Annotated in this window: 121 protein-coding genes, 6 tRNA genes and 1 pseudogene (2 of these 128 only partly in view); 93 read left to right on the plus strand and 35 right to left on the minus strand. The window is 64.2% G+C overall.

Features of this window, described 5'->3' with window-relative positions:
- Together AC3WUF_RS03360 and AC3WUF_RS03365 are read left to right on the plus strand one after the other, a co-directional pair.
- Positions 1-86, plus strand: partial view of a metallophosphoesterase gene (locus AC3WUF_RS03360; protein WP_492422413.1) — the final stretch only. The gene continues 883 nt to the left of window position 1, outside the view; the window shows 86 of its 969 coding nt (coding positions 884-969); its start codon lies off the left edge, out of view; its stop codon occupies positions 84-86.
- 11 nt (positions 87-97) lie between these two features.
- On the plus strand, positions 98-589 hold the full coding sequence (locus AC3WUF_RS03365; RefSeq protein WP_492422415.1) for a nitroreductase family protein: 492 nt from the start codon (positions 98-100) through the stop codon (positions 587-589).
- 97 nt (positions 590-686) lie between these two features.
- Here AC3WUF_RS03365 and AC3WUF_RS03370 read toward each other — a convergent pair whose 3' ends face one another.
- From AC3WUF_RS03370 to AC3WUF_RS03380, 3 genes are read right to left on the minus strand one after another with little or no spacing between them, the layout of a single operon-like run.
- Complete coding sequence (locus AC3WUF_RS03370) at positions 687-1,010, minus strand: hypothetical protein (protein WP_492422417.1); 324 nt, start codon at positions 1,008-1,010, stop codon at positions 687-689.
- Between the two features lie 34 nt (positions 1,011-1,044).
- A complete protein-coding gene (locus tag AC3WUF_RS03375) occupies positions 1,045-1,680 on the minus strand; it encodes a hypothetical protein (protein ID WP_492422419.1) in 636 nt (211 codons plus the stop codon).
- A gap of 57 nt (positions 1,681-1,737) precedes the next feature.
- The gene (locus AC3WUF_RS03380) at positions 1,738-2,520 is read right to left on the minus strand and encodes a hypothetical protein (protein ID WP_492422421.1); all 783 of its coding nucleotides are present in this window, start codon (positions 2,518-2,520) and stop codon (positions 1,738-1,740) included.
- On the opposite strand from AC3WUF_RS03380, the gene AC3WUF_RS03385 reads away from it, so the two are divergent.
- Both AC3WUF_RS03385 and AC3WUF_RS03390 read left to right on the plus strand, forming a co-directional pair.
- Positions 2,507-2,893: a hypothetical protein gene (locus tag AC3WUF_RS03385; RefSeq protein ID WP_492422423.1), complete on the plus strand. Its 387-nt coding sequence runs from the start codon at positions 2,507-2,509 to the stop codon at positions 2,891-2,893. The two genes, AC3WUF_RS03380 and AC3WUF_RS03385, sit on opposite strands and share 14 nt — an antisense overlap.
- 192 nt (positions 2,894-3,085) lie before the next feature.
- Positions 3,086-3,331, plus strand: a complete 246-nt coding sequence (locus AC3WUF_RS03390) for a helix-turn-helix domain-containing protein (protein ID WP_492422425.1) — start codon at positions 3,086-3,088, stop codon at positions 3,329-3,331.
- A gap of 90 nt (positions 3,332-3,421) precedes the next feature.
- Here the strand turns inward: AC3WUF_RS03390 and AC3WUF_RS03395 are convergent, their stop codons facing one another.
- Together AC3WUF_RS03395 and AC3WUF_RS03400 are read right to left on the minus strand one after the other, a co-directional pair.
- Positions 3,422-3,631, minus strand: a complete 210-nt coding sequence (locus AC3WUF_RS03395) for a YodC family protein (RefSeq protein WP_492422427.1) — start codon at positions 3,629-3,631, stop codon at positions 3,422-3,424.
- A 94-nt stretch (positions 3,632-3,725) separates the two neighbouring features.
- Complete coding sequence (locus AC3WUF_RS03400; protein WP_492422429.1) at positions 3,726-4,757, minus strand: site-specific integrase; 1,032 nt, start codon at positions 4,755-4,757, stop codon at positions 3,726-3,728.
- 484 nt (positions 4,758-5,241) lie between these two features.
- Between AC3WUF_RS03400 and AC3WUF_RS03405 the strand changes: the two genes are divergently transcribed.
- Entirely contained in the window at positions 5,242-6,471 is a 1,230-nt protein-coding gene (locus AC3WUF_RS03405) for a site-specific integrase (RefSeq protein WP_492422431.1), read from the plus strand.
- Positions 6,472-6,520: 49 nt separating this feature from the next.
- Here the strand turns inward: AC3WUF_RS03405 and AC3WUF_RS03410 are convergent.
- From AC3WUF_RS03410 to thiS, 6 genes are all read right to left on the minus strand, one after another.
- Positions 6,521-6,596 (minus strand) — tRNA-Phe (locus AC3WUF_RS03410).
- Positions 6,597-6,701: 105 nt separating this feature from the next.
- Entirely contained in the window at positions 6,702-6,983 is a 282-nt protein-coding gene (locus AC3WUF_RS03415) for an oxidative damage protection protein (RefSeq protein WP_492422433.1), read from the minus strand.
- Positions 6,984-6,990: 7 nt separating this feature from the next.
- Positions 6,991-8,031 carry an A/G-specific adenine glycosylase gene (gene mutY, locus AC3WUF_RS03420; RefSeq protein ID WP_492422435.1) on the minus strand — a complete coding sequence of 347 codons (1,041 nt, stop codon included), beginning with the start codon at positions 8,029-8,031 and terminating at the stop codon, positions 6,991-6,993.
- Positions 8,028-8,588 carry an SRPBCC family protein gene (locus AC3WUF_RS03425; protein WP_492422437.1) on the minus strand — a complete coding sequence of 187 codons (561 nt, stop codon included), beginning with the start codon at positions 8,586-8,588 and terminating at the stop codon, positions 8,028-8,030. The genes mutY and AC3WUF_RS03425 overlap by 4 nt, the downstream gene beginning before the upstream one ends.
- Positions 8,585-10,933, minus strand: coding sequence for an AsmA family protein (locus tag AC3WUF_RS03430; RefSeq protein ID WP_492422439.1), 2,349 nt, complete (start codon positions 10,931-10,933; stop codon positions 8,585-8,587). The genes AC3WUF_RS03425 and AC3WUF_RS03430 overlap by 4 nt, the downstream gene beginning before the upstream one ends.
- An 87-nt stretch (positions 10,934-11,020) precedes the next feature.
- Positions 11,021-11,221: a sulfur carrier protein ThiS gene (gene thiS / locus AC3WUF_RS03435; RefSeq protein ID WP_492422441.1), complete on the minus strand. Its 201-nt coding sequence runs from the start codon at positions 11,219-11,221 to the stop codon at positions 11,021-11,023.
- A 64-nt stretch (positions 11,222-11,285) separates the two neighbouring features.
- On the opposite strand from thiS, the gene AC3WUF_RS03440 reads away from it, so the two are divergent.
- The 8 genes from AC3WUF_RS03440 (at position 11,286) to AC3WUF_RS03475 (ending at position 16,764) form a co-directional block, all read left to right on the plus strand.
- Positions 11,286-11,359, plus strand: a tRNA-Gly gene (locus AC3WUF_RS03440).
- A gap of 92 nt (positions 11,360-11,451) precedes the next feature.
- A complete protein-coding gene (locus tag AC3WUF_RS03445) occupies positions 11,452-12,243 on the plus strand; it encodes a thiazole synthase (RefSeq protein ID WP_492423549.1) in 792 nt (263 codons plus the stop codon).
- A gap of 6 nt (positions 12,244-12,249) precedes the next feature.
- Positions 12,250-12,873, plus strand: coding sequence for an FMN-binding negative transcriptional regulator (locus AC3WUF_RS03450; RefSeq protein ID WP_492422443.1), 624 nt, complete (start codon positions 12,250-12,252; stop codon positions 12,871-12,873).
- On the plus strand, positions 12,866-13,576 hold the full coding sequence (gene trmB / locus AC3WUF_RS03455) for a tRNA (guanosine(46)-N7)-methyltransferase TrmB (protein WP_492422445.1): 711 nt from the start codon (positions 12,866-12,868) through the stop codon (positions 13,574-13,576). The genes AC3WUF_RS03450 and trmB overlap by 8 nt, the downstream gene beginning before the upstream one ends.
- A gap of 96 nt (positions 13,577-13,672) precedes the next feature.
- Positions 13,673-14,560 (plus strand): phosphoribulokinase, encoded by an 888-nt coding sequence (locus AC3WUF_RS03460; RefSeq protein ID WP_492422447.1) that lies wholly within the window; start codon positions 13,673-13,675, stop codon positions 14,558-14,560.
- Positions 14,561-14,571: 11 nt separating this feature from the next.
- Entirely contained in the window at positions 14,572-15,609 is a 1,038-nt protein-coding gene (locus AC3WUF_RS03465; RefSeq protein ID WP_492422449.1) for an NADP(H)-dependent aldo-keto reductase, read from the plus strand.
- Between the two features lie 170 nt (positions 15,610-15,779).
- The gene (locus AC3WUF_RS03470) at positions 15,780-16,085 is read left to right on the plus strand and encodes a DUF6763 family protein (RefSeq protein WP_492422451.1); all 306 of its coding nucleotides are present in this window, start codon (positions 15,780-15,782) and stop codon (positions 16,083-16,085) included.
- A gap of 34 nt (positions 16,086-16,119) precedes the next feature.
- Positions 16,120-16,764: a GNAT family N-acetyltransferase gene (locus tag AC3WUF_RS03475; protein WP_492422453.1), complete on the plus strand. Its 645-nt coding sequence runs from the start codon at positions 16,120-16,122 to the stop codon at positions 16,762-16,764.
- A gap of 2 nt (positions 16,765-16,766) precedes the next feature.
- On the opposite strand, the gene AC3WUF_RS03480 is transcribed toward AC3WUF_RS03475, so the two are convergent.
- Both AC3WUF_RS03480 and AC3WUF_RS03485 read right to left on the minus strand, forming a co-directional pair.
- Positions 16,767-18,122, minus strand: a complete 1,356-nt coding sequence (locus AC3WUF_RS03480; RefSeq protein ID WP_492422455.1) for an AmpG family muropeptide MFS transporter — start codon at positions 18,120-18,122, stop codon at positions 16,767-16,769.
- Positions 18,112-18,897: an exodeoxyribonuclease III gene (locus tag AC3WUF_RS03485; protein WP_492422457.1), complete on the minus strand. Its 786-nt coding sequence runs from the start codon at positions 18,895-18,897 to the stop codon at positions 18,112-18,114. The genes AC3WUF_RS03480 and AC3WUF_RS03485 overlap by 11 nt, the downstream gene beginning before the upstream one ends.
- Positions 18,898-18,983: 86 nt before the next feature.
- On the opposite strand from AC3WUF_RS03485, the gene pyrE reads away from it, so the two are divergent.
- Both pyrE and AC3WUF_RS03495 read left to right on the plus strand, forming a co-directional pair.
- Positions 18,984-19,625: an orotate phosphoribosyltransferase gene (pyrE, locus tag AC3WUF_RS03490; protein ID WP_492422459.1), complete on the plus strand. Its 642-nt coding sequence runs from the start codon at positions 18,984-18,986 to the stop codon at positions 19,623-19,625.
- 86 nt (positions 19,626-19,711) lie between these two features.
- Complete coding sequence (locus tag AC3WUF_RS03495) at positions 19,712-20,440, plus strand: hypothetical protein (RefSeq protein WP_492422461.1); 729 nt, start codon at positions 19,712-19,714, stop codon at positions 20,438-20,440.
- Here the strand turns inward: AC3WUF_RS03495 and argB are convergent.
- The 3 genes from argB to coaBC are packed head-to-tail and all read right to left on the minus strand — an operon-like array spanning position 20,437 to position 23,058.
- Positions 20,437-21,303 (minus strand): acetylglutamate kinase, encoded by an 867-nt coding sequence (gene argB / locus AC3WUF_RS03500; protein ID WP_492422463.1) that lies wholly within the window; start codon positions 21,301-21,303, stop codon positions 20,437-20,439. The genes AC3WUF_RS03495 and argB overlap by 4 nt on opposite strands.
- Before the next feature lie 30 nt (positions 21,304-21,333).
- On the minus strand, positions 21,334-21,792 hold the full coding sequence (gene dut / locus AC3WUF_RS03505) for a dUTP diphosphatase (protein WP_492422465.1): 459 nt from the start codon (positions 21,790-21,792) through the stop codon (positions 21,334-21,336).
- Between the two features lie 48 nt (positions 21,793-21,840).
- The gene (gene coaBC / locus AC3WUF_RS03510; protein ID WP_492422467.1) at positions 21,841-23,058 is read right to left on the minus strand and encodes a bifunctional phosphopantothenoylcysteine decarboxylase/phosphopantothenate--cysteine ligase CoaBC; all 1,218 of its coding nucleotides are present in this window, start codon (positions 23,056-23,058) and stop codon (positions 21,841-21,843) included.
- 77 nt (positions 23,059-23,135) lie between these two features.
- On the opposite strand from coaBC, the gene radC reads away from it, so the two are divergent.
- On the plus strand, positions 23,136-23,810 hold the full coding sequence (gene radC / locus AC3WUF_RS03515) for a RadC family protein (RefSeq protein ID WP_492422469.1): 675 nt from the start codon (positions 23,136-23,138) through the stop codon (positions 23,808-23,810).
- Here radC and AC3WUF_RS03520 read toward each other — a convergent pair.
- Positions 23,807-24,349 (minus strand): TetR/AcrR family transcriptional regulator, encoded by a 543-nt coding sequence (locus AC3WUF_RS03520; protein ID WP_492422471.1) that lies wholly within the window; start codon positions 24,347-24,349, stop codon positions 23,807-23,809. The two genes, radC and AC3WUF_RS03520, sit on opposite strands and share 4 nt — an antisense overlap.
- Entirely contained in the window at positions 24,346-24,906 is a 561-nt protein-coding gene (locus AC3WUF_RS03525) for a hypothetical protein (protein ID WP_492422473.1), read from the minus strand. Before AC3WUF_RS03525 ends, AC3WUF_RS03520 begins: the two co-directional genes overlap by 4 nt.
- A gap of 224 nt (positions 24,907-25,130) precedes the next feature.
- On the opposite strand from AC3WUF_RS03525, the gene rpmB reads away from it, so the two are divergent.
- The 6 genes from rpmB (at position 25,131) to mtnC (ending at position 28,978) form a co-directional block, all read left to right on the plus strand.
- Entirely contained in the window at positions 25,131-25,367 is a 237-nt protein-coding gene (rpmB, locus tag AC3WUF_RS03530; RefSeq protein ID WP_492422475.1) for a 50S ribosomal protein L28, read from the plus strand.
- Between the two features lie 15 nt (positions 25,368-25,382).
- A complete protein-coding gene (rpmG, locus tag AC3WUF_RS03535) occupies positions 25,383-25,553 on the plus strand; it encodes a 50S ribosomal protein L33 (protein WP_492422477.1) in 171 nt (56 codons plus the stop codon).
- 106 nt (positions 25,554-25,659) lie between these two features.
- Positions 25,660-27,108, plus strand: a complete 1,449-nt coding sequence (gene mgtE / locus AC3WUF_RS03540; RefSeq protein ID WP_492422479.1) for a magnesium transporter — start codon at positions 25,660-25,662, stop codon at positions 27,106-27,108.
- 8 nt (positions 27,109-27,116) lie between these two features.
- Entirely contained in the window at positions 27,117-27,722 is a 606-nt protein-coding gene (locus AC3WUF_RS03545; protein ID WP_492422481.1) for a methylthioribulose 1-phosphate dehydratase, read from the plus strand.
- A gap of 29 nt (positions 27,723-27,751) precedes the next feature.
- Positions 27,752-28,303, plus strand: a complete 552-nt coding sequence (locus AC3WUF_RS03550) for a 1,2-dihydroxy-3-keto-5-methylthiopentene dioxygenase (protein ID WP_492422483.1) — start codon at positions 27,752-27,754, stop codon at positions 28,301-28,303.
- Complete coding sequence (gene mtnC / locus AC3WUF_RS03555) at positions 28,304-28,978, plus strand: acireductone synthase (RefSeq protein WP_492422485.1); 675 nt, start codon at positions 28,304-28,306, stop codon at positions 28,976-28,978. It begins immediately after the preceding gene.
- Positions 28,979-29,031: 53 nt separating this feature from the next.
- Here mtnC and AC3WUF_RS03560 read toward each other — a convergent pair whose 3' ends face one another.
- Both AC3WUF_RS03560 and cysQ read right to left on the minus strand, forming a co-directional pair.
- Complete coding sequence (locus AC3WUF_RS03560; protein ID WP_492422487.1) at positions 29,032-29,607, minus strand: M15 family metallopeptidase; 576 nt, start codon at positions 29,605-29,607, stop codon at positions 29,032-29,034.
- Position 29,608: 1 nt separating this feature from the next.
- The gene (gene cysQ / locus AC3WUF_RS03565) at positions 29,609-30,418 is read right to left on the minus strand and encodes a 3'(2'),5'-bisphosphate nucleotidase CysQ (RefSeq protein ID WP_492422489.1); all 810 of its coding nucleotides are present in this window, start codon (positions 30,416-30,418) and stop codon (positions 29,609-29,611) included.
- Positions 30,419-30,493: 75 nt separating this feature from the next.
- On the opposite strand from cysQ, the gene yrfG reads away from it, so the two are divergent.
- On the plus strand, positions 30,494-31,189 hold the full coding sequence (yrfG, locus tag AC3WUF_RS03570; RefSeq protein ID WP_492422491.1) for a GMP/IMP nucleotidase: 696 nt from the start codon (positions 30,494-30,496) through the stop codon (positions 31,187-31,189).
- On the opposite strand, the gene AC3WUF_RS03575 is transcribed toward yrfG, so the two are convergent.
- On the minus strand, positions 31,186-32,481 hold the full coding sequence (locus AC3WUF_RS03575; protein WP_492422493.1) for a DEAD/DEAH box helicase: 1,296 nt from the start codon (positions 32,479-32,481) through the stop codon (positions 31,186-31,188). The genes yrfG and AC3WUF_RS03575 overlap by 4 nt on opposite strands.
- A 252-nt stretch (positions 32,482-32,733) precedes the next feature.
- On the opposite strand from AC3WUF_RS03575, the pseudogene trxA reads away from it, so the two are divergent.
- Together trxA and rho are read left to right on the plus strand one after the other, a co-directional pair.
- Positions 32,734-33,084 (plus strand): annotated as a pseudogene (gene trxA, locus AC3WUF_RS03580) (thioredoxin); the annotation flags it as partial.
- 343 nt (positions 33,085-33,427) lie between these two features.
- Positions 33,428-34,639 carry a transcription termination factor Rho gene (gene rho / locus AC3WUF_RS03585; RefSeq protein ID WP_492423551.1) on the plus strand — a complete coding sequence of 404 codons (1,212 nt, stop codon included), beginning with the start codon at positions 33,428-33,430 and terminating at the stop codon, positions 34,637-34,639.
- Between the two features lie 101 nt (positions 34,640-34,740).
- Here the strand turns inward: rho and purD are convergent, their stop codons facing one another.
- From purD to AC3WUF_RS03610, 5 genes are all read right to left on the minus strand, one after another.
- Complete coding sequence (gene purD, locus AC3WUF_RS03590; RefSeq protein ID WP_492423553.1) at positions 34,741-36,045, minus strand: phosphoribosylamine--glycine ligase; 1,305 nt, start codon at positions 36,043-36,045, stop codon at positions 34,741-34,743.
- A gap of 137 nt (positions 36,046-36,182) precedes the next feature.
- Positions 36,183-36,782, minus strand: coding sequence for an outer membrane lipoprotein (locus AC3WUF_RS03595; RefSeq protein WP_492422495.1), 600 nt, complete (start codon positions 36,780-36,782; stop codon positions 36,183-36,185).
- A 159-nt stretch (positions 36,783-36,941) separates the two neighbouring features.
- Entirely contained in the window at positions 36,942-38,267 is a 1,326-nt protein-coding gene (locus AC3WUF_RS03600; RefSeq protein ID WP_492422497.1) for a protein kinase domain-containing protein, read from the minus strand.
- An 86-nt stretch (positions 38,268-38,353) separates the two neighbouring features.
- Positions 38,354-39,238, minus strand: coding sequence for an alpha/beta fold hydrolase (locus AC3WUF_RS03605; RefSeq protein WP_492422499.1), 885 nt, complete (start codon positions 39,236-39,238; stop codon positions 38,354-38,356).
- The gene (locus tag AC3WUF_RS03610) at positions 39,235-40,152 is read right to left on the minus strand and encodes an alpha/beta hydrolase (protein ID WP_492422501.1); all 918 of its coding nucleotides are present in this window, start codon (positions 40,150-40,152) and stop codon (positions 39,235-39,237) included. The genes AC3WUF_RS03605 and AC3WUF_RS03610 overlap by 4 nt, the downstream gene beginning before the upstream one ends.
- A 62-nt stretch (positions 40,153-40,214) precedes the next feature.
- Here AC3WUF_RS03610 and AC3WUF_RS03615 point away from each other — a divergent pair, with 62 nt between their 5' ends.
- The 54 genes from AC3WUF_RS03615 to rplQ all read left to right on the plus strand — a co-directional run bounded on the left by AC3WUF_RS03615 (position 40,215) and on the right by rplQ (position 84,763).
- Complete coding sequence (locus AC3WUF_RS03615; protein ID WP_492422503.1) at positions 40,215-41,867, plus strand: CehA/McbA family metallohydrolase; 1,653 nt, start codon at positions 40,215-40,217, stop codon at positions 41,865-41,867.
- Between the two features lie 4 nt (positions 41,868-41,871).
- The gene (locus AC3WUF_RS03620; protein ID WP_492422505.1) at positions 41,872-43,659 is read left to right on the plus strand and encodes a M61 family metallopeptidase; all 1,788 of its coding nucleotides are present in this window, start codon (positions 41,872-41,874) and stop codon (positions 43,657-43,659) included.
- 7 nt (positions 43,660-43,666) lie between these two features.
- A complete protein-coding gene (gene plsY, locus AC3WUF_RS03625; RefSeq protein ID WP_492422507.1) occupies positions 43,667-44,314 on the plus strand; it encodes a glycerol-3-phosphate 1-O-acyltransferase PlsY in 648 nt (215 codons plus the stop codon).
- Positions 44,299-45,285, plus strand: coding sequence for a biotin--[acetyl-CoA-carboxylase] ligase (locus AC3WUF_RS03630; RefSeq protein ID WP_492422509.1), 987 nt, complete (start codon positions 44,299-44,301; stop codon positions 45,283-45,285). The genes plsY and AC3WUF_RS03630 overlap by 16 nt, the downstream gene beginning before the upstream one ends.
- On the plus strand, positions 45,282-46,013 hold the full coding sequence (locus AC3WUF_RS03635) for a type III pantothenate kinase (RefSeq protein ID WP_492422511.1): 732 nt from the start codon (positions 45,282-45,284) through the stop codon (positions 46,011-46,013). Before AC3WUF_RS03630 ends, AC3WUF_RS03635 begins: the two co-directional genes overlap by 4 nt.
- 174 nt (positions 46,014-46,187) lie before the next feature.
- Positions 46,188-46,799: a TadE/TadG family type IV pilus assembly protein gene (locus AC3WUF_RS03640; protein ID WP_492422513.1), complete on the plus strand. Its 612-nt coding sequence runs from the start codon at positions 46,188-46,190 to the stop codon at positions 46,797-46,799.
- A complete protein-coding gene (locus AC3WUF_RS03645) occupies positions 46,796-47,314 on the plus strand; it encodes a TadE family protein (protein ID WP_492422515.1) in 519 nt (172 codons plus the stop codon). Before AC3WUF_RS03640 ends, AC3WUF_RS03645 begins: the two co-directional genes overlap by 4 nt.
- 93 nt (positions 47,315-47,407) lie before the next feature.
- Positions 47,408-49,528, plus strand: coding sequence for a TadG family pilus assembly protein (locus AC3WUF_RS03650; RefSeq protein ID WP_492422517.1), 2,121 nt, complete (start codon positions 47,408-47,410; stop codon positions 49,526-49,528).
- Between the two features lie 42 nt (positions 49,529-49,570).
- Entirely contained in the window at positions 49,571-52,090 is a 2,520-nt protein-coding gene (hrpB, locus tag AC3WUF_RS03655) for an ATP-dependent helicase HrpB (protein WP_492422519.1), read from the plus strand.
- Between the two features lie 196 nt (positions 52,091-52,286).
- Positions 52,287-52,372 (plus strand) — tRNA-Tyr (locus tag AC3WUF_RS03660).
- Positions 52,373-52,430: 58 nt separating this feature from the next.
- Positions 52,431-52,504 (plus strand) — tRNA-Gly (locus tag AC3WUF_RS03665).
- 71 nt (positions 52,505-52,575) lie between these two features.
- Positions 52,576-52,651, plus strand: a tRNA-Thr gene (locus AC3WUF_RS03670).
- Between the two features lie 225 nt (positions 52,652-52,876).
- Complete coding sequence (gene tuf / locus AC3WUF_RS03675) at positions 52,877-54,073, plus strand: elongation factor Tu (RefSeq protein WP_492422521.1); 1,197 nt, start codon at positions 52,877-52,879, stop codon at positions 54,071-54,073.
- Between the two features lie 92 nt (positions 54,074-54,165).
- Positions 54,166-54,241, plus strand: a tRNA-Trp gene (locus AC3WUF_RS03680).
- 35 nt (positions 54,242-54,276) lie between these two features.
- Positions 54,277-54,666: a preprotein translocase subunit SecE gene (secE, locus tag AC3WUF_RS03685; protein ID WP_492422523.1), complete on the plus strand. Its 390-nt coding sequence runs from the start codon at positions 54,277-54,279 to the stop codon at positions 54,664-54,666.
- Between the two features lie 3 nt (positions 54,667-54,669).
- Complete coding sequence (nusG, locus tag AC3WUF_RS03690) at positions 54,670-55,203, plus strand: transcription termination/antitermination protein NusG (RefSeq protein WP_492422525.1); 534 nt, start codon at positions 54,670-54,672, stop codon at positions 55,201-55,203.
- Positions 55,204-55,283: 80 nt separating this feature from the next.
- Positions 55,284-55,715 carry a 50S ribosomal protein L11 gene (rplK, locus tag AC3WUF_RS03695; protein WP_492422527.1) on the plus strand — a complete coding sequence of 144 codons (432 nt, stop codon included), beginning with the start codon at positions 55,284-55,286 and terminating at the stop codon, positions 55,713-55,715.
- Positions 55,716-55,718: 3 nt separating this feature from the next.
- On the plus strand, positions 55,719-56,414 hold the full coding sequence (rplA, locus tag AC3WUF_RS03700) for a 50S ribosomal protein L1 (protein WP_492422529.1): 696 nt from the start codon (positions 55,719-55,721) through the stop codon (positions 56,412-56,414).
- Between the two features lie 222 nt (positions 56,415-56,636).
- Positions 56,637-57,164, plus strand: coding sequence for a 50S ribosomal protein L10 (rplJ, locus tag AC3WUF_RS03705; RefSeq protein WP_492422531.1), 528 nt, complete (start codon positions 56,637-56,639; stop codon positions 57,162-57,164).
- A gap of 72 nt (positions 57,165-57,236) precedes the next feature.
- Positions 57,237-57,614, plus strand: a complete 378-nt coding sequence (gene rplL, locus AC3WUF_RS03710) for a 50S ribosomal protein L7/L12 (protein WP_492422533.1) — start codon at positions 57,237-57,239, stop codon at positions 57,612-57,614.
- A 186-nt stretch (positions 57,615-57,800) separates the two neighbouring features.
- Complete coding sequence (gene rpoB, locus AC3WUF_RS03715; protein WP_492422535.1) at positions 57,801-61,952, plus strand: DNA-directed RNA polymerase subunit beta; 4,152 nt, start codon at positions 57,801-57,803, stop codon at positions 61,950-61,952.
- An 84-nt stretch (positions 61,953-62,036) separates the two neighbouring features.
- Positions 62,037-66,311, plus strand: coding sequence for a DNA-directed RNA polymerase subunit beta' (gene rpoC / locus AC3WUF_RS03720; protein ID WP_492422537.1), 4,275 nt, complete (start codon positions 62,037-62,039; stop codon positions 66,309-66,311).
- Between the two features lie 246 nt (positions 66,312-66,557).
- Complete coding sequence (rpsL, locus tag AC3WUF_RS03725) at positions 66,558-66,959, plus strand: 30S ribosomal protein S12 (RefSeq protein ID WP_492422539.1); 402 nt, start codon at positions 66,558-66,560, stop codon at positions 66,957-66,959.
- Between the two features lie 64 nt (positions 66,960-67,023).
- Positions 67,024-67,497 carry a 30S ribosomal protein S7 gene (gene rpsG / locus AC3WUF_RS03730; protein WP_492422541.1) on the plus strand — a complete coding sequence of 158 codons (474 nt, stop codon included), beginning with the start codon at positions 67,024-67,026 and terminating at the stop codon, positions 67,495-67,497.
- A gap of 82 nt (positions 67,498-67,579) precedes the next feature.
- Positions 67,580-69,676 (plus strand): elongation factor G, encoded by a 2,097-nt coding sequence (gene fusA, locus AC3WUF_RS03735; protein ID WP_492422543.1) that lies wholly within the window; start codon positions 67,580-67,582, stop codon positions 69,674-69,676.
- A gap of 60 nt (positions 69,677-69,736) precedes the next feature.
- Positions 69,737-70,933, plus strand: coding sequence for an elongation factor Tu (tuf, locus tag AC3WUF_RS03740; protein ID WP_492422521.1), 1,197 nt, complete (start codon positions 69,737-69,739; stop codon positions 70,931-70,933).
- A 96-nt stretch (positions 70,934-71,029) separates the two neighbouring features.
- On the plus strand, positions 71,030-71,347 hold the full coding sequence (gene rpsJ / locus AC3WUF_RS03745) for a 30S ribosomal protein S10 (protein ID WP_492422545.1): 318 nt from the start codon (positions 71,030-71,032) through the stop codon (positions 71,345-71,347).
- A gap of 10 nt (positions 71,348-71,357) precedes the next feature.
- Positions 71,358-71,996: a 50S ribosomal protein L3 gene (gene rplC / locus AC3WUF_RS03750; RefSeq protein WP_492422547.1), complete on the plus strand. Its 639-nt coding sequence runs from the start codon at positions 71,358-71,360 to the stop codon at positions 71,994-71,996.
- A gap of 22 nt (positions 71,997-72,018) precedes the next feature.
- On the plus strand, positions 72,019-72,624 hold the full coding sequence (gene rplD / locus AC3WUF_RS03755) for a 50S ribosomal protein L4 (protein ID WP_492422549.1): 606 nt from the start codon (positions 72,019-72,021) through the stop codon (positions 72,622-72,624).
- Positions 72,621-72,938 (plus strand): 50S ribosomal protein L23, encoded by a 318-nt coding sequence (rplW, locus tag AC3WUF_RS03760; RefSeq protein ID WP_492422551.1) that lies wholly within the window; start codon positions 72,621-72,623, stop codon positions 72,936-72,938. The genes rplD and rplW overlap by 4 nt, the downstream gene beginning before the upstream one ends.
- Before the next feature lie 12 nt (positions 72,939-72,950).
- The gene (gene rplB / locus AC3WUF_RS03765; protein WP_492422553.1) at positions 72,951-73,784 is read left to right on the plus strand and encodes a 50S ribosomal protein L2; all 834 of its coding nucleotides are present in this window, start codon (positions 72,951-72,953) and stop codon (positions 73,782-73,784) included.
- Between the two features lie 15 nt (positions 73,785-73,799).
- Entirely contained in the window at positions 73,800-74,072 is a 273-nt protein-coding gene (gene rpsS, locus AC3WUF_RS03770; protein ID WP_492422555.1) for a 30S ribosomal protein S19, read from the plus strand.
- Between the two features lie 9 nt (positions 74,073-74,081).
- A complete protein-coding gene (rplV, locus tag AC3WUF_RS03775; protein WP_492422557.1) occupies positions 74,082-74,417 on the plus strand; it encodes a 50S ribosomal protein L22 in 336 nt (111 codons plus the stop codon).
- A 29-nt stretch (positions 74,418-74,446) separates the two neighbouring features.
- The gene (rpsC, locus tag AC3WUF_RS03780) at positions 74,447-75,127 is read left to right on the plus strand and encodes a 30S ribosomal protein S3 (protein ID WP_492422559.1); all 681 of its coding nucleotides are present in this window, start codon (positions 74,447-74,449) and stop codon (positions 75,125-75,127) included.
- Between the two features lie 18 nt (positions 75,128-75,145).
- Entirely contained in the window at positions 75,146-75,559 is a 414-nt protein-coding gene (gene rplP, locus AC3WUF_RS03785) for a 50S ribosomal protein L16 (RefSeq protein ID WP_492422561.1), read from the plus strand.
- The gene (gene rpmC / locus AC3WUF_RS03790) at positions 75,559-75,777 is read left to right on the plus strand and encodes a 50S ribosomal protein L29 (protein WP_492422563.1); all 219 of its coding nucleotides are present in this window, start codon (positions 75,559-75,561) and stop codon (positions 75,775-75,777) included. The genes rplP and rpmC overlap by 1 nt, the downstream gene beginning before the upstream one ends.
- Positions 75,774-76,061, plus strand: a complete 288-nt coding sequence (rpsQ, locus tag AC3WUF_RS03795) for a 30S ribosomal protein S17 (protein ID WP_492422565.1) — start codon at positions 75,774-75,776, stop codon at positions 76,059-76,061. The genes rpmC and rpsQ overlap by 4 nt, the downstream gene beginning before the upstream one ends.
- Positions 76,062-76,064: 3 nt before the next feature.
- A complete protein-coding gene (gene rplN, locus AC3WUF_RS03800) occupies positions 76,065-76,430 on the plus strand; it encodes a 50S ribosomal protein L14 (RefSeq protein ID WP_492422567.1) in 366 nt (121 codons plus the stop codon).
- Positions 76,431-76,443: 13 nt separating this feature from the next.
- Complete coding sequence (rplX, locus tag AC3WUF_RS03805; protein ID WP_492422569.1) at positions 76,444-76,758, plus strand: 50S ribosomal protein L24; 315 nt, start codon at positions 76,444-76,446, stop codon at positions 76,756-76,758.
- A 9-nt stretch (positions 76,759-76,767) separates the two neighbouring features.
- The gene (gene rplE / locus AC3WUF_RS03810) at positions 76,768-77,307 is read left to right on the plus strand and encodes a 50S ribosomal protein L5 (RefSeq protein WP_492422571.1); all 540 of its coding nucleotides are present in this window, start codon (positions 76,768-76,770) and stop codon (positions 77,305-77,307) included.
- A 9-nt stretch (positions 77,308-77,316) separates the two neighbouring features.
- A complete protein-coding gene (gene rpsN / locus AC3WUF_RS03815) occupies positions 77,317-77,622 on the plus strand; it encodes a 30S ribosomal protein S14 (RefSeq protein WP_492422573.1) in 306 nt (101 codons plus the stop codon).
- A 14-nt stretch (positions 77,623-77,636) separates the two neighbouring features.
- Positions 77,637-78,032: a 30S ribosomal protein S8 gene (gene rpsH / locus AC3WUF_RS03820; protein ID WP_492422575.1), complete on the plus strand. Its 396-nt coding sequence runs from the start codon at positions 77,637-77,639 to the stop codon at positions 78,030-78,032.
- 12 nt (positions 78,033-78,044) lie between these two features.
- On the plus strand, positions 78,045-78,575 hold the full coding sequence (gene rplF / locus AC3WUF_RS03825; RefSeq protein WP_492422577.1) for a 50S ribosomal protein L6: 531 nt from the start codon (positions 78,045-78,047) through the stop codon (positions 78,573-78,575).
- 98 nt (positions 78,576-78,673) lie between these two features.
- The gene (gene rplR / locus AC3WUF_RS03830) at positions 78,674-79,030 is read left to right on the plus strand and encodes a 50S ribosomal protein L18 (protein ID WP_492422579.1); all 357 of its coding nucleotides are present in this window, start codon (positions 78,674-78,676) and stop codon (positions 79,028-79,030) included.
- A gap of 3 nt (positions 79,031-79,033) precedes the next feature.
- Positions 79,034-79,546 carry a 30S ribosomal protein S5 gene (gene rpsE / locus AC3WUF_RS03835; protein ID WP_492422581.1) on the plus strand — a complete coding sequence of 171 codons (513 nt, stop codon included), beginning with the start codon at positions 79,034-79,036 and terminating at the stop codon, positions 79,544-79,546.
- Between the two features lie 14 nt (positions 79,547-79,560).
- On the plus strand, positions 79,561-79,749 hold the full coding sequence (gene rpmD / locus AC3WUF_RS03840) for a 50S ribosomal protein L30 (RefSeq protein WP_492422583.1): 189 nt from the start codon (positions 79,561-79,563) through the stop codon (positions 79,747-79,749).
- Between the two features lies 1 nt (position 79,750).
- The gene (gene rplO / locus AC3WUF_RS03845) at positions 79,751-80,185 is read left to right on the plus strand and encodes a 50S ribosomal protein L15 (protein WP_492422585.1); all 435 of its coding nucleotides are present in this window, start codon (positions 79,751-79,753) and stop codon (positions 80,183-80,185) included.
- Positions 80,186-80,225: 40 nt separating this feature from the next.
- Complete coding sequence (gene secY / locus AC3WUF_RS03850; RefSeq protein WP_492422587.1) at positions 80,226-81,572, plus strand: preprotein translocase subunit SecY; 1,347 nt, start codon at positions 80,226-80,228, stop codon at positions 81,570-81,572.
- Between the two features lie 42 nt (positions 81,573-81,614).
- Positions 81,615-81,728, plus strand: coding sequence for a 50S ribosomal protein L36 (rpmJ, locus tag AC3WUF_RS03855; RefSeq protein ID WP_492422589.1), 114 nt, complete (start codon positions 81,615-81,617; stop codon positions 81,726-81,728).
- A gap of 92 nt (positions 81,729-81,820) precedes the next feature.
- Positions 81,821-82,192 (plus strand): 30S ribosomal protein S13, encoded by a 372-nt coding sequence (gene rpsM, locus AC3WUF_RS03860; protein ID WP_492422591.1) that lies wholly within the window; start codon positions 81,821-81,823, stop codon positions 82,190-82,192.
- Positions 82,193-82,213: 21 nt separating this feature from the next.
- Positions 82,214-82,612, plus strand: coding sequence for a 30S ribosomal protein S11 (rpsK, locus tag AC3WUF_RS03865; protein ID WP_492422593.1), 399 nt, complete (start codon positions 82,214-82,216; stop codon positions 82,610-82,612).
- Positions 82,613-82,627: 15 nt separating this feature from the next.
- Positions 82,628-83,248: a 30S ribosomal protein S4 gene (gene rpsD / locus AC3WUF_RS03870; RefSeq protein WP_492422595.1), complete on the plus strand. Its 621-nt coding sequence runs from the start codon at positions 82,628-82,630 to the stop codon at positions 83,246-83,248.
- Positions 83,249-83,348: 100 nt separating this feature from the next.
- Complete coding sequence (locus AC3WUF_RS03875; protein WP_492422597.1) at positions 83,349-84,329, plus strand: DNA-directed RNA polymerase subunit alpha; 981 nt, start codon at positions 83,349-83,351, stop codon at positions 84,327-84,329.
- A gap of 38 nt (positions 84,330-84,367) precedes the next feature.
- Positions 84,368-84,763, plus strand: a complete 396-nt coding sequence (gene rplQ, locus AC3WUF_RS03880) for a 50S ribosomal protein L17 (RefSeq protein ID WP_492422599.1) — start codon at positions 84,368-84,370, stop codon at positions 84,761-84,763.
- 75 nt (positions 84,764-84,838) lie between these two features.
- On the opposite strand, the gene AC3WUF_RS03885 is transcribed toward rplQ, so the two are convergent.
- Both AC3WUF_RS03885 and AC3WUF_RS03890 read right to left on the minus strand, forming a co-directional pair.
- On the minus strand, positions 84,839-85,762 hold the full coding sequence (locus tag AC3WUF_RS03885) for a phospholipase A (RefSeq protein WP_492422601.1): 924 nt from the start codon (positions 85,760-85,762) through the stop codon (positions 84,839-84,841).
- Entirely contained in the window at positions 85,737-86,348 is a 612-nt protein-coding gene (locus tag AC3WUF_RS03890; RefSeq protein ID WP_492422603.1) for a type IV toxin-antitoxin system AbiEi family antitoxin domain-containing protein, read from the minus strand. The genes AC3WUF_RS03885 and AC3WUF_RS03890 overlap by 26 nt, the downstream gene beginning before the upstream one ends.
- A gap of 159 nt (positions 86,349-86,507) precedes the next feature.
- On the opposite strand from AC3WUF_RS03890, the gene AC3WUF_RS03895 reads away from it, so the two are divergent.
- Positions 86,508-88,304, plus strand: coding sequence for a monovalent cation:proton antiporter-2 (CPA2) family protein (locus tag AC3WUF_RS03895; protein WP_492422605.1), 1,797 nt, complete (start codon positions 86,508-86,510; stop codon positions 88,302-88,304).
- Between the two features lie 7 nt (positions 88,305-88,311).
- Entirely contained in the window at positions 88,312-89,601 is a 1,290-nt protein-coding gene (locus tag AC3WUF_RS03900) for an adenylate/guanylate cyclase domain-containing protein (protein WP_492422607.1), read from the plus strand.
- A gap of 3 nt (positions 89,602-89,604) precedes the next feature.
- Here AC3WUF_RS03900 and AC3WUF_RS03905 read toward each other — a convergent pair whose 3' ends face one another.
- The 5 genes from AC3WUF_RS03905 to AC3WUF_RS03925 all read right to left on the minus strand — a co-directional run bounded on the left by AC3WUF_RS03905 (position 89,605) and on the right by AC3WUF_RS03925 (position 95,846).
- Positions 89,605-90,513: an isoaspartyl peptidase/L-asparaginase family protein gene (locus AC3WUF_RS03905; RefSeq protein ID WP_492422609.1), complete on the minus strand. Its 909-nt coding sequence runs from the start codon at positions 90,511-90,513 to the stop codon at positions 89,605-89,607.
- Positions 90,514-90,754: 241 nt separating this feature from the next.
- Entirely contained in the window at positions 90,755-92,074 is a 1,320-nt protein-coding gene (locus AC3WUF_RS03910) for a hypothetical protein (RefSeq protein WP_492422611.1), read from the minus strand.
- Positions 92,071-93,000, minus strand: coding sequence for a CE1 family esterase (locus tag AC3WUF_RS03915; protein ID WP_492422613.1), 930 nt, complete (start codon positions 92,998-93,000; stop codon positions 92,071-92,073). Before AC3WUF_RS03915 ends, AC3WUF_RS03910 begins: the two co-directional genes overlap by 4 nt.
- An 84-nt stretch (positions 93,001-93,084) precedes the next feature.
- Positions 93,085-93,684, minus strand: coding sequence for a redoxin domain-containing protein (locus AC3WUF_RS03920; protein WP_492422615.1), 600 nt, complete (start codon positions 93,682-93,684; stop codon positions 93,085-93,087).
- Between the two features lie 23 nt (positions 93,685-93,707).
- The gene (locus AC3WUF_RS03925; RefSeq protein ID WP_492422617.1) at positions 93,708-95,846 is read right to left on the minus strand and encodes a protein-disulfide reductase DsbD family protein; all 2,139 of its coding nucleotides are present in this window, start codon (positions 95,844-95,846) and stop codon (positions 93,708-93,710) included.
- 118 nt (positions 95,847-95,964) lie between these two features.
- On the opposite strand from AC3WUF_RS03925, the gene AC3WUF_RS03930 reads away from it, so the two are divergent.
- From AC3WUF_RS03930 to AC3WUF_RS03945, 4 genes are read left to right on the plus strand one after another with little or no spacing between them, the layout of a single operon-like run.
- The gene (locus AC3WUF_RS03930; RefSeq protein ID WP_492422619.1) at positions 95,965-96,597 is read left to right on the plus strand and encodes a DUF2845 domain-containing protein; all 633 of its coding nucleotides are present in this window, start codon (positions 95,965-95,967) and stop codon (positions 96,595-96,597) included.
- A 13-nt stretch (positions 96,598-96,610) separates the two neighbouring features.
- Complete coding sequence (locus AC3WUF_RS03935) at positions 96,611-97,006, plus strand: DUF1499 domain-containing protein (protein ID WP_492422621.1); 396 nt, start codon at positions 96,611-96,613, stop codon at positions 97,004-97,006.
- 59 nt (positions 97,007-97,065) lie between these two features.
- The gene (locus AC3WUF_RS03940; protein WP_492422623.1) at positions 97,066-98,247 is read left to right on the plus strand and encodes a saccharopine dehydrogenase family protein; all 1,182 of its coding nucleotides are present in this window, start codon (positions 97,066-97,068) and stop codon (positions 98,245-98,247) included.
- Positions 98,244-98,630, plus strand: coding sequence for a DUF423 domain-containing protein (locus AC3WUF_RS03945; RefSeq protein ID WP_492422625.1), 387 nt, complete (start codon positions 98,244-98,246; stop codon positions 98,628-98,630). The genes AC3WUF_RS03940 and AC3WUF_RS03945 overlap by 4 nt, the downstream gene beginning before the upstream one ends.
- Here AC3WUF_RS03945 and AC3WUF_RS03950 read toward each other — a convergent pair.
- Entirely contained in the window at positions 98,623-99,324 is a 702-nt protein-coding gene (locus AC3WUF_RS03950; RefSeq protein ID WP_492422627.1) for a response regulator, read from the minus strand. The two genes, AC3WUF_RS03945 and AC3WUF_RS03950, sit on opposite strands and share 8 nt — an antisense overlap.
- Positions 99,325-99,624: 300 nt before the next feature.
- Between AC3WUF_RS03950 and AC3WUF_RS03955 the strand changes: the two genes are divergently transcribed.
- The 6 genes from AC3WUF_RS03955 (at position 99,625) to AC3WUF_RS03980 (ending at position 107,505) form a co-directional block, all read left to right on the plus strand.
- Positions 99,625-100,899, plus strand: coding sequence for an RsmB/NOP family class I SAM-dependent RNA methyltransferase (locus tag AC3WUF_RS03955; protein ID WP_492422629.1), 1,275 nt, complete (start codon positions 99,625-99,627; stop codon positions 100,897-100,899).
- 39 nt (positions 100,900-100,938) lie between these two features.
- Positions 100,939-103,083, plus strand: coding sequence for a RelA/SpoT family protein (locus AC3WUF_RS03960; protein ID WP_492422631.1), 2,145 nt, complete (start codon positions 100,939-100,941; stop codon positions 103,081-103,083).
- Between the two features lie 96 nt (positions 103,084-103,179).
- A complete protein-coding gene (locus tag AC3WUF_RS03965) occupies positions 103,180-103,563 on the plus strand; it encodes a RidA family protein (protein ID WP_492422633.1) in 384 nt (127 codons plus the stop codon).
- A gap of 6 nt (positions 103,564-103,569) precedes the next feature.
- Positions 103,570-105,666 carry an ATP-dependent DNA helicase RecG gene (gene recG, locus AC3WUF_RS03970; RefSeq protein WP_492422635.1) on the plus strand — a complete coding sequence of 699 codons (2,097 nt, stop codon included), beginning with the start codon at positions 103,570-103,572 and terminating at the stop codon, positions 105,664-105,666.
- Between the two features lie 18 nt (positions 105,667-105,684).
- Positions 105,685-106,563: a 4-hydroxybenzoate octaprenyltransferase gene (gene ubiA / locus AC3WUF_RS03975; protein WP_492422637.1), complete on the plus strand. Its 879-nt coding sequence runs from the start codon at positions 105,685-105,687 to the stop codon at positions 106,561-106,563.
- A gap of 60 nt (positions 106,564-106,623) precedes the next feature.
- Entirely contained in the window at positions 106,624-107,505 is an 882-nt protein-coding gene (locus tag AC3WUF_RS03980) for an alpha/beta hydrolase fold domain-containing protein (protein WP_492422639.1), read from the plus strand.
- Here the strand turns inward: AC3WUF_RS03980 and AC3WUF_RS03985 are convergent.
- The gene (locus AC3WUF_RS03985; protein WP_492422641.1) at positions 107,502-108,239 is read right to left on the minus strand and encodes a ComF family protein; all 738 of its coding nucleotides are present in this window, start codon (positions 108,237-108,239) and stop codon (positions 107,502-107,504) included. The genes AC3WUF_RS03980 and AC3WUF_RS03985 overlap by 4 nt on opposite strands.
- Positions 108,240-108,338: 99 nt before the next feature.
- Between AC3WUF_RS03985 and bioB the strand changes: the two genes are divergently transcribed.
- Both bioB and bioF read left to right on the plus strand, forming a co-directional pair.
- A complete protein-coding gene (bioB, locus tag AC3WUF_RS03990; protein WP_492422643.1) occupies positions 108,339-109,430 on the plus strand; it encodes a biotin synthase BioB in 1,092 nt (363 codons plus the stop codon).
- Positions 109,430-109,603, plus strand: the start of a protein-coding gene (gene bioF / locus AC3WUF_RS03995) for an 8-amino-7-oxononanoate synthase (RefSeq protein WP_492422645.1). Its footprint extends 1,032 nt past the window's final position; 174 of the gene's 1,206 nt are visible here — the first part of the coding sequence; its start codon is at positions 109,430-109,432; the stop codon falls past the right edge of the window. The genes bioB and bioF overlap by 1 nt, the downstream gene beginning before the upstream one ends.

Here is a 109,603-nt window from a genome sequence, read left to right on the forward strand (position 1 = left end):
CGCGTAAGGAGATTCAGCAAGCCAAGGAGATCGAGGCGCTCGCCGAGGAGAAGCGGAGGGCAGCTTTCAAGCTGCTTGGATATTGATGATCCAACGAATGGGTAGTCTCAATGCGGAATCGCAGTCTCCGCCGCACCCTGGCAATATCTATGCGAGCGAAGCGACAAACGTTGCCGAGCTCAAGGCGCTCTACCCTCGTCAGTTCCCTTCCGAGTACTGGAACTACTCCTGGCCGGATGGGTGGCATTATTTGGTCGTCGAGGGCTGCAAGGTTCTTGCTCATGGCGCTCCGCACAGTTTCTGGCGCCAGATAAAAGAGAAAGATGCCGGACTGCGGCTTTACTACGCCGGTCGCGCTGAGAGTATGAGTACGCAGACCCCTGAGCTCAGGGCCGCTATTCGCATGCTAGAGGCGGCTAGTCTGCAAACCTGCTGCCTTTGTGGCGGGCGCAACGGAATTGGGACCAGCGTTTTGTTCAATAGCTGGTGGCTGACCGTTTGTGAGATGTGCGAGCCCCTGGTCCGAGAGCATCGTTCATTGCTTTTAGGCAAGGGAGGAGTCAATCGAATCCATCGTCAATCGCCCTGACTCCAAACCGACCTCCAGATTTCAAGGCGGGGGCACTTACTTGCTTGTCCTGGCCTGCGCTGAGGCCACGGCGCCGGCTTGGCAGGGGACGCCTGCACTACAGGAGCAGGTAGGCCACATTGCTCATGGGGCAAAAGACGTACACATCGCCGTCGATCGGGGCGTTTGCAGTTTCAGCGCGCTCTTTGGAAATGAGGAAGGTGATGCCTCGGTCTGACAGGCGCGTAATCTGAACGACCGCGCTCCTGATTTTCAGGCTCGCGAAGATCTCTGGTGCCTCGTGCACGCACACCTGGACGGTCATCGATTCGCCCGCACCGCTGGAGATGTTGTGATCGGTGGCCCCACTGTTTTGCAGCCACTCCACCATCTCGATGGACGCGGCCTCCACTGCGGGTGCCAGGGTTGCGTGGATCAGCATAGGAAAAGACCTCGGTGAGAAGACGTCGAAGCGTTCACGCCGACCTCGGGTTTGTCAGCGCGGCTTCGACGGCTTTCTTGAGCCGGTCATAGGCGCCGATGCGCTTCGAATTGATCCGCGAATGCATCAGCATCGGCAGCCCAATCGCACCCAGAATGGGGCCACCGAATACATAGGAGATCAGCCCCAGTCCGTGGGACATCTGCATCAGCAGCCATGCAAATGGAATATTCAGGAAGAATCCGAAGAAGGCACCGATGAGCATGTGTCCGCCCTTGGCCTCCCACAGGTTCAGAAGTAGGCCCCACTCGAGACCTAGATCAATGACGGTGTAGACCTGAAAGGTCGCACCGGTCGTCTGATTGATGTATTTCCAGGGCTTGTCGTCGTGCCCGTCCAGCTGGAGTTCGTACTCCACGAAGGTGTGCCCAGGGCGACCCTGCAGGTCGATGTTGTAGAGCGTCCTGGAGGTTTCCCTACCAGTAGCGTCTCTGAACCACACCACCTGTTTTTGCCGGGTCTGGCTCTGGATGTCGTGAACCACGACTTTGCCGTGCCCGGCGAACAGCTGCCCGCCGCCCCCACCCCCGGCGAGGTGTGTGAGATGCTGCTCGTCAATCGAGATGAGAGTCAGCGTGCGGGTGACGCACACCACGGGGAAGTCGGACATTCAGGGCTCTTGTAGGGTCAGGTAGGGGTGGGGGCGAACATTTGCCCCGCTCCTTCACTACGGCACCGCATCGATCGTCACCGTGACTCCCGACTGGTATGAGATCGATCCGCCATAGGTGTAGGCCCCCACTTCCTTGGACTCCGATTCGGCCATGCAGAGCAGACCAATGGTGTACTCGCCCTGGGGGAGGACGCCGGTTGCGCTCCCGAGCTCGCCGGCCGGAAACGCATTGGAGCCACCTCGGTAGGTGGGGGTGGGGGCGCCGTGCTTCAGCGCATAAGCAGCCTGGGGTGGTGTGGCGCTGAAAATGTCGAAGGTGTTTCCGAACGGTTGCCCTGCGGGTGGGATGGCGTTGGCCCCCGGGTCGGAGGCCACGACGAAGACGCTGATTCCATGTGTCGTGTCTCGCAGCGGCGCGCCACCCCCACCCACCTGCCCACCATCAGTAATTGTTCCTGATGGCCCCGGCGTCGAGATGCTATAGCTCGCACCAGCGGGGTTGTTGATGGCGAAGTGGATCCATGCCGTCTGGTCGGCGCGGGTCAAGCGCTCCTCGGCAGGTACATAGTTCGCCGTCAGCGCCGATGCGCAATTGATAGTGATTGAGAACGGGGTGGTGGTGTTCGCAGGCACCTGAATGCTGGACCCGCTTTGTGCCGAGGCGTTGTCGATCGCCAGCGGCCCTAGGGTTGCACCCACCGTGCTCCCCGCGACTGCGACGGGTTGGTCGATGTCGGACCGGGCACCGTTGGCGTCGCCGGTGCAGTCGAGAGCTTGGTTGCAGCCATAGGCCAAGGCATAGCCCTGTAGCCGGGCACGGCCGATGGTTGCAACCACTGCCGGGGTAGGGGTGGGGGTGGGAGTCGGCGTGACCGATGGAGTGGCAGTCGGCGTCGCCGTGGCGGTCGGGGTGGGAGTGGCAGTAGGTGTCGCCGTCGCCGTCGCCGTCGCCGTGGCGGTCGGGGTCGATGTTGGCATCGGCGTTGTGGTCGCCGTAGCGGTGGGGGTGGCCGTGGATGTCGCTGTAGCTGTGGGACGAGGCGTAGTTGTGACTATGGGCGCAGTCGGTGTGGCTATTGCAGTAGGGGTCGCCGTTGGCCCGGATGTCGGAGTAGCCGTCGGCGCTATCGTGGGCGTTCCCGTTGGCGAGGTAGTTGCGCTCGGCGTTGCGGTTGGTTCTGGTGACTCAGTCGGCGCTCCGGTGCCTTGATTGCAGGCTGTCAAAGCGAGGCAGGCCAAGATCGCGGCTCTCTGCATCATGAAGTTTCCCCCTCCAGTTTTATGTCATCGCCGCCGAAAGGGCGAAATGGTTGATCGATAGAAGCACATTTTTATCATATATGGCAAAAATTTTATCAAATAAGGAATGTACAGCTTCTAGTTGCCCGCACAGGCTTCGCGCATGGTTAAGCGCAAGGCGAACTCACCGGAGTTGCGGGAGATTTTCGGACTGAACGTCCGGATTGAGCGCACGCGCGCGCGACTATCTCTGGAGGACGTCGCCCATGCAGCAGGGACATCGTCCAGCTACCTTAGTCGAGTGGAACGAGGTCTCGTGTCTCCTAGCTTGGATGCGGTAGCCCGCATTGCCAGGGCGTTATCAGTTTCTCCCGTTGCACTTATGGAAGAAACTCAGCGGCGATTGTAGATGTGCGTAGCGCGCTTCAAATCAATGGCTTCATCCGCGGTGACCTCAGCGCCCGAGTCTATCCGGGCGCCGAGGCGGTTCCATCGATGCCTAGCTATCGCTGCAGACCATCAACGTTTCAGTCACGAACTTCCGAGACTGCAAAGCGTCGTTCTCATGCCAGATGCAGAGAACCCGGTCCGGCGGGTTGTACTCCTCAATGTATGCAAAGTCCGGATCGGGAAGATAAACACGAGAAACGGTCATTTTCGGACCGCCTCCGCTCTTGAGTTGCACAACATCACCCACTTTGATTTTCATTTGATCGACCTCGCTTTCAAGTTGAACTGCAGAAGTTCAATGGCCGCGTGCATTTGCCTAACAAGTCGCGTCCACTGAAGGTGAAAACGGCTAGTTAGCGCGCCAGCTTCTTCGCGATGCGCGGCGCTAGAGCGTGGTAGTACCGAGTAACCATGGCCAGTGTCTTGTGCCCAGAAACGAACATGACCTCTGGCAGGCTGAGCCCGTAGCGATCAGCATTCTCGATCAGATCGCTGATGGCCTCGTGCCTCAGGTCGTGAAATCGAAAATTCTGAATGCCGGAGCGGCGACGCACGCGATTCCACGCTGTTCGAATGGATTCGGACTCACAGTCGAAGACGGGGCCGGCCCGCTTTGGCTTCAGCGAACGCAGAATTTCCACGGCGCGAGGTTTAAGCGGGACCGCTCGTGCCTCGCCGTTCTTTGATGTCTGCAGTTGAACGTAGCAACGATCGAAGTCCACGTCCTGCCAACGCATTGAAGCCAGCTCGCCCAGTCGCATTGCGGTTTCAACCGCCAACTCGACGACGGCATAGATTGGAACAGATGCGAACTCGGATTTTTCGTACTCACGAGCTGCGGCGAAGACAAGTGCTCGCTCCTCATCCAGTAGACGGCGCACTCGGCCACGCGCCGCCTTGGGCCGTACTCCGGCGACGACGGGGTTCGACATTCCCTCCAGTCCCCATTCGAGCTGAGCCTTTCGAAAAACGTCACTAACGAGGCAGAGCTCCTTCCGGATGGTCGCGTCTTTGGGCGTCTGGCCCAGGACCTTGCTGCCATTTCTGTAGGTGCGGATGCTTGGACTTTGCCGGCGGATATTCCGGTACGTGGCAATGTGCTTTGGCCGGATCTCGGTGAGCTTCAGGTCCAGCATGTGAACGGCGAAGGTGCGAAGCACCCGAATAACGCATCTTTCCTCGCGAGCTCCCTTCTTTGTGGGAGTAATCAGCTCTTCATACAAAATCAGGGCTTGGCGAAATGTCAGGCCTTCCGCGTCGTGGAGCAGCGATGCCGCAGAGCTAGAGTAAGCGCCGACCCTCGAGGAGAGAACCACTGGCATTTCGATGGACAGTGCAAGATGGTCTGAAGCTTCTGGCTTATCCGGCTTTCTTGTGCGTTTCATGCTGAGCGTCCGCGTGATGGGTGCGCTCAATAAGATCTACCCGAAAATCAGGCTTAGGAAGAATTCGTCGCATTGCACCAGAACCCTGGAGCGAGCGAGTCGAATCCAGCTGGAACCAGTGAAGTTTCCCGAAGTGCCCGTCCACTCTGTTGGTGGAGCCGTGACGCCGCTTCGGGGGCCAGATGCCGGGGGAGTGCCTCGCAACTCAATTTCACTTGGCAGTAGTGAGAGGCTGGTTTCTGAGAGCCTGACAAGAGTGCCGGCCCTATCAGGCAAGAATTTTCCCGGGTGCAAATAGTGCGCATACCACAACATCGGCGGTAATTGCCTTTACCTTTTTGAGCCGCGCCGGGTCGCCCCTACCTTGCAATGTTTGCTAAGCCTTGATCATGGATTTCGCCAGCCCCGGGGCGCAGCCTGTAATAAGGCGGCGAACTCCGCAGACGCCAGATGATGGACTCACACACACAGTGGGAGCACATCGATGGCAGCAGCAACTCATGGACTTGGCAAGAAAGACACAACAAGGGAGAAGAAAACGGAGGTGGAATATCGCACCCGCGGGCACAATTTCATCGCAAAAGCTTTGGGCGGTCGCCCGCTCACAGTTCAGACCCTGCCTGAACTCGACAGCTTCGCCACAGTTGAAGCGCGGCGGTTGGCGAAGTCTTCCTGCCGCTTTTTGCGCCGCGCCATTCGTTTCGTGCTGATTCATGACTACCAGCAAATTGGCTGGGCCGACGGTTTCAAAAAATCGGCGGATGCGAACTGGCCGTGGCACGCAGACAAGAACTTGCCGATTCGCGCCTCTGGCTTTAAGGCGAAAATTGTGACGAGTGCACTGCTTGCTGGCCTCCTCAGCAAGCTGAACTCGCGCAGCAACCCTGATTTGGTATGGCGCGCGGACCCCTGCAAACATGGCGCGGACTACCTCAGGGGCACGGAGTTGATCGGGCTGAGGCCGTGCGAATGGCCCAATGCCATCTGGACATGGCTGGGTCCCAAGGATCAGAAAGTCTTTGCGGTCGTAGTGCTGAATGCCAAGTATTCGAACGACCGGGCCCATGGACCCTACCGTACGATTCTCTGCCCGGGCTTGATCCGCAGTGAGATCCGCCTGATTCAAAAACTCATCATCCTCGCAGCGAAAAACGCGTCCAGCTGGAAAGCATTCAAGAGCAGGATGGAAGTGGCGATCCGCGAAGCAGGAAAAGCATTGCACGCGGACAATATGGACGCCATGCGATCGAGGGCGAAGATCGACCGACATTACGAGATAATCGAGGCCAAGGAGCGGCGGGACGAGCGCATCTTTGAAGACCCGTGGCAGCTGCCCGCATATGTCAACGAATGTGAATCAACGTATGCGTACTGGGTCGACACGATCAATATCGCCTACAGGAAAGCGATGCGACGGACCTATGGACAGCGGCGGCGCATCACGCTCTATACGATGCGCCATCGGTTCATCGCTACGTTGAAGAGGGCTGGGGTCTCGCGAGTAGAAATTGCTGCGCTGGCCGGGCACATCTCAACCAAGACCGCACATCACCACTATGCGCACGCCCATGCGGGCGGGGCAGGAGGGCAAAAGGTTTTTGCGACTAAAGAGGACGTGGAGCGCGTGAACGACAACTATACGATGCGCCCGACCCCTCCTCGTGAGGCCCCGACGCCCCCTCAGGTTTCCGGGGAGGAGCCGAGCTTCGGCTAGATGTGGGGCGCAGAAGTCATTCAGTCTCCGGCCCACTTGACGGGGAAAGTGGTGGCCGGGGACGGAATCGAACCGCCGACACGGGGATTTTCAATCCCCTGCTCTACCGACTGAGCTACCCGGCCTTTTGCGCGTCGCGCGTACCCGGAAACGGAAGGCCGGGTGAAGGAGCGCGGTATTAAAGCGGCGCGACCCTGGCAAGTCAAGGGAAATCGCGCCGCGACGGGGGCTTATTCCGATGCGGGCCTGGGCGGTACGTAGCCGGTTTCGGAGGTCTTGCCGTCGCCGAAGAAGTAGCGGTCCATTTCCTCGCTGAGGAACTTGCGCGCGGAGGCGTCGGACAGCACGAGGCGATATTCGTTGATCAGGCGCGTCTGGTGCGCGACCCATTCCTGCCAGGCCTGCTTGGAGACGTTCTCGAACACGCGCTGGCCGAGCGAGCCGGGCATCGGCGGGCGATCGAGGCCTTCAGCGTCGGTCTTGAGCTTGATGCAGTGGACGGTACGGCTCATGGATTCTTCAGTCGGCGGGAGTGAGTAGCTTGCGGATCGGCGCGGGCAGACCCAGCGCGGCGAGTTTGCTTAGGTTAACCCAGCGCCGCTGGTCCGGCTCGTTGAGCTGCGGTGGCGGATCGAACTGCACTTGCACGGGCTGCAGGGTCAGGTCGAAGTGCGTGAAGGCGTGATGCATCGGCGGCAGGGCCTCCTGCGACGCTACGGAGGCGAGCATGGCGTCGGCCCACTCGCCGCTGGCGAGGCGCGCATCGTCGAGCAATGGCGGGCACCACAGGCCGCCCCAGATGCCCAGCGGTGGGCGTCGTTCCAGCAGCAGTTCGCCCGCGCTGTTGCGCGCGAGCAATACGCGCACGGCGCGTTGTGGTCGCGACTTCTTCGGCTTCGGTTGCGGGAACTGGGCGACGGCATTCTGTGCGAGCGCTGCGCAGTCGGCGGACACCGGGCACTCGCCGCAGCGCGGTTTGCGCGTTGTGCAGATGGTGGCGCCCAGATCCATCAGCGCCTGCGTGTAGTCGGCCAGGCGCGTTTCCGGGAGCAGCGCTTCCGACAGCGTCCAGAGGCGGTGCTGCACGGCGGTTTCGCCCGGCCAGCCGGGAATGGCGGCATGGCGCGCGAGGACGCGGCGGACGTTGCCGTCGAGGATCGGCACGCGCGCGCCATGCGCCTGAGCGAGGATGGCGCCGGCGGTCGAGCGACCGATGCCGGGCAGATCCGTGAGCGCTTCGACGGTCTGCGGAAACTCGCCGCCATGCTCGGCAACGATTTGCTGCGCGCAGCGGTGCAGGTTGCGCGCGCGGGCGTAGTAGCCGAGGCCGGCCCATAGCGCGAGCACGTCGTCGATCGGCGCGGCGGCCAGCGCCGCGACGGTCGGGAATTTCTGCAGGAAGCGCTCGAAGTAGCGGATGACCGTCGTCACCTGCGTCTGCTGCAGCATGATTTCCGACAGCCAGACGCGATACGGCTCGCGCGGGTGCTGCCAGGGAAGGTCATGGCGCCCATGCTGGTCGAACCAGCTCAGCAGGCGCGTTGCGAATGGCGCAGTCATGGCGTGGAGCGGGCGAGGCGTTCGATGCCGTTGGCGGTCGTGATGGCTTCTCGGCGCATTGCGCGGGCAATCGCCCAGGGGCCGATGACCGGCGGCACCCAGAAGTCCGGTTCCACTTCGGCTTCGAAGCGCAGACAGGTGTGCGCCGCGCAGGGACGCATCTGCCACTGCGCGCGGCCGTAACGCAGGTTGCTCAGCGCCGGGATGACGTCCGCATCCATCTGCGCCAGTTTGTCGCCGACGATCGTGCGGATGTCCTGCACCTGGTTCAGCCGTGCGCAGAAGAACCAGACGCAGACGCGGACACGGGTCTTGAGCCGGCGCCGATCGGCGGAGGCCGCCGGCAGCAGCTCGGCAGATTCGATGGCGTCGTTGATCTTCGGCAGGTTCGCGAAATCCTCGAACACGGCGAAGCTTTTCGCCATCGGCGCATCGAGCGTCGCGGCCAGCTGCATCCGGTAGCGAGAGCCGCTGTGCGTGATGTCGAGGGAATCAATGCTGGCGGCCTGTGCCGGCATCAGCCAGGCCGCCAGGATCAGTGCGCAGCCGCGCCTCACTGCGTAGGCGCTGCCGGTGCGGGTGTCGCGGTCGCCTCGGCGGCGGGCGCCGCTGCGGCGCCTGCGTCGGTGGCTGGCGCAGCGCCTTTCTTCTTCTTGCCGAAGATCAGGTCGCCGAGCTTCTCGTTGATCTTTTCCTTGATCTGCTGCTCGCTGTTTTCGCCCTTGGGCAGGTCGAGCTCTTCAGCCAGCTTTTCCTTGAGTTTGTCCTTCGCGGCGTTCTTGGCGACTTCGTCGAGGCGCAGCTTGTACTTGGGCTTGAACAGGTTGCCGCTCAGCTCGATCGGCACCGTCAGGCCCTTGAGCTGATCCAGGCCCTTGCCGCCCTGGCCCTTGCTGGTTTCGACCACCGTGGGTTTGGCGAGAAAGTTGATGGTCTCGTTGACGAGATCGATCGAGCCGCTGCCGGCCAGGCGAAAGGCTGGACTCGCGGCAGCGAGATCGGAGGTGTTGAGCACGCCATTGACGATGTTGGCGCTGCCGCTGAGTGCGGCGAAATCGGTTTCCAGCGGTTCGTTGGACGCTTTCGGCGCCGGCTGTCCTTGCAGCAGCGCTTCGCCGGTACGCAGGATCTGACCGAGATTGAAGCCCTTGACCGCGCCCTGTTCCGCCTTGAACGAGATCGTGCCGTTGAGCGCCTTGCGGATATCGCCAACGGTCGTGCCGCGGCTGGTCACGTCAATGTTGAAGCTGCCCAGGCCGCTGACGTAGTCCTTTCCCAGCAGATCGGCGAGAAAGGGCGCCGCGTTGAGTGCGGTCAGATTGGTTTTCAGCGCGAATGCCGGGGTGCCGCCGCCGTTATAGCGGTTGCTCAGGTTGACGCTGCCGCCATAGAGCTTGGCGCTGAGGTCCTGGGTCTTGGCCTGCGTGCCCTTTCCCCCCAGCTGCAGGCGGACGTCGGCCAGCTGCAGCTTGTTGATCGTCAGCTTGGCGATGTCGATCGTGCCTTCGGCGTTGAGCTTGTCGAGCGCTTCGGTCGGCAGCTTGATGGCATTGACGTCGCTGGCCGGGCCGGGTTCCGCGGCGGGCGTTTTCTCTTCGGTCTTCGGCGGCAGATAGCGGTCCGCGTTGATCGCATCGACCTTCAGCGCGAGGTCCAGGGCCTGGGTCGCGAAGTCGGTGACGGCGATCTGACCGGTCAGTGTCGTATCGTCCAGCGTGATCTTGAGATCGCGCAGCGCGGCGGTCTTGAAGCTGCCGCTGTACTGCGCGGAAAGATCGGCCTTGCTCAGCACCTTGGGATCGGCGGTCTGCGGCGCTTCGATGCCGAGCAGTTTCATCAGATCGCGCGGCGAGAACGTTGCGATCTTGATCGGTCCGGACAGCTTCGGCTGTTCGCCGTTGAGTCCTTCGCCCTTGATCGACGTCGTGATCACCGCGCCGGCGGCGTCGATGCGCGCGTCCTTCAGTTCGAAGCTGCCCTGCTTCTGGTCGTAGCGGACGGCGCTGTCGAGCGCGACGGTCTGCTTGCCGCCCGGCAGCGTATCGCCGGTGGCGGTCGCCTTGAGCTTGAGCGCGTCGATGCTGAACTGACCCTGCTTCATGTCGGCGCGGACCTGCGCCGTCAGACCGCCCTCGGTCTCGATGGCCGGATCCTGCATCTTCAGCTTGAAACGGATATCCGGATCCTTGAGCGTGACGATCTGGGTTTCCAGATCCGGCGAGACGTTGGCATTGAGCTTGAGCTCGAAGGCCGCCTTCGGCGCCTCGGACGTCGTCTTCAGCGACAACTCGACGTCGAACGGCTCGCCCGGCGTGATGCTGCCGATGTCGAGATCCAGCGGCTCGATCGCGTAGGCCTTGCCGGCCTTGGCATCGCTGTAGCGGATCACCGCATCGCTGATCTCGATGCCGTCGATGTTGATGTCTTCGAGCTTGAAACTGGCCTCGCCTTCGGCTTTTGGTTCGTCCTTCGGCTTGTCGCGCTCGAGCTGCTCGCGATGGGCGCTGATGTCCTGCCAGTTGTTGATGCCTTCCTTGTTGACCGCGAGGTTGAGGCGCATGCCGTCGAGCGTGATGCCGCTGATCTTGGCCTGCTTGTCGCGTAGCAGCGGCAGCAGTTCGATGCCGACGCCCATCTGGTGAACCGCCGCGAACGGCTCGCTGCCGAAGCCCTCGGCATTGCCAAGCTTGGCGTCGGTGACCTCCACGCGCAGCCAGGGGAACACGCGCAGCTCGATATTGCCGACCTCGAACTGACGGCCGGTCTCGTCATGGACGATCTCGGAGATCTGCTGGCGGAAATTGTTGGGGTCGAAAAACATCGGCAAGGCGATCACTGCGGCGAGCAGCAATGCGAACAACACGCCGAAGATGATCAGGAAGATCTTGAGCGGCTTGGCCATGATCGAGCGACATCCGTACAAAAAGGGGAGATCGCCAGTGTAACGGCTCCAGACCGGCGCGCAGATTAACGGCGGCTGGCTGCGGTCCTAGCCGCCGCCGATGGCCTGGACGATCAGTAACTTGTCGCCGTCCGCAACGGTTGTTGACCCATGCCGCGAACGCGGCACGATCTCGCCGTTGAGTTCGATGGCGACACGGCGTTCGCCCATGTGCAGCTGCTCCAGCAGTTCGACCAGGCTCAGGGCCTGGGTCAGCGTGCGGGATTCGCCATTGACGATGATTTGCATGGGGCCGGGCGGGAGATCGATTGAGTCAGGCGGGCGGGCATGGAATACAATGCGGCCTCGCGGTGCGGGCGTAGTTTAATGGTAGAACTGAAGCTTCCCAAGCTTCTAGCGTGGGTTCGATTCCCATCGCCCGCTCCAACCCTCTTGTGAGCAGACCCCGATCGGGGCCTGTCGCGCATCCCCCGGATCACTGCGTGCCACCGCCGCCTGCCGATCCGTGGTGCATCGATCTGGAGATTCGGGTGGAAGATACGCTGCAAGTTGCCGGCCGCACATTCCGGTCGCGCCTGCTGGTCGGTACCGGCAAGTACAAGGATCTCGATGAGACCGGCCGGGCGATCGAAGCCAGCGGTGCCGAGGTCGTCACGGTGGCGATCCGCCGCGCCAACATCGGCCAGAATCCGAACGAGCCGAATCTGCTCGACGTGATTCCGCCGTCGAAGTACACGATCCTGCCGAACACCGCCGGCTGCTATACGGTGGAAGACGCGGTGCGCACCTGCCGCCTCGCACGTGAGCTGCTCGACGGCCATGATCTCGTCAAGCTCGAAGTGCTCGGCGACGCCAAGACCCTGTATCCGGACGTGCCGGCGACGCTGGAAGCGGCGAAGATTCTGATCGCCGACGGCTTCAAGGTCATGGTCTATACCAGCGATGATCCGATCATCTGCAAGCGCCTCGAAGACATGGGCTGCGTCGCGGTGATGCCGCTGGCCGCGCCGATCGGCTCGGGCCTGGGCATCCAGAACCGTTACAACATCCTGACCATCGTCGAGCAGGCCAAGGTGCCGATCATTGTCGACGCCGGCGTCGGCACCGCGTCCGACGCCGCGATCGCCATGGAACTGGGTTGCGACGGCGTGCTGATGAACACCGCCATCGCCGAAGCGAAGAACCCGGTGCTGATGGCCAGCGCAATGCGAAAGGCGATCGAAGCCGGCCGCGAGGCGTTCCGCGCCGGTCGCATGCCGCGCCGGCGTTTCGCCAGCGCGTCGTCGCCGACCGAAGGCCTGCCGTTCTAAGCGGCGATGGCGCTGTACACGCCCAAGGCTTTTGTTGCGCCGTCGCTGCAGCCATCGCTGACGCTGATCGCGGCGCGGCCGTTCGCCACGCTGGTGACGACGGCCGCCGATGGCGAGCCGCACATTACCCACCTGCCGCTGCTGTGGTCGCCCGGCGGCGAGTCCGGCGTGCTCAGCGGGCACATGGCGCGCGCCAACCCGCATTGGCAGGTGTTTTCCAGTGGCCGGACGGTCGCCGTTTTTCACGGACCGCATGCCTATATCTCGCCGGGCTGGTACGAGCAGCCGGCGCGCGAGGTGCCGACCTGGAACTACGCAACAGTGCACGCGCAGGGTGTGCCGGTGCTGGTCGAAGAACGCGAGGCCAAGCTGGCGATGATCGACGAGCTCACCGCGCATTTTGAATCCGGCCTGCCGTCGCCCTGGACGCGCTCGCTGGATGCCGGCCGGCTCGAGGCCCTTCTCGGCGCATTGGTGACCTTTCGCATTCCGCTGCAGCGCGTTGACGGCAAGTTCAAGATGAACCAGAACAAGACGGCAGCGGATCGCGCCAAGGTCATTGCCAATCTTGCCGTGCTCGGCGACGCAGAGAGCCGCGCAGTGGCCAACTGGATGCGCGGGCATGACTGAATCCGGCAAGCCCGACAGCGACGTCGAGATGCGGCTCCGGCGGATTCGCTCTTTCGTGCGCCGCGAAGGTCGCATGACCGATGGACAGCAACGCGCGATGGCCGAACTGTGGCCGCGCTATGGGCTGGAAGCGCCGGTTGCGCCGCTGCAGCCCGAGACACTGTTTGGCCGTAGCGCGCCGCTGATCTTCGAGATCGGTTTCGGCATGGGCGATTACCTGGCGAGCCGGGTCAGCGGCGAGCCGCAGCACGATTTCATCGGCGTCGAAGTACACCGGCCCGGCGTCGGCCGCGTCATGAATCACGCGCAGCTCGCCGGCCGCGGGAATCTGCGCGTGGCCTGCCACGATGCCGTCGAGGTCCTGCGCGACTGGCTGCCGCCGGACTGCCTGGACGAGATCGTCATCCAGTTTCCGGACCCCTGGCACAAGAAGAAGCACAACAAGCGGCGTCTGATCCAGCCGGAGTTCGTGCAGCTGGCCTTGTCGCGCCTCAAGCCCGGCGGCCTGCTGTCGCTGGCGACCGATTGGGCGCCTTACGCGGAACACATGGTCGCGGTGCTCAACGCCGAACCCGGTTTGCGCAACCAGTCGCCGGACGGCACGTACGTGCCGCGTCCCGAAACCCGGCTGAAAACCAAGTTCGAGAAGCGCGGCGAGCGTCTCGGACACGCGGTTTTCGACCTCGCTTATCTGAAAATCTGAGCAGTTGGCAGATTTTTGAGCGGCGCCGACATATCGCGGTGCCGAAGAGTTCGGTAACCTCCTAAGGCCCGAAGCCTGCATTTTTCGTCAAATACCTTGTCTGTCCAACACCCGATCGTCGGCATTACCGGATCCAGTGGCGCTGGCACCAGCACGGCGGTGAAGGCGTTCACCCGCGTGTTTGACGATCTGCGCCTGAAATCGGCGCTGGTCGAAGGCGATGCCTTCCACGCCTACGACCGCGAGCAGCTGCGACGCACGCTGGAGCGCTCGCGCATCCGCGGCGAGAATTTTTCGCTATTCGGTCCCTCGGCGAATCTGCTGGAGCGTCTCGAGCAGCTGCTGCGCGAGTACGGCGATGCCGGTACGGGTACCACGCGCCACTACCTGCACAAGGAAGACGAGGCCGCGGCATTCGGCCAGCCAGTCGGCACGTTCACCGAATGGGAGCGCCTGCCGACGCCGACCGATCTGCTGTTCTACGAAGGTCTGCATGGCGGCTATGTCGGAGAAGACGTCAATATCGCCCGCCATATCGACCTGCTGATCGGCGTTGTGCCGGTGATCAATCTGGAATGGATCCAGAAGATTCGCCGCGATACCGGTGAGCGCGGCTATCAGCCCGAAGAAGTCCGCCGCACGATCCTGCGCCGCATGCCGGACTACGTCGATTTCATCGTGCCGCAGTATTCGCGGACCGACATCAACTTTCAGCGCGTGCCGCTGGTGGATACCAGTAATCCGCTCGATGCGCGCGAGATTCCGACGCCGGAAGAAAGCCTGGTTGTCGTGCACTTCAACGACAAGTCGCGCGTGCGTGCTGACTTCGACCTGATGCTGCGCGAGTTGCCCGGCTCCTTCCTGTCGCATCCACAGACGGTTGTCGTGCCGGGGCTGCAACAGGAGCGCGCGCTGGAGCTGATTCTGAAGCCCGCAGTCGCCGAACTTGTCGCGCGCCGCGACGCCATCCGCAGCACGATTTAGGGATTTTCCGCATGCAATACCGTCCGCTGGGCCGCACCGGCCTGAACGTCAGCGCAATCTGCCTCGGCACGATGACCTGGGGCGAGCAGAACAGCGAAGCCGAAGCGCACGCGCAGATGGACATGGCGGTGGCGTCCGGCATCAACTTCTTCGATACCGCCGAGATGTATCCGGTGCCGCCGAAGGCCGAGACGCAGGGCCGCACCGAAAGCTACATCGGGACGTGGTTCAAGAAGACCGGCAAGCGCAAGGACATCGTCCTCGCGACCAAGGTCATCGGTCCCGGCATGTTCCCGTACCTGCGTGGCGGGCCGAAGCTGGATCGCGCGCAGGTGCTTGCCGCCTGCGACACGAGCCTGCAGCGGCTGCAGACCGACGTCATCGATCTGTATCAGGTGCACTGGCCGCAGCGGCCGACCAACTATTTCGGTCAGCTGGGCTATACGCATCACGACAGCGGTGACGGTGGCGCGGCGATCGAAGAGACGCTGGCTGCGCTGGGCGAGCTGGTGAAGCAAGGCAAGGTGCGTCACATCGGCATTTCCAACGAGACGCCGTGGGGCCTCGCCGAGTATCTGCGTTTGCATCGCGAGCGCGGATTGCCGCGCGTCGAGTCGGTGCAGAATCCATACAGCCTGCTCAATCGCAGTTACGAAGTCGGCCTCGCCGAATATGCGCACCGCGAGCAGATCGGCTTGCTCGCTTATTCGCCGCTGGCCTTCGGCACGCTGTCCGGCAAGTATCTGAATGGCGCGTGGCCGCCGGCCGCGAGATTGACGCTGTTCAAGCGCTTCTCGCGCTACAACGGCGATCATGCCGCCGCCGCCGTTGCCGAATACGTTGCGCTGGCGAAACGCCACGGCCTCGACACGGCGCAGATGGCACTGGCCTACGTCAACAGCCGGCCGTTCTGCGTGTCGAACATCGTGGGCGCCACCTCGCTGGAGCAACTGCGCAGCAACATCGACAGCAGCAAGCTGGAATTGTCCGCCGAGGTCTACAAGGCCATCGAGGCGATTCACGCGCGGTACACCATTCCCTGTCCATGATTTCCCGCGCCGCATCTCGCGGCGCGCACAGGCGAATTTCCGGCGTTTCAGTTGCTTGCGGGAAATGCCTCGTGCTGGTGCTTGTCGTCGCCGCGGCAGCGGCGTAGAACAAGGCTTACGTGTTGCGCTAGCGCAGCACGCGATGCGCAGGATTGCGCGGGAGATCAGCGATGGCAGAGTGGATCAGCGATATCGCCGTTGGCCAATGGTTCAGGACCGACAGCGATCCCTTCGAAATCGTCGGCGTGGATGCCAAGGCCGAGATCGTTCTGGTGCAGCACTACGACGGCACGCTCGAGGAAATCGAGTTCGAAGCCTGGACGCAGATGCTCGCCAACCGATGCGCGGCGCCGGAGGACTATTCCGGGGCGCTCGATATCGAGGCCGAGGACTACGGCATCGAGCGCGAGGATCTCGGCTCCGGGCATGGTCATTGGGACAGCGCGGCCGATCTGATCGATCAGCACAAGCTCTGATCCGAATCCTTGATTCAAACCCGGAGGTCCGAAGATGCTGTTCAGCGCAATCCGCCGTCCGACGCTGCCTTCCGCTTTCCGTTTCGAGCTGGATGACGGCCTGCCGATTCTGCTGCGGCCGATCCGCAAGGATGACGCGCCGCGCCTGCGCGAAGGCTTCCGGCAGATGACGCAGCTGGTCCGTCGCCGGCGCCTGCCGGGGATTGACGACGACATGGCCGAGCTCAGCGACGATCTGCTGGAGCGTCTGACGGCGGCCGATGGCCGCGACCACGTTGCTTGGGGCGCGCTGAATCTGGAAAAGCCCGACGAGCCGGGCATCGGCGTCGCGCGCTACAACCGCATCGTCGGCGAACCTGCGGCGGCGGACGTCGCGATCACGATCACCAACGAGTATCAGGGCCGCGGTGCCGGTTTTGTGCTGCAGGCCTGCCTGCACTTGAACGCGCAGGCGAATGGCATCCGCACGTTCTACTACGACGTTTCGAGCGACAACGAACGCATCATCCGCCACCTCAAGCTGCTCGGCGCGCAGCATGCCGGCCGCGCCGACAACATCGATCGCCTGAAGCTGCCGGTTTATGGCCGCGCCTGGGATGTGCCGGACGGCAATGACATCGCCCGGCGCTTTGCCGAGGTGTTCCGTCGCCTGCATGGTGTGCAGGCCATCGCCGCCTGAGGTCAGCGCTGCAGCGGTACTCGCTTCGACAGCCACACAACGAGCAGCAGCGACGGAATGCCGAGTGCCGAGGTGTAGACGAAGAACGCCGGATAGCCGAAGCCGTCGACGACGAAGCCCGAGGCGCCCATCAGCAGCTTGCCGGGCAGCGAGAACAGCGACGAGAACAACGCGTACTGCGTCGCCGTGTACGCGGTGTTGGTCAGGCCTGACAGGTAGGCGATGAACGCGGTACCCGCGAAGTTGTAGGCAAAGTTGTCGGCGCTGACGACCAGGCCGAGGCCGAGCAGGCCGGGGTCGTCGCTGAAGGCGAGTGTCGCGAACGACAGGTTCGACAGGATCACGAGGATGCCGCCGACGATCAGGGCTCGGATCAGGCCGAGCTTGGCGACGCCGAAGCCGCCGACGATGACGCCGATGATCGACGCCGCAAGGCCGTAGCCCTTGGCGACGATCGCGATCTCCTGCAGCGTGTAGCCGACGTCGAGATAGAACGGATTGGCCATGACGCCCATCGTGTAGTCGGTCAGCCGGAAGGTGCCGATGAACGCGAGGATCAGCACGCCGGTGCGCGTGCCGTTGCGGGCGAAGAAATCGACGAGCGGACAGACCACGGCGCCGACGAACCAGCCGCCGGCACGGCGCAGCGGCGCCGGCCAGTGCGCCTTTTCGACCATGAAGGCGACGACGCGGCGTTCCTGTTCGGCGGTCGCCGCGCTGACCGGCACGCTCGGTTCCGGGATCAGCAGCGTGGTCAGCACGCCAAGGCCGACCAACGCGGCCATCGACAGGTACGCAGTGCGCCAGTCGAATTCGCCGGCGAGCCACAACGCACCGGCCGTCGCCATCAGCAGGCCGATGCGATAGCCGAGCTGGTAGGTCGCCGCCATCGTGCCCTGCATGTCGACCGGCGCGGACTCGATGCGCCAGGCGTCGATCGCGATGTCCTGCGTCGCACTCGCGAAGGCCACGCAGACCGCGAGCGTCGCCAGCGCGAACAGATGCGCTTTCGGATCGCCGTGCGCCATCGCCGCAAGGCCGACGACGAGCGCGAACTGGGCGAGCAGCATCCAGCTGCGCCGGCGGCCGAACAGGCGGGTTAGCAGCGGCAGCGAGACGCGATCGACGATCGGCGCCCAGACCAGCTTGAACGAATACGCCAGGCCGACCCAGGACAGCAGGCCGATCGTCGCGCGGTCGATGCCGGCTTCGCGCAGCCACGCCGACAGCGTGCTGAACACGAGCAGGAACGGCAGGCCGGCGGAAAAGCCGAGGAACAGCATCGCCAGCGGACGCGGCTGCGCGTAGAGCCGCAGCGTTTCGAGCCAGCCGCGGCCTGTCACGGCCTCACTTGGCATAGTCGATCGTCAGCGGCGCGTGATCCGAAAAGCGTTCGTCCTTGTAGACGCTGGCCGACTTGAGCTTGGCGCGCAGGCTCGGCGAGATGATCTGGTAGTCGATGCGCCACCCGACGTTGTTGGCCCAGGCCTGGCCGCGGTTCGACCACCAGGTGTAAGCCTCGCCCTCATGCGTCGGATGCAGCGTGCGGTAGGCGTCGATCCAGCCGTGTTCCTTCGTGTCGCCGAACAGAACATCGAGCCAGGCGCGTTCGTGCGGCAGGAAGCCGGAGTTCTTCTGGTTGGACTTCCAGTTCTTCAGATCGATGTTGCGGTGGGCGATGTTCCAGTCACCGCAGATCACATAGTCGCGGCCATTGCCGCGCCATTCGCGCAGCTTGGGCAGGAAGAACGCGAGGAAGCGGTCCTTGCTTTCCTGACGTTCCGGTCCGGACGAGCCTGAAGGCAGATATAGGGAAACCACCGACAGCGTGCCGAAGCGCGCCTCGACATAGCGGCCTTCGCCATCGAACTCGTCATTGCCGAGCGTATCGAGCACCGCGTCAGGCTTTTTGCGCGAATAGATCGCGGTGCCGGAATAGCCCTTCTTCTGGGCGTCGCGGAATTGCACGGACCAACCTTGCGGGAAGAAGGTCGGGTCGTCCTGCAGATCGGCGATCTGCGCCTTGGTCTCCTGCAGGCACAGCACGTCGAGGTTCTGCTTGGGCAGCCAGTCGAACAGGCCCTTGCGGGCGGCGGAGCGGATACCGTTGCAATTCAGCGAAACAATGCGCATCGGGAGTCGAGCAGTCTGGGCGATAATGCGCATGGTATCGGCGCCTCGCGCCGGCTGCATATTTCCACTGATCGCAACCCAGATCCATGCACGACTATCAGACCGCGTTTCTCGAACTGGCTCTCCAGCACGGCGTCCTCAAGTTCGGCCAGTTCACCCTCAAATCCGGTCGGATCAGTCCGTACTTCTTCAATCTGGGGCAGATTTCCAGCGGCGCGGCGATGCGCCGGCTCGGCCAGGCTTACGCGCAGTCGCTGGCCGCCTCGGGTCTTGAGTTCGACGGCCTGTTCGGGCCGGCCTACAAGGGCATTCCGCTGGTGACTTCGGTCGCCCTGGCGCTGGCGGAGCAGGGTCGGGATCTGCCCTACGCCTACAACCGCAAGGAAGCCAAGGATCACGGCGAAGGCGGCACCTTGGTCGGCGGGCCGCCGAAAGGCCGGATTGTCATCGTCGACGACGTGCTGACGGCCGGCACCGCGCTGCGCGAAGCGGTGGCGATGCTGCGTGCCGCTGGTGCCGAGCCGGTTGGCGCACTGATTGCTTTGGATCGACAGGAGAAGGGCGCCAGCGGGCGTTCGGCCGTTCAGGAAATGGAGCACGACAGCGGTATCCGAGTGATTCCGCTGGTGACCGTGCAGACGCTGATGGAGTACCTGAGTCGAAACAAGGTCGTCGACGCCAGTGTCGTCAGCGCCATTCGCGACTATCAGGCGCGATACTGCATCTGACCGCTGCACGGCTGGCGGCATTCGGCATAGAGTAGGCGTCACGCGCGGTGGCTGGGGGGCTGCCGCTTTCTTCAGGAGGTAAGGTGATGGTTGTGCGTCGGGGGCTGGTGGCATTCAGCGCGTTGACTGCGTTGTGGTTTGGCAGTGCGCCGGTCGCAGCGTTGGCAGGAACAATCGTCTGCTGGGACGAGGCCGATGGCCGGCGCGCCTGCGGCGACCGCGTTCCGCCCGAGTACGCCAAGCAGGAGCGCGAGGTCTACGACAACAAGGGCCAGGTGGTTCGCACCCTGCCGCGGCAGAAGACGCCCGAAGAAGTTGCCGAAGAGACCAAGCGCGCCGTAGAACTGGCCGCCAAGCGCAAGCGGCTCGAGGAAGCGGCCGCCTACGATCGCTTTCTGCAGTCGACGTTCTCCAGCGTCAAGGATTTGCAGCGCACACGCGACGATCGGCTGGCGACGCTGGATGGACGCCTGAAGCTGGCCGAGAAATCGCTGGTCGACAATCACACGGGCATCGCCCAGCTGGAGCAGCAGGTTTCCGATTTCCAGAACAAGAATCCGAACAAGAAAGTGCCGGTCAAACTGACCCGGCAGCTCGATGAGTTCAAGGCGACCTTGGGCAACAATTCGCGCGCCGTCGAGACGCTGAAAATCGAGCGCAAAGGCATCGTCGAGAAGTTCGACTACGACATCCGCCGTTATCGCGAGCTCACCGAGAACAGCGCGGACCCGGATGGCGGCAAGGCAACGCCGCCAAGCGCGGGAACCGCATCTCCCGTGGCGACTGCGGCGCCTGCCGCGAGCGCAACGCCCTAACCGCGGATCAGCGTGCCGATGCCCGCATCGGTGAACAGTTCGAGCAGCACGGAATGTTCGACGCGGCCGTCGATGATGTGCGCCGATTTCACGCCGCTGTTGACCGAGTCGAGCGCGTAACGCACCTTCGGCACCATGCCGCCGTGAATCGTGCCGTCGAGGATCAGGTCCTCGACCTGCGGCACCGTCAGCCCGGTGAGAATCTGGTTCTGCTTGTCGAGCACGCCCGGGGCGTTGGTCAGGAAGATGATCTTCTCGGCTTGCAGCACGGCGGCGATCTTGCCGGCCGCCACATCGGCGTTGATGTTGTAGGCCTCGCCATGCTCGCCGGCGCCGACCGGCGCGATGACCGGAATGAAGCCGCCGGCCTCCAGATGATTGATGACGCGCGGGTCGATCTTCTCGACTTCGCCGACCTGGCCGATGTCGTGGCCGCTCTTGAGCAGCATCTTGCGCGCGCGGATCAGGCCGCCGTCCTTGCCGGTCAGGCCGACGGCGCGGCCGCCCTGCTGGTTCAGCGCGCTGACGACCGCCTTGTTGACGAGGCCGCCGAGCATCATCTCGACCACATCCATCGTCTCGTCGTCGGTGACGCGCATGCCTTCGATGAACTCGCTCTTCTTGCCGAGGCGCTCGAGATGCGCGCCGATCTGCGGGCCGGCGCCATGCACCACGACCGGATTCATGCCGACGGCTTTCATCAGCACGACATCGCGCGCGAACGACGCGATCATCGTGTCGTCCTTCATCGCATTGCCGCCGTACTTGACGACGATGGTCTTGCCCGCGAAGCGGCGGATGTACGGCAGCGCTTCGGTCAGTACGCGGGCGATGTTCTGGGCGTTGGTCAGGTCGATCGGCATGTTCATTGTCCCTGGATGTTCGGGTTCCGTTCAGTGCTTGCCGGTGCTGCCGAAACCGCCGGCGCCGCGCTCGCTGGCGTGGAAGCTGTCGACGATCTCGAATGCGGCCTGTACGACCGGCACCAGCACCAGTTGCGCAATGCGCTCACCGGGCTCGATGACGAACGCCGTCTGGCCGCGATTCCAGCACGAAACCATCAGTTCGCCCTGGTAGTCGGAATCGATCAGGCCGACCAGATTGCCGAGCACGATGCCGTGCTTATGGCCCAGGCCCGAGCGCGGCAGGATCACCGCGGCGAGATTCGGATCGGCGATATAGATCGCCAAGCCGGTCTTGATCAGCGTCGTCGCGCCGGGCTCCAGCGTCAGCGGCGCGTCGAGCACGGCGCGCAGGTCGAGGCCGGCCGAGCCATCGGTCGCATAGGCTGGCAGCGGCAGTTGCTTGCCGATGCGCGGATCGAGAATCTTCAGCTGGATGTTCTTTTTCATGGTCACAACGGTCGGGCGCCGCAGGCGCGGCGCGAGCAATAAGAGGGTTCAGCGAGCCTGGTAGCGTGCCGCGATCAGTGCCGCGAGTTCGCGCGCGAGCGCCGGCTTCGGTGCGTGGGCGAGTTCCTGTTCGCCGCCGTTCCAGAACACCTGCAGCGCATTGTCGTCCTGATCGAAAGCCTTGCCGTTGCCGACCCAGTTGGCCGCGATCATGTCGAGCTTCTTGCGCGTCAACTTGTCGCGCGCATGCTCGGCGAGCTTCTCGGTTTCGGCGGCGAAGCCGACGATGAACAGCGCGGGATGCGCGCCGCGCAACTCGGCGAGGATGTCCGGATTCTTGATCAGCTTCAGATCGAGCGTCTCCGACTTCTTCTTGATCTTCTGCGCCGGCGGCTCCTCGACGCGATAGTCGGCGACCGCAGCAGCGCCCACCAGAATCTGCGCGCCGGTTACCGCGTCGCGCGTCGCGGCGAGCATCTGCGCCGCTGTTTCGACGTCGATCCTTTGCACGTCGGCGGGCGCGGGCAGGGAAGTCGGGCCGGACACCAGCGTGACTTCGGCCCCGAGTGCGCGCAGCGCTGTAGCGAGCGCATAGCCCATCTTGCCGGACGAGCGATTGGTGACGAAGCGCACCGGATCGATCGCCTCGCGTGTCGGCCCGGCGGTCAGCACGACGCGCACGCCGCTCAGCGGTCCGCTGGCGGGCGCAGCGAGCAGGGCGGCGACGGCGTCGCGGATCTGCGTCGGTTCGAGCATGCGGCCGTCGCCGGTTTCTCCGCAGGCCTGTTCGCCGCTGCCGGGGCCGAGAATCTGCACGCCGCGCTGGCGCAGCGTCTGCACATTGGTTTGCGTCGCCGGATTGGCCCACATCAGGCGGTTCATCGCCGGCGCAATCGCGATCGGGCGGTCGGTGGCGAGGCACAGCGTGCTGAGCAGATCGTCGGCCTGGCCCAGTGCGAGGCGCGCGATCGTGTTGGCGCTGGCCGGCGCGATCAACACCAGATCCGGCCAGCGCGCGAGCTCGATATGGCCCATCGCCGCTTCGGCGGATTCATCCCACAGGCTGCTGCGCACGGCATTGCCGGAAACCGCCTGGAAGGTTTGCGCGCCGACGAAACGCAGCGCGTTCTCGGTGGCGACAACCTGCACGTCGGCGCCGACTTCCTTGAGGCGGCGCACGAGATCGGCCGCCTTGTAGGCAGCGATGCCGCCGCTGACGCCGAGCAGGATGCGGCGGCCCCTGAGGCTTGTGCTGGAATTCTGCATGGCGGCATTCTAGCGCCGCGAGGGGACCGCGGGCCGAGCAGCCTGCATAAATCCATAAAGCCCCCGCGGGAGGAATCATGGCAATCACGGATTGGCCGCTGGCCGAGCGTCCGCGCGAGAAACTGCTGGCCCAGGGCGCCGCCGCGCTCAGCGACGCCGAGCTGCTGGCGATCTTCTTGCGCACCGGTGTGCAGGGCATGACCGCGGTCGACCTGGCACGCGATCTGATTGCGCGCTTCGGCGGCCTGCGCAAGCTGCTCGCCGCCGACGGCGAGGCCTTCTGCGCCGCGCGCGGGCTGGGCGAGGCCAAGTACGTGCAGTTGCAGGCTGTGCTGGAAATCGCCCGGCGCCACCTGGCGGAAGTGCTGCAGAGCGGCGCGCCGCTGGGCAGTCCGCGCGACGCCGGCGACTATCTGCGCGCCCGGCTACGGGATCGCGAGCACGAGGTGTTTGCGCTGCTGTTTCTCGACAGCCAGCACCGCGTGCTGGCCTGCGAGGAAATCAGCCGCGGCACGCTCGATGGGGCGGCCGTCTACCCGCGTGAGGTCGTCAAGGCAGCGTTGCGGCGCAATGCGGCGGCGGTGATCTTCGCGAATAACCATCCGAGCGGCGTCGCCGAACCCAGCGCCGCGGATCGCCTGCTGACCGAACGTCTGCAGCAGGCGCTGGCGCTCGTCGATATCCGCGTGCTTGATCACCTAGTGATCGGCGATGGTGCGCCGGTCAGCTTCGCCGAGCGCGGCTGGCTCTAATCGGCCACGTTGCCGTAGCGCAGGAAGTTGCGGATCGTCAGCCGCAGCGGTGGCGAGGGCTGGCCAGCACGATTTTCGATGACCGAGGCTTCGTTGAGCATCGTCAGGTAAAGCCGGGCCGCCGCGCGCGGATACGGCCAGCCGAGGGCTTCGAATTCGATGCCGATCAGGATCCAGTAAATGTGATTCTGCCGGCGCAGGCCGGCGAGTACATCCGGCCGCGCCCGGGCTTCGATCAGCCAGGCGCGCAAAGCGCGTTCGGCGAGGCAGGCGCTGAGATAGGTTTCCGCCGCGAGCTCGGTGCGGCGGATGCCGGCGGGGACGCCGGTCGTCACGCCGACGATCTTGGCGCGCAGGCGGTCCATGAAATCCTGCTGCAGCGCGACCAGATAGTCTGTCAGGCCGCTGAAATGAGCCTGAAAGACCGGCTCCTCGACGGCAGCTTGCGTGCACAGCCGTCGCGCACTGAGTTCGGCGAGCGGCACGCCAGCGGCCAGCTGTGAACCGGCGTCGATCAGTGCCCGTCGCTGGGGATTCATGGCGGCAGGTGATCGAGATAGCGGTAAAGGGTCTGGCGCAGGCCGGGCATCGGTTGTTCGTCCTGGCGCTCGGCGCGAGCAACTTCGACGATCGCCGCCGCCAGTAGCGGACCCGCCGCCTGGTGCTCGGGCCAGTTCGAGGCCTTCAGCTCGAGTGCGACCATCATTTCGAAGCCGCTGCGATGGCGAGTCAGGGCCTCGATGCCGTCGCTGTAGAAATGCAGGTTGTCGCGCAGCTCGCACAGCGTCGGCTGACGCGCCTGGGCTTCGAGATAGGTTTCGATGCTCATCTTCAGGCGCGGGATGCCGGCCGGCATCCCGGCCGTGGCGCGCGCGATCGTGTCGCGCAGATCGTCGAGCAAGGCGGCGAGCAGATCGCAATGGAAGGCTTCGTCCGAGGTGTATAGCGCGGCGAACGCTTCGGGGCTGACGCCGGCCTGCTCGCAGACCACCGCGCGGGTCAGCTCGGCGCGCCGGCGGTGCGCGGCGGCCAGGCGGCGGCCGGCGGCCAGCAGCAGCTGGCGCGCGGGGGCTGACGGTTGGGGCGGCAGAGCCATGCCCTTAGACTATGCCCCTCACCGGAGGACGAACAGATCAGCGGCTTGCCCGCTGTGATCCGCCGCACGGCGGCCGCTCCGGCCCAAAAATCGCCATGGGGCCTTGCTCTGGCGGGGGCGGGCTGGCACAATTGCGCCCCTTTTGGGTGGCCATGGTCGCCTGATACCTGTATTCCTGAAGTTTTTCTGGCCCGCGTGCGGGTCTTTATCTGGGGTTTGCTGTCATGTCCAAAGTCTGTCAGGTCACCGGCAAGCGGCCGATCACCGGCAACACGGTGTCGCACGCCAACAATCGCGTTCGCCGTCGTTTCGAACCGAACCTGCACAAGCATCGTTTCTGGCTTGAGTCGGAAAAGCGCTTCATCAGCCTCCGCGTGTCCGCCAACGGCATGCGTACCATCGACAAGAAGGGCCTTGAAGTCATCGTTGCCGAGCTGCGCGCTCGCGGCGAAAAGTTCTGAGCTTAGGAGCTAGCCATGGCAAGAAAGAAAGACGTTGAAAAGATTCGCCTCGTGTCGACGGCTGACACCGGCTACTTCTACACCACCACCAAGAACCGCAAGAACACGCCGGACAAATTCTTGATGAAGAAGTACGACCCGGTTGTGCGCAAGCACGTCGAGTTCAAGGAAGCCAAGATCAAGTGATCTAGAACGGTTCGCCGTTCAGTGCATCCGGGGCCGCTTTACGCGGCCCCTTTGCATTTCGGCGAACTTGCTGCGGGGCAGCCCGCGGACCCAGCCGGTGCCCGTCATGTCAGAAGTTGACGAAGCCAGACCGCATCATCGCCACCTGGAGCAGGTCCGGGCTCAGGTGATCGAGCTCCTGTCGCGCCAGGCGGTGGAAACCTCGCTGGTGTCGCGCTCGGAAAATCGCAACCAGGACGTTGTCACCCAGCTGGTCGAGCGCCAGCATCAGGCCGCGCTGGCCCAGCGCCTGAGCAGCTTTCACCCGGCCGACATCGCGTTCGTGCTGGAGAACCTCGCGCCGGATGCGCGCGAGATGGCCTGGGCGCTGGTCCGCCCCGAGAAGCGCGGCGCGATCCTCCTCGAAGCCTCCGACATCGTGCGCCGCTCGATCGTCGTGGGCATGTCTCCGGACGAGATTTCGGCCGTCGTCCGCGCGCTGGATTCCGACGACATCGCCGATCTGGTCGGCAGCCTGCCGGAGGAGCTGCGGCAGTCGGTCGTCGAACGTCTCGATCGCGACGACCAGATCGAAGTACGCACCGTGCTGTCGTTCCCCGAAGGGACGGTCGGTGCGCTGATGGACATCGAGTTCACGACGATCCGCGAGGACACGTCGCTCGAAGCCGTCCTGCGCCTGCTGCGGCGGCGCAAGGAGCTGCCGAAGCATACCGACCAGCTGATCGTCGTCGATCGCAACAATGTCCTGCGCGGTGCGCTCAAGCTCGACAGGCTGCTGTTCGGCGAACCGGAGCAACTGGTCAGCGAGCAGATGATCAAGGAGCCGACCTATTTCTTCACCGACGATTCGGCTGCGGATGCGATCTCCGCGTTCGAGAAATACGATCTGATCTCGGCGCCGGTCGTCAATCTGCATCAGCAGGTCGTCGGCTGGGTGACGGTCGATACCGTTGTCGACGAGATCAATGAACGCGCCCAGACCGAGACCCTGCGCGAGGTCGGCCTGACCGCCGAGGACGAGGATCTGTTCGCGCCGCTGGGGGCGAGTGCCCGGCGCCGCTGGCCATGGCTGGCGATCAACCTGCTGACAGCGTTCTTCGCTTCGCGGGTGATCGGCGCCTTTGAAGGCATCATCACCGCGCTGGTCGCGCTGGCGGCGCTGATGCCGATCGTCGCCAGCATCGGCGGCAACACCGGCAACCAGGCCGTGGCGCTGGTGATTCGCGGGCTTGCGCTGAATCCGATGGGCGCGTCTCAGGTCCGGCGCCTGCTCGGGCGCGAGCTCGTCATCAACGCAATCAACGGGCTGGCCTGGGGCACGGTGCTCGGCGCTGTCACGTTCCTGATCTACAGGGATGTCAGTCTGTCGGCGGTCATCGCGGCCGCGCTGGCGCTCAACATGCTCACCGCGGCGCTGGTCGGCGTGCTCGCGCCCATCGTGCTGCAGCGCATGGGGCGCGATCCCGTCATGGGTTCGAGCATCGTGCTGACGGCGACGACCGACAGCATGGGCTTCTTCATTTTTCTTGGTCTGGCCGCACTATTTTTGGTATGACATCCGCCGTGAACAGCAACCAACACCATATCGACGCGTTGATCGGCGCCGGCCAGCTGTTTCACCAGCGGGGCTGGGTGCCGGCGACCGGCGGCAATTTCTCGGCGCGCCTCGATGCCGCGACGATGCTGATTACCGCATCCGGCTGTCATAAGGGCGAGCTGATGCCGGCGGATTTCCTGGTCGCCGACTTCGACGGCAAGCCGATCGACAGCCCGCGCAAGGCCTCCTACGAAACGCTGCTGCATTGCCAGCTGTACCGCATGCAGGCCGGCATCGGGTCGGTGCTGCATACGCACTCGATCGCCAACACCGTGCTGTCGATGCAGCATGACGCGATCCGCCTGAGCGGCTACGAGCTATTGAAAGTCCTGCCGGGCATCGCCACTCACGATACGAGCATCGACGTGCCGGTCTTCGAGAACGACCAGGACATCGCGCGGCTCGCCGCGACGGTCGACGCGCAGCTGCGCAAGCAGGCCAGCGCCGCCGCCTACGTGATCCGCGGACACGGTCTTTACGCCTGGGGCGACAATGTCGCGCAGGCGCGCTGGCGCGTCGAAGCGCTGGAATTCATGTTCGAGTGCGAGCTGCAAGCTCGCCGCAATCGCTAGCCCATCGCTAGCACTTGGGAAGCCAAACGATGACGACTCTGACGGTTTACGCAGACAAAGATCCCTCCAGACCGCTGGCGACCTATACCGAGTTCGCCGACATCCGCGACCAGCTCGCCAGCATCGGCGTCGATTTCGAGCGCTGGGAAGCCAACCAGCCGCTGAGCGCCACCGCGACGCCGGACGAGGTCAAGGCGGCCTATGCCGACGAGATCGCGCGGCTCAACGCGCGTTTCAACTACGTCACCGTCGATGTGGTCAGCATGCATCCGCAGCATCCGGACGCGCAGGTCGCACGCGGCAAGTTTCTTTCCGAGCATACGCATTCGGATTTCGAGACACGCTTCTTCGTCGACGGCGCCGGCGCGTTCTACATCCGCAAGAACGGCAAGGTGTTCATGACCGTCTGCACCAAGGGCGATCTGATCAACCTGCCGGCCGACACGACGCACTGGTTCGACATGGGGCCGCAGCCCAACTTCAAGGCGATCCGCTTCTTCCGGATCGCCGACGGCTGGGTCGGCAACTTCACCGGCGACAAGATCGCCGAGCGCTTTCCTCTCTTTGAAGCCGCCGCGTAAATGATCAAGGCCATCGTCACCGACATCGAAGGCACGACGTCCTCGATCGACTTCGTGCACCAGGCGCTGTTTCCCTACGCGCGGGCGCACATGCGCACGTTTCTGCGCGCGCAGGCCGGCGACGATCGCGTGCAGCAGCTGCTCGCCGACATCGAGCGCGAGGTCCACGACACGCTGTCGCTCGATGCGGCCGCCGATGTCCTCGACCAGTGGATGGCCGAGGACCGCAAGATCACGCCGCTCAAGGCCTTGCAGGGCATGGTCTGGAAGCAGGGCTACGAGGCTGGCGAGCTCAAGGGCCACGTCTATGCCGACACGCCGGAGTATCTGCGCCAGTGGCACGCGGCCGGCAAGAAGCTGTACGTGTATTCCTCGGGTTCGGTCGAAGCCCAGCAGCTGATCTTCGGTCACAGCGATCACGGCGATCTGATGCCGCTGTTCTCCGGCTATTTCGATACCCGCATCGGCGCGAAGCGCGAAGCCCAGGCCTACCGGCGCATTCTCGAGGAGCTGGGCCTGCCGGCGGCCGAGGTGCTGTTCCTGTCGGATATCGGTGCCGAACTGGATGCCGCGCGCGAAGCGGGCATGCAAACCTGCCAGCTGCTGCGCGACGAAAAGGCGGTCGCAGCGCCAAGCCATGCGCAGGCGCGCAGCTTCGCCGAGGTGAAGCTGTAGCAACGTAGCGCGGGAAAGCGCGTAGCCCGGGTGCAACCCGGGACCCGCCCTCGTTAATCGCTCAGCACCCCGGGTTTCACCCGGGCTGCGGGGAAGGGCGAAGCGCCGAAGCGCCAGTGCCAGGGCTCGTAGAGAAACCCCTGCCGGTTGCCGCGCGGATAGGACAGCGAAAAGCCGAACCGCGCCGCATGGCTGCTCAGCCAGGCGAAGGCTTCCGTCTGTTCAAAGGCTTCATCGAGCGCCGCGCAGTTTGAGGTGCCCAGATCCAGCGCCTGGCCGCTGTGGTGTTCGCTGTAGCCCGGCGGCGCATTGATCTTCAGCACTTCGTCGAGCGCCATGCCGCGCTGCAGCTTGGCGCCGATCAGCGCGGTCTGGAATTCGACGCTGCGGAAAGCCGAAACCAGCTGCAGATCGATGCCGTCGACCGTGGCCTGCGCCAGCATCGCGCGCCAGGCGCGCGCGGCGCTGTAGCTGAGCAGCTTGTCACGGCCGTCCGTGCCCAGGCCCACCGGCGTCAGGCGGCGCGCCTCGATGACCAGCGGCAGCTCGCGTTGCGTCGGCCAATCGGCCGGGATGCCCAGCGCGGCAAGCGCGGCGGCAACCCGGCTGCGATAAGCCAGTGCGGCCATTTCAGCCCGCGGCGAGCATCTGCTCGCGCCAGCCGCGGCGGCGGTCGCCGATGACGACAAAGCCGGGGTTCAGCAGCGATTCCTTCTCGTTGTAGCGCAGTGGCGTCAGCTCTGGCAGCTTCAGCACTTCGGCGCCAGCGCATTCGGCAACGCACTGACCGGCCGCGGTGTCCCACTCGGACGTCGGGCCGGTGCGCGGGTACAGATCGGCTTCGCCGGTGGCAACGAGGCAGAACTTCAGCGAGCTGCCGGTGCTGACCGCTTCGTGCGCCGGGAGCTTGGCGAGCAGCGCGTCGAGCAGTTCGTCGCGGTGCGAGCGGCTGACGACGAAGAAGGGCGTGTCAGCGCATCGGCGCGTCGTGATCTTCTCGCGAACGCCGTTGCGCTCGCGCAGCGCGCCGAGGCCGCGCGCACCGGCATACGTCACGTCCAGTGCCGGCGCGTAGACGACGCCGAGCACCGGCTCGTGCTGTTCGATCAACGCGATGTTGACGGTGAATTCGTTGTTGCGCTTGATGAATTCCTTGGTGCCGTCGAGCGGATCGACGATCCAGTAGCGCGTCCAGCTGCTGCGCGTTGCGTATGGTGTATCCGCGCCTTCTTCCGACAGCACCGGGATGTCCGGCGTCAGCTGGGCGAGCCCGGCGACGATCGCACGGTGCGCGGCGAGGTCTGCCTGGGTCAGCGGCGAGCGGTCTTCCTTGTGCGTGACGGCGATGTCGGAGTTGTAGACCTCCATGATGCGGGCGCCGGCTTCGCGGGACAGCGCAATGATGGAGTCGAGCAGGGCAGCGGTGACGAGTGAGCTCACGGTGAAATCAACCTTGGTGGAAACCTGTCACGGGGGGTGAAGGGCGGAAACGCGAGGCCGTATGATACGCGGGCCATGAATTCTCCTTTCATCCGTACGGCTGATGCAGCCGCGAATGCGCGGGTGGACTGGGCCGCCGTCGAGTGGGTCATTCTCGACATGGACGGCACCATCCTCGACCTCGCGTACGACAACTATTTCTGGGGCGAGCTGGTCCCGCAGCGCTACGCCGAGAAAAACCGGCTGACGCTGGAGCGGGCGCATGAAATCCTGCGACCCGAGTTCGAATCGATCCGCCACACGCTGCCCTGGTATTGCACCGACCACTGGTCGCGCGTCACCGGTATCAACATGGCCGAGCTCAAGCGCGAATGCCGCGCGCGGATCGGGCCGATTCCCGGCGCGGTGGACTTCCTGCACGCGGTGCGCGCTTCGGGGCGCAAGCTGTGGATGGCGACCAATGCGCACCGCGACAGCTGGCAGCTCAAGCTCGAACACACCGGCCTGCGGCCGCTGTTCGACGAAGTGATCTGTTCCCACGATTTCGGCGCGCCGAAAGAGGATCAGCGCTTCTGGCAGGGCGCGCTGGCGGCACATCCGTTTGATCCGTCGCGCGCGCTGTTCGTCGACGACAGCCAGCCGGTGCTCGACGCCGCCGTGCTATTCGGCATCCGGCAGGTGGTCGGCGTCCGCAAGCCCGACAGCACCCAACCCATCCGCGAGCTGAGCGGGGTCAGCTCGGTGCTGACCCTCGCCGATCTGAAGCCCTAGCGCCGGCCGCGCGAGCGTCCGCCGCCGCCGCCACCCCGACGCGGGCCGCCACGCCCGCTGCCACCACCGCCGCCACTGCGATGACGCCGGTTGGGGTCGCGCGGCGGTTTGATGTAATCGGCCGCGATCAGATCATGGCCGCCCTCCAGCGTCGGGATGCGGTTGCCGATGTAGCGCTCGATGTCCGGCAGCGAATAGACCCAGGTTTCGCAGCAGAACGAGATTGCGTCGCCCGCGGCGCCGGCGCGCGCGGTACGGCCGATGCGATGGACGTAATCCTCGGCGTCCTGCGGCAGGTCGTAGTTGATGACCAGATCCACGCCGGGAATATGCAGCCCGCGCGCGGCGACGTCGGTCGCGACCAGGATCGGCAGCTTGCCGCTCTTGAAGTCCTCGAGCAGGCGCAGGCGCGTGCCCTGTGAGACATCGCCGGACAGCACGCTGGCCTCGAACCCATTCGCGCGCAGTCCGCGTTCGACATCCTCGGCTTCGCGCTTGGTGTTGATGAAGACCATCACGCGGGCCACCTTGCGCTCGCGCAGCAGGCCGACCAGCAGCGGCATCTTCTCGTCATTGGCGACGTGCAGCATCGCCTGGGTCACGCGGTCCGCCGTGACCTGCTCGGGCTCGATCTCGACCTTCTGCGGGCTGTTCATGTGCTCGTAGGCGAGCTCCAGCACGCGATGCGACAGGGTGGCCGAGAACAGATAGTTCCGACGCTGCGGCGGCGGCGGCATCTTGCGGATCAGATAGCGGATGTCGTCGATGAAGCCCAGATCGAACATCCGGTCGGCCTCGTCGAGCACCAGCACCTCGATCTGCTTGAGTGTGTAGGTGTGCTGCTTGAAGTAGTCGATCAGACGCCCCGGCGTGCCGATCAGGATGTCGACGCCGCCCTCGATGCTGCTGCGCTGCGCCTCGTAGCCGGCGCCGCCGTAGCAGACCGTCAGGCGCAGGTCGGTCTTGGCCGACAGTTCCATCGCGTCCTTGTGGATCTGCACCGCCAGTTCGCGGGTGGGCGCCAGGATGAAGGCGCGCGGCTGCTTGCTGTCGTCCTCCGGTTTGCGCGGATGGGTCAGCAGCCACTGCATGGTCGCCAGCAGGAACGCGGCGGATTTGCCGGTGCCGGTCTGCGCCTGGCCCGCCAGATCCTCCCCCTTAAGGGCGCGCGGCAGGGTCGCCGCCTGGATGGGCGTGCAGTGGGTGTATCCCAGCTGTTCGAGGCCCGCCAGTAGCTGCGGATGAAGGTCAAGATCGCTGAAGCGGACGTCGGAAAGATGGCTGGGTTGCATGAGCTGGCTGACAATGAGGGGGATCGCTGCTCTTGCAAGGATCCGGCGGATCGGCTCAAATAGAGCCTCCATGGCTGCACGGCGAATCTTGAACTGGCGCCGCTGTCTCAGCCCGCAGTAATTCCCCGATCCAAAAAATCATAACGTTCTGTCGATTTTTTTGCGCGGCTTGAGGGTGTTCCTCCAGGCCCCATTACGGACTGAGCGGGTACTTCCCCGCAGTTCCAGCCTAACCCCAGACGAGTCCCCGAGGTTCATTTCATGAGCGAAAACATCTCAGCGGTCACTGACGCCAGCTTCGAGCAGGACGTCAAGCAGGCCAGTTCGGCGCAGCCGGTCCTGGTCGATTTCTGGGCGGAATGGTGCGGCCCCTGCCGCATGATTGCGCCGATCCTCGACCAGGTTGCGGGCGAAAACGCCGGCAAGCTCAAGGTCGTCAAGATCAACGTCGACGAAAACCCGGCAACCCCGGCAGCACTGGGCGTGCGCGGCATCCCGACGCTGATTCTCTTCAAGAACGGTGCGCCGGTCGCGACCCAGGTCGGTGCAGTGGCCAAGGCGCAGCTGGCGGCTTTCGTGACTCCGCACATCAACGTCGCCTAAAAAATCTCCAGTGGCCATGAAACATCGTCGTCGCTTTCACTCCGGCAAGAATCGCAACGGTGGCGGCGGCAACAACGCCAATTCCGGTGGCGGTAACAACGCCGCCAACGGTTTTCCGGATGACAGCGCCCTCGATGAGGAGATGGCAGCCGCCGAGGCCGAGGCAGTCGCCTTGGCCGAAGGCGGCGCACCGGTCCGGCGCAAGGCCGTAGCGGTCACCGCCGACGGCGACGAGGACGAAGGCAGCGAAGACGCTGCCTCCGCCCAGCTGCGCAATGGCGAACCGGCGCAGATCGTCCGGGTTTCCGACCTCAAGCGCCGCACCGCCGCCGAGTTGCTGCGGATGGCGGAGGAGCAGGGCCTCGACAACATCGCGCGCGCCAAGAAGCACGATCTGGTCGTTTCCCTGCTGCGCGCCGCGGCGCGCCGCGGCGACCATATCCACACGGATGGCGTGCTGGAAATCATGTCGGACGGCTACGGCTTCCTGCGCGGCCCAGACAGCTCCTATCTGGCCGGTCCGGACGACGTCTACATCTCGCCGAGCCAGATCCGCCGCTTCGCGCTGCGCACCGGTGACACCATCGCCGGACGCGTGCGCTCGCCGAAGGAAAGCGAACGCTACTTCGCGCTGCTCAAGGTCGACACGATCAACTACGAGCTGCCGGAAGTCAGCAAGAAGAAGGTCAACTTCGAGAACCTGACGCCGCTGTTCGCCGACGAACAGCTGAAGATGGAACGCGGCAACGGCACGACCGAGGACATCACGGCGCGCATCATCGACCTCGTTGCACCCTTCGGCAAAGGCCAGCGCGGCCTGATCGTGTCGCCGCCGAAGGCCGGCAAGACGATCATGCTGCAGAACATCGCACAGTCGATCGCCGCCAATTACCCGGACGTGTATCTCATCGTCCTGCTGATCGACGAGCGTCCGGAAGAAGTCACCGACATGCAGCGCACGGTGCGCGGCGAAGTCGTCGCCTCGACCTTCGACGAACCGGCCGCCCGCCACGTGCAGGTCGCCGAAATGGTCATCGAGAAGGCCAAGCGCCTCGTCGAGCACAAGCGCGATGTCGTCATCCTGCTCGACTCGATCACCCGCCTCGCGCGCGCCTACAACACCGTTGCGCCGTCCTCGGGCAAGGTGCTGACGGGCGGTGTCGACGCCAATGCGCTGCAGAAGCCGAAGCGCTTCTTCGGTGCCGCGCGCAACATCGAGGAAGGCGGCTCGCTGACGATCATCGCCACCGCGCTGGTCGAGACCGGCTCGAAGATGGACGAGGTCATCTACGAAGAGTTCAAGGGCACCGGCAACATGGAGCTCCATCTGGAGCGCCGTATCGCCGAAAAGCGCGTCTTCCCGGCGATCAACATCAACCGCTCCGGTACGCGCAAGGAAGAGCTGATGATGGAGCCAGGCGATCTCAACAAGGTCTGGATCCTGCGCAAGCTGCTGCATGAAATGGACGAACTGGCGGCCGTCGAGCTGCTGATCGACCGCATGAAGCAGACCAAGACCAATGCGGCGTTCTTCGATTCGATGAAGCGCAATTAAGGGTCTGCTGCAACGAAAAAGGGCGCCATCGGCGCCCTTTTTCGTTGTGTACTCGTGCTTGCGCCACTCGTAGCCCGGGTGAAACCCGGGTTGCACCCGGGCTACGAGTGGCGCGCATCCTCGCGCGCAACCGCGCGATAACCGATGTCGCGGCGCGCCTGCATGCCTTCCCAGCTGATCTGGTCGACCGCCGCATAGACCGCCTTCTGCGCTTCGCGCACCGTATCGCCGCGGGCAACGACGCACAGCACGCGGCCGCCGCTGGTGACGACCTTGCCTTCGCGCTCTGCGGTGCCGGCGTGGAAGACCTTGGCGCGGCCGAGATCGGCATCCAGGCCGCTGATCGCGTCGTTCTTGCGCACCGTGCCGGGATAGCCGCCCGCGGCGAGCACGACGCCCAGCGCCGGCTGCGGCGACCAGCGCGGCGTGATCTGGTCGAGGCGGCCGTCGACGGCGGCTTCGAGCAGTTCAAGCAGATCGGAATCCAGGCGCGCCATGATCGGCTGGGTTTCCGGATCGCCCATGCGCACGTTGAACTCGATCACGCGCGGCGCGCCCTGCGCATCGATCATCAGGCCGGCATACAGGAAGCCGCTGAACGGGGCGCCTTCGGCGGCCATGCCCTTGAGCGTCGGCTCAATGACTTCACGGCAGGCGCGCTGGTGGACTTCGTCGGTGACGACCGGTGCCGGCGAGTAGGCGCCCATGCCGCCGGTGTTGGGGCCGGTATCGCCGTCGCCGATGCGCTTGTGATCCTGGCTGGTCGCCATCGCGACGTACTGGATCTTGCCGGCGGTGCTGCTGGCGACGACGATGAAGCTGGCTTCTTCGCCCTGCAGGAAATCCTCGATGACGACGCGCGCGCCGGCCTGGCCGAACATCGACCCGCCGAGCATGTCGCGCACCGCGGTCTGCGCCTCGGCGACGCTCATCGCGACAATGACGCCCTTGCCGGCCGCCAGGCCGTCCGCCTTGACGACGATCGGCGCGCCGCGCTCGGCGATGTAGGCCAGCGCCGGATCGATCTCGCTGAACACGCGGTACTGCGCGGTCGGAATCTTGTGGCGCTCGAGGAAATCCTTGGTGAAGGCTTTCGAGGCCTCAAGCTGGGCGGCATTCTTGCGCGGCCCGAAGACGCGCAGGCCCGCGGCCTCGAAGGTGTCGACGACGCCGAGCGCCAGCGGCGCTTCAGGACCGACGACGGTGAAATCCACTTTCTCGCGCTGTGCCAGTGCCAGCAGCCCGGCGATGTCCTCGACGGCGATGTCGACATTGCGGCAGCGCGCTTCGCGCGCGGTGCCGGCATTGCCCGGTGCCACCAGCACTTCGGCCACCCGTGGCGACTGCGCGAGCTTCCAGGACAGCGCATGTTCGCGGCCGCCGCTGCCGATGACCAGAACCTTGATGGGATGCGGCATGGGACTGCCTCGGAAGATGGGGGCGCCAAAAGGGGCGCCAAAAGGGGCGATAGGGTAGCCAAACCGACGCGCAAACAAAAACCCCGCAGCGCGAACGCTGCGGGGTCTGGGGCCAGCTTGGCGGATTAACGCAGGGAGATCGCGTCGCCGTTGACGCGGACTGCGGTACCGACGCTCAGGCCGCCGAGGGCGGGGATGTTGATCGTCCGCTGGCTGCCGTTGTCCATGTTGATCGCGACGTCGTAGGTCTCCTTCGCACGGACGCGCTTCTCGACCTCGTTGCCGGCCAGAGCGCCGAGGACCGCGCCGGCGACCGTCGCCGCATCGTTGCCGCGACCGCTGCCGAACTGGTGACCGGCGACGCCGCCGGCGACCGCACCTGCGACTGCGCCGGCGCCCGAGCCGGAGCCCTTTTCCTTGATGGGCGTGATCGCGACAATCGTGCCGCAGTCCTGACAGATTCGCGCTGCTGCTTCCGCACGTTCACGTTCGGCACGATCGCGCTCGCGCTCACGGGCGCGTTCCTCGCGGGCGATGCGCTGGCGCTCCAACTCTGCCGCGCTGACCGGCGGCGGCGTCGGTTCCGGCGTTGCCGTGGGTTCCACGGTCGGTTCGGCGGAGGCGCTGGCCGCTGCTTCGTCCGACGGCGCCTGCGGCGAGCAGGCACCCAGACTCAGAGCGAGCGTGGCGGCCGTGAGCAGAGACAGTAGCGATTGAGTTTTCATGGTTGATGCTTCCCTGGTGGATGTCCAGGCAACTTTCCGTGCCTGTGGCGGCAAATCTATGCCGATGCGCTGAGTCTTGACTGAACGAAAACAGCACAAAAGCACACATTCCGCGCAAGTCTTGTTTTTGGTCGCCAGACCCGTGATTTACTTCACGAATCAGCCGACCGCCGCCGATAGTTTGGCACTGGTCAGCGACAGACGGTAGATCAGCGTCTCCGCGAAGACCTTGTAGAAGCTCAGCTGGCACTCGCGGGAAACCTCGCCCAGCAGGGTGGCGTTGATCTTCAGCGCCATCATTCCGGTGGCGGCGACCACCGTGGCGGTGCGCCGCGCAGCCGTCAGGAAGGCGATCTCGCCGACGCAGTCGCCCTTGTCGAGGCGGCTGATCAGCTTGCCGCCCTTGAGAACGTCCGCGCTGCCGCGGGCGATGATGAAGAAGGCGTTGTCGACGTCGCCTTCACGCACCAGGGTTTCGCCCTGGGCGTAGGTCATGATCATGCTGGCGTTGAGAATCTCGTCGATCTGCTCATCGCTGAAGCCATTGAAGAAGTGCAGGCGGCGGATCGCATCGCGCGAATCGCGGCGGCTGTTCTGCGCGTTGCTGCTGCGCTGTTGCTCCTGCAGGCGCAGCAGCGCCGAAGCCAGTTCCTGGCCCGAAGCAAACCGCTGGTCGGGCAGCTTGCTCAGCAGCCGCTCGACGATTTCGGACAGCGCTGGCGGCACGTCCGCGCGCACTTCGCGCAGCCGCGGCGCCGGCTGCTCGCGGATGGCACGGAACAGCAGCGGGATTTCCGGATTGGAGAACGGCGGCGCTCCAGCGATCAGCTGGAACAGCACGGCGCCGAGCGAATACAGGTCGCTGGTCGGCCCCAGCGTCTGGCGCTGGATCTGTTCTGGCGACATGTACAGCGGCGAGCCGACGACGCTGCGCGGGCCGGTCGGCTCGGTATTGAGGATCTCGGCGATCGAGAAGTCCATCAGCTTGGGCGTGCCGTCCGGCATCAGCATGATGTTGCCGGGCTTGATGTCGCGATGCAGGACGCCCTTGCCGTGTGCGTAATCGAGCGCCTTGGCGCATTTGAAGCCGAGCTCGATCACCTGATCCAGCGGCGCGCGCTCGGCGCGCGGCCGGCACAGGCTTAGCAAGGTCTCGCCGGCGATGAACTCCATGACGATATAGCTGAGATCGCCCTCGACGCCGGCGTCATAGAGCGAAACGATGTTCGGATGCTGCAGCATGCCGGCGGCGCGCGCCTCGGCGAAGAAGGTGCGCTGCTGCGCGGTCTTGTCGCCCTTGGCGTCGGCCAGTGCGACCTTGAGTGCGACATCGCGCTGCACGAACGGATCGAAGCCGCGATAGACGACGCCGCAGGCGCCGCGGCCGACTTCGTCGTGGACTTCGTACTTGCCGATCCGTTCAGGCACGCGATCAGGAAACTGGCTGACGGCGCCCGATTCGCTGACGATGGTGGATTCGCTCATGGACGGCGTGCGCCTGTGCGGCTGCTGCGGTGCGGCTGAGCATAGCGACAGCCGGCATCGGTCGCCAATTCACCCAAACCGGGGGATCAGCGGTCGTGACTGCGTCGGCGGCGATGGAATTCCAGAAACGCCCGCAGTACCCGATCCGGCGCCTCGACCTGCGGGTAATGGCCGATGCCGGGCAGCGACACGATGTCGGGCTTGGGCACCAGCTCCGCGTAGCGTTTGACCATGTGCTCGCCGGAGACCGGATCGACCGGACCGTTGATGAGGCGGATCGGGATTTCGCTCCGGATCAGGGCGCCCACCCAGCGCTCGCGGTGCAGGCGCCGCTCGCTGATGTAGCGCAGCAGGCGCGGCATCAGGCGGATGCCGTGATTGCTGCTCGCCAGCTGCCAGAAGTCATGCAGTTCGATGGGCGACGGCTGGGTCTTGGGGCCGAAGACCGCGGCCAGTGCGCGGCCAAAGCTGCGTTCGCGGATGAAGCGCGCCAAGAGCGGGCCCGCCGGACTGCGCAGCCACTTCTGGCCGCGGGTCGCGCGGTGGGTTTCCGGGAACAGACCGCCGTTGAGCAACACCACCGACCGCAACTGCAGGCCCTGGCCACCACGTTCCTGGTGACGGGCGAGCAGTTCCTGGGCCACGCTGACGCCGTAGTCGTGGGCGAGGATGTGCACTTCGCTGACGCCCTGCTGTTGCAGCAGCGCTTCGCAGAGATCGGCCTGTTCGAGCAGCGAGTAGCGGTGCCGCAGCGGCTTTGCCGAATGGCCGAAGCCGAGCAAGTCGGGCGCGAGCACGTGTTCAAACCGTTCGCACAGGGTTGGCCAGATCGGCTCCCAGTCCCAAGAGGCGGTGGGGAAGCCGTGAATCAGCAGCAGCGCGATGCTGCCTTGGCCATGACGCTGATAGAACAGCGAGTGCGACTTGAATTCGAAATGCTGTCCGGTATCGCGCCAGCGGCTGTAGGTCATTCCTGGCCGCCGTCGAGAAAGGCCGCGGCCTCGCGCACGGCCGCATCCGCCTCGGGCAGCTTGCCGGCGAACAGTGGCCAGACGTGCCACAGGCCTTTCCAGACGCGCAGCTCGCTGCGCCCACCGGCGTTGCGCAGGGCCGCGTCGAGGCGCAGCGCGTCGCTATAGAGAATTTCGGTGTCGGTGACCTGGATCAGCGTCGGCGGCAGGCCGCGCAGGTCGGCGTGCAGCGGGGAGGCCAGCGGCGTGGTCGGCGCGGCGCCGCCCAGATAGTCGCTGGCGGAGGCCTTGATGCGGACGGTGACGAGCATGTCGTCGCGGGCTTTTTCCTTGGCGGAATCGCCGGAAACGGTCATATCGACCCAGGGCGCGACGACGACCAGCGCACCCGGCAGCGGCAGGCCCAGTTCGCGTGCCTTGAGCGCGCAGGCCAGCGTCAGGCCGCCGCCGGCCGAGTCTCCGGAAATCACCAGATCGCTCGCCGCGATGCCGGATTCCAGCAGCGACTGGTAGGCCGCGATCGCATCGTCCAGTGCGGCCGGAAACGGGTGTTCCGGCGCCAGGCGGTAGTCGATGACCGCAATCTGCGCCTGCCATTGCCGTGCCAGCTGTGCCATGTATTCGCGATAGACGCTCGGAGAGCCGATCGCATAGGCGCCGCCATGCAGATACAACACCGTGCGCCGCGGCTTGCTCCGCAGGTTGCGCACCCATTCGCCGGGGACACCGCGAAAAGTCGTCGGCTCGACCTGGGTTCCGCCCGGCAGCGGCAGCCGCGCCAGGCGCATGATCGTCTCGAGGCGTGCGCGGCGCTGTACCACCGGCGCGGTGCCGCTGATGCAGGGCACGATCAGCCAGCGCACGACCTGGCGGAAGAGATGGGAACGCAGCGACAGGTGGGGTGTGATTTCCATGGCCCTAGCATAACCAAAGCGTCATGCACCGAAACCGCTCACTTCGCGCAGTAGAATGGCGCATGAAAAATTCTGCCCCGTTGCTGCTTGCTGCCGTGCTGAGCCTGGGCCTGTCCGCCTGTGGCGGCGGCGATGGGGCGCCGTCGGTGCCGGTGCCGCCCGATGCGCCGCTGTGCACGCTCGACGGCGGCCCCATCGAGTTTACCGGCGAGGTCGGCGGCGCCGACGCCAAGACCTACGAGATGAAACCCTTTGTCGTGCCGGCCGGTACGCGGCGCGTCGAGTTGTCGTACGGCTGGAGCGAATCCGGCGTCCTGCCGCCGACGCCGCTGACTTCGACGACGCTCGATCTGGGGCTGTGGGACAACCATGGCTATCGCAGTGTCGACGGCTTCCGGGGCTGGTCGGGGTCGCGCCAGGGGCGTATCGATCAGGATCACGGGCCGGTCTTCATCGAAGCCGGGCAGGCCGAGCGGGGCTACTTCCCGGGCGCCATTCAAGCCGGAGTCTGGTATGCCGAGCTGGGTATCGCGGCGGTTTCGCCGGGCGGTGCCGAATGGACGCTGAAGGTCGAATGCAAATCCGCCGGCAGCAGCGCGACGCCGGCGAACGATCCGGTCGACGCAACGCATGTCGCGCGCGCCGCAGCCGGCTGGTATCACGGCGACTTCCACATGCACGCCTATCATTCCAATCCGAACGCGCCGGACTGGGACGCCTTCATCGCGCAGGCACGCGCCGTCCAGCTCGACTTCCTGATGGTCACCGAGTACGTCACCGGCGCGCACTGGCGCACGCTCGGCGCGGTGCAGCGCGCGAATCCTGATCTGCTGATCGTTCCCGGGCGCGAGATCATCACCTACTTCGGCCACGCGACGACGCATGGCGAGACACCATCGGTGCTCGAATACCGGCATGGCTTCGAGGACGTCAATCTCGGCGATATCCAGCGCGAGGCGAAAGCGGCAGGCGCGCTGTTCCAGATCAATCACCCGACAAGTTTCCCCGGCCCGGTGTTTGCAAATTTCTGTCGCGGTTGCGAATTCACGCTGGGCGATGAGATCGACTGGGACGCGGTCGACACGATCGAGATCCTCAACGGCCCGGTGATGGCGACGGCGGGCGACCTCGGCATCCCGATTCCGGCACTGGAGATCGAGAATCCGTTCATGACCACGGCGCTGCTGCTGTGGGACCAAAAGCTCAAGGAAGGTCACCGCATCACGGGTGTGTCCGGTTCCGATTCCAAAGGCGTCGAACCGGATGACGCCGAGCGCGAGCGGCGCGGCTATGGCAACTCTGTGACGGCGGTCTACGCCGAGAATCTGTCGCGGCCGGCGCTGACGGCCGCCATCAAGGCCGGCCATGCCTACGTGCGGACGCGCGGCGTCGAACGCAGTCCTGCGCTGGAATTCCACGCCACCGCACCGGACGGCAGCAGCGGCATCTTCGGCGACACGCTGACGCTTGCCGACGGCGACAGCGCAAGCGTGGAAGTCACCGTGACCGGCGGGCAGGGGCAGTTGCTGCACTATCTGCGCAATGGTCTGATCGTGCAGATCGTGCCGATCACTTCCGATCCATTCACCCACTCGCGCCAGGTCTCGCGTCTTGCGCTCAACGAAGGCCCGCTCGGCACCGCCTGGCGCATCGAGACGCGCGACCTGAGCTCGCGCACGACGATCGGCAATCCGATCTTCCTCAAGGCTCCGTAAGTCCATGAGCGCCGTTCGCTATCTGGTCACCCCCGCAGAGCCGCGCGAACATCGGTTCGACGTGCGTTGCACGCTAGCCGCACCGAATCCGCAGGGGCAGGTTTTCAGGCTGCCATCCTGGCTGCGCGGCAGCTATCTGGTACGCGACTTCGCCAAGCACATCATCAGCATCCGCGCCGAATGCAATGGAGAAGCCGTTGCGATCGAACGCCTCGACAAGCGCACACTGCGCTGCGCGCCAGTCAGCGGTGAGTTGCAGCTGGTCTACAGCGTGCATGCCTTCGATCAGTCGGTGCGCAAGGCCTATCTCGATCTATCCCGCGGATTCTTCAACGGCAGCTCGTTGTTCTACTGCCCGCAAGGTTTCGAGAACGGAGGCTTCGAGGTCGAGATCGCGCCGCCTGCGGATGCGGCCTGCAGCGACTGGAAACTCGCGACCACGCTGGACGTCGTCGAGGTCGACGCGCGCGGTTTTGGTCGCTACCGCGCGCAGAATTACGAAGCGCTGATCGATCATCCGGTCGAGATGGCGGCCTATGACCGCATCGACTTCGATGTCGATGGCATTCCGCATGCACTGGTGCTGTCCGGGCGCTGCGAGCTGGATCGCACGCGCGTTGCCGGCGATCTCGCGAAGATCTGTCATGTCGAACGCGAGCTGTTCGGCCAGGAGCCGGCGCTGGATCAGTATCTGTTCCTGACCAATGTCGTCGGCAGCGGCTACGGCGGGCTGGAGCACCGCAGCTCGACCGCATTGATCACCGGGCGCCGCAGCTTCCCGCGCGTTGGCGACAGCGCGCAATCCAGGGAGTATCGCGAGTTCCTGGGACTGTGCAGTCACGAGTACTTCCACCTGTGGAACGTCAAGCGCATCACCGCGCAGCGCTTTGCCGAGTCGGACCTGGGCGCCGAGGCCTACAGCGCCGACCTGTGGCATTACGAAGGTCTGACGTCGTACTACGACGACCTTTTCCTGCTGCGTGCCGGCCTGCTTGAACCTGCGGTCTATCTGGATCTGCTCGCGCAGAATGCGACGCGCGTCGATCGCGCGCCGGGCCATCGCGTGCAGACGCTGGCCGACGCCAGCTACGAAGCCTGGATCAAGTACTACCAGCCCGACGAGAACAGCCCGAACGCGACGGTCAGTTATTACGTCAAGGGCGCGCTGGTCGGTCTGTGCCTCGACCTGACACTGCGTCTGCGCTCAAGCGTCACGCTCGACGATGTCATGCGCGCGGCCTGGCAGCGCTGGGGCCGCAGCGAACTGCCGGTGCACGAAGGCGGGCTTGAAGCGCTCGCCCAGGAAATCTCCGGACTCGATCTGCGCGAGTTCTTCGATCGCGCGCTGCGCTCGACGGAAGAACTTCCGCTGGTCGAGTTGCTCGCCGCCTTCGGCATCCGCGCCGAACGCCGGACTCGTATTGGCGAACAGGACATCGGCGGCCGCGCCGAGGGACGCGCGCCGCAGAGTTGGCTGGGCCTGACGCTGCGCCCCGGCGACACCCGCGTCGCGACCGTCATCAGCGGCGGCCCGGCTGCCGCTGCCGGTGTCCATGCGGGCGACCAGATTCTGGCGCTCAACGGCCTGCGCGTCGGCAGTGCAAACTGGGCGAATGCCCAGGCGCAGCTGGCGCCGGGCGACTGCGTGGAGCTGCATGTGTTTCGCGACGATGAATTGATGGCGCTGTCACTGCGCGCCGCGGCAAGCCCGGCCGATACCTGGGTGCTGAGCGTGATCGCCGATGCCGATGCCGAGCGGGTCGAGCGGCGCCGCCAATGGCTCGGGACCTGAGCGCACGATGATCGACACGATCCTGCAAACCACCCTCGCTTATCTGATCGGTACCGTCATGGGCGGCAGTGTCATCGGCGCGCTGCGCGGCGGCGTCGATCTGCGCGCGCAAGGCAGCGGCAACATCGGTGCGACCAATGCACTGCGCACCCAAGGTGCGAAGTTCGCGTTGGGCGTGTTGCTGATCGATGTGCTCAAGGGCGTCGTCGCGACGCTGCTCGTTCCGAAGCTGCCGACGCTGGCCGAGCCTTTGCTCGGCCGCACCGATCAGGCCTATGTCTGCGGCGTCGCGGTTGCCCTGGGCCACTGCTACCCGGTATTCGCCCGCTTTCGCGGCGGCAAGGGCGTGGCCACGCTTGCCGGCGTGTTCGGCGCGCTGCTGACGAGTTCACTGCTGTGGATGCTCGCCGCCTTCGTGCTCGTCGTGATGCTGAGCGGCTACGTCAGCCTCGCGACGATCGTCGGCGCATTGGTCGCCCTGCTGCATGTCAGCTGCTTCACCGAGTTCGGATTCTGGTCGAGTGCCGGCGCGTTCACGCTCGCGATGGCATTGCTGGTCGTCTGGAAGCATCGGGAAAACATCCAGCGCCTGCTGTCGGGTACCGAGCATCGTTTCGAGAAAGCACGGGTGCTGGGTCGATGGCTCAGTCGCTGAGTCAGGACGAGCAGCTGGCGCTGGTCGACCGGCTCGCCAATGGCGAATGGCAGTCGGGCGAAGCGCTCGCCGCGGACTTCGGCATCAGCCGCGCTGCGCTCGCCAAGCGCATCGAACGCCTGAAGGATTGGCAGCTCGTCATCGAAGCGCGGCAGGGACTCGGCTACCGCCTCGCAATGCCGATCGATCGGCTGGACTCCGCAACCTTGCAGGCGGCGCTGGGCAAGGCGCTGCGCGTCGACGTGCAGGCCGTCCTCGATTCCACCAGCACGCGCATCGTCGAAACGCCGACGCAGTCGGATCCGCAGGCCCTGCTCGCCGAGTTCCAGACCGCCGGCCGCGGCCGGCGCGGTCGCCAATGGCTAACGCCTTTTGGCTCTCAACTGGCGCTGTCGCTCGCCTGGTCTTTCGACGCCATGCCACGCCAGCTGACGACGCTGCCGCTCGCCGTGGGCGTGATCTGCGCGCGGGTCATCCGCGGCTGCGGTATCGACGACATCGGCCTCAAATGGCCGAACGACATTCTTGTCGGCGGTCGCAAGCTCGGCGGCATCCTGCTCGAGCATCGCGGCGAGAGCGGCAGTGCCTGCCGGGTGATCGTTGGCGTGGGTATCAACGTTTCGCTGCAGGCCGAACAGGCGACTGCCGTCGACCAACCCTGGGCGAGCCTCAACCAGCTGCTGCAGGAGCGCGGTCTGCCGATCGTTTCGCGCAATGAACTGGCGGCACGCCTGCTGCGCGAGTTGGTCGAGATGCTGGCGGCGTTCTCGTACAGCGGTTTCGCACCGCTGCTTGCCGAGTGGAATGCGCTCGATCTCAGTCGCGGTCGCGGCGTGCGCGTGACGCAGAACGAACGCGAGTTCGATGCCGTGGCCTGCGGCGTCGACGCCGACGGCGCCTTGCTGGTCGACGTCAACGGCCAGCGGCAGGTGCTGCATTCCGGCGAAGTGCGCCTGCGGGTGCTGCCATGAGCGCAGTCATGCTGCTGCTCGACGTCGGCAACTCGCGCCTGAAATGGGCGGCCGTGCGGGCCGGCCGGATGGGCGAAACGGGCGCCATCGCCCACGGTGGCGATCCGGCGGCGGCGGTTGCGACATTGCCTGTTGCTGTGGCCGATGCGATCTGGGTGGCGCATGTGACCGGCACCGCCCACGAAGAAGCACTGAGCGCCGCGCTATTCCGACGCTACGCGCGGCGACCGAACTTCGCGCGCAGCAGCGCGCAATGGGGAGAACTGCGGAACGCTTACGCAGAACCGGAGCGGCTGGGTGTCGATCGCTGGCTGGTGATGATCGCCGCCTGGGCGAGTCATCGCGGCGCCGCCTGCGTGGTTGACGCCGGTACCGCGCTGACAATCGACAACATCGACGGCGCCGGCCTGCATCAAGGCGGCATCATCGCCGCCGGCCTGCAGACCCAGCAGCGCGCGGTGCTCGGCAACACCCGCTTTGCGACGCGCGACATGACCGCGCCGTACAGCGGTGGCCTGGGGTTCGAGACTGAAGGCTGCGTCCGTCAGGGCGCAATGCTGGCCTGCCTCGGTGCTATCGATAGAGCCTGCGCGACTGCCGGGCCGGCGGCGCGGCGTCTGATCACCGGGGGCGACGCGATACTGTTGCTGCCACATCTGGGCGCCGGCTGGGAGCATCGGCCGAATCTGGTTCTGGAAGGCCTGCTGGCCGCCGCTACCGACCGTTGATCGGCGACGAACGGTAGGACGAGGCAACTCGTCGGCTGACCGAGCCCGCTGGGCGGACGGCGGCTATTGTGCCGGCCAAATCCGTCCATCTTGTCCCGCAATGCAGGATGCATTCGTCGTCGCCCCGGATTCCGGTGAGTGGCGCCGCCAGCATCAGCCACGCGGGGTCCGACGATGCGCAAGATCACTGACAGTTCGAAGCCCCGGTCTCAGGATGGGGCAACTGCGGTCGAGTTCGCGCTGGTGCTGCCGTTGATGTTCCTGGCGTTCTATGGCGCATTGACCTACGGCCTGATCTTCCTCCTGCGCATGAGCCTGCAGCATGCCGCCGAAGACGGCGTCCGCGCAGCGCTGCATTACCCGGACCAAAGCTGCGCCCAGGCGTACGGCGGGACCTGCACGGCCGATCAAAAGAAACAGCATCAGTACGCCGCGCGCCTGATTGCGGCGCATGCGGCCGCCACCACGCAGTCGCGCTGGATGAGCCTGCGGCCGGGTATCAATCCGATTGCGGTGACCTCGCGCATCTGCCGCGTCGGCCTCGATTGCGCCGGCGATGTGGGTTCCGAAACGGTGGTGAGCTGCAGCGCTGCAAACTGCGCGCCGGGCACGCCGCCGGACTGCGGCAGCGATTTCACGTCGAGCTGTCAGATTGTGGTGACCATCACCTACGACTATGCAGCGAGCCCCTTCGTGCCGCAGGCGCTCGGCTTCGGCCTCATTACCCCGGCGCGGCTCAGTGCGCAGGCGCGCTTGCTGCTCGACGGCCGGACGTTGTCGTCATGAAGGCCCCTATCGGCGCGCTGCACCCGCAACGCGGCGGCGCAGCGACGGAGTTCGCGCTCGTACTGCCGATTTTCCTGCTTATCGTTTACGGGCTGGTCGCGTTCGGCAGCGTTTTCTATACGCAGATGACCTTGTCGCGCGCGGCAGCGGATGGCGCCCGCGCGCTCGGTTCGATTCAAGGCATCGGCAGCTCCGCAACGGTGCCCGAGCCGGTCAAGGACGGCATCAGGCTGGAAGTCATCAACTCGCTCGCGCAGTCGATCATCACTCCGCTGGGGCTCGGCGATTTCGAAGCGCGCGAGACCTGGCTGCAGGACAACGTGCTGTCGCAGGTCACGGTCGACGAGGGCACTTGCGGCGGCAGCGGCGGGGCGGCAACGGGAGCGCTGCGCGTGCGCGTCGCTTTCCCGTATTCCCAGGTGCGGATCTTGCCGCCGATCCGGTTGCCGCTGGTTGGCAGCATGGACGGTTGGATGCCGCAGACCCTCACTGGCTGCGCGATCGCGCAGCTCTGATCGGGGACCGGCATGAGACAGATTCCATTGGCTCCACCGCATCGTCAGCGCGGCGCCATCATGGCTTTCGCCGCTATCGCGCTCAGCGTCATCGTGATCACGCTGACGCTCGCCGACATCGGGTTCCTGTACTACTACAAGCGCGAATATCAGAAGGCGGCCGATCTCGGCGCGATGGCAGGTGCCCGGCGGCTGGCGCAGGGATGCAATACGGCGATCAATGCCGCGATCGACAATGTCGAAAGCAATATCGGCGGCCTCGCGCACGATGCGCCCAATGTCGAGACGGGTGGCTGGACGCGGCAGGCCAGCCCCAGATTCTCCGCCGGTTGCACGGAAGGGACCAACGCGGTGCGCGTCCGCATCACCGGTACGCCGCCGCGCTTCCTCCTCCGGCTCGCCGGAAACTCGCAGACGACCCTGCTGGCTGCCGAAGGCATGGCAACCAGCGGTGATCCGGTCGCCGTGTTTTCGGTCGGCACCAGGCTGGCCAATCTGGGCGGCCCCTCGGTGGTCGGCGGCGTGCTGAGCGCGGTCGGCATCAATACCGGGCTCAATCTGGTGAGCTACAACGGCCTCGCCGGAGTGACGATCACGCCGGCCGGTTTGCTCGAAGCGCTTGGGATTCCGGTCAGCGCGGATCTGGACATTGCCGACTTCAATGCCCTGCTTTCCGCCGAACAGGTCTCGCTCGGCCAACTGCTCGATGCCGTGGCGACAGTCGCGGGGCGCAACGAGTTGCTGGGACTGAATGCACAGTTGCTGCAGGCGCTGCGCGTGCCACTCAAGATACCGAACGTCAACGACATCGCCCTGCCGCTGGGTTCCGGCGCCGGCGGCAACGGACTGTTTGCTGCGATCACATCGCCGGTCGATGCGGCCTTGAACGTGGGTCTGGATGCGCTCGGTCTGGTCAGTACGGCGATCAGCATCGCCACTTCGGGGCGCGGTATCGATGTGGTTGCAAGCAGCCTCGGCGCCTTGGGTCCGCTGGTGGGTGCCGATCTGGCGGTCAAGGTCGGCGTGGTCGAGCCGCCGTCCATCGGCATCGGCGGCGTGGGCACGACCGCGTATTCCGCGCAGACGCGGGTATACGCGCACATCAAGCTGGATACCAACGATCTGCTCGGCGGCGTCGGCGGATTGCTGGGGCTGCTGGGAACGCAAATCAACGTCGATCTACCGTTGGTGATCGATCTCGCAGCCGCCAAGGGGACCGTCGAGGAGTTGTGCACACCGGCCTTGAAGAGTGAAAGCGCGCCGCCCCAATGCCCCGGTGGGGAGGATTGCGCCGACATCGCGGTCGATGCGCAGATTGCCAAGATCTGCGTCGGCAACATCAATCCGGACACGATTTTCTCGACCAGCGCGAGCTGCGACGTCGGCCTCGCCGACAAGCGGCTGCTCGACGTCAATCTGCTCGGCACCGGCCTGATCGGGCTGACGACGCACCTGGATGTGGATGCGCTCGCCACCGACGACAATGTCGTCCTCGCTGCGGCGCAAAAGGACACCGTCAATGGCAATCTCGACCTCGGGAGTACCGTCAGCGACCTGACCGACGCACTGCTCGCGGCGTTGCTGGGCCAGGCGCTGAATACCAACCCCCCGATGAATGCAACGCAAAGGAACTCCGTTGCCAACGATCTCTGGAACAGCGCCGGCGGCAATGCCTGCGGCGGTTTGGCTGCGGGCCGCCAATGCCGGCGCAACAACCTCGCGGTAGTCCAGCAGCAGATCAGCGGCGCCGCCACCGGGCTTCAGGGGTTTCTGGCCACTGCGTTGCTCAATCCCGTCGTCGGATTGCTCGATTCGGTGCTGACCCTGAATCTGGCTGGCATCCTCAACAGTGTCGGCGGCCTGGTGAGCGGCCTTCTGAACACGGTTGGAAGTCTTCTGGGCGGCATCGTTCAGGGGCTGCTCGGAAATAACTGCACAGGAGGGGGACTTCTGGGGATCTTCAACTACGGATCCAATGCGGGCTGTGTTGGCGAGATCGCAAACTCGCTGAGCGCGCCGTCGGCGAGCGCCCCTTCCAATGCTCTGATCGTGCTGCTGGGCACCTTGATGGATCTGCTCAAGCCTGTTCTCGACGCTCTCGGCACTCGAATCCTGACGCCGCTGCTGCAAAGCCTGCTGGGACTTCAGGTCGGCCAGACCGACATTCACATGATGGCGCTCGAATGCAGGGATGGCGCGGTGCTTGTCGACTGATTTGATCGCGCGATAGCTGGGTCGGGCTAGACTTCGCGGCGCATGTTCGCCGCGAAGCCCCGCCCACTGCTCGATCTTCCCGTCGCCGAAGCGCTGCCGCGCCTGCGTAGCGCGCTGGCCGAGGGTTGCGCGGTGCTCGCGGCGCCGCCGGGTTCGGGCAAGACCACCATCGTTCCGCTCGCGCTGCTCGACGAACCCTGGCTGCGCGGGCAGCGCATCCTGGTGCTTGAGCCGCGTCGCGTCGCGGCGCGCGCGGCGGCGGCGCGCATGGCGAGCCTGCTCGGCGAGAGCGTCGGCGAGACGGTCGGCTATCAGATCCGCTTCGAGCGCAAGATATCGGCAAGCACGCGCATTGAGGTCGTGACGGAAGGTCTGCTCGCGCGGCGGCTGCAGGCGGATCCCGAGTTGCCGGGCGTTGGCCTCGTCATCTTCGACGAGTTTCACGAGCGCAGTCTCGATGCCGATCTCACCTTGGCGCTGACGCTGGATGCACGCGCCGCGCTCAAGCCGGATTTGCGCGTGCTGGTGATGTCGGCAACCCTCGACACCGAGCGCGTCAGTGCGCTGCTCGGCGGCGCGCCGGTGATCAGCAGCAGTGGCAAGATGTATCCGGTCGAGATCCAGTATCTGGCGCCGCGTGCGGATCTGCCGCATGGCGCCGCGGTTGCCCAGGCCGTCAGCCTCGCGCTGCGCGAGCAGCAGGGCGACGTGCTGGCCTTCCTGCCGGGTGCGCGGGAAATCCGTGCTGCGCAGGCAGCGTTGGCTGGCCTGACTTCAACCGTTGCGCTGATGCCGTTGTATGGCGAGCTGTCCTCGCGCGAGCAGGATGCCGCGCTGCAGCCGGACCCGCAGGGCCGGCGCAAAGTCATCCTCGCGACGAACATTGCACAGACGAGCCTGACGGTGGAGGGCGTGACGACCGTCGTCGACGGCGGCCTGGTCCGGGTTGCGCGCTTCGATCTGGGCGCAGGCGCGGACCGTCTCGATACCGAACGCATCTCGCGAGCCTCCGCGGATCAACGTGCGGGTCGCGCCGGGCGCCTCGGGCCTGGCCACTGCTATCGCCTCTGGACGCGCGAGCAGCACGGCGTCCTCGCCGCACACGACAGCGCGCAGATTCTGGTCGTCGACCTCAGCCGTTTTGCATTGGAGCTTGCGGCCTGGGGCATCAGCGATCCGCAGACGCTCGCGCTGATGGATGCGCCGCCCGCGAATGCCTGGAGCTATGCACAGGAGCGCCTGCAGGAGCTCGGTGCGATCGATGCCGGACTGCGCATCACCGCGCATGGCCGCGAACTGGCGCGCCTGCCGACCCCGCCGCGGCGCGCACATATGTTGTTGCGTGCGCAGGCAGCGGGTTTCGGCGCGCTCGCCGCCTGGACCGCCGCGGTGCTGGACGAGAAGGGCTCCGGACAGATCGATCTTGCCGAGGCGGTCGAGCGATACATCAAGCAGCGCGCCGAGCCCGCGGCGCAGCGGCGGGTCAACGACTCGGCGAAACAGATGCTGCGTGCGATCAGCGAGGGTTCCGATCCGGCGGGCGCGAAACTCGACGCCGATGCGGTTGGCCGCGTCGTCGCCTGGGCGTATCCGGAGCGCATTGCGCGGCGCCGGCCCGGTCATCGGGGCCTGCGCGAAGTGGCGTTCCAGTGCGCCGATGGCGGCGAAGCCCGCATGGCCGAAACCGATGCGCTGGCGACCCGCGAGTGGCTCGCGATTGCGCATTGGAGCGTCGAGACGGAGTTTCGCGGCACGGCGGCGATCCGGCGGATTCGCCAGGCGGCGGTGCTGGATGTCGAGGATCTGCGCCGCGATCACGCCGACGCGCTGCGCGAAGAAAGTCGGGTGGTCTGGGATGCGCAGACCGAGGCGGTGACTGCGGAGCGCACGCTCAGTCTTGGATCGCTGTTGCTGGAGCGCAAACCGCTGCGCACGCCGGAGCCCGACGCAGCCGCGCGTGCGATGCTCGAAGGCGTGCGCAGCATCGGCCTGCATTGCCTGCCCTGGAACGAGGCCGCTGAGCAATGGCGCGCGCGGGTCGAATCTTTGCGCCTGTGGCGGCCGCAGGAAGCCTGGCCGGATCTGCGTGACGACGCGCTGCTGGCAACCCTCGAGGATTGGCTGTTGCCGCATCTGATCGGTATCACCCGGCGCGACCATCTGGCGCGCCTCGACATGGCTTCGATCCTGCTCGCCCAACTCGACTATGCGCAGCAGCAGGCGCTGAACCGGCTGGCGCCCACCCATCTGGAAGTGCCGACCGGCTCGCGCATCCGCCTGGAATACCGACCGCCCGAGGCGCCGACCCTGTCGGTCAAGCTGCAGGAGATGTTCGGCTGCGTGCAGACGCCGACGGTGAACGATGGGCGCATCGCCGTTGTGCTGCATCTGCTGTCGCCGGCCCAGCGCCCGATTGCAGTGACCGGCGACCTGGCCGGCTTCTGGGCGGGCAGCTATGCCGATGTGCGCAAGGATCTGCGGGGCCGCTATCCGCGCCATCCCTGGCCGGATGATCCGCTCGCCGCAGCGCCGACCCGTCGCGCCAAGCCGCGCGGAACCTAGCCGGGCTTCGGCCTAAAGCTTTGATGGGCTGGCGTATTTCTGACCACCGCTCAAAGTAACAAGGCAGTCATAAACGAAGGCCGGTACGCACGGCAGGGTCGCAACGCGAAATTCTCGGCGATTTCCTTGACTCGGCGGGGGTCAATCACGAGAATACGCGGCTCCTTGCGGGCCTGTGGCCTGAAAGGCACCCGGAGGAGAGATACTCAAGCGGCCAACGAGGGCAGACTGTAAATCTGCTGGCTTATGCCTACGGTGGTTCGAATCCACCTCTCTCCACCAAAAAATTCGGTAATGCGCGACGGCCCTGGGCCGGCGGGCAGTAAAGGTAGCGAGTGAAGCGGGTGTAGCTCAATGGTAGAGCAGAAGCCTTCCAAGCTTATGACGAGGGTTCGATTCCCTTCACCCGCTCCAGTTACCGCGTAGCGGTATCCCTGCGTAGGCGGGGATCCAGTAGTAGAGAGCGCTGCACAAGCGGTTCATCCGCCCACCTAGCTCAGTCGGTAGAGCACACCCTTGGTAAGGGTGAGGTCATCGGTTCGATTCCGATGGTGGGCACCAGTTTCAGCGGCAAGGTTGCGCCGCATCGGCCTCGAACCGATGACCCCGAGGGGTCGTTCGATAGGCGCCGATGCCAAGGCATCACCGCGGGTTCGATTCCGATGGTGGGCACCAGATTTAGAAAGACTTCAGGGGCATCCCTGGGGTCTTTGGCTGTTTTTAAGTTTTTTCATCCACGTGATTCACGCGTGTAGCCACGCGATTCAAATAGACGGAGCCTGAGACATGTCGAAGGAAAAGTTTCAACGCAACAAGCCGCACGTGAACGTGGGAACGATTGGCCACGTTGACCACGGCAAGACGACGACGACGGCGGCGCTGACGAAGGTGTCGGCGGACAAGTACGGCACGAACTACGTTCCGTATGACCAGGTTGCGAAGGCATCGGAATCGCAGGGCCGTCGCGACGCGACGAAGATCCTGACGATCGCGACGTCGCACGTTGAATACGAAACCGCGAACCGTCACTACGCGCACGTCGACTGCCCGGGACACGCGGACTTCGTGAAGAACATGATCACGGGCGCCGCGCAGATGGACGGCGCGATCCTGGTCGTGTCGGCGGTTGACGGCCCGATGCCGCAGACCCGCGAGCACGTCCTGCTGGCCAAGCAGGTCAACGTTCCGAAGATCGTGGTGTGGCTGAACAAGTGCGATCTGGTGGAAGACGCTGAGCTTCTGGACCTGGTCGAGATGGAAGTGCGCGACCTGCTGTCGAAGTACGGTTTCGACGGCGACAACACCCCGGTCATCCGCGGCTCGGCCACCAAGGCCATTGCCGGCGACGCCGCCTGGGTTGCCAAGCTCGAAGAGCTGTACAACGCGATCGACACCTGGATTCCGGAACCGCAGCGCGAGACCGACAAGGCCTTCCTGCTGCCGATCGAAGACGTGTTCTCGATCTCGGGCCGCGGCACGGTGGTCACCGGCCGTATCGAGCGCGGCATCGTCAAGGTTGGCGAAGAAGTCGAAATCGTCGGCATCCGCGACACCGCCAAGACGATCGTCACTGGCGTTGAAATGTTCCGCAAGCTGCTCGACCAGGGCCAGGCGGGCGACAACGTGGGCATCCTGCTGCGCGGCACGAAGAAGGAAGACGTCGAGCGCGGCCAGGTTCTGTGCAAGCCGGGCAGCATCAAGCCGCACGGCAAGTTCAACGGCGAAGTGTACGTTCTGACCAAGGAAGAGGGCGGTCGTCACACGCCGTTCTTCAAGGGTTACCGTCCGCAGTTCTACTTCCGCACCACGGACGTGACGGGCTCGATCGAGTTCGCGCAGGAAATGGTGATGCCGGGCGACAACGTTCAGATGACGGTTGAGCTGATCAACCCGATCGCCATGGAAGAGGGTGTTCGTTTCGCCATCCGTGAAGGCGGTCGTACCGTCGGCGCCGGCGTCGTCACGAAGATTCTGGCCCCCTGATCGCGTTCGCAATCAAGCCTTTCTTTGACAGGCGGGCGCGGATTCAATAGAATCCGCGCCCCTTTTTGGCTTTCCCGCGGTACGCAAGCGCTAGGGCGGTAGCTCAACTGGTAGAGCGGCGGTCTCCAAAACCGCAGGTTGGGGGTTCGAAACCCTCCCGCCCTGCCACCCGTGCGGATGCGATCGCGGTGCGGAACGAGTTCATGGACGTTCAAACCAGTGAACATAAAGCCGTTTCCCCTCATCGGGATACGGCTCTGTTAGGTCTTTCTGCCCTGCTTTTGCTCGGCGGAATGTTTGCGTTTTATTTCTACGAAACCCAGTTCAACGCGCTGATTCGCACCCTGATCCTGCTCGGCAGCTTCGCGGCTTCACTCGCGATCGCCTATCAGACGGTGCTCGGCCGGACGCTGTGGGGTTACGTCACCGGCTCGCGCACCGAGCTGCGTAAAGTCGTCTGGCCGACCCGCCAGGAAAGCCTGCAGGCAACCCTGATGATTGCGGTTGTCGTGCTGATCATGGCCCTGTTGCTCTGGGGTCTGGATTCTCTGCTGCTTTGGGGCGTCGAGATACTGACTGGACGGGGGGCTTAACCCATGGCCATGCGTTGGTATGTCGTGCACGCGTACTCGCAGTACGAGAACAGTGTGATGAAGGCGATGCGCGAGCGCATCGGCCGCGCCGGGCTGCAGGAGCAGTTCGGTGAAATCCTCGTCCCGACCGAAGAAGTCGTCGAGATCAAGGATGGCGTCAAGCGCACCACGGAGCGCAAGTTCTTCCCGGGCTACGTGCTCGTTCAGATGGAAATGAACGAAGACACCTGGCATCTGGTCAAGTCGACGCCCAAGGTCATGGGTTTCATCGGTGGGACGCCGGACAAGCCGGCACCGATCACCGACAAGGAAGCCGAGAAGATCCTCAACCGCGTGACCGAGTCGGTCGAGAAGCCGCGTCCGAAGACGCTGTTCGAGCCGGGCGAAGCGGTCCGCGTCAAGGAAGGTCCGTTCGCGGACTTCAATGGCGTCGTCGAGGAAGTCAATTACGACAAGAACCGCCTGCGTGTGGCGGTTCTGATCTTCGGGCGTTCGACGCCCGTCGAGCTGGAATTCTCGCAAGTCGAGAAAGGGTGAAGGACAGCCCGCGCAAGCGCGGGCGTCTTCACGTCACACACGGGGAGCCGCAAGGCGCTTGTACCCACCTGGAGTAAACCATGGCAAAGAAAGTCACGGCCTACATCAAACTGCAGATCCCTGCAGGTAAGGCCAACCCGGCTCCGCCGGTCGGTCCGGCGCTCGGTCAAGCCGGCGTCAACATCATGGCGTTCTGCAAAGAATTCAACGCCGCGACCCAGAAGATGGAGCCGGGCATCGCCACGCCGGTCGTCATCACGGTCTATTCGGACAAGAGCTTCACCTTCATCACCAAGACGCCGCCGGCGTCCGTGCTGATCAAGAAGGCCATTGGTCTGGCCTCGGGTTCGGCAACGCCGAACACCAAGAAGGTCGGCAAGATCACGCGCGCTCAGATTGCCGAGATTGCCAAGCTGAAGATGGAAGATCTCAACGCCGGCAGCCTCGATGCCGCCTGCCTGATGATCGCCGGTTCCGCCCGCAGCATGGGCGTTGATGTGGTGGAGAAGTAAGCCATGGCAAAGATCAGCAAGCGTCAGAAAGCCATCGACGCCAAGGCGAAGGAAGGCAAGGTCTACGATCTCGATCAGGCGATTGCCCTGCTCAAGGAATGCGCGACCGCCAAGTTCTCCGAGTCGGTCGACATGTCGATCAACCTCGGCATCGATGCCAAGAAGTCGGATCAGAACGTCCGTGGTTCGACGGTTCTGCCGCATGGCTCGGGCAAGAGCGTGCGCGTTGCGGTGTTCGCCCAGGGCGCCAAGGCTGAAGAAGCCAAGGCTGCCGGTGCCGACGCTGTCGGTATGGACGACCTCGCCGCTGCGATGAAGGGTGGCGATCTGAACTATCAGGTGGTCATTGCCGAACCGGCCGCGATGCGCGTCGTCGGTGCGCTCGGTCAGGTGCTCGGTCCTCGCGGCCTGATGCCGAACCCGAAGACCGGCACGGTCACCCCGGATGTCGCCACTGCGGTCAAGAACGCCAAGGCCGGTATGGCCAAGTTCCGCACCGACAAGGCCGGCATCGTGCATTGCTCGGTCGGCTCCGCCTCGTTCGATGCCGGCAAGATCAAGGAAAACCTGATCGCCGTCGTGCGCGATATCCGCAAGGCCAAGCCGTCGACGTCGAAGGGCATCTACATCAAGAAGGTCACGCTGTCCTCGACGATGGGCCCCGGCCTGCGCGTCGACGTCGGTTCGTTGCCGGAATAAGTATTTCGGCGCGGCGTGAGGCATCCCCTCGCGCCGCGCCAACGCATTTGAAGTGTGGCGAAAGCCCCACGTCAAAGACCGTATGTGGCAAGGGCTCCTGGAAACAGATCGGCCCGGAGATTAAAGGCCGCAAGGCCGCATACGCAGACGGTGGAAACACCGTAAAGGTGGGCGAGCCGTAAGGCTGCAGCCCTTTTATGGAAGTAGCGACTAGGAGTTCTGATGGCTCTCAAGCTGGATGACAAGAAGGTCCTGGTTGCGGAAGTCAATGAAGTCGCCAAGCGCGCGCTCTCGGCTGTTGCAACCGAGTATCGCGGCCTGTCGGCCGGCAAGTTCGACGAACTGCGTGCAAAGGCCCGTGCAAACGGCGTCTATCTGCATGTCGTCAAGAACACGCTGGCCAAGCGGGCGGTGGCGGGTACCGAGTTCGAGTGCCTGTCCCCTGCGCTGGTCGGTCCGCTGGTGCTCGGTTTCTCGCTCGAGGATCCGGGTGCGGTTGGCCGCCTGATGAAGGATTTCGTCAAGGCAAACGAAGTGATGGTCGTCAAGGCCGTTGCGGTCGGAGGCAAGCTGTACGGTGCCAAGGATCTCGACAGGCTCGCAACGTTGCCCACCAAGGATCAGGCTCTGTCGATCCTCATGGGTACGCTGCAGGCGCCGATCAGCAAGTTCGTTCGCACTTTGGCCGAGCCTACCGCCCAGTTTGTTCGCACGGTCAAGGCCGTTGCCGATCAGAAGGGCGCCGCGTAAGCACATTGATTCCGTATTCAGAGACTAGTTTCCAAAGCTAGGCTTTACACACTTTATTGGAGCATTTGAAACATGGCAACGAAAGAAGAAATTCTTGACGCGATCTCGAAGATGTCCGTGATGGACGTCGTCGACCTGGTCAAGATGATGGAAGACAAGTTCGGCGTCACCGCCGCCGCCCCGGTCGCTGCTGCTGCCGGCCCGGCCGCCGCCGCTGGCCCGGCTGCTGAAGAGCAGACCGAGTTCACCGTCATTCTCTCCGGCTTCGACGCCGCGAAGAAGGTCGGCATCATCAAGGTCGTGCGCGAGCTGACCGGCCTGGGTCTGAAGGAAGCCAAGGACCTGGTCGAAGGCGCACCGCAGACCGTCAAGGAAGGCGTCGACAAGAAGACTGCCGACGACATGAAGAAGAAGCTGGAAGAGGCTGGCGCTACGGCCGCCCTCAAGTAAGGCATTGCATCGCCTTGCTTTCGCTGTGCAAAGCCTGGCCGGAGACCTCTCCGGCCAGGGTTTGCGCGTTTCGTTAGATGTCTTGCTGGAAGCGGCAATGGGGAATCGTGATCTCGCGGGCTTGATGCCGGCGACACGATTCCCGATTCCCGAATCCCCAAGCTGTACACAGAGGTAACGCACGCCATGGCCTACTCGTTTACCGAGAAGAAGCGCATCCGCAAGGACTTCAGCAAGCTGAAGGAAACGCTGGAAATCCCGTATCTGCTGTCGACGCAGATCGATTCCTACCGCCACTTCCTGCAGGCGGAGGCCCAACCTTCCAAGCGCCGCGACGCGGGCTTGCAGGCCTCGTTCAAGTCCGTGTTCCCGATGTCGTCGTACAACGGCGCCGCGGCGCTGGAGTTCGTCAAGTATCGCTTCGACGAGCCGACGTTCGACGAGAAGGAATGCCGCGTCCGTGGCATGACCTACGCTGCACCGCTGAAGGTCACCGTGCGCCTGGTGATCTTCGATCGCGAGTCGAAGGAAAAGCGCGTCAAGGACGTCCGTGAGCAGGAGGTCTATCTCGGCGAAGTGCCGCTCATGACCGACCACGGCACCTTCATCATCAACGGTACCGAGCGCGTTGTCGTTTCGCAGCTGCACCGTTCGCCCGGCGTGTTCTTCGATCACGACAAGGGCAAGACGCACAGCTCCGGCAAGCTGCTGTACAGCGCCCGCATCATTCCGTACCGCGGCTCCTGGCTGGACTTCGAGTTCGACCCGAAGGACAACCTGTTCGCGCGTATCGACCGTCGCCGCAAACTGCCGGTGACGGTGGTACTGCGTGCGCTCGGCTACAACAACGAACAGATGCTCGCGATGTTCCACGAGCAGAACCTGTTCCGCCTCGATGCCGACGGCGCGAGCATGGAACTGGTGCCGGAACGCCTCAAGGGCGAGAAGGCGCAGTTCGACATCACCGACGGCACCAAGATGCTGGTCGAGCAGGGCAAGCTGATCACCGCTCGCCACATCAAGCTGATTGCCGACGCCGGCCTCAAGCGCCTGCATGTGCCGGACAACTATCTCGAAGGCAAGATCATCGCGCGTGATCTGGTCGCCAAGGGCACTGGTGAAGTCATCGCCACCGCCAACACCGAGATGACGGCCAACCTGCTGGCCAAGCTGCGCGAATCCGGCGTGGCCGAAGTGCCGACCCTGTACGTCAACGACGTCGACAAGGGGCCGTACATCTCGACGACGCTGAACATCGACGGCACCAAGAACAAGCTCGAGGCGCTGGTCGAAATCTATCGCATGATGCGCCCCGGCGAACCGCCGACCAAGGACGCCGCCGAGACGCTGTTCCACGGCATGTTCTTCTCGCCGGAGAAGTACGACCTGTCCGCCGTCGGCCGCATGAAGTTCAATCGCCGTCTGCGCCGTGACGCTGTCGAAGGTCCGGGCGTGGTGTACGACGGTGAGCTGTTCTCCAAGTTCAACGATGAATTCTCGAAGGGCCTGTTTGCCAAGTTCGGCCGCGAGCATTCGGACATCATCGAAGTCGTCCGCGAGATCATCGCGATCCGCAACGGCGAGCAGCACACCGACGACATCGACCATCTCGGCAACCGCCGCATCCGTGCGGTCGGCGAAATGGCCGAGAACGTGTTCCGCACCGGCCTGGTGCGCGTCGAGCGCGCCGTGCGCGAGCGTCTGGCGCTGGCCGAAGCCGAGAACCTGACCCCGCAGGATCTGATCAACGCCAAGCCGGTTTCGGCGGCGATCAAGGAGTTCTTCGGTTCGTCGCAGCTGTCGCAGTTCATGGACCAGAACAACCCGCTGTCGGAAGTCACGCACAAGCGTCGCGTGTCGGCCCTCGGACCGGGCGGCTTGACGCGTGAGCGCGCCGGCTTCGAAGTCCGCGACGTGCATCCGACCCACTACGGCCGCGTCTGCCCGATTGAGACGCCGGAAGGCCCGAACATCGGTCTGATCAACTCGCTGGCCTGCTACGCGCGGACCAACGACTACGGCTTCCTCGAAACTGCCTATCGCAAGGTCGTCGACGGCCGTGTCACGCAGGACGTCGAATACCTGTCGGCGATCGAAGAAGGCCGCTACGTGATCGCGCAGGCGAACTCGGAGCTGGATGCCAAGGGCAAGTTCAAGTCGGATCTGGTTTCGGTCCGCTTCCAGAACGAATTCACGATGATGGGTCCGGCCAATGTCCAGTACATGGACGTTTCGCCGCGCCAGATCGTGTCGGTTGCCGCCGCACTGATTCCGTTCCTTGAGCATGACGACGCCAACCGTGCCCTCATGGGCTCGAACATGCAGCGCCAGGCCGTCCCGACGCTGCGCAGCGAAAAGCCGCTGGTCGGTACCGGTGTCGAGCGCCGCGTCGCCGTCGACTCCGGCAACGCAATCCAGGCCAAGCGTGGCGGTGTCGTCGAGAAGGTCGACGCTGCGCGTATCGTCGTGCGCGTCAACGACGACGAGACGACCGCGGGCGAAGCCGGCGTCGACATCTACAACCTCGTCAAGTACATCCGCTCGAACCAGAACACCTGCATCAACCAGAAGCCGATCGTGCGTCCGGGCGACCGCATCGCGCGCGGCGACGTGGTGGCCGATGGTCCGTCGACCGATCTCGGTGAGCTGGCCCTCGGCCAGAACATGCTGATCGCGTTCATGCCCTGGAACGGCTACAACTTCGAAGACTCGATCCTGATCTCGGAGCGCGTCGTCGAGGAAGATCGTTTCACGACGATCCACATCGAAGAGCTGACCTGCGTCGCGCGTGAAACCAAGCTCGGACCGGAAGACATCTCGGCCGACATCCCGAACGTCAACGAAGCCGCGCTGCGCAAGCTCGACGAATCCGGCATCGTCTACATCGGTGCGGAAGTGAAGGCGGGCGATCTGCTGTGCGGCAAGGTCACGCCGAAGGGCGAGACCCAGCTGACGCCGGAAGAGAAGCTGCTCCGCGCGATCTTCGGCGAGAAGGCTTCCGACGTGAAGGACACCTCGCTGCGCGTGCCGGCCGGCATGGACGGTACCGTCATCGACGTCCGCGTGTTCACCCGCGAAGGCGTCAAAAAGGACAAGCGCGCGCTGGCGATCGAAGAAAGCGAACTGGCGCAGGTCCGCAAGGACTTGGCCGACCAGCAGCGCATCTTCGAGGACGATATCTACGATCGTCTGCGCAAGATCCTGCTCGGCAAGGCGGCCGACGGCGGCCCGAACAAGCTGAAGAAGGGCGCCAAGATCGACGCCGAGTACCTGGATTCGGTCGAGCGCGACAAGTGGTTCGAGATCCGCCTGGCCGACGACGCCGCGCAGAACCTGCTGGAAGCTGCCAATAAGCAGCTCAAGGACATGCGTTCGGAGTTCGACAAGCGTTTCGAGGACAAGAAGCGCAAGATCCAGTCGGGCGACGAGCTCTCGCCGGGCGTGCTGAAGATGGTCAAGGTCTACCTGGCCGTGAAGCGCCGCATCCAGCCGGGCGACAAGATGGCCGGCCGTCACGGTAACAAGGGCGTCATCTCGATGATCGTCCCGGTCGAGGACATGCCGCACATGGCGGACGGTACGCCGGTCGACATCGTGCTCAACCCGCTGGGCGTGCCTTCGCGTATGAACATCGGTCAGCTGCTCGAAGTCCATCTGGGCTGGGCAGCCAAGGGCATCGGCAAGAAGATCGATGGCATGCTGCAGCAGCAGAACGCCGTCGGTGAATTGCGCAAGTTCCTCGACCAGGTCTACAACAAGACCGGCAACGGTGTCGCCTCGGTGGCGATGGACGACTTCAGCGACCAGGAAGTCATCACGATGGCGAAGAACTTGACCGGCGGTGTGCCGATCGCAACGCCGGTGTTCGACGGCGCGGTCGAAAGCGAGATCAAGCAGATGCTCGAACTCGCCGGCCTGCCGCAGACCGGCCAGGCGCAGCTGACCGACGGCCGTACCGGCGAGGAGTTCTCGCGCAAGGTCACGGTCGGCTACATGTACATGCTCAAGCTCAACCACCTCGTCGACGACAAGATGCACGCGCGTTCGACCGGTCCGTACAGCCTCGTCACACAGCAGCCGCTGGGTGGTAAGGCGCAGTTCGGCGGTCAGCGCTTCGGTGAGATGGAAGTCTGGGCGCTGGAAGCCTATGGCGCGGCGTACACCCTGCAGGAAATGCTGACGGTGAAGTCCGACGACACCAATGGCCGCACGCGCATGTACAAGTCGATCGTCGATGGCGACCACCGCATGGTGGCCGGTATGCCGGAATCCTTCAACGTTCTCGTGAAGGAAATCCGCTCGATCGGTCTGAACATCGAACTGGAACAGAACCAATAAGGCTGGCGCTGGGCGGCTGAAGGCTTTGCCTTCAGCCGCGAGCTGTCAAACCACCGTCTAGCCGAGCAGCATCAGGAGTCACCCATGAAAGATTTGTTCAATCTGATCCGCAATCCCGAAGAGCAGGAAGACTTCGACGCCATCAAGATCGGCCTGTCCTCGCCCGAGGTCATCCGTTCCTGGTCGTACGGTGAGGTCAAGAAGCCTGAGACGATCAACTACCGCACGTTCAAGCCTGAGCGCGACGGCCTGTTCTGCGCCAAGATCTTCGGACCGATCAAGGATTACGAGTGCCTGTGCGGCAAGTACAAGCGCCTCAAGCATCGCGGCGTCGTCTGCGAGAAGTGCGGCGTTGAAGTCACCGTGCAGAAGGTGCGCCGCGAGCGCATGGGGCATATTGACCTCGCGTCGCCGGTTGCCCACATCTGGTTCCTCAAGTCGCTGCCGTCGCGTATCGGCCTGCTGCTCGATATGCCGCTGCGCGCCATCGAACGCGTGCTGTACTTCGAAGCACACATCGTCGTCGATCCGGGCCTGACCTCGCTCGAGCGTGGCCAGCTGCTGACCGAAGAAGACTATCTGAACTCCGTCGAGGAATATGGCGACGAGTTCGATGCCCGCATGGGCGCCGAAGCGGTCCATGACCTGCTGAAGAACATCGACCTGCCGTCGGAAGCCGTTCGCCTGCGCGAAGAGCTGAACTCGACGAATTCGGAAACCAAGATCAAGAAGCTGGCCAAGCGCCTGAAGCTGATCGAGTACTTCATCCACTCCAACAACCGTCCGGAGTGGATGATCATGACGGTGCTGCCGGTGCTGCCGCCGGACCTGCGTCCGCTCGTGCCGCTCGATGGCGGCCGCTTCGCGACCTCGGATCTCAACGATCTGTACCGCCGCGTCATCAATCGCAACAACCGTCTCAAGCGCCTGCTCGAGCTGACCGCGCCGGACATCATCGTCCGCAACGAAAAGCGCATGCTGCAGGAATCGGTTGACGCGCTGATCGACAACGGCCGCCGTGGCCGTGCGATCACCGGCACCAACAAGCGCCCGCTCAAGTCGCTCGCCGACATGATCAAGGGCAAGCAGGGCCGCTTCCGCCAGAACCTGCTCGGCAAGCGCGTCGACTACTCCGGCCGTTCGGTCATCGTGGTCGGCCCGACGCTGAAGCTGCACCAGTGCGGTCTGCCGAAGAAGATGGCGCTCGAGCTGTTCAAGCCGTTCGTGTTCTCGCGCCTGCAGCGTCTGGGCATCGCGACCACGATCAAGGCCGCCAAGAAGATGGTCGAGCGCGAGGAAGCCCAGGTCTGGGATTCGCTCGAAGAGTGCATCAAGGAACATCCGGTGCTGCTCAACCGCGCACCGACCCTGCACCGTCTCGGCATCCAGGCGTTCGAGCCGATCCTCATCGAAGGCAAGGCGATCCAGCTGCATCCGCTGGTCTGCACGGCGTTCAACGCCGACTTCGACGGCGACCAGATGGCCGTCCACGTCCCGCTCTCGCTGGAAGCCCAGCTCGAAGCGCGCGTGCTGATGATGTCGACCAACAACATCCTGTCGCCGGCGTCGGGCGATCCGATCATCGTGCCGTCGCAGGACGTCGTGCTCGGTCTGTACTGGCTGTCGCGTGAGCGCGTCGGTGCGCTCGGCGAAGGCATGATCTTCTCCGACGTTTCCGAAGTGCATCGCGCTTACGAGAACCGTCAGGTCGATCTGCAGGCCAAGATCAAGGTCCGTCTGCACGACTGGACCGAAGCCGGCGAAGCGGTCTATCACCTGGTCGAAACGACCACCGGTCGCGCGCTGCTGTCGGAAGTCGTGCCCGAAGGCGTGCCGTTCGCGGTCGTCAACAAGACGCTGACCAAGAAGGAAATCTCGCGCGTCATCAACTACGTCTATCGTCGCTCCGGCACGAAGGACACGGTGATCTTCGCCGACCAGATGATGTACACCGGTTTCCGCATGTCGACCAAGGCGGGCATCAGCTTCTGCCTCGACGACATCATCATTCCGGAAGAGAAGGCCGGCATCCTTGAAGCGGCGGAAGCCAAGGTCAAGGAAGTCGACGTCGAGTACAACCAGGGTCTGACGACCGGCGGCGAGCGCAAGAACCGCGTCATCGACATCTGGTCGCGTGCGAACGACGACGTCGCCAAGGCGATGATGACCAAGATCGGCAAGGAAAAGGTCACGAACAAGGAAGGCAAGGTCGTCGAGCAGGCGTCCTTCAACTCGGTGTTCATGATGGCCGACTCCGGCGCCCGCGGTTCGCAGGCGCAGATTCGTCAGCTCGCCGGTATGCGCGGCCTGATGGCCAAGCCGGACGGCTCGATCATCGAGACGCCGATCACCGCGAACTTCCGCGAAGGTCTGAACGTTCTGCAGTACTTCATCTCGACCCACGGTGCTCGTAAGGGTCTGGCCGACACGGCCTTGAAGACCGCGAACTCGGGTTACCTGACGCGCCGTCTGGTCGACGTTGCGCAGGACATGGTCGTCATCGGCGAAGACTGCGGCACCGATCAGGGTCTGCTGATGATGCCGATCGTCGAAGGCGGCGACGTCCTCGAAGCGCTGCGCGATCGCGTGCTGGGTCGCGTGATCCAGCGCGATGCGTACAAGCCGGGCACCGACGAAGTCGCGATCCCGGCCGGCACGATCATCGACGAAGCCTGGGCCGACACGCTGGAGCGCAACTCGATCGACGAGATCTGGGTGCGTTCGCCGATCACCTGCGAACTGCCGTTCGGCGTCTGCGCCAACTGCTACGGTCGCGATCTGGCCCGTGGCCATCGCGTCAACATCGGCGAAGCGGTCGGCGTCATCGCCGCGCAGTCGATCGGTGAGCCGGGCACGCAGCTGACGATGCGTACCTTCCACGTCGGTGGTGCGGCTTCGCGTGCGGCTTCGGCCGACGGCATCGACGCCCGTGCTGCCGGTACGGTGCGCGTGCACAACATCAAATCGGTCAAGAACGTCGAAGGTCATCTGGTGGCGGTCAGCCGCTCCGGTGAAATCGGCCTGATCGACGCCAACGGTCGCGAGCGCGAGCGTTACAAGATTCCTTACGGCGCAACCATCCTGGTCAAGGAAGGCGACGAAGTGAACGGCGGCCAGCGTCTGGCCAAGTGGGATCCGCACACTCACCCGATCGTCACCGAGCTCGGCGGTTTCGTGAAGTTCCAGGACTTCACCGAAGGCCTGACCGTGACCCGCGAAACCGATCCGCTGACCGGCGTTGCAACGCTGGTCATCACCGATCCGAAGACCCGTGGTTCGGCGGCCAAGGACCTCAAGCCGACGATCATGCTGGTCGATGCCAAGGGCAAGCAGCTGACGTTTGCCGGCACCGACATTCCGGCCGCGTACACCCTGCCGCCGAAGGCCATCGTCACCGTTGAAGACGGCGACGAAGTGAAGGTCGGTGGCACGATCGCGCGTATCCCGCAGGAAGCCTCGAAGTCGCGCGACATCACGGGCGGTCTGCCGCGCGTCGCCGACCTCTTCGAAGCGCGCAAGCCGAAGGAACCGGCGGTTCTCGCCGAAACCTCGGGCACGATCAAGTTCGGTACCGCGACCAAGGGCAAGCAGCGCATCAAGATCGTCCAGGCCGACGGCGAAGAAGTCGAAATCCTGGTGCCGAAGTGGATCGACATCCGCGTGTTCGAAGGTGAATCCGTCGAGCGCGGCGAAATCATCTCCGACGGCGAGCCGAGCCCGCACGACATCCTGCGCCTGCAGGGCGTCGTCGCACTGGCGAACTACCTCGTCAAGGAAATCCAGGACGTCTATCGCCTGCAGGGCGTGAAGATCAACGACAAGCACATCGAGACGATCGTTCGTCAGATGCTGCGCAAGGTTGAAATCACCGAAACTGGCGACAGCAAGTTCCTCCAGGGCGAGCAGGTCGAAATCTTCCAGGTGCTGGCCGAGAACAAGCGTCTCGAAGGCAAGGGCGAGCGCGCGGCGCGCTACGACCGACAGCTGCTGGGTATCACCAAGGCTTCGCTGTCGACCGAGTCGTTCATCTCGGCGGCCTCGTTCCAGGAGACCACCCGCGTGCTCACGGAAGCCTCGGTGCGCGGTTCGCGCGACGAGCTGCGCGGCCTGAAGGAGAACGTCATCGTCGGTCGTCTGATCCCGGCCGGTACCGGTCTGGCTTATCACGACCAGCGCCGCAAGTCGCGCGGCGGCAACCTGCTGGCCGAGCTGCAGGCGTCCGCGCTGCGCAGCACCGGCAGCTTCGAGGCGAACTCGGGCGAGCGTCTGGCGACCCGTTCGCTGGCCGTCGACGGCGATGAAGCCGAGGCGAGCAGTAGCCGCGGCAGCGAATCGGAAGAAGAAAGCGCCGGCGAATAAGGCCGGAGCGGTCTCTGAACAAGGGACCCCGGTTCGCCGGGGTCCTGTTTTTTGCAGGATCGGGACAGGCCAGGTGGCCGGTTCCGCGAGCGGGCCCATCAGCCTCATCGGATCGTCGCAAAGTGAGCCCGACGCCAGGGAATGGCCGTTGACTCCACTTGCGCCGGCCTATATGATGCGCGCCCTTTCCCGACGGCCCTCTGCTGAGGGTGCGTCTTTTCTTTGTCAAGCTGGGAAGTTCATAACGTGCCAACAGTCAATCAGTTAGTGCGCAACGGTCGCAGCACTCTTGTCCCCAAGAGCAAGGTGCCGGCGCTCACTGGCTCGCCTCAGAAGCGCGGTGTCTGCACCCGCGTTTACACCACCACCCCGAAGAAGCCGAACTCGGCGCTCCGTAAGGTGTGCAAGGTGCGTCTGACGAACGGTTTCGAAGTCATCTCCTACATCGGTGGCGAAGGCCACAACCTGCAGGAGCACTCCGTCGTCATGATTCGCGGCGGTCGCGTAAAAGATCTTCCCGGTGTCCGCTACCACACCGTTCGCGGTGCGCTGGACTGCGCGGGTATCGACAAGCGCCGCCAGAGCCGTTCCAAGTACGGCGCCAAGCGCCCGAAGGAAGGCGCGGCTGCTGCAGCAAAGAAGAAGTAAGACGGGCATTTGCCCGAGTAAGGCGCAGATTTTCTGCGCCTGAAGACCCAACAAGGAATTCATCATGTCGCGTCGTCGTAAGCCAGAAATCCGCAAGGTTCTGCCGGATCCGAAGTACAAGAGCCAGCTCGTCTCCAAGTTCGTCAACATGGTGATGGAAGACGGCAAGAAGGCTGTTGCTGAAAAGATCGTTTACGGCGCGCTGGGCCAGGTTGCCGACAAGAAGAAGGTCGACGCTCCGGCGGAATACCTGCAGAGCGCGTTCGACAACGTCGCGCCGATGGTCGAGGTCAAGTCCCGCCGCGTCGGTGGTGCGACCTATCAGGTGCCGGTCGAAGTCCGCGCCAGCCGCCGCACGACCCTGGCCATGCGCTGGGTCATCGACGCCGCGCTCAAGCGTGGCGAGCAGGGCATGGAAAACCGCCTGGCCGGCGAGCTGATGGATGCCGCCGAAAACCGCGGTGCCGCGGTCAAGAAGCGCGAAGACACGCACAAGATGGCGGAAGCCAACAAGGCGTTCTCGCACTTCCGCTGGTAAGCCTGCTTCCGGCAAGCCCATCACATTGTTTAGCGCGCCGCCGCCCATCCGGGCGGCGTTTCGTTCTTAAAAGAGTCCCAAAATGGCACGCACGACCCCTATCGAGCGCTACCGCAACATCGGTATCTCCGCGCACATCGACGCCGGCAAGACCACCACGACCGAGCGCGTCCTGTTCTACACCGGTATCAACCACAAGCTCGGCGAAGTGCACAACGGTGCCGCGACGACGGACTGGATGGAACAGGAGCAGGAGCGCGGCATCACCATCACGTCGGCTGCCGTGACGACGTTCTGGAAGGGCATGGGCAACCAGTTCGACCAGCACCGCATCAACATCATCGACACCCCGGGACACGTTGACTTCACGATCGAAGTCGAACGCTCCATGCGCGTGCTCGATGGCGCGTGCATGCTGTACTGCGCCGTCGGCGGCGTGCAGCCGCAGTCCGAGACCGTGTGGCGCCAGGCCACCAAGTACAAGGTCCCGCGCCTTGCGTTCGTCAACAAGATGGACCGCACCGGCGCCGACTTCTTCAAGGTCGTCAAGCAGATCAAGGAAAAGCTCCGCGCCAACCCGGTGCCGATCCAGATTCCGATCGGCGCGGAAGACAACTTCCAGGGCGTCGTCGATCTCGTCAAGATGAAGGCGATCATCTGGAGCGAAGCCGACAAGGGCGCGACGTTCACCTATGGCGAGATCCCGGCCGAGCTGGTCGAGACCGCCAAGAAGTGGCGCGAGAACATGGTCGAAGCCGCGGCGGAAGCCAGCGAAGACCTGATGAACAAGTATCTCGAACAGGGCGACCTGTCCGAGGAAGAGATCAAGGGCGCGCTGCGTCAGCGTACCCTTGCGCTCGAAATCTTCCCGATGCTGTGCGGCTCGGCGTTCAAGAACAAGGGCGTGCAGGCCATGCTCGACGCGGTCGTCGAGTATCTGCCGGCCCCGACCGACGTCCCGGCGCTCGATGCGCACGATGTCGACGATTACGACACCCTGATCGCGCGCAAGGCGAACGACGACGAGCCGTTCTCGGCGCTGGCGTTCAAGATCATGACCGACAAGTACGTCGGCGCGCTGACCTTTATCCGCGTGTACTCGGGCACCCTCAAGCAGGGCGACTCGGTCTACAACTCGCGTAACGGCAAGAACGAGCGCATCGGCCGTCTGGTGCAGATGCACGCCAACGAGCAGCAGGCGATCGACGAAGTGCGCGCCGGCGATATCGCCGCCTGCGTCGGCCTCAAGGACGTCTTCACCGGCACCACGCTGGCCGACCTCAAGCAGCCGGTCGTCCTCGAGCGCATGGTGTTCCCGGAGCCGGTCATCAGCCAGGCCGTCGAGCCGAAGACCAAGGCCGACCAGGAAAAGATGGGCGTCGCGCTGTCGCGTCTCGCTCAGGAAGATCCCTCGTTCCGCGTCTTCACCGACGAGGAAACCGGCCAGACCATCATGTCCGGCATGGGCGAGCTGCACCTCGAAATTCTCGTCGACCGCATGAAGCGCGAGTACGGCGTGGAAGCCAACGTCGGTGCGCCGCAGGTGGCTTACCGCGAAACCATCCGTACCTCGGTCGAGCAGGAAGGCAAGTACGCCAAGCAGTCCGGCGGTAAGGGCCAGTTCGGTCACGTCTGGCTCCGCATCGAGCCGCAGGAACCGGGCAAGGGCTACGAGTTCGTCAACGGCATCGTTGGCGGCGCGATTCCCAAGGAATTCATCCCGGGCGTCGACAAGGGCCTGAAGGACGCGATCAAGAGCGGCGTGCTCGCCGGTTATCCGGTCGTGGACGTCAAGATCACCCTGTTCGATGGTTCGTACCACGACGTCGACTCCAGCGAAATCGCGTTCCGCGTCGCTTCGTCGATGGCGTTCAAGGACGGCTGCCAGAAGGCCAAGCCGGTCATCCTCGAGCCGATCATGGGCGTTGAAGTCGAAACGCCGGAAGACTACATGGGCGATGTCATGGGCGACCTCAACCGTCGTCGCGGCATGATCCTCGGCATGGACGATAACTACGGCGCCAAGGTTATCCGCGCCGAGGTGCCGCTCTCCGAGATGTTCGGTTACTCGACCTCGCTGCGCTCGCAGAGCCAGGGTCGCGCAACCTACACGATGGAATTCAAGAAGTACCAGGAAGCGCCGGCGAACGTGATCGCCACGCTGACCAAGAAGTCCTAAGCAAAGTATCCAAACCACCCGGTGGTCTGAACGACCCCAGCATCTGTAGAGGAAGCGACAATGTCGAAGGAAAAGTTTCAACGCAACAAGCCGCACGTGAACGTGGGAACGATTGGCCACGTTGACCACGGCAAGACGACGACGACGGCGGCGCTGACGAAGGTGTCGGCGGACAAGTACGGCACGAACTACGTTCCGTATGACCAGGTTGCGAAGGCATCGGAATCGCAGGGCCGTCGCGACGCGACGAAGATCCTGACGATCGCGACGTCGCACGTTGAATACGAAACCGCGAACCGTCACTACGCGCACGTCGACTGCCCGGGACACGCGGACTTCGTGAAGAACATGATCACGGGCGCCGCGCAGATGGACGGCGCGATCCTGGTCGTGTCGGCGGTTGACGGCCCGATGCCGCAGACCCGCGAGCACGTCCTGCTGGCCAAGCAGGTCAACGTTCCGAAGATCGTGGTGTGGCTGAACAAGTGCGATCTGGTGGAAGACGCTGAGCTTCTGGACCTGGTCGAGATGGAAGTGCGCGACCTGCTGTCGAAGTACGGTTTCGACGGCGACAACACCCCGGTCATCCGCGGCTCGGCCACCAAGGCCATTGCCGGCGACGCCGCCTGGGTTGCCAAGCTCGAAGAGCTGTACAACGCGATCGACACCTGGATTCCGGAACCGCAGCGCGAGACCGACAAGGCCTTCCTGCTGCCGATCGAAGACGTGTTCTCGATCTCGGGCCGCGGCACGGTGGTCACCGGCCGTATCGAGCGCGGCATCGTCAAGGTTGGCGAAGAAGTCGAAATCGTCGGCATCCGCGACACCGCCAAGACGATCGTCACTGGCGTTGAAATGTTCCGCAAGCTGCTCGACCAGGGCCAGGCGGGCGACAACGTGGGCATCCTGCTGCGCGGCACGAAGAAGGAAGACGTCGAGCGCGGCCAGGTTCTGTGCAAGCCGGGCAGCATCAAGCCGCACGGCAAGTTCAACGGCGAAGTGTACGTTCTGACCAAGGAAGAGGGCGGTCGTCACACGCCGTTCTTCAAGGGTTACCGTCCGCAGTTCTACTTCCGCACCACGGACGTGACGGGCTCGATCGAGTTCGCGCAGGAAATGGTGATGCCGGGCGACAACGTTCAGATGACGGTTGAGCTGATCAACCCGATCGCCATGGAAGAGGGTGTTCGTTTCGCCATCCGTGAAGGCGGTCGTACCGTCGGCGCCGGCGTCGTCACGAAGATTCTGGCTCCGTAAGTAACAAAGTTAAGCCTTAGGGCTTTACATTTATCCGGGGCGCGAATAGAATTCGCGCCCCTTTTGCTCCACGCTCTTTAATCCGGAAGACACAGCATGGCCGCGACAAGCCAATCTATTCGCATCCGGCTCAAGGCTTTCGACCACCGACTGATTGACAAGTCGGCTCGAGAGATCGTTGAAACCGCGAAGCGTACCGGCGCCGTCGTGCGCGGGCCCATCCCGCTGCCCACGCGCAAGGAACGCTTCACCATCCTGGTATCGCCGCACGTCGACAAGGACGCGCGTGACCAGTACGAAATCCGCACGCACAAGCGGCTCATGCAGATCGTCGATCCCACGGAAAAGACCGTGGACGCGCTCTCCAAACTCGACCTCCCCGCGGGCGTCGAAGTTCAGATCTCGCTGAGCTAAGGAGACTGACATGACGATCGCAATTGTGGGCCGCAAGGTCGGCATGACCCGCATCTTCACCGATGCCGGGGCTGCCATTCCGGTGACCGTAATCGAGTGCACGCCTAACCGCGTGTCTCAGGTCAAGACTGTTGAGAACGATGGCTACCGCGCTGTACAGGTCGCCGTCGGTGAAGTGAAGGCCAGCCATGTCACCAAGGCTCAGGCAGGTCACTTCAAGAAGGCTGGCGTTGCCGCCGGTCGCAGTGTCTGGGAAATCCGCCTCGAAGATAACGAAGGCGAAGACCTGCAGCTGGGTTCGGAGATCAAGGTTGAGCGTTTTGACGGCGTAAAGGCTGTCGACGTCAGCGGCGTCTCCAAGGGTAAGGGCACGGCGGGTGTGCAGAAGCGCTGGAACTTTGGTGGCGGTCGCGCCAGCCACGGTAACTCGCTCTCGCATCGTTCGCCGGGTTCTATCGGTCAGCGTCAGAGTCCGGGTCGCGTATTCAAGGGCAAGAAGATGGGCGGCCACATGGGTTCTGACCATGTGACGGCGCTGAACCTTGACCTGGTCAAGATTGATAACGAACGCAACCTCCTGTTGGTCAAGGGGGCTGTGCCGGGCGCTACGAATGGCGAAGTCATCGTGCGCCCCACGGTGAAGGCATAAGGCTCACTGGGGAAAAACGGCTATGGATATTCAACTACATAACAGCACCGCCAAACTCAGCGTTTCCGACGCTATCTTCGGGGTCGACTACAACGAACCCCTGATCCACCAGGTCGTCACGGCGTACCTGGCGGGCGGTCGCGCCGGCACCAAGGCGCAGAAGAGCAAGGCGATGGTTTCCGGCGGCGGCAAGAAGCCCTGGAAGCAGAAGGGCACCGGCCGCGCACGCGCCGGCTCCATCCGCTCGCCCCTGTGGCGTGGCGGCGGCAAGACCTTCGCTGCAGTTCCGCGCGATTTCTCGCAGAAGGTCAACCGCAAGATGTACCGCGGCGCCATCCGTTCGATCGTTGCCGAACTGACCCGTCAGGGCCATCTGATCGTTGCCGAGACCTTCACGGTCGATGCCGTCAAGACCAAGAGCCTGAGCACGCAGCTCGCCAAGCTCGAAGCCAACGACATCCTGATCGTCACCGGCGAACTGGACAAGAACCTGTTCCTCTCCGCCCGCAACATCCCGCATGTTGCCGTGTGCGACGTCGAGGCGATCAACCCGGTCACGCTGCTCAGCCACAAGAAAGTGCTGATGACGGCTGATGCGGTCAAGAAGCTGGAGGCCTGGCTGCAATGAGCAAGTACAAGTCAGCAGTTGATCGCCTGCATCAGGTGATCCTCGGACCGGTGATCTCCGAAAAGGGCACGCGCGCGGCTGAAAAGTCGAATACCGCCGTGTTCAAGGTGCTCCGCGATGCCGAGAAGCCCGAAATCAAGCTTGCCGTCGAAAAGCTCTTCAGCGTCAAGGTTGAAGAAGTTCGCACGAGCAACGTGAAGGGCAAGACCAAGCGTTTCGGCCAGTCCATCGGCCGTCGTTCGGATTGGAAGAAGGCTTACGTCACGCTCGCCCAGGGTCAGGAAATCGACTTCCTGGCCGGCGGCGCGAACTAAGAGGACAAGACCATGCCATTGGTCAAGCTGCGGCCGACATCACCGGGTACCCGCCACGTTGTCAAAGTGGTCACCCCGGGTCTGTGGAAGGGCGAACCGCACGCCCCGCTGCTCGAGAAGCAGAAGCGTAACGGTGGCCGTAACAACAACGGTCACATCACCACCCGCCACAAGGGTGGTGGTCACAAGCAGCACTATCGCGTCGTCGATTTCAAGCGCGCCAAGGACGGTATCCCGGCCAAGGTTGAGCGCATCGAATACGATCCGAACCGTTCTGCTCACATCGCGCTGCTGTGCTACGCCGACGGCGAGCGCACCTACATCATTGCTTCGCGTGGCCTCGCCGAAGGCGACACGGTGCAGTCGGGTTCCGACGCGCCGATCAAGCCGGGCAACGTGCTGCCGATGCGCAACATCCCGCTGGGTTCGACGATCCACTGCGTCGAGATGCGTCCGGGCAAGGGTGCGCAGATTGCGCGCTCCGCCGGCGCCGCCGTGCAGCTGGTCGCCCGCGATGGCGAGTATGTCTCGCTGCGCCTGCGCTCCGGTGAAATGCGCAAGGTGCTGGCCGAGTGCCGCGCCGCCATCGGCGAAGTCAGCAACAACGAGCACAACCTGCGCCAATTCGGCAAGGCCGGTGCCAAGCGTTGGCTGGGCATCCGTCCGACCGTCCGCGGTGTCGTCATGAACCCGGTCGACCATCCGCATGGTGGTGGTGAAGGCCGTTCCGGTCAGGGTAATCCGCATCCGGTCAGCCCCTGGGGTCAGCAGGCCAAGGGCCTCAAGACCCGCAATAACAAGCGCACGCAGCAGTTCATCGTGCGTAGCCGCCATTCGAAGAAGTAAGCAGGACACTAGGCCATGCCACGTTCCGTTAAGAAGGGCCCGTTCGTCGACCACCATATCGCCAAGAAGGTGGAAGATATGCAGTCGCAGCGGGTCAAGCGTCCGATCAAGACCTGGTCGCGCCGTTCCATGATCACGCCTGATTTCGTCGGTCTGACGATCCAGGTGCACAACGGCAAGCAGCACATGCCGGTGTTCGTTACCGACAACATGGTTGGCCACAAGCTCGGCGAATTTGCGCCGACGCGGACCTTCAAGGGTCACGCGGCCGACAAGGCTTCCAAGTAAGGATCAGCCATGCAGACTCAAGCCGTTTTGAAGTTCGTTCGTCTGTCGCCCAAGAAGGGCCGCGTGATTGCTGATCTGGTTCGCGGCAAGAAGGTTGACGAAGCTCTGAACATTTTGAAGTTTTCGACGCGCAAGCCGGCTGGCCTGATCCGCAAGGTTCTGGAATCCGCGATTGCCAACGCCGAGAACAATCATGGCGCCGATGTCGATGAGTTGAAGGTCGCAGAGATCTTCATCGACCAGGGGCCGGTCCTCAAGCGCATCATGCCGCGCGCGAAGGGCCGTGCTGACCGCATCGTCAAGCCGACCAGCCACATCACGATCAGGGTGTCTGACGGCCACTAAGCCGTCGACGTCAACTGCAAGAGAGAACCATGGGTCATAAAGTCAATCCGAACGGTTTTCGCCTCGGTATCAGCACGAAGTGGACTTCGAACTGGTACGCCGAGCGCAGCGCCTACGGCGAAACTCTGCTCAAGGACATGGCGGTTCGCCAGTACCTTGTGAAGAAGCTCGCCCAGGCATCGGTCTCGCGCATCCAGATCGACCGTCCTTCCAAGTCCGCCCGCGTGACGATTCACACGGCGCGCCCCGGCATTGTCATCGGCAAGAAAGGCGAAGACATCGAGAAGCTGAAGCAGGAAGTGGCCAAGATCATGGGCCTCAAGACTGATTCGGTGCATCTGTCGGTCGAAGAAATCCGCAAGCCGGAGCTCGACGCCAAGCTGATCGCCGATGGCGTTGCTCAGCAGCTCGAGCGCCGCATCATGTTCCGCCGCGCAATGAAGCGCGCCGTGCAGAACGCTATGCGCATCGGCGCCGGCGGCATCAAGATTCAGGTCGGTGGCCGTCTGAACGGCGCCGAAATCGCCCGCACGGAGTGGTATCGCGAAGGTCGCGTGCCGCTTCACACGCTGCGCGCCCACATCGATTATTCGACGGGCGAAGCGCGGACGCAGTACGGCATCATCGGCGTCAAGGTGTGGGTGTTCACGGGCGAAGTGTTCGACGCCCAGACGAACCGGAATGAAGCCGCCGAGGCCGTTTCGGCCTAAACGACGGAGAAGACTGCAATGCTGCAGCCCAAGCGCACAAAGTTTCGCAAGCAACGTAAAGGCACCAACACTGGCATGGCGCTGACCGGCAACAAGGTCAGCTTCGGCGAGTGGGGCCTGAAGACCACCGAGCGTGGTCGTATCACCGCACGCCAGATCGAAGCGGCGCGCCGAGTCATCACGCGCTACATCAAGCGCGGTGGCAAGGTGTGGATCCGCATCTTCCCGGACGTGCCGGTCACCAAGAAGCCTCTCGAAGTCCGCATGGGCTCCGGTAAGGGCAACGTCGAGTACTGGGTTGCCAAGGTTCAGCCGGGCAAAGTGCTCTACGAAATGGAAGGTGTGGATGAAGTCACCGCGCGCGAGGCATTCCGTCTCGCTTCAGCGAAGCTGCCGGTGAAGACCACGTTCGTTAACCGGACGATCATGTAATGAAAGCTCAGGAATATACAAAGTCCCTCCGCGCCAAAGACGCTGCGGGCCTTGCCACTGAACTCGAAGCCTTGCGCAAGGAGCAGTTCAATCTGCGCATGCAGCAGGCGACGGGCCAGGGTGGTCAGTCCCATCTGGTCCGCGACGTGCGCAAGAAGATTGCCCGTCTGAAGACTGTCGTGGCTCAGCAGGCCAAGAACACGGTGTCCGCGTCATGAGCGAAGAACAGACCAAAGCCAAGCGCCGCATCGTCGGCCGCGTCGTCAGCAACAAGGCCGACAAGACCATCACGGTCCTGGTCGAGCGCAAGGAGCGCCACCCGGTGTACGGCAAGATGCTGCGCCGTTCGACCAAGCTGCGTGCGCATGACGAAAACAACGTCTGCAACGAGGGCGACCTGGTTGCGATCGTCGAGACCCGTCCGCTGTCGGCCACCAAGCACTTCTGCCTCGTCGAAGTGCTGGAACAGGCCAGCGCACTGCAACAGCAGCAGGGAGCCTAAGCCATGCTTCAGCAAGAATCGTTTCTGGTGGCTGCCGACAACAGCGGCGCGCGCCTGATGCAGGTGATCCAGGTCAAGGGTTCGACCTACCGCCGTTACGCCGGCGTGGGCGATCTGATCAAAGTCACGATCAAGGACGCAATCCCGCGCGGCAAGGTCAAGAAGGGCGAAGTGCATGACGCCGTTGTCGTGCGCACCAAGTTCCCGATCAAGCGCGCCGATGGTTCGGTGATCCGCTTCGACTCGAACGCCGCCGTGCTGGTGTCGACCAAGCTGGAACCGCTGGGCACCCGTATCTTCGGACCGGTGACGCGCGAACTGCGCGACCGTTTCATGAAGATCGTGTCGCTGGCACCTGAAGTGCTGTAAGAGAGCGAAAGCCATGAACAAGATTCGCAAGGACGACGAAGTCGTCGTCATCACGGGCAAGGACAAGGGCCGTCGCGGCAAGGTCACGCAAGTGCTTGCTTCCGGTCATCTGATGGTTGAAGGCATCAACATTGCCAAGAAGCATCAGAAGCCGAACCCGAATGCCGGTGTTGCCGGTGGCGTTGTCGAGAAGGAAATGCCGATCGACATCTCCAACGTTGCGCTGTGGAACGCCAAGGCCGGCAAGGCCGATCGCGTCGGCATCCGCACGGAAGGCGACCGCAAGGTACGTTTTTTCAAATCCACCAAAGCGCTGGTGGACGGTTAAGAGTCGACCATGACAGCTAATCTGCAGACGCATTACCGCGAGAAGATCTCCCCGGCCCTCCAGTCCAAGCTGGGCGTCGGCGTGATGGAAGTCCCGCGCATCTCGAAGATCACGCTCAACATGGGCGTGGGCGAAGCGACCTCGGATCGCAAGATCATCGAGAACGCCGTGGCCGACATGACCGCGATCGCCGGCCAGAAGCCGGTGGTGACGAAGACCCGTATCGCTATCGCGGCGTTCAAGGTTCGCGAGAACTACCCGGTCGGCGTCAAGGTCACGCTGCGCGGCGAGCGCATGTACGAATTCCTGGAGCGCCTGATCAGCGTCGCTCTGCCGCGTATCCGCGACTTCCGCGGCATCCCGGCACGTGGCTTCGACGGTCGCGGCAACTTCAACTTCGGTATCACGGAACAGATCATTTTTCCGGAAATCGAGTACGACAAGGTTGACGCGATGCGCGGCATGAACATCACCATCACCACCACCGCGAAGACGGACGAGCAGGGCAAGGCCCTCCTCGAAGCATTCCGCTTCCCGTTCCGCAAGTAAGGCGATCCCATGGCCAAGACCAGCATGATCGAGCGCGAAAAGACCCGCGCCGAACTCAACAAGCGCTACGCCAAGAAGCGCGCCAAGCTGAAGACGCTGATCAGCAGCGTTACGGCGAGTGCCGAGGAAAAGGACAAGGCTGTCGTTGCGCTGCAGAAGATGCCGCGCGATTCCAGCAAGACGCGTCAGCGCACGCGCTGCGCTCTGACCGGCCGCCCGCGTGGCGTGTACAAGAAGTTCAAGCTGGGTCGCAACAAGTTGCGTGAGGCCGCGATGCGCGGTGAGATTCCCGGCCTGAAGCTGGCGAGCTGGTAAGAGGTTTAGCAAACATGAGCATGACTGATCCTATTGCCGACTTTCTGACGCGTATCCGCAACGGGCAGAGCGCCCGTAAGAAGCAGATCGTGTCGCCTTCCTCGAAGGTCAAGGAGTCGATTGCCGCCGTTCTCAAGAGCGAAGGCTACATCGCCGACTTCTCGGTGAGCACCGAGGGCGTGAAGAAGACCATCACCCTGACGCTGAAGTACTACGGCGGCAAGCCGGTCATCGCGAGCATCGAACGCATTTCGCGTCCGGCGCTGCGCGTGTACCGCGGCAAGGACGAACTGCCGAAAGTGCAGGGCGGCCTGGGCGTGGCCATTGTGTCGACCCCGAGCGGCGTCGTCAGCGACCGTCAGGCTCGCGCGAGCGGCCAGGGCGGCGAAATCATCTGCATCGTTGCCTAAGGAGATCGAGCAATGTCCCGCGTAGGTAAAATGCCGATCACCTTGCCCGCCGGCGTGCAGATTTCTGCCGTCGACGGCCAGATCACCGTCAAGGGTGCCAAGGCTTCGGTCACCGTCACGATTCCGCGCAACGTCAAGATCGACGTCGACGCCGGCGTGGCCACGATCAATGCCGATTCCATCAAGAGCAATGGCATGGCCGCCGGTACGGCGCGCGCCATTCTCAACAACGCTGTGGTTGGCGTGTCGACCGGTTATGTGCGCAAGCTCAACCTGGTCGGCGTCGGCTACCGCGCTGCCGCGGCAGGCCCGAAGCTGAACCTCAGCCTCGGCTTCTCGCACCCGGTTGAGTATCCGATTCCCGCCGGCATCACTGTCGAAACCCCTACCCAGACGGAAATCATCGTCAAGGGCGCGGACAAGAAGATGGTGGGTCAGGTTGCTTCCGACATCCGTCGCTTCCGTCCGCCTGAGCCGTACAAGGGCAAGGGCGTTCGCTACTCCGACGAGAAGGTTGTCATGAAGGAAGCGAAGAAGAAGTAAGCAGTCCACACGCATACGGTGCTGCGTAGACTGGTGGGCCTAAAACCCACCAAAGCGCGCAGCACTTTTCAAGCCTCAAAACCAAAGAGCATTTGGCAATGAAAGACAAGAATGAAACCCGACTGCGCCGCGCGCGCAAGACCCGCGCTCACATCCGTGAGCTCGGCGCTCACCGCCTCTCCGTGCACCGCACTTCGCAGCACATCTATGCGCAGATCATCGCGCCGGACGCTTCGCAGACGCTGGTTGCCGCCTCGACGGTCGAGAAGGATCTGGCTGCCGGCCTGAAGGCCACGAGCAACGTCGAAGCCGCCAAGAAGATTGGCGCCACGATTGCGGAGCGCGCCAAGGCCAAGGGCATCACCAAGGTTGCGTTTGATCGCAGCGGCTTCCAGTTTCATGGTCGCATCAAGGCGCTGGCTGATGCCGCGCGTGAAGCCGGCCTGGAGTTCTAAGAAATGGCAAACCACATGAACTACGACGATTCGCAGGGCAGCGATCTCAAAGAGAAGCTGATCACCGTCAACCGCGTCTCGAAGACGGTCAAGGGCGGTAAGCAGTTCGCCTTTACTGCGCTGACGGTCGTTGGCGATGGCGCCGGCCGCGTCGGTTTCGGTTACGGCAAGGCGCGCGAAGTGCCGGCTGCGATCTCGAAGGCGATGGAACAGGCTCGCAAGAGCATGGTTTCGGTGCAGCTGCGTGATTCGACCGTGCAGCACGAGATCTGGGGCCGCCATGGCGCCTCGAAGGTCTTCCTGCGCCCGGCTTCGGAAGGTACCGGCGTGATCGCCGGCGGTGCGATGCGCGCTGTGTTCGAAGTGGCCGGTGTGCAGAACGTGCTCGCCAAGTCCTTCGGTTCGCGCAACCCGATCAACCTGGTTCGCGCCACGATGGACGCGCTGACCGGCCTGAACATGCCCGCCGAGATTGCCGCCAAGCGTGGCAAGACCCTCGAAGAAATCCTGGGCTAATCGAGACAAGGAACATGACTGACGTCAAACAGATCAAGGTCACCCTGGTGCGCAGCCTCATCAAGAAGCTGAAGACGCACAAGGACAGCGTGCACGGCCTCGGCCTGACCCGCATGCATCAGAGCGTCGTGATCGCTGCCACGCCCGAGAACATGGGCATGGTGCGCAAGGCGTGGTACCTGCTCAAGGTCGAGGAAGTCTGAGATGAAATTCAACACCATCAAGCCTGCCAAGGGCGCCAAGACCGCCAAGACCCGCGTCGGTCGCGGTATCGGCTCGGGCCTCGGCAAGACTGCAGGCCGCGGTCACAAGGGTCAGCACGCGCGCAAGGGCGGCTTCAACAAGCTCGGCTTTGAAGGCGGCCAGATGCCGATTCAGCGTCGTCTGCCGAAGCGCGGCTTCAATTCGCCGCTCGAGGGCCTGACCGCTGAAGTGCGTCTGTCGGAGCTGCAGAAGATGAAGGCCGAGGAGATCGATATCGCGATCCTCAAGGCTGAAGGCATCATCTCGGCCCGCGCGCAGACTGCGAAGGTGATCAAGTCCGGCGAGCTGACCCGCAAGGTGTCGCTCAAGGGCGTGCTCGTCACCAAGGGCGCCCGCGAAGCGATCACTTCCGTCGGCGGCAGCATCGCCGAGTAAGCTGCAGACCGTTCTCCAACAGTAACGACCTCCAGAACCGATGGCCAAGACACCAGGAACGCCGGGCGGCTCGATGATGCCGGACCTCAGCAAAGTAGGCGAAGTCAAAGATCGCCTGCTCTTCCTGCTGGGCGCCATCATTGTGTTCCGCATCGGCAGCTACATCCCGGTTCCGGGTATCGATCCGGCGCAGCTGGCTTCGCTGTTCGGCCAGAGCCGCGGCACCATCCTCGACATGTTCAACATGTTCTCGGGCGGTGCGCTCGAGCGCCTGTCGATCTTCACGCTGGGTGTGATGCCGTACATCTCGGCGAGCATCATCGTGCAGCTGATGACGACCGTTGTTCCTCAGCTGAAGGAGCTGAAGAAGGAAGGCGAATCGGGCCGTCGCACGATCACCAAGTACACGCGTTACGGCACCCTGGGCCTGGCGATCTTCCAGTCGGCCGGCGCCGCGATCGCGCTGCAGAACTCGGGCATGTCGGTATCGCCGGGCTTCGCGTTCCTGTTCACCGCGACGGTGAGCCTGGTGACCGGCACGATGTTCCTGATGTGGCTGGGTGAGCAGATCACCGAGCGCGGCATCGGCAACGGTATCTCGATGATCATCTTCGCTGGCATCGTCGCGGGCTTCCCGCGCGCGCTGGCCTCGACCGCCCAGCTGGTCAGCGAGGGTTCGATCAGCGCGTTCACGGTCATCGCGGTGCTGCTGCTGGTCGTTGCGGTCACCTGGGGCGTCGTGTTCGTCGAACGCGCCCAGCGCCGCATCCCGGTTCATCACGCACGTCGTCAGCAGGGCCGCAAGGTGTTTGCCGCGCAGACCCAGCATCTGCCGCTGAAGATCAACATGTCGGGCGTGATCCCGCCGATCTTCGCATCCTCGCTGATCCTCTTCCCGGCCTCGCTGGTGCAGTTCTTCGGCGACGAAGGCAGCGGCGGCGTCCTGCAGCGGATCTCCAACGCACTGGCGCCGGGGCAGCCCCTCTACACGCTGCTGTACGGCCTGCTGATCGTATTCTTCTGCTTCTTCTATACGGCTCTGGTGTTCGATTCGCGCGAAACCGCGGAGAACCTCAAGAAGTCTGGTGCTTTCGTTCCGGGCGTGCGTCCGGGTGCGATGACGGCGCGCTACATCGACCAGGTGCTGACGCGCCTGACGGTGATCGGCTCGATCTACATCCTGGCGGTCTGTCTGGCCCCCGAGATCCTGCGGTCCTTCGTGCCGAGCATCCCGTTCTACTTTGGCGGTACCTCGCTGCTGATCACCGTGGTGGTCGTGATGGACTTCATGGCGCAGTTGCAGGCGCACCTGATGTCGCATCAGTACGAAGGCCTGCTGAAGAAGGCCAATTTGAAAACCTTGGACGGTCCGGCCGGCAGCCGTTAAGGCCCTGGTCCTCCGTCTCGATTACCTCATGAGGTTGCAGCAATGAAAGTCAGAACTTCGGTCAAGAAGATGTGCCGGAACTGCAAAGTAGTCCGTCGTAGCGGCGTCGTTCGGGTGCTGTGCACCGATCCGCGCCACAAGCAGCGCCAGGGCTAAAACTCCCATCGAATCCCAGCAGATTGCTGGATTCACCAAGATTCACTACAATGCCCGGCTTTTCTGCGCGGGTTTGAGCTGAGGTTTTCACTATGGCACGTATCGCGGGCGTCAACATCCCGGATCGCAAGCACACCGTTATCGCCCTCCAGTCGATCTACGGTATCGGCGCTACGCGCGCCAAGAAGATCTGCGGGGCCACGGGCATCGACCCGACCGTGCAGATCCGTACGCTCACCGAAGGTGAGCTCGACAAGCTGCGTACCGAGATCGGCAAGTACATCGTCGAAGGCGACCTGCGCCGCGAAGTGTCGATGAGCATCAAGCGTCTGATCGACCTGGGCTGCTACCGCGGCCAGCGTCACCGTCGTGGTCTGCCGGTGCGTGGTCAGCGCACTCGCACCAATGCACGTACCCGCAAGGGCCCGCGCCGCGCGTCGATCGCCGGCAAGAAGAAAGCGTAATAGGATTTTCGGACACCACTCATGGCCACACCTGCAGCTGCTAACACGGCGAAGCGCAAGAAGAGCAAGAAGAACGTCACCGATGCGGTGGCGCATATTCATGCTTCCTTCAACAACACGATCATCCTGATCACCGATCGGCAGGGCAACACGCTCTCCTGGAGCACGGCGGGCGCCGCTGGCTTCAAGGGTTCGCGCAAGTCCACCCCGTTCGCTGCCCAGGTTGCCGCCGACAAGGCTGCTCAGGCTGCGGCCGAGCATGGCGTGAAGAGCGTCGAAGTGCGCGTCAAGGGCCCCGGCCCGGGTCGCGAGTCGGCCGTCCGCGCGCTCAACGCTGCGGGCTTCAAGGTCACCAACATCACGGACGTCACGCCGCTGCCGCATAACGGCTGCCGTGCCGCCAAGCGTCGCCGCGTCTAAGGCGAGGAACTAGAAATGGCTCGTTATATCGGCCCCAAGTGCAAGCTGTCCCGCCGCGCCGGCACCGACCTGCTGCTGAAGTCGCGCGCCCGCGCCACCGACAGCAAGTGCAACATGGAAACGCGTCCTGGCCAGCATGGCGCTGCCAAGACCCGTCTGTCGGACTACGCGCTGCAGCTGCGCGAGAAGCAGAAGCTCAAGCAGATGTACGGCGTGCTCGAGCGTCAGTTCCTCAACTACTACAAGAAGGCCGCGCACAAGAAGGGTTCGACGGGTTTGATCCTGTTGCAGCTCCTCGAGCAGCGTCTGGACAACACCGTGTACCGCATGGGTTTCTCGCGCACCCGCGCCGAGGCCCGTCAGCTGGTCGGTCACAAGGGCGTGCTGGTCAACGGCAAGCCGGTCAACATCCCGTCCTACCAGGTTCAGGTCGGTGACGTCGTCGAGATCCGCGAGGCTGCCCGCAGCCAGTCGCGCATCGCTGAGTCGCTGTCGATCGCTTCGCAGATCGGCCTGCCGGATTGGGTCGACGTCGATGAGAAGGGCCTGAAGGGCACCTTCAAGTCGGTTCCGACGCGCGACCAGATCCTGCCGGACATCAACGAACAGCTCGTCGTCGAGTTGTACTCGAAGTAATTTTATTGCCGCCCGCAAGGGGGCAATGAGCTGCCGGTTCAAGTCAGCGCTTTGCGCGGCTTAACCGGCAGTACGTTTTTCGCTTATTGCGAGGTTATTCATGCAGAACGTAGTCGCCGACCTGCTCAAGCCGCGTCAGATCGAGGTGGAAGCCCTTTCACCGAATCGTTCCAGCGTCACGTTGGAGCCGATGGAGCGTGGTTTCGGCCACACCCTGGGTAATGCGCTGCGCCGCATCCTGCTGTCGTCGATCCCGGGCGCCGCGATCACCGAAGTCCAGATCGAAGGCGTGGTGCACGAGTACAGCGCGATCGAAGGCGTGCAGGAAGACGTCCTCGACATCCTGCTCAACATCAAGAACATTGCGGTGCGTCTGAACGCCCGCGAAGAAGCCACGCTGCGCCTCGAGAAATCGGGCCAGGGCGTGGTCACCGCCGGCGACATCGCGCTGGATCATGACGTCGAAATCGTCAATCCGGATCTGGTGCTCGCGCACCTGACCGGCGGCAAGCTGAACATGACTCTCAAGGTCACGCGCGGTCGCGGCTATGTGCCGGCGGTCAGCGCAGCCCGCGAGGAAGATGGCCGCGGCATCGGCGTGCTGAAGCTCGATGCTTCGTACAGCCCGGTCCGCCGCGTCAGCTACAGCGTCGAGCGCGCGCGCGTTGCGCAGCGCACCGACCTCGACAAGCTGATCCTCGACGTCGACACCAATGGCAGCGTGGATGCCGCCGAAGCCGTCCGCCTGTCCGCGCGTATCCTGCGCGACCAGCTGTCGGTTTTCGTCGATCTTGAAGCTGAAGCCGCCCAGTCTGCCGCCGTCCCGGGCAAGAAGGAGCTCTCGCCGATCCTGTTCCGTCCGATCGACGATCTGGAACTGACCGTGCGTTCGGCCAACTGCCTCAAGGCGGAAAACATCTATTACATCGGCGATCTGGTGCAGCGCACCGAGATGGAGCTGATGAAGACCCCGAACCTCGGCAAGAAGTCGCTCAACGAAATCAAGGAATCGCTCAAGACCCACGAGCTTGAACTTGGTATGAAGCTTGAGAACTGGTCGTCGCCCAAGGTTTCGGTCTAAGTAAGCAGCGCTAAAGCGAATCATCAGGAAAACAAGTCATGCGTCATAAAATGTCGGGCCGTACGTTCGGCCGTACCAGCGCCCACCGCAAGCAGACCATGCAGGCGATCGCGATCGCTCTGTTCAAGCATGAGCTGATCAAGACCACCGTGCCCAAGGCCAAGGAACTGCGCCGTCTGGCCGAGCCGCTGATCACTCGCGCCAAGGATGACTCGGTCGCCAACCGCCGCATTGCCTTCGCGCGTCTGCGCGACAAGGAAGCGGTCGCCAAGCTCTTCACCGACCTCGGTCCGCGCTACAAGGCGCGCCCGGGCGGCTACCTGCGCATCCTCAAGTGCGGTTTCCGCGCCGGCGACGATGCCCCGATGGCCTATGTCGAACTGGTTGACCGTCCGGCTCAGGCTGCTGCGGCACCGGCTGAGGTTGCAGCCTAAGTTTCAGGCAGTTGCCGAAGCTGCGAAAAAGGGCGCCTCTGGCGCCCTTTTTGTTTACCGGCCTGTGACGTGCGGCTAGCGGGCCAGCATGAAGCCGAGCCCCACACGCGTCGTGCTCTGGTTGTAGTCGGCCAGGCTCTCGCCGTAGCCGTGCCAGACGTAGAGATTGACGTAGGCGTACTCGGCGAACGGCAGGCTGTAATTGAACTCGACGGCGCCCTTGCCGGTGCTCGGGTTGCCGCGCAGCATCAGTGCCGCCAGATGGCGCGACTCGCCGAACAGCATCTGTTGCAGGCGCAGCTCGCCATAGCCGTAGTACTTGTAGATGTCCGGGTTGTCATCGCGCTTGGGATCGTCCTCGGCGCGATTCTTGTCCTCAGGCACGCGATACCACAGCTTCAGGTGAACCAGCTGGGTCGGGCTCTCGTGATAGATCGCGCCGACGATGCGGTTCCAGCTGCGTGAGGCCGGCAGCTCCTTGCCGTTCGACTCATGGTCCACGCCGCCGTCGAAGCCCAGCCCTGGCAGGAAGCCGAACTGCGGTTTCCAGCGATAGAAGAGTTCCGGGCTGTAGTTCGTCTCGCGAAACGGCCGCGAATTGTCGCCGTCGTACAGCTGCCAGAACGACTTCTGGTTGTAGGCGAAGAAGATGTTGCGATTGAACAGCCGTTGCTTGAGGCTGATCTGGAACACCACCTCGGTCTTTTCGCTGCTGTATTCCGGCGACCAGGTCGCCGGCAGCATGAATAGCGGGCGATGAAACGACAGTCCCTCGGTTTCGCTGACCAGCGTGAAGGTGTCGGAGCTGCGGCGCAGGTTCTCGAAGGCGCTGCGTTCGCGCGGCGCGGAGATGTCGGTCTGTGCTTCGCTGACCGGAGCGCGGGGTTCGGCAGCAGATTCAGCGGCATCTTCGGCCTGGACCAGGCCCGGCAGCAGGAACAGCAGCGCAACGCCGGAAACGAAGGAGCGGGGCTTAGGTCGGCAGCAGGGCATCGACATAGGGTTTCATCACACGTTCAACGCGACAGGCGCGAGCATAGTGCCAAAGCTTGCGCATGTTGATGTCGCGCTCCGAAAGTGCGGAGCGCAGCGCATCGACGGCGATGTGCGGGCCGATCTTGTTGCGGAACTTGAACAGGTCGGCGAGCGTCTTTTCGAGGCTGTAGATATCGACCTTCACGTGATTGATCACATGCGTCTCGATCCCTTCGGTGAATGCGTCGCCGCCCAGGCGTGCTACGCGGATCTCCGGAAAGTCGACGCGGGGTTTCGCCGCGCGACGCTCGATCGCGACGCTGACTTCTTCCATGTCGCTGGCGGTCAGCCCATGGAATGCGAGCGCGGACTCCAGGCAAATCACCCCATTGGGGACGGCGCGAGCGACGATGGCGAGCGACAAATCGGACGACAAGCGGGATCCTGCCGCGACATAACTGCCGCGACCTAATTTCTTCAGCAATCCTCGATCACAAAGCCGACGCAGATACTCCGCCTGAATGCCGAAAGGTACGAGGTCCTTGGGTCGCAGAACTCCGTGCTTCTGCACCAGTTGTAAGATGCGTTCGGACTTGCTGTGTTCGTCCATGTGTGAACAACCGCCGCAAGTTCAAATAACTGTTTATGTTTTGAAACGCGATGATTGTCTTGTATGCCGCTCATATCTTCAACAGATTCATCACATATATTGTCTAATTTATTGATTTAATGGACATTTTACGATGATCTTCCTGATCGAGTCCGCACCATGCTGACCGCCGTCGCGCTGTTTCTGGCTGCCGCCGTTCTCTTCGTTCCGTTGTTCCAACGCCTGAAAATGGGCGCGGTACTCGGCTATCTCGCAGCGGGAATCGTGATCGGGCCTTCGGGCCTCGGTCTGATCAGCGAAGTCGAGTCGGTCATGCACTTCGCAGAGTTCGGTGTGGTGCTGTTGATGTTCATCATCGGACTCGAGCTGCAGCCGAGTCGTCTGTGGACCTTGCGCCACATGGTGTTCGGTCTTGGCGGCGCACAGGTCATGATCAGCGGCGCACTGTTGATGATCGCAACGATGCTGTTCACGGTGAACTGGCAGACCGCGATGATCATCGGCTTTGGTCTCGCAATGTCGTCGACGGCCTTCGTGCTGCAGATGCTCGCCGAGCGCAAGACGCTCAACACACATCACGGCCGCGCCGCGTTCGCGACCCTGCTGTTCCAGGATCTCGCGGTGATTCCGCTGCTCGCCCTGGTGCCGCTGCTGGCGCGCGAAGAGACCGGGCAAGGTTTGGGCGGCACGCACTGGACCGAAGCGGTCAAGATGCTCGGTGTCTTTGCGGCAGTCATCTTCGGCGGACGGTTCGTCGTGCGTCCGGCGATGCGCGCAGTCGCCGCGGCGAACACGCCCGAGCTGTTCACGGCGGCCTCGCTGTTGATCGTGATTGGCACGGCGCTCGCGATGGACGCGGTCGGCCTGTCGATGTCGCTCGGTGCATTCCTCGCCGGCGTACTGTTGTCGGAATCGGAATACCGGCACGAACTGCAGGCCGATATCGAGCCATTCAAGGGGCTGCTGCTCGGCTTGTTCTTCATCTCGGTCGGCATGTCCGCCGACGTCCGGCAGCTGATTGCCGATCCGCACATCCTGCTCGGCATGGCCGCCGGCCTGCTGCTGATCAAGATGGCGGTGCTTTATGGGCTTGCGCGCGTCGCGCGCCTGCAGCCAGCGGATGCGCGGGCGTTTGCCTGCGCGCTGCCGCAGGGCGGTGAGTTTGCCTTCGTGCTGTTCGGCGCCGCAGTGGCGGCAGGCGTGATGAGCGCGGAGCTGTCGGCACGTCTGGTTGTTGTCGTCACATTGTCGATGATCGCGACGCCGGCGCTGTATGCGCTGCAGGCGCGCTTCACCCTTTCGCGAACGCCGGCTCCGTACGACACGATCGATGCCGTTCCCGGCGGCGTGGTCATCGCCGGCTTTGGCCCTGTCGGTCAGATCATCGGTCGCCTGCTGCGCGTCAAGCGGATCGCATTCACGGTGCTCGACAAGGATTCCGAGCAGGTCGACTTCGTGCGCCGCTTCGGCAGCAAGATCTATTACGGCGACGCCAGCCGCGTCGAACTGCTGCAGGCTGCGCACGTCGGCAAAGCCCGGCTGTTCGTGCTGTCGATCCCCGACATGGAAGCGTCATTGCATGTCGCGCGGGTCGTCCGCCAGCACTTTCCGCATGTGCGAATCTTCGCCGTGGCGGTCAACCGCCAGCATGCGCTGCGGCTGATGGACCTGGGCATCGCCGATGTCACGCGGCGCAGCTTCCACTCGTCGCTGGAGATGTCGCGCGGAATTCTGGTGGCGCTTGGCGAAGACGAACAGCAGGCAAAGCGCGCGGTAGATACCTTCCGCGAGCACGACGAGGCGCTGCTGCTGCGGCAGCAGGCGCTGAACAACGATCAGGGCCTGATCATGCAGTCCGCGCAGGATGCAGCCAAGGAACTCGAGCAGCTGTTCGAGCAGGATCCAGGCATTCCGACCGACGGGTCGACCCTGTCGGATGTCGCGCGGGCCGCCTGAGCCTGGTGTGGAACTGACTGCGCACATTCTGGTTTCGCTGATCGCACTGGGTTTGGCGATCGCGTTCGTTTCGGCGGATCGGCACACGCCGTCGTCGCGCGCATTGGCTGCGGGATTCGCCTTCATGGGCATCTCGATCTACGTCAACGTCGTGCTGATCGAGCAGTTCCCGCAGGTCTTGCCGTGGTTCGGCTGGCTCGCGATTCCGGAAACGCTGTCAATGATCTGCATCCTCGAATGGATCCTGCGCGTACGTCGCACCGTGCCGGCGGCGCCGGAGCTCAATACACGCGGCGGCGACAGGGCATTGCGTGTCGGTCAGGTCGTTTCGCTGCTATACGGTCTGTTCTCCGTGCTGTGGCCGGAAGTTCGTCATGCGGAATTCATCCGCGCCGCCAATAATCCGCAACTGCTGCTGTCTTTCGGCTTCTGGCTGTTCATGGGGCCGATCCTGCTGGCCATGTTCTGCGGATTGGCCGGCATTCTGTTGATGCTCAATCGCCGGCCAGATCGCGGCGAGGCGACACGCGTGATCGCGATGGCGATCGCAACGCCGTTCCTGGTCGCCGGATTTGTGCTGCCGTTGCAGGCTTCGGCACTGTCGGTCGTACTCGGTGAGCTGATCTTCCTGATCGGCGCGGTCCACTACCACGTGCTGCAAGGTCAACGCGGCCAGTTCATGTCGCGCTTCCTGTCGCCGCAGGTAGCGCGGCTGGTGTCCGAGCGCGGGCTCGATCAGGCCATGCGTGAGAACCAGCGCGAGATCAGCGTCGTCGTCTGCGACCTGCGCGGCTTCACCGCGTATGCAGCGGCGCATCCATCGGCGCAGGTGCTCGAGGTGCTCCGCGAGTACTACGACGTGGTCGGTGGCGAAGTGGCGAGCGTCGGCGCGACGATCAAGGACTTTGCCGGTGACGGCATCCTGATGCTGGTCGGCGCGCCGCTCACCGTGCCGTATCACGCGCAGCGCAGCGTCGAACTCGCGGCGCGCATCCGCACGGTCGGCATCGAACTGGTCCAGCACTGGAGCCGTCCCGGCTATCCGCTCGGCATCGGTCTGGGCATTGCGACAGGCACCGTCACGGTGGGCGTGATCGGTTCATCGTCGCGGCTTGAATACACCGCGGTCGGTTCGGCGGTGAACCTGGCTTGCCGGCTCTGCGAGCAGGCGGTCAACGGCGAAATCCTGATCGATGCCCGGACGCTGGAGCTGGCGACTGAGACGCCGGTGCAGATTCGCCCCGGCCTTGCGCTGAAGGGCTTTGTCGAGCCGCAGGCGCACTACGCGCTCAGCTAGCCGCTAGCTGTCCTCGGCGCCGACGCCGACGTAGATATTGCCGTCCACGCCCATCCAGGCGCGGAACATCGCGCTGGAATTGAACGGCAGGCTGATATGGCCTTCATGATCGATGGCGATGCAGCCGCCGCGGCCGCCGTATTGCTGCACTTCGGCCAGCGCTTCGCCGCAGGCGCGCTGCAGATCCCAGCCGCAATAGCTCAGCCGCGCATGCACTTCTAGCCCGAAGCCGGCACGGATGAAGGCCTCGCCGGTGCCTGTGCAGGACAGCGCTACGCTGCGGTCGTCGGCGAAGGTGCCGACGCCCACCAGCGGTGTATCGCCGACGCGGCCCGGATGCTTGTTGGTGAGTCCGCCGGTGCTCGTCGCCGCGGCCAGATGGCCGTGTGCATCGCGGGCGACGGCGCCGACAGTGCCGAACGAACTGTCGTGATCGAGCACGATGACGCCATGCTCGCGTGCCATCCGCAGCTGCTCGACGCGCTGCTCGGTGATGAAGCTCTCCGGCGGCACATCCTGCAGGCCGAGTTCGCGATTCAGCTCGTCCGCGCCGGGGCCCATGAAGAACACATGCGGCGTGCGCTCCATGACGGCGCGCGCGAGGCGGATCGGACTGCGTGCGCGCGTGACGCCAGCGACGGCGCCCGATGCGCGATCGACGCCGGACATGATCGCGGCATCGAGTTCGACCTCACCGCGGCTGTTGAGCACCGCACCGATGCCGGCATTGAACAGCGGGCAATCTTCCAGTTCGACGACCATGCGCTCGACGGTCTCGATGCTGCTCGCGCCGTCCTGCAGCATGCGTCGCCCCTGCTCGGCGATCCGGCGCAGTGCCGCGCGCTGCTCGCGAGTGTCGGTCTGGTCGGCGGCGAGTTCGCCGGCGCCGCCGTGCAAGGCCAGTCGGATCATGGGTTCGAGGCGAGGGTGACGTCGGTACGGGATCGGGTTGGAGAATGCCGCGCGCGAGTCAGCGGCGCGGCCCGGCATTATCGCCACATTTTGCGCGGGCCGATCCGGCAGGTCTTGCCGGAACATCACTCAGGCCAGCGTGGAACCTCGTCGTCGAAGCGGCGAGCCGCCGGCGGCGAACGCGTCAACAAAAAAGCCGGATACCCCTGCGGGCATCCGGCTTGGACGAAGCGTGGATCGCTTACGGAATCGCCAGCGTGCGGGCGCGGATGCCGCGGCCGTCGCCGTCCTGACCCAGGTTCTGCCAGGCCACCAACACCTGGCCGGCGTTGATAATCGCAACGTTCGGGAACAGCGCCGGGAAGCCGCCACCGCTGACATTGATCGTGCCGCTGACGCTGCCGTCGGCATGTTCCACCGCGAGGTAGACGCGATCGTTGGCATGCGCGGCAACGACCAGATCGCCATTGGCGTCCAGCGCGATCGAGTTGCGCTCGACCAAGCCCTTGGCCGGCGAAGACACGATGTGTTCCTCGCCCAACGCGGCCTGCGGACCGGAGTAACGGCGCACGATGATGCCGACCGGCGCATAACCGAAGGTATAACCCTCCCAGGCCACGGCGAAGCTGCCATCCGGTGCGACGGCGACGGTCGCCAGATCGACGCCGACGGCAGCCGACACGGCGTTCACCGTGTAGGCCGGCGAGAGCGCGTTGCCGTCGAGATCGAAGTGCTGCGCGCGCATGTTGGTGCCGGCGCCGGCGCTGGCCCAGACCAGGACGACATTGCTGTCGGCGTCCATGCCGATGCGCGGCGCACGCGGGAACTGGTCGTCCGTGTTGTTTGTCGTGCGGGTCGGCGGAATGCGCGGTGTGCCGTCCGAGTTGTAGCTGCGGATTTCCAGCCAGCGCTCTTCGAGCTGGTTCTGGCCGAGCTGCTCGGCAAGCACGCCCAGTTCGCGATTGCTCCAGGCGATCATGAACCGACCGCTGCTATCCATCGCCATCTGCGGCTCGGACTGCGAGTCGCGATTGGAGTTGTCGGGGCCGACGAGGAACTCGCCGCCGAGGCGGCTGCCGTCCGCCGCGAAGCGCTGCGCGTAGATCGTGCCGCCGGGGCTGCCCTGCAACGAGCTGCGCCAGGCAACGACGAAGTTGCCCGCGGCGTCCATCGCCGCCGTCGGGAAACTCTGGCGGCTGTCGGTGTAGGTATTGATCTGGAACTCGTCGCCGACCAGCGCGCCATTCTCGACGCGGCGCCCGAAGATGCCGAGGTGATTGCCGTCCTGGCCCATGCTCTCCCAGACAATCACCGCCTTGCCGGCGCGATTGCTCGCGACGACCGGGCGCTGCTGGTCGCCGGTCTTGAAGACGTTGACGGCGCCAACGTCTTGGCCGCTGCCGCCGCCGCCGCCGCCACCGCCACCACCACCGCTGGAAGAATCACCGCTACCGCCGCAGGCAACGCTGAGCAGCGCGGCGGCGGTCAGGGCGGCAAGCGTGCGCAGACGCAGGGTCATCGTGCTGTTCATGCGGGTTTGCATCGTCTTCTGCGTGCTCATCGGGTGAACCTCTCGAAGAACTGCCACATGGCGTCGTTCGCGCGGAGATTCTGCGAGGTGATGCCGGCGACCGGGACGAAGTCGAGTGCGCCCGGCCAGGTGTGGCCGCCGTTGACGATCGTGTACTGCGTCACGCCGGTGTTCGGCGGGCAGGTCTCGTAGTTGTCGACGTACAGCTCGGTGCCGTCCTTGATCGGCACCGGCAGATCGGTGCGGATCGCGTTGCCGGTGCAGCCGTTCTTCTCGGCCCAGAACTTGGCGGCATCCTGCGCGCCCAGGCTGCCGACCAGCGTGAGATCGCGGATCAGCGCCGGAAGGCCGGGGCCATAGGGCACCTGCTTGTCGGCAGTGCCGTTGAAGTAGACGACCGGCGTCGGCGTGGTGGTCGTGCATTCGCGCGCTAGCGAGTTACGCATCGTCGCCGCGACCGGTGCGATCGCGGCGACCTGCTCCGGATGTTCGCAAGCGAAGCGCAGGCTCATGTTGCCGCCCTGCGAATAGCCGGTCATGTAGACCCGCTTGGCGTCGATGTTGTAGCGATCGACATAGTCGGTGATCAGCGCCGACAGGAAACCGACGTCGTCGGTGGTATCGGTGCCGCCTGGCACATGCGCCCAGGTCTGGTCAGCGGCTTCCGGCATGATCACGTAGGCGCCGTGATCGCGGGCGAACTCGCCGACTTCGGTGAGGTTCGCCATCGACGGACCGGTGCCGAGATTGAAATGCAGCACGACGACGGCCGGCGCGTTGTTGCGCGGATTCGCCGGCGCAAGGATCGCGACGTTGCGCGTGATGCCGCCGAACTCGAAAGCCTGGTACGTGATTCGTACGTTTTCCCAGGGCAGGAAAGACAGCGCGGCAGCAGGTAAAGAGCATGCGGCCGCGAGCGTGGCCAGGACGGCGCCGACGGCGCGTCCAACGCTCATGCGGGATTCCAACATTGACTGAATCTCCAGAAAGTACAGCGCAGTCCCAAACGTCTATGCAGCCGCCTCTGATGGACGACCTGGTCAGTATTTTACCGAACAGCCGTAAGGAGTGGTGACGGCCTGAGTGACCGGCTTGCCGGCCATCGCTTCGGTCAGGGCGACCCTGACGTAGGGCGTGGCCTTGGCGATGTCTTCGGCGTCGGCGCTGGCGATGCTGTCGATGCCGCCGGCATAGATCAGCTTGCCTTCCGGATTGATGACGAACATGTGGGGCGTGGTCTTGGCGCCGTAGAGATGGCCGAGGTCGCCGGCGGGATCCAGCAGCACCTGGCTCGGATGAGCGTTGCGGCTGGCGGTCAGGGCATTGGCGCCCTTGCCGTTGACATTGCCCTGCTTGCCCGGAGCCGAGGAGATCACTGAGAGCCAGACGGCGCCCTTGTCGGTCGCTTCCTTCTGCAGGCTCTGCATGTTGTTGGAGTTGTAATGCTTCTGAACGAACGGGCAGCCGTCGTTGGTCCATTCAAGAACGACGTACTTTCCTTTCAGGTCTGCAAGTTTTGTCGTGCCGCCGTCGCTGTTGGCGGCGCTGAATGCCGGTGCCGGCTGGCCGACGGTGGCGGCCGCATAAGCGGTACCGCTGAGCAGGCTGGCGGCGAGGGCGAGGGAAGACAGGATTCGCATGGGGGGCTCCGGTGTGCGCCGCGTCAATCCAGCGCGTCGATGACGATGTCGGGGGTCAGCAGTTGCGGCAGCACTTTCGGCTCGCCGCCGTTCACATAAACCAGGTACAGCGGTACGCCGTTGCGGCCGAAGCGCGCCAGTTCGGCAGTGATCAGCGGATCGGCGCTTGTCCAATCGCCGACCAGTGATGCGACATTACGTTCGGAGAAGGCATTTTGGACGCGCGTGCTGTGCAAAGTCGTGCGCTCGTTGACCTTGCAGCTCAGGCACCAGTCGGCCGTGAAGTCGACAAAGATCGTCCGGCCTTCGGCACGCAGCGCAGCGACGCGCTCGGTCGACCAGCTATTGTCCTGCGCGGTAACGGCGGTCTGCGGGCGAGCCGACAGCAGGAACAGCAGCGCGACCGCCGCCGCCAGCGCCGCCAGCTTCAGCAGGCGCGAGAACCAGCCGGTCCGGTGCCACAGCCACAATGCAAAGGCGATCGCGACCAGGCCGAGCATGACCTGCGCCGCGGCCTGCGCGTCGGTCTGCCGGCTCAGCACCCACAGCAGCCAGACCACGGTCAAATACAGCGGGAAGGCCATGAACTGCTTGAACTGTTCCATCCAGGCGCCGGGACGCGGCAGCCAGCGCGCGAGCGCCGGGAACCAGCCGAGCAGCAGGAACGGCAGCGCGAGACCTAGGCCCAGCGTGGCGAACACCAGCAGTGAGACGGCCGGCGGCTGCGTGATCGCATAGCCGAGCGCGGTGCCCATGAACGGCGCGGTGCAGGGGCTGGCGACCACAACCGCGAGCACGCCGGTGAAGAACGAGCCGGCCAGCCCCGGGCGCTGCGCCAGATCGCTGCCGAGGTTCATCGCACCCATGCCGAAGTGGACGACGCCGGACAGCGACAGGCCGAGCGCGAAGATGACGTAGGCCATCAGTGCGACAAACGCCGGCGACTGCAGCTGGAAGCCCCAGCCGACGGCCTCGCCCGCGCTGCGCAGGCCGAGCATGGCGGCGGCGATCGCGACGCAGGACAGCACGACGCCAACGGTGTACGCATAGGTCTGTCGACGGCGTTCCTTCGCCCCTTCAGCGCTGTCGGTATGACGCACGAGCGCCAGCGCCTTGAGCGACAGCACCGGGAACACGCAAGGCATCAGGTTCAGGATCAGGCCGCCGACCAGCGCCAACAGCAGCACCAGCGCCAGCGCGGGCGGCGCCGTGGCGGGCGGTGTCTCGCCGAGGTCCGTCAGTTCCGGCGCGATCCCGACGCCGATGCCGCCGTGGGCGTTGCGCGCGGGCTCTTCGCCGCCGGGGACCATCTCGACGGCGCCGGGCTGGGCGGAAATCTCCCACGCCTGGGATTTGCCGCCGCGCTCGATGACGAGGACGCCATCGACGCTGGCGGGTGCCTCGACGTAGTACGCGCTCAGCGCCTGGCTCAGGCGGAAGGTGCCGGCGTCCGTCGCCTGGCGCTGCGCTGCGGCGTGATTGACCAGGTCGTTGGCGAACGGAAAGAACGCCACCGCGTCCGCACCGTCGAGTTCGCTGCTCTGCAGGCCCAGGCTGATGCTGCCATCGGCGATCGCAAACTGCGCGGGCCAGTCGCGTGCCAGCTTCGGCAGTTCGTTGCGCGCCTTGGCGAAGGACGGCGCCCAGTCCGGGTCGATCTCGGCCTTGGCCGTCACCGGCAGGGTGAGGCTCAGCTCCGCCTTGCCGGGAATGCAGACGTCCTTGCAGGCCAGCCAGCTTGCCTTCGCCTGCAGCCTCAGCGGGCCACCGCTGGCGCCGCTGGCGAGGTTGATCGGCACCAGATGCAGTACTTCGCCGCTGTAGCCGTAATTGGTCAGATCGCCGAGGCGTTCGGCATGCGGAAAGGGCCAGTGGATTGCGCCGGCGCTGACCCCGTCGGGCAGGGTCCACTCGAGCTTGGTCGGGATGCCGGAGTCGCCCGGATTGCGCCAGTAGACATGCCAGCCCGGATTCGGCAGCACGCGCAGCGCGACCCAGTTCTCGCCGGCCTGCAGGCTGCGGCCCTCGGCGATCAGTTCGACCTCGACCTCCGCGCTGCGCGTCGGCTCGGCGGCGGCCGTGGCGCTGTGGAAGGCTGGAATCAGGGCGGCCAACAGGACCGAGGCGGCCCCGAGCAATGCGCGGGTATGGGTCGAAATCATCGATTCGGTCGGTGGAACGTGTGCAGGTAGACCGCGTGGGATCACGCAAGGTTCAGCCCGGGCTCATAGCCTAACAGGCCTCTCCTTCGGGATTTCCGCGACGTATAGTGCTGCCTCCATGAACGACCGCCGCCAAATCCGTACCCGTCTCCTCGGCGGGCTGAGCCTGATGCTTGGCGCGCTGCTGCTGGTGCCGCCGCCCGCGCAGGCCGGCCCGTCGATCCGCTGCGGCTCGAAGCTGGTCAGCGAGGGCATGCTGAGCGCGGAATTGCTGGCGATTTGCGGCGAACCGGATTTCCGCGACGTCTGGGCGCCGCCTGGCGGTACCGTGCTCGGCTATGTGGCGCCGACCGAGGAATGGACTTACAACCTCGGCTCCAGCCAGCTGCTGCGCGTAGTGCGTATCCGCAACGGCAAGATCGACCGCATCGGCACCGAAGGCTACGGCTTCGCGCCGCGTGGCCGCAGCAAATGCAGCATGGGTGACATCACGGTCGGCGATAGTAAGTACCGCTTGCTGGAGCACTGCGGCGAGCCGCTGACGAAAACGGCGGACTATGTGCTGCATGCCAATCCGCACCACGACCGGCGCTGGCGCTCGGACCTGCGCGACTACGGCAACAGCGGTGCGCCGGTGTTCCGGGAAGAGTGGGTCTATAACTTCGGCAGCAATCAGTTGATGCGCATCGTGCGTCTGGAAAACGGGAGGGTTACGGATGTGGAAACGGGTCGTCGCGGGTTTGATCGCTAGCGTCGCGGTGGGGGTGTCGGCCTGTACGACGACGTCGGAGCTGCGCCCGATCGACGAAAACCTGGCCCCTTGCGATCGTCCGAGCTGCGTGACCTCGCAGATGCCGGGCACCGATTTCTATATCGAGCCATTGACCTACCCAGGCGATGCGAACGCCGCGCGCCTCGCGCTGCTCAAGCTGATCCGCGAGATGCCGACCGCAGAAATCGAGGATTCGCGGATCGACTACATCCACGTCAAGTTCACGACGCCGAAGATGCGTTACGTCGACGATCTGGAGTTGCGCTTCGCCAACGAAGAGCGCGTCATCCACGTTCGGGCGGCGAGCCGCTTCGGTTTCTACGATCTCGCCGAGAACCGCAAGCGCGTCGAGCGGTTGCGCGAGCAGTTCGACGCGATCAAGCCCTGACAAGCGCCGATCGGCGACGCGGTATCATCGCCGCCCCGGAGAGGAATGTGGTGCAGTCAATGGTCAAGACGCGGGAATTCGACATCATCGTCTTCGGCGCCAGCGGGTTTACCGGCCAGCTGACGGCGGAGTACCTGGCGCGTCACGGCGGCAGCGATCTGCGCTGGGCGGTCGCCGGGCGCAATATCGACAAGCTCAAGCTGCTGCGCGCACGCCTGACCGATTCCAACGCGGCCTGCCGCGAACTGCCGCTGGTGATCGCCGATACCGACGATGCCGATTCGATGCGCCGCCTTGCCGAGGCGACGCGCGTCATTATCACCACCGTCGGCCCGTATCTGCAGTATGGCGAGCCGCTGGTGGCGGCCTGCGCGAAGGCCGGCACCGACTATGTCGATCTGACCGGCGAACCCGAGTTCGTCGATCGCATGTGGCTGCGCTACCACGACCAGGCGCGTACCAGCGGCGCGCGCATCGTCAACTGCTGCGGCTTCGACAGCATTCCCCACGATCTTGGCGCCTGGTACACCGTGCAGCAGTTGCCCGCCGGCGTGCCTCTGCGTGTCGAAGGTTTTGTGCGTGCGGGCGGTCAGTTCTCCGGCGGCACGCTGCACTCCGCGGTCGGCGCGATGTCTCGCATGGCCGAGTCTTACAAGGTCAGCCAGGCGCGCCGTCGCGAAGAGGGCTGGCCGGTCGACCGTCGCATCGGTTCGATTCGTCACGGTCTGCGCTACATCAAGGCCCTGGGCACCTGGACCTTGCCGCTACCGACGATCGATCCGCAGATCGTCCGTCGCAGTGCCGCGGCGAGTGAACGCTATGGGCCGGACTTCCGTTACGGCCACTTCGTGCAGGTCAAGAAACTCACCGGTGTTGCGCAGCTGGTCGGCGGCGTCGGCGTTGCAGTCGCCGGCAGCCAGTTCGCGGTGACACGCAAGCGCCTGCTGGCGCTGCGCAAACCGGGCGACGGCCCCAGCGCCGCGACGCGCGCGAAAGGCTGGTTCAAGGTCAGCTTCCTCGGCCACGGCGGCGGTCGCGAGGTGCGCTGCGAAGTCAGCGGCGGCGATCCGGGCTACACCGAGACCGCGAAGATGCTCGCCGAGTCCGCGCTGTGCCTCGCGCAGGACAAACTGCCGCGCACGTCGGGCGTCATCACGCCGGCGACCGCAATGGGCAACGCCCTGATCGATCGCCTGCAGTCTGCCGGTATCTGCTTCCGGGTTGTCGAGACGCGCAAATGAGTCTGTCCGCATCGCAAATCAGCATCGCGCTCGGCGCGCTTTATGGCTTTCTCGGTGTCGGCCTGGGCGCCTTCGGCGCGCATGCGCTGCGCACGCGCTTGAGTGCCGACATGCTCGGCGTATGGAAAACCGCCGTCGAATACCAGATGTTCCATGCGCTGGCGCTGGTCGGCGTCGGCCTGCTGCTGAGGCAGGGCGCGAGTTCGACCCTGCTCAACAGCTCCGCCGCCTGTTTTGCCGGCGGTGTGCTGCTGTTTTCCGGCAGCCTTTATGCACTGGCGCTGTCCGGCGTGCGCGTGCTCGGCGCGATCACGCCGCTCGGCGGTCTGCTGTTTTTGATCGGCTGGGCGCTGCTGCTCGTTGCGACGCTGCGCTCTACTTGAGCGCTTTCAACAGGGCCTCGCGCAGCTGGGCGACGGCCTCGTCGCGCGCCTTGGCCTGAACGGCCTTGATGTCCTTGCCAAGCTGCTCGCGCAGGGCTTTCAACTCCGAATCGAAGTGCTCGCGCAGCGCGGCCAGCTCGGTCTGATGCTGGGCCTGGATGCGCGCCAGTTCCGCACCGAGATCGCCGCTTGCGGCGCTCGCCGCCGGCTGGGTTGCCGCAACCGCGGAACTGACCGCCGACGACACCGCTGAAGTCACCGCGGACACCGCCGCGGATGCGGCGGCGGCCAGCTTGGTCTTCGCCGCCGGTCTGGGTTCGCTGATTTCCGGCTCCACATGCTGCAGCACGCGCTGCAGCTGCTGCGGCGTCGGCGGTTTTTGCAGGACGTCCAGCGCGCCGTGGCCGCGCGCTTCACTGATGAAATCGGCACCATCGTTCGACGAGCAGATGATCACCGGGATCGCCGCGGTCTTCGGGTTCGCCTTGATCTGCCGCAACGCTTCGAGGCCGTCTTCGCCGGGCATGACGTGATCGAGAAAGATCAGATCCGGTGTCTGCGTATCCAGCCATTCGTAGGCGGCGCGCGCGCTGTCGGTGGCGTCGGTCGCGAAGCCATGGCTCTCCAGCGATTTGCGCAGGGCGAAGCGGGCGGAGCGGGAGTCATCGACTACTAGCGCAGTGAGCTGGCTCATCGTGGCGGCGGCGTGTGGGGGAACGCTGAATCTAGCACCGTCCGCACGCGGTGCGGCAAGCGCCCACGAAAAAGCGGCAGCCCCTTCCGGGACTGCCGCTCAGTAAGTGCTTCTAGCTTGTTGGTGCGAGCCTTACTTCTTCTTGGTTGTCTTCTTTGCAGCCTTCTTCGTCGCTTTCTTGGCAGCCATGTTGACCTCCGCAATGGACAAATGAATGGTGGCGCTGAAAGCCCCGTGCCCACAGTCCGCCAACCACGACTGATAGTGTCACCGGCCAAGTCCGGGCACAATACCTTGTATATGCGAGCCGACGAACGGTCATCTGCTGTCCCCCAGCCACGGCGGATTTATCCGGCCCAGTGGCAGCTGGCCGTCGAGGTGCTGGCCAGCGTGATCGCCGAAGGCCGTGCGGCGGATCGCCTGCTGCAGCATGAGTTCCGCCAACGCAAGCAGATGGGCGGCCGCGACCGCGCGATCGTCAGCGATCTGGTCTACGGCGTGCTGCGCGATCTGCGCCGGCTGCAGCGCATCGCCGGCGACGCCAGTGCGGCGAATTGCTGCGCTTTGCTCGCGCTGGAAAACAGCCAGATTGATGTCGCCGGGCTGCAGCGGCTTGGCCTCGACAATGTAGACGCATTGGCCGCGAGGCTGGCCGCTTTCGACGCCACGACCCTGACGCCGGCCGAACGCAGCAATGTGCCGGATCAGATCTACGCGATCTGGAGCCAGCATCTAGGTCCGGTGGAGGCGGAGCAACTCGGCGTCGCGCTGCAGGGCCAGGCGGCGGTCGACCTGCGCGTCAACACGCTTCGGGCAACGCCGGCAGCGGCCATGGCCGCATTGAGCGAAGACGGTCTTGAAGCGGAGCCGTTGAAGCGGGTGCCCAATGGCCTGCGCCTGCACAAGCGCGCGGCCCTGCAGAACTCCAGGGCGCATCGCGAAGGGTGGATCGAGCCGCAGGATCAGGGCAGCCAGATGCTGGCCTTGCTGGTCGGCGCGCAACCCGGCGAGAAAATTGCCGACTACTGCGCCGGCGCCGGTGGCAAAACCCTGGCACTGGCGGCGCAGATGCAGGATCGCGGCGAGCTGTGGGCGATGGACAGCGAAGCCCAGCGCTTGCAGCGGCTGGTGCCGCGCCTAGAACGCGCCGGCATCACCTGTGTGCGGGTGCAGGCGCTCGATGCGGGGAACGCCGATGCGCTGAACGGCTATTTCGATGCGGTGCTGGTCGACGCACCCTGCTCGGGCAGCGGCACCTGGCGTCGTCAACCGGAAGCACGCCTGAAATCCCTGGATCTTGCCGCGCGGGCGCAATTGCAGGGGCAGATCCTGAGCAGTGCCGCGCAGCTGGTGCGCCCCGGCGGGCGCCTGATCTATGCAACCTGCAGTCTGCTGCCGGCCGAGAATCAGGAAGTTGTCGCGGCGTTCCTGGCGGCGCATCCGGATTTCCATCGGGCCGATGCCTCCACGGTGCTGGCGCGTGCCGGCGTCGAGCTGCCGGGCGCTGAATTGCAGTTGTTCCCGCATCGTCACGACACGGACGGTTTTTTCGGTGCCTGCCTGACGCGAAGCTGAGTCCCGTCGGCCTATACTCTGGGCATGGAAATGACGGTCATGCAGCGCATTGGCAACGCGATTCGCACGCAGCGGGTCGAGCGTGCGTTTGGCGTCGACGCGCTGTGCCGTTTGCTTGACGGCTATCTGCCGGAAACCCAGGTCGCCGAGGTCCGCCGCGCCGCGGAATTTGCGACTGGCGTGCACGACGGTCAGCGCCGCACCTCCGGCGAGCCGTACGTTTATCACCCGCTGGCGGTCGCCCGCATCCTCGCCGAAATGCGCATGGATCAGACGACGCTGATGGCGGCGATCTTGCACGACGTCATCGAAGACACCGGCGTGTCCAAGGAATCGCTGGCGCTGGAATTCGGCGAAGAGGTTGCCGAGCTGGTCGACGGCGTCAGCAAGGTCACGCGCATCGAAGGCCACACGCGCGCCGAGATGCAGGCGCACAGCTTCCGCAAGCTGCTGATGGCGATGACCAAGGATCTGCGCGTGATCCTCGTCAAGCTCGCCGATCGCCTGCACAACATGCGCACGCTCGATCACGTCGCGCCCGACAAGCGCCGCCGCATCGCGCGCGAGACGCTGGATATCTATGCGCCGATCGCGCAGCGTCTCGGCATCTATTTCATCCGTACCGAACTCGAAGACCTGTCCTTCGAAGCGCTGTATCCGAAGCGCTATTCGGTGCTGCAGCAGTCGGTCAATGCGCAGCTCGGCGACACCAAGCGGCTGATCCGCGAAGTCGAGCAGAAGCTGTCGACCACGCTGCGCGAGGAAGGCATCGGCGCCAGCGTCGTCGGCCGCCAGAAGAACATGTACAGCATCTACCAGAAGATGCTGCGCAAGAAGCTCAAGCTGTTGAAGGTCATGGACCTGCTCGGCTTCCGCGTCATCGTCAACAAGGTCGACGACTGCTATCGCGCGCTCGGCGTCGTGCACCACGTCTACAAGCCGGTGCCGCAGGAGTTCGACGACTACATCGCCAACTCCAAGCGCAACGGTTACCAGTCGCTGCACACGGCCTGCGTCGGCCCCGGCGGGCACAAGATCGAAGTACAGATCCGCACGCGCGACATGCACCACGTCGCCGAGGCGGGCATCGCCGCGCACTGGCAGTACAAGCAGGGCGCGCGCGATGGCAGTGCCGCGCCGCAGGCCCGCGTGCGCGAGTGGGTCGCCGGTCTGTTCGACGATTTCGGCTCGGCAAGTCCGATGGACTTCGTCGAGAACGTCAAGGTCGACCTCTATCCCGACGAGGTGTATGTCTTTACCCCCAAGGGCGAGATCCGTCGTCTGCCGAAAGGCGCGACGCCGGTCGATTTTGCCTACGCCGTGCATTCGGAACTGGGCGATCACTGCGTTGCCGCGCGCCTCGACGGCCAGCTTGAGCCGCTCAACAGCCTGCTCAGCAACGGCCAGACCGTGCAGATCATCACCGCGCGCCACGCGCGGCCCAATGCCGCATGGCTGAACTTCGTCAAGACGGCGAAGGCGCGCTCCGCCGTGCGCAACTTCCTGCGCCTCCAGCACGAGGACGAAGCCGTGCGCCTAGGCCGCCGTCTGCTGGAGATCGCCTTGCGCGAGCTGTCGGTGCCGGCCGCCGTGCTGAAGGACGAGGCGCTGCTCGCGCCGGTGCTGGCGGCGCAGAAGCTCAACGATGTCGAAGAGCTGTATGTCGCAGTCGGCAGCGGCCAGCGTCTCGCTGCGCTGGTGGCTCGCCACTTCTTGCCCAAGGGCGAAGAAGGCAGCACGGTCGGCGGCGCCGCCGCATTGGCAATCGAAGGCACCGAAGGTCTCGTGCTCGATTACGCGCGCTGCTGCCACCCGCTGCCGGGCGACAGCATCCGTGGTTATGTCAATGTCGGTCGCGGCATCGTCGTGCATCGCTTCGAGTGCAAGCACGTCAAGGGCAGGCCGCAGGACTGGGTGCCGCTGGCCTGGTCGGACAAGGTGCAGGGCGACTACGTTTCCGAAGTGCGCATGAAGGCGCACAACAAGCGCGGCCTGCTTGCACGCATCACCGCGGAAATCTCCAACGCCGAAGCATCGATCGAGAACGTCCAGATGCCGGACCGCGCCGGCGGCGAGGCGATGGAAATGCGCTTCCTGATCACCGTGCGCAGCCGCGTCCATCTGGCACGCGTGCTGCGGCGCATCCGTCGCATCGAAGGCGTCGAGCGCGTCTACCGCGACTAGGCAGGTTCCCGCGATTGGGGATTTCACCGAGGTCATTCCGGCGGCGGCAATGCTAGGCTTGCAGCCCCAAGAACATCGCAGCCGGCAACATTTCTTATGACCCGAAAAATCATCCAGACCGACCGCGCCCCCGCGGCGATCGGCACCTACTCCCAGGCCGTGCAGTGCGGCGATACCGTCTACCTGTCCGGCCAGATTCCACTTGATCCGGTGACGATGACGCTGCGCAACGCGACGATCGAAGAAGAGATCCACCAGGTGTTCGGCAATCTGCGCGCCGTCTGCGAAGCGGCCGGCGGTTCTCTGGCCGGCATCGCCAAGCTCAACATCTTTCTGACCGACCTCGCGAACTTTGCGACGGTGAACCAGATCATGGCCGAGTACTTCACTCAGCCTTATCCGGCGCGCGCCGCGATCGGTGTCGCCAGCCTGCCCAAGGGTGCCCGCGTCGAAGCCGACGGCGTGCTGGTGCTGGGCTAGCTCCATTTGCCTGCCGTCCGCACCAGCAAGCCGGGAGCGCGTCCGCCGCTGACGCTGGATACCGAGCTGACGTATCTGAAAGGTGCGGGACCGGCAGTGGCGCAACGCCTGCGCGCGCTGAATCTGCGCCTCGTCCGCGACCTGCTGTTTCACCTGCCGCTGCGCTACGAGGATCGTCGCCAGCACACACCGTTCGCGCAGTTGAAGACGGATCAGGACGTGCTGGTCTGTGCGCGGATCGCCGCCGCTGACGTCCGCTTCGGCGGGCGGCGCACCTTGCGCGTCGTGCTCGACGATGGCGGCCGCGTGCTGCTGCTGCGCTTCTTTCACTTCAACGATGCGCAGCGCCAGAACCTGAGCATCGGTCGCTGGATGCAGGCCTACGGCACGGTGCGTATCGGCACTGCCGGCGCGGAGATGGTGCATCCGCAGTATCGCGTCGCCGACGATCCGGCGGAGCTGCAGCCGGACCAGCATCTCGCCGCGATCTACCCGTTGACGACCGGCATCACGCAGATTCGCCTGCGCAGTCTGATTGCGCAGGCGCTGCAGGTCGCGTCTGGCGATGCCGAGCTGGCGATGCAGCTTCCCGGCCTCGATGGGCCGCCGACGCTCGATGCGCTGCGCCTGATCCATCAACCCGCCAGCGATGGCGACGCGAGCGCCCTGCTGGCGCACAGTCACCCGGCGCAGCGCCGCCTCGTCCGCGAAGAACTGCTGGCACATCAGCTCGGCATGCGCTTGTTGCGCAGCCGTCTGCGTTCCCGGCCGGCGGCGCGGCTCGCCGAGGGTGCGGCTGCAGTCGCGGATCTGCGATCGGTGCTGCCGTTCCAGCCGACCGGCGCGCAACACCGCGTGCTCGCCGAAGTCGTCAGCGATCTGGCCGGCCAGCGACCGATGCTGCGCCTCGTGCAAGGCGATGTCGGCTCGGGCAAGACCGTCATTGCCGCCGCCGCGTTGCTCGCTGCACAGCGTGCTGGCTTGCAGGCCGTGATGGTGGCGCCCACCGAGCTGCTGGCCGAGCAGCATCTGCGCACGCTGCTGGCCTGGTTTGCGCCGCTCGGCATCGAGCCGCTGTTCCTCGCCAACCGCGTCAAGAAGGCGGAGCGCGAACGCGTGCTGGCGACGCTGGCGTCGAAGCAGCCGGCCATCGCAGTCGGCACCCACGCCTTGCTGCAAGAGCAGGTTGCCTACGGCGGTCTGGCGCTGGCCGTCGTCGACGAACAGCACCGCTTTGGCGTCCAGCAACGGCTTGCACTGCGCGAGAAAGGCGGCGCCCGCATACCGCATCAGCTGATCATGTCGGCCACACCCATCCCGCGCACGCTGGCGCAATCGATCTATGCCGACCTTGATGTCTCGGTCATTGACGAACTGCCGCCGGGCCGCACGCCAGTGACGACGGTTGTCGTTTCCAACGAACGACGCGACGAAGTGCTGGCGCGAATTGCAGAAGCCTGCGCGCAAGGGCGGCAGGTCTATTGGGTCTGCACGCTGATCGAAGAGTCGGAGGAACTCGATGCGGAAGCCGCCGAGGCCACCACGGCGCGTCTGCGCAACGACTTGCCCACGCTGCAGGTCGGCCTCGTCCATGGCCGGCTCAAGTCCGACGAGAAAGACGCGCAGATGCGCGCGTTCAAGCAGGGCCAAACCCAGCTGCTCGTCGCAACGACAGTGATCGAAGTCGGCGTCGACGTACCCAACGCCAGCATCATGGTCATCGAGAATGCCGAACGCCTCGGTCTCTCGCAGCTGCACCAGCTGCGTGGCCGTGTCGGCCGCGGCAGCCAATCCAGCCAATGCGTGCTGCTGTACCAGGCGCCGCTCGGCGACATGGCACGCGCACGCCTCGAAACCCTGCGCTCGACGACCGACGGCTTCGCGATCGCCCAGCGCGACCTCGAACTGCGCGGCCCCGGCGAACTGCTCGGCCGCCGCCAGACCGGCGACATCGGCATGAAGCTCGCCGATCCCGTGCGCGATGCCGCGCTGGTGCCGCCACTGCAGCAGCTCGCTGATCAATGGCTCGTCGAGCAACCGCAACGCGCGCGTGCTCTGATTGCACGCTGGGTCGGTGATCCGGAACGCTACGCGCAGGTGTGAACTTCTAAAATCGCCAACATGACGATGCTGACCAGCAAGTTTCGCGACTATCTCCTTCTCATGCGTGTCGATCGACCGATCGGCATCTACCTGCTGCTGTGGCCGACGCTGTGGGCGCTGTGGTTCGCCGCGGAAGGTCTGCCGAATCTGCATGTGCTGCTGGTCTTCGTCGTCGGTACTGTGCTGATGCGTTCCGCCGGCTGTGCGATCAACGATTTCGCGGATCGCGATGTCGATCCGCTCGTTGCGCGCACGAAGGACCGGCCATTGGCGGCGGGTCGAGTGACGCCCGAGGAGGCAGTGCGCCTGTTCGTCGCCGTGGCATTGATCGCCTTTGGCCTGCTGACTTCGCTGAAGAACACGCTATGCCTGATTCTGGCCGTGCCTGCGGTGCTGCTCGCGGCGGGGTATCCGTTCTTCAAGCGCTTCTTCAGCATGCCGCAGGCGGTGCTTGGGCTGGCGTTCTCGTGGGGCATTCCGATGGCGTATGCCGCGGTGAATCACACGGTGAACTGGGCGCAGGTGCTGCCGTTGATGGCGGCCAACGTCTGTTGGGTGATCGCTTACGACACCTGGTATGCGATGGTCGATCGCGCGGATGATCTGAAGATCGGCGTGAAGTCTTCGGCGATTCTGTTTGGCCGCCACGATCGTCTGTTCATTGCACTGTTGCAGGGCGCGGCGCTGTTGTTGCTGATCCAGTTGGGCCTCAATACCGGGCGCGGGTGGGCGTTCTTCGCCGGGATCGCGGTCGCGGCCTGGCTGATGGTCTACCAGCAGTGGATCACGCGTGACCGCGAGCCTGCGGCGTGCTTCCGCGCGTTCATCAACAACAACTGGTTCGGACTGGCGATCTTCATCGGGCTCGCCGTCGACTACGGTCTTTCGCGAGGCTGAGCGGCATCCGGACCGCTGTTCTTCCCGTAATGGTTGGACACCCGATCGAGAGCCGAACTGATGTCGTTCCGTCTGAAACTCCAGTTGCTGCTGAGCAGTCTGCTGTTCGCCGGCTGTGTCACTCACACCGGTCAGCCCGCGGGCGCTGTGACGCGCGATCATGCAAAGCACGATTTTCAGCGCAGCGACAAGCTGACCTACACCGCGCCAGCGCAAAAATCACCTCAGTACGCGGACCTGTTCTTGCCGAAAGATGTCGCGGCAGCGCCGGTCATCGTGCTGGTCCACGGCGGTGGCTGGCGGCGCGGCGAGCGCGGCGAGATGGATGGCATTGCCGAGACAGCGGCGCAGCGCGGCTATGCGGTGCTCAATATCGACTATCGCCTCGCGCCGGCCGATCCGTATCCGGCGGCGGTGGAAGATGTCCGCGCCGCGATCGCCTGGGTGCGTGCGCATGCCGCAGAAAAGAACCTCGATCCATCGCGCGTCGCGGTCTGGGGCTATTCCGCGGGTGCGCATCTGGCGGCGTTGGTCGCGACGCAAAGCGCGCCTGCGGAGCAGCGGCCCAATGCATTGGTCGCTGGCGGCATTCCCGCAGATATGGTGCGCGCCTCGGACAGCGATCTGGTGAAGGCTTTCATGGGCGGTGATGTCGCGGCGATGAAGGATCGCTACCGCGAGGCTTCGCCGTTGCTACAGGTCAGCGCCGATGATCCTCCCGGATTTTTCTACCACGGCACCTGGGATCTGATCGTCTGGCCTGGTTACTCGGAACAAATGTACGCCGCCCTGGGCAAGGTGGGCGCGCCGTCCGAGCTGTTTCTGATTCACGGGCTCGGCCATATCGCGACGTTCGTGTTCGATGGTCGCGCAGTGAATGCGGCGCTGGATTTTCTTGATCGCCAGATGCCGGCGGCAGCCAGGGCCGCGCAACGCGACTAAGGTGTGCGCGCGACGGCCCAGGCCTCGATGCGTTGAGCGCCTGCGCGCCGGCAGGCGCGCGCCAGTTCATTGAACGTCGCGCCGGTTGTCATGACATCGTCGATCAGGGCGATGTGCATGCCGGACAGGTCCGCGTCGACCGTGAAGGCGCCGCGCATGTTGCGCCGGCGGGCGACCGCGCTCTGACCGATCTGGTCCTCGGTCTGCCGCAGGCGCCGCGCCAGGCCCGAATCCATTCGCAGTTTCAGCATGCTGGCCAGATGGCGACCGATCTCAGCCGCCTGGTTGTAGCCACGGCGCATCAACCGCCAGGGGTGCAAGGGGACGGGAATCAGCAGCGACGGCAGATCGTCATCGCGCGACTGCAGGGGCTGCAGCATCTGCGTTGCTAGCCAGTGTGCCTGGGCAAAATCGGCGTGGTACTTCAGCGCGTGAATTGCTTGCTGGACCGGCGCCTGCAGCCGGAATGCGGCGCGGCTGCTGTCGAATGCGGGCGGCTTTTGCAGGCATTGCGGGCACAGCTCGCTGGCCGCCAGCGGTAGCGCGCATTGCCGGCAGGCGTTCGAATTCCAGGGCAGGGCGGCGCTGCAATCGGCGCAGAGTTGTCCCTCATCCAACGCGACCGCGCAGCACCGGCAGCGCAGCGGCAGCAGGGTGTCGAGAAGCCCGCGGGCGAAGTTGTAAACCATGACGTCGGCAGTTTGGTTGACATCCCTGCGCAGGGCAATGCACATTGCGCGTCGCCAGCGGGCTCGAAGATGAGCCTAATTCTGTATTTAAATTATTTTATTCAATAAATAAGCACACCTGACGGGCGTGCTCCGGAGTCTGTGATGTCGCAAGCTGAAGTTCGCCACGACTGGACGCGCGCCGAGGTGCAGGCGCTGTTCGAACTGCCGTTCAACGATCTGCTGTTCCGCGCGCACACGCTGCATCGCGAACATCACAAGCCGAACACCGTGCAGCTGTCGACGCTGCTGTCGATCAAGACAGGGGCCTGTCCGGAAGACTGCTCGTATTGCCCGCAGTCGGTGCGCTTTGAAACCGGTTTGAAGAAAGATCCGCTGATGGAAGTCGATGCGGTCGTTGAAGCGGCGCGCGATGCCAAAGCCAACGGCGCGACGCGCTTCTGCATGGGCGCGGCCTGGCGTTCGCCGAAGGATCGCGATCTCGACAAGATCGAGGCGATGGTTCGTGAAGTGAAGTCGCTCGGCATGGAGAGCTGCATGACGCTCGGCATGCTCAAGGAGCATCAGGCGCAGCGTCTTGCCGACGCCGGTCTCGATTACTACAACCACAATCTCGATACCTCGCCCGAGTTCTACGGCAAGATCATCACGACGCGCACCTATCAGGATCGTCTCGACACGCTGGAGAACGTCCGCAAGGCCGGCATGAAGACCTGCTGCGGCGGCATCGTCGGCATGGGCGAGCAGGAAACCGATCGCGCCGAGCTGCTGCGCCAGCTGGCGACGCTGCCGGCGCATCCAGACAGCGTGCCGATCAACAACCTCGTGCAGGTCGAAGGTACGCCGCTCAAGGGCGCCGAAGAACTCAACCCGATCGAGTTCGTCCGCACGATCGCTGTGGCGCGCGTGCTGATGCCGAAGACCCAGGTGCGTCTGTCGGCAGGCCGCACGGCGATGACCGACGAGATGCAGGCGCTATGTTTCTTCGCCGGCGCCAACTCGATCTTCTACGGCGACAAGCTGCTGACGACGCATAATCCGCAGAACGAGAAGGATCGCGCGCTGCTCGCGCGCCTCGGCATTCAGGCCGAAGGCGGCAAGCCGGGCAATGTCCACGGTCCTGCGCATGAGCATGCGCACGAACACGAACACGAACACGAACACGCTGGCGCCTGTTGCCCGCCGCCTGCGCTTGCTGCCGCGCCGCTCGCGCAGGCGGCCTGCTGCAACGACTGATGGTCGCAACCGCGCCCGGCGCGGCGAGCCCGGAGCGGCGTCTCGACGACCGGCTGGGCGCGAAGCTTGAGCGACTGCGCGACGCGCAGCTGTATCGCGTGCGCCGCGAAGTCGATGGCGCGCACGCGGTTGCCATCACGGTCGATGGCCGCCAGTGCCTGAACTTCTGCAGC

The sequence above is a fragment of the Fontimonas sp. FW305-C-3 genome (genome assembly GCF_058783185.1).

Coding starts and splice junctions, on each gene's coding strand:
- AC3WUF_RS03365 (WP_492422415.1), top strand. CDS start 98: ATGGGTAGTCTCAATGCGGAATCGCAGTCTCCGCCGCACCCTGGCAAT.
- AC3WUF_RS03370 (WP_492422417.1), bottom strand. CDS start 1,010: ATGCTGATCCACGCAACCCTGGCACCCGCAGTGGAGGCCGCGTCCATC.
- AC3WUF_RS03375 (WP_492422419.1), bottom strand. CDS start 1,680: ATGTCCGACTTCCCCGTGGTGTGCGTCACCCGCACGCTGACTCTCATC.
- AC3WUF_RS03385 (WP_492422423.1), top strand. CDS start 2,507: ATGGTTGCAACCACTGCCGGGGTAGGGGTGGGGGTGGGAGTCGGCGTG.
- AC3WUF_RS03390 (WP_492422425.1), top strand. CDS start 3,086: ATGGTTAAGCGCAAGGCGAACTCACCGGAGTTGCGGGAGATTTTCGGA.
- AC3WUF_RS03395 (WP_492422427.1), bottom strand. CDS start 3,631: ATGAAAATCAAAGTGGGTGATGTTGTGCAACTCAAGAGCGGAGGCGGT.
- AC3WUF_RS03400 (WP_492422429.1), bottom strand. CDS start 4,757: ATGAAACGCACAAGAAAGCCGGATAAGCCAGAAGCTTCAGACCATCTT.
- AC3WUF_RS03405 (WP_492422431.1), top strand. CDS start 5,242: ATGGCAGCAGCAACTCATGGACTTGGCAAGAAAGACACAACAAGGGAG.
- AC3WUF_RS03415 (WP_492422433.1), bottom strand. CDS start 6,983: ATGAGCCGTACCGTCCACTGCATCAAGCTCAAGACCGACGCTGAAGGC.
- mutY (WP_492422435.1), bottom strand. CDS start 8,031: ATGACTGCGCCATTCGCAACGCGCCTGCTGAGCTGGTTCGACCAGCAT.
- AC3WUF_RS03430 (WP_492422439.1), bottom strand. CDS start 10,933: ATGGCCAAGCCGCTCAAGATCTTCCTGATCATCTTCGGCGTGTTGTTC.
- thiS (WP_492422441.1), bottom strand. CDS start 11,221: ATGCAAATCATCGTCAATGGCGAATCCCGCACGCTGACCCAGGCCCTG.
- AC3WUF_RS03450 (WP_492422443.1), top strand. CDS start 12,250: ATGGCGCTGTACACGCCCAAGGCTTTTGTTGCGCCGTCGCTGCAGCCA.
- trmB (WP_492422445.1), top strand. CDS start 12,866: ATGACTGAATCCGGCAAGCCCGACAGCGACGTCGAGATGCGGCTCCGG.
- AC3WUF_RS03465 (WP_492422449.1), top strand. CDS start 14,572: ATGCAATACCGTCCGCTGGGCCGCACCGGCCTGAACGTCAGCGCAATC.
- AC3WUF_RS03470 (WP_492422451.1), top strand. CDS start 15,780: ATGGCAGAGTGGATCAGCGATATCGCCGTTGGCCAATGGTTCAGGACC.
- AC3WUF_RS03475 (WP_492422453.1), top strand. CDS start 16,120: ATGCTGTTCAGCGCAATCCGCCGTCCGACGCTGCCTTCCGCTTTCCGT.
- AC3WUF_RS03480 (WP_492422455.1), bottom strand. CDS start 18,122: ATGCCAAGTGAGGCCGTGACAGGCCGCGGCTGGCTCGAAACGCTGCGG.
- AC3WUF_RS03485 (WP_492422457.1), bottom strand. CDS start 18,897: ATGCGCATTGTTTCGCTGAATTGCAACGGTATCCGCTCCGCCGCCCGC.
- pyrE (WP_492422459.1), top strand. CDS start 18,984: ATGCACGACTATCAGACCGCGTTTCTCGAACTGGCTCTCCAGCACGGC.
- AC3WUF_RS03495 (WP_492422461.1), top strand. CDS start 19,712: ATGGTTGTGCGTCGGGGGCTGGTGGCATTCAGCGCGTTGACTGCGTTG.
- argB (WP_492422463.1), bottom strand. CDS start 21,303: ATGCCGATCGACCTGACCAACGCCCAGAACATCGCCCGCGTACTGACC.
- dut (WP_492422465.1), bottom strand. CDS start 21,792: ATGAAAAAGAACATCCAGCTGAAGATTCTCGATCCGCGCATCGGCAAG.
- coaBC (WP_492422467.1), bottom strand. CDS start 23,058: ATGCAGAATTCCAGCACAAGCCTCAGGGGCCGCCGCATCCTGCTCGGC.
- radC (WP_492422469.1), top strand. CDS start 23,136: ATGGCAATCACGGATTGGCCGCTGGCCGAGCGTCCGCGCGAGAAACTG.
- AC3WUF_RS03520 (WP_492422471.1), bottom strand. CDS start 24,349: ATGAATCCCCAGCGACGGGCACTGATCGACGCCGGTTCACAGCTGGCC.
- AC3WUF_RS03525 (WP_492422473.1), bottom strand. CDS start 24,906: ATGGCTCTGCCGCCCCAACCGTCAGCCCCCGCGCGCCAGCTGCTGCTG.
- rpmB (WP_492422475.1), top strand. CDS start 25,131: ATGTCCAAAGTCTGTCAGGTCACCGGCAAGCGGCCGATCACCGGCAAC.
- rpmG (WP_492422477.1), top strand. CDS start 25,383: ATGGCAAGAAAGAAAGACGTTGAAAAGATTCGCCTCGTGTCGACGGCT.
- mgtE (WP_492422479.1), top strand. CDS start 25,660: ATGTCAGAAGTTGACGAAGCCAGACCGCATCATCGCCACCTGGAGCAG.
- AC3WUF_RS03550 (WP_492422483.1), top strand. CDS start 27,752: ATGACGACTCTGACGGTTTACGCAGACAAAGATCCCTCCAGACCGCTG.
- mtnC (WP_492422485.1), top strand. CDS start 28,304: ATGATCAAGGCCATCGTCACCGACATCGAAGGCACGACGTCCTCGATC.
- AC3WUF_RS03560 (WP_492422487.1), bottom strand. CDS start 29,607: ATGGCCGCACTGGCTTATCGCAGCCGGGTTGCCGCCGCGCTTGCCGCG.
- yrfG (WP_492422491.1), top strand. CDS start 30,494: ATGAATTCTCCTTTCATCCGTACGGCTGATGCAGCCGCGAATGCGCGG.
- AC3WUF_RS03575 (WP_492422493.1), bottom strand. CDS start 32,481: ATGCAACCCAGCCATCTTTCCGACGTCCGCTTCAGCGATCTTGACCTT.
- rho (WP_492423551.1), top strand. CDS start 33,428: ATGGCGGAGGAGCAGGGCCTCGACAACATCGCGCGCGCCAAGAAGCAC.
- AC3WUF_RS03595 (WP_492422495.1), bottom strand. CDS start 36,782: ATGAAAACTCAATCGCTACTGTCTCTGCTCACGGCCGCCACGCTCGCT.
- AC3WUF_RS03600 (WP_492422497.1), bottom strand. CDS start 38,267: ATGAGCGAATCCACCATCGTCAGCGAATCGGGCGCCGTCAGCCAGTTT.
- AC3WUF_RS03605 (WP_492422499.1), bottom strand. CDS start 39,238: ATGACCTACAGCCGCTGGCGCGATACCGGACAGCATTTCGAATTCAAG.
- AC3WUF_RS03610 (WP_492422501.1), bottom strand. CDS start 40,152: ATGGAAATCACACCCCACCTGTCGCTGCGTTCCCATCTCTTCCGCCAG.
- AC3WUF_RS03615 (WP_492422503.1), top strand. CDS start 40,215: ATGAAAAATTCTGCCCCGTTGCTGCTTGCTGCCGTGCTGAGCCTGGGC.
- AC3WUF_RS03620 (WP_492422505.1), top strand. CDS start 41,872: ATGAGCGCCGTTCGCTATCTGGTCACCCCCGCAGAGCCGCGCGAACAT.
- plsY (WP_492422507.1), top strand. CDS start 43,667: ATGATCGACACGATCCTGCAAACCACCCTCGCTTATCTGATCGGTACC.
- AC3WUF_RS03630 (WP_492422509.1), top strand. CDS start 44,299: ATGGCTCAGTCGCTGAGTCAGGACGAGCAGCTGGCGCTGGTCGACCGG.
- AC3WUF_RS03635 (WP_492422511.1), top strand. CDS start 45,282: ATGAGCGCAGTCATGCTGCTGCTCGACGTCGGCAACTCGCGCCTGAAA.
- AC3WUF_RS03640 (WP_492422513.1), top strand. CDS start 46,188: ATGCGCAAGATCACTGACAGTTCGAAGCCCCGGTCTCAGGATGGGGCA.
- AC3WUF_RS03645 (WP_492422515.1), top strand. CDS start 46,796: ATGAAGGCCCCTATCGGCGCGCTGCACCCGCAACGCGGCGGCGCAGCG.
- hrpB (WP_492422519.1), top strand. CDS start 49,571: ATGTTCGCCGCGAAGCCCCGCCCACTGCTCGATCTTCCCGTCGCCGAA.
- tuf (WP_492422521.1), top strand. CDS start 52,877: ATGTCGAAGGAAAAGTTTCAACGCAACAAGCCGCACGTGAACGTGGGA.
- secE (WP_492422523.1), top strand. CDS start 54,277: ATGGACGTTCAAACCAGTGAACATAAAGCCGTTTCCCCTCATCGGGAT.
- nusG (WP_492422525.1), top strand. CDS start 54,670: ATGGCCATGCGTTGGTATGTCGTGCACGCGTACTCGCAGTACGAGAAC.
- rplK (WP_492422527.1), top strand. CDS start 55,284: ATGGCAAAGAAAGTCACGGCCTACATCAAACTGCAGATCCCTGCAGGT.
- rplA (WP_492422529.1), top strand. CDS start 55,719: ATGGCAAAGATCAGCAAGCGTCAGAAAGCCATCGACGCCAAGGCGAAG.
- rplJ (WP_492422531.1), top strand. CDS start 56,637: ATGGCTCTCAAGCTGGATGACAAGAAGGTCCTGGTTGCGGAAGTCAAT.
- rplL (WP_492422533.1), top strand. CDS start 57,237: ATGGCAACGAAAGAAGAAATTCTTGACGCGATCTCGAAGATGTCCGTG.
- rpoB (WP_492422535.1), top strand. CDS start 57,801: ATGGCCTACTCGTTTACCGAGAAGAAGCGCATCCGCAAGGACTTCAGC.
- rpoC (WP_492422537.1), top strand. CDS start 62,037: ATGAAAGATTTGTTCAATCTGATCCGCAATCCCGAAGAGCAGGAAGAC.
- rpsG (WP_492422541.1), top strand. CDS start 67,024: ATGTCGCGTCGTCGTAAGCCAGAAATCCGCAAGGTTCTGCCGGATCCG.
- fusA (WP_492422543.1), top strand. CDS start 67,580: ATGGCACGCACGACCCCTATCGAGCGCTACCGCAACATCGGTATCTCC.
- tuf (WP_492422521.1), top strand. CDS start 69,737: ATGTCGAAGGAAAAGTTTCAACGCAACAAGCCGCACGTGAACGTGGGA.
- rpsJ (WP_492422545.1), top strand. CDS start 71,030: ATGGCCGCGACAAGCCAATCTATTCGCATCCGGCTCAAGGCTTTCGAC.
- rplC (WP_492422547.1), top strand. CDS start 71,358: ATGACGATCGCAATTGTGGGCCGCAAGGTCGGCATGACCCGCATCTTC.
- rplD (WP_492422549.1), top strand. CDS start 72,019: ATGGATATTCAACTACATAACAGCACCGCCAAACTCAGCGTTTCCGAC.
- rplW (WP_492422551.1), top strand. CDS start 72,621: ATGAGCAAGTACAAGTCAGCAGTTGATCGCCTGCATCAGGTGATCCTC.
- rplB (WP_492422553.1), top strand. CDS start 72,951: ATGCCATTGGTCAAGCTGCGGCCGACATCACCGGGTACCCGCCACGTT.
- rpsS (WP_492422555.1), top strand. CDS start 73,800: ATGCCACGTTCCGTTAAGAAGGGCCCGTTCGTCGACCACCATATCGCC.
- rplV (WP_492422557.1), top strand. CDS start 74,082: ATGCAGACTCAAGCCGTTTTGAAGTTCGTTCGTCTGTCGCCCAAGAAG.
- rpsC (WP_492422559.1), top strand. CDS start 74,447: ATGGGTCATAAAGTCAATCCGAACGGTTTTCGCCTCGGTATCAGCACG.
- rplP (WP_492422561.1), top strand. CDS start 75,146: ATGCTGCAGCCCAAGCGCACAAAGTTTCGCAAGCAACGTAAAGGCACC.
- rpmC (WP_492422563.1), top strand. CDS start 75,559: ATGAAAGCTCAGGAATATACAAAGTCCCTCCGCGCCAAAGACGCTGCG.
- rpsQ (WP_492422565.1), top strand. CDS start 75,774: ATGAGCGAAGAACAGACCAAAGCCAAGCGCCGCATCGTCGGCCGCGTC.
- rplN (WP_492422567.1), top strand. CDS start 76,065: ATGCTTCAGCAAGAATCGTTTCTGGTGGCTGCCGACAACAGCGGCGCG.
- rplX (WP_492422569.1), top strand. CDS start 76,444: ATGAACAAGATTCGCAAGGACGACGAAGTCGTCGTCATCACGGGCAAG.
- rplE (WP_492422571.1), top strand. CDS start 76,768: ATGACAGCTAATCTGCAGACGCATTACCGCGAGAAGATCTCCCCGGCC.
- rpsN (WP_492422573.1), top strand. CDS start 77,317: ATGGCCAAGACCAGCATGATCGAGCGCGAAAAGACCCGCGCCGAACTC.
- rpsH (WP_492422575.1), top strand. CDS start 77,637: ATGAGCATGACTGATCCTATTGCCGACTTTCTGACGCGTATCCGCAAC.
- rplF (WP_492422577.1), top strand. CDS start 78,045: ATGTCCCGCGTAGGTAAAATGCCGATCACCTTGCCCGCCGGCGTGCAG.
- rplR (WP_492422579.1), top strand. CDS start 78,674: ATGAAAGACAAGAATGAAACCCGACTGCGCCGCGCGCGCAAGACCCGC.
- rpsE (WP_492422581.1), top strand. CDS start 79,034: ATGGCAAACCACATGAACTACGACGATTCGCAGGGCAGCGATCTCAAA.
- rpmD (WP_492422583.1), top strand. CDS start 79,561: ATGACTGACGTCAAACAGATCAAGGTCACCCTGGTGCGCAGCCTCATC.
- rplO (WP_492422585.1), top strand. CDS start 79,751: ATGAAATTCAACACCATCAAGCCTGCCAAGGGCGCCAAGACCGCCAAG.
- secY (WP_492422587.1), top strand. CDS start 80,226: ATGGCCAAGACACCAGGAACGCCGGGCGGCTCGATGATGCCGGACCTC.
- rpmJ (WP_492422589.1), top strand. CDS start 81,615: ATGAAAGTCAGAACTTCGGTCAAGAAGATGTGCCGGAACTGCAAAGTA.
- rpsM (WP_492422591.1), top strand. CDS start 81,821: ATGGCACGTATCGCGGGCGTCAACATCCCGGATCGCAAGCACACCGTT.
- rpsK (WP_492422593.1), top strand. CDS start 82,214: ATGGCCACACCTGCAGCTGCTAACACGGCGAAGCGCAAGAAGAGCAAG.
- rpsD (WP_492422595.1), top strand. CDS start 82,628: ATGGCTCGTTATATCGGCCCCAAGTGCAAGCTGTCCCGCCGCGCCGGC.
- AC3WUF_RS03875 (WP_492422597.1), top strand. CDS start 83,349: ATGCAGAACGTAGTCGCCGACCTGCTCAAGCCGCGTCAGATCGAGGTG.
- rplQ (WP_492422599.1), top strand. CDS start 84,368: ATGCGTCATAAAATGTCGGGCCGTACGTTCGGCCGTACCAGCGCCCAC.
- AC3WUF_RS03885 (WP_492422601.1), bottom strand. CDS start 85,762: ATGTCGATGCCCTGCTGCCGACCTAAGCCCCGCTCCTTCGTTTCCGGC.
- AC3WUF_RS03890 (WP_492422603.1), bottom strand. CDS start 86,348: ATGGACGAACACAGCAAGTCCGAACGCATCTTACAACTGGTGCAGAAG.
- AC3WUF_RS03895 (WP_492422605.1), top strand. CDS start 86,508: ATGCTGACCGCCGTCGCGCTGTTTCTGGCTGCCGCCGTTCTCTTCGTT.
- AC3WUF_RS03905 (WP_492422609.1), bottom strand. CDS start 90,513: ATGATCCGACTGGCCTTGCACGGCGGCGCCGGCGAACTCGCCGCCGAC.
- AC3WUF_RS03910 (WP_492422611.1), bottom strand. CDS start 92,074: ATGAGCACGCAGAAGACGATGCAAACCCGCATGAACAGCACGATGACC.
- AC3WUF_RS03915 (WP_492422613.1), bottom strand. CDS start 93,000: ATGAGCGTTGGACGCGCCGTCGGCGCCGTCCTGGCCACGCTCGCGGCC.
- AC3WUF_RS03920 (WP_492422615.1), bottom strand. CDS start 93,684: ATGCGAATCCTGTCTTCCCTCGCCCTCGCCGCCAGCCTGCTCAGCGGT.
- AC3WUF_RS03925 (WP_492422617.1), bottom strand. CDS start 95,846: ATGATTTCGACCCATACCCGCGCATTGCTCGGGGCCGCCTCGGTCCTG.
- AC3WUF_RS03930 (WP_492422619.1), top strand. CDS start 95,965: ATGAACGACCGCCGCCAAATCCGTACCCGTCTCCTCGGCGGGCTGAGC.
- AC3WUF_RS03940 (WP_492422623.1), top strand. CDS start 97,066: ATGGTCAAGACGCGGGAATTCGACATCATCGTCTTCGGCGCCAGCGGG.
- AC3WUF_RS03945 (WP_492422625.1), top strand. CDS start 98,244: ATGAGTCTGTCCGCATCGCAAATCAGCATCGCGCTCGGCGCGCTTTAT.
- AC3WUF_RS03950 (WP_492422627.1), bottom strand. CDS start 99,324: ATGAGCCAGCTCACTGCGCTAGTAGTCGATGACTCCCGCTCCGCCCGC.
- AC3WUF_RS03955 (WP_492422629.1), top strand. CDS start 99,625: ATGCGAGCCGACGAACGGTCATCTGCTGTCCCCCAGCCACGGCGGATT.
- AC3WUF_RS03960 (WP_492422631.1), top strand. CDS start 100,939: ATGCAGCGCATTGGCAACGCGATTCGCACGCAGCGGGTCGAGCGTGCG.
- AC3WUF_RS03965 (WP_492422633.1), top strand. CDS start 103,180: ATGACCCGAAAAATCATCCAGACCGACCGCGCCCCCGCGGCGATCGGC.
- ubiA (WP_492422637.1), top strand. CDS start 105,685: ATGACGATGCTGACCAGCAAGTTTCGCGACTATCTCCTTCTCATGCGT.
- AC3WUF_RS03980 (WP_492422639.1), top strand. CDS start 106,624: ATGTCGTTCCGTCTGAAACTCCAGTTGCTGCTGAGCAGTCTGCTGTTC.
- AC3WUF_RS03985 (WP_492422641.1), bottom strand. CDS start 108,239: ATGTGCATTGCCCTGCGCAGGGATGTCAACCAAACTGCCGACGTCATG.
- bioB (WP_492422643.1), top strand. CDS start 108,339: ATGTCGCAAGCTGAAGTTCGCCACGACTGGACGCGCGCCGAGGTGCAG.